The sequence below is a fragment of the Arthrobacter sp. FX8 genome (assembly GCF_026723805.1).
Lineage (GTDB): Bacteria > Actinomycetota > Actinomycetes > Actinomycetales > Micrococcaceae > Arthrobacter.
This window is the reverse complement of sequence record NZ_CP113505.1, coordinates 1,666,235-1,780,265: the sequence shown is the minus strand read 5'-3', so window position 1 is coordinate 1,780,265 and position 114,031 is coordinate 1,666,235. Positions and strand designations below refer to the sequence as shown.

Genomic DNA, 114,031 nt, shown 5'->3' with positions numbered 1-114,031 from the left:
CTGGGCGACGGCGAACAGACCAGCGGCAGGGAACCCGGGGCAATGACATTCGACGGCGGCCTGGTGGCCGGGGGAGCGGTGCTGGGCTACGGGACGGCGGCGGGCGGCCGGATGAAGGAGAACAGCGGACAGGAGAGCACCGGACAGGAGAACAACGGCCAGGAGAACAAAGGACAGGACAACTCAGGGCAGGAGGACGACGGCGGCACGTATGTCCAGGACAACCGCGCCGGCACCAGCGGAGACGCACTGTCGGTCATCGACGAGGGGAGGCTGCGGACCATCGCCGGCCAGCTCGGCGTGCCCTACGTCCACCGCGCCGCCGGCGATCCCGTGGGGGACATGATGCAACAGGCACGCCCCGGCAGGGTGGAACGTGCGGATGGAGACGGCCCGACGGCGGCCGCAGCCGAGCTGTACTGGATCTTCGCCGCCGGCGCCTTCCTGCTGGCCCTGCCGGAGGCGGTGGGCATCGTCCGGCAGCTGCGCGGGTTGCCCCGCATGCGCCGCAGCGGAGGGGACCGGTGACTGCCAGGGCCCGCAGGAAACGCCTGCTCCTCTGGTCGGCGGTGCCCGTAATGCTGCTGCTGTGCGTCGCCGCCAAACTCCTGAGCCTCAATGTTCTTGCGGACCGTGCCGCGACCGGTTTTGCGGCAGGGAATGCGCCCGCCGTGGATGCCGCAGCAGAGGGCCTTGGCCTGGCCAACCTGGTGGAACCGCACAAGGCGCCGTTCGCTGCCGGTGACGCCGCGGTGCTGGCAGGAGACTATGGGCAGGCGAAGGCCCTGTTCGAACAGGCGCTGGGACTGGTCCCGGACGGAGCCGGCGATGAATGCCTGGTCCTGGTGAACCTTGTCCTGGTGACCGAACGCCTGGGCGACCAGCGGCTCCAGGCCGGGGACCCGTCGTCGGCCGTTCCGCTTTTCAACGAAGCACTGGCAACCGCCGGGCAGGCACCGGAAGGCTGCCTGTCCCCGGACGCGGCAGCAGGAGCGGACAGGAGGTTGGCCGAAGCGCGGGAACGGCTGGAAGGAAAGCTTGGCGCCGCCGGACGGCCGGAGGACCCGGAGGATGCGCCGGGAAAGGAATCCCCGCAGGACGGGTCAGCGGCTGCACAGCAAAGCCAGCTGGACCGGCTCCAGGAGAATTCGCGGCAGGCCCAGCGGGAGCGGAACAGCGGGCGCGAACGGGAAGAATACCTGGACAACGGCACTGGCACGGCGCCGGACCGCCCTTGGTAGGAACCCCGCCAGGCGAAGAAAATTCTGCCGCCGCAGGAAACAGCCCGTAAAAGTGCGTCTTAATTCGGCCCCGACTTGTCCCGGCCCCGCCCGGCCCCATAGAGTCATAGACAAGTTACCGCGGTAACGTGTCAGCGATCCTCCGTTCCGGAGGGTGTGGGTGCCCCCATGTGGGCCTGACATTTGCTCACGGACTACTTCATTCAAGGCGTAACAGTCGCGGCTGCGTCCTCGTGGAGTCCCTCCGTGTTCCCCAAACTCAAATTCATTGCCGGTTTCCTGTCCTGTTTCGTGGCAGGGAACCCCCAATGGCCCAAAGCCAAGGACGCAAATGTCACCACCAAGCCTGATTGACGCACATCCCAACCTCTCCGACACCGCTCCGGTGGCGCTTTCCTATGAGCTGTTCCCGCCGCGCTCTCCCGCGGCAGCGGAGACGCTCTGGACCACCATCCGCGAGTTGGAAGCCACTGAACCGGACTACGTGTCCGTCACGTACGGCGCCAGCGGATCCAACCGGGACACCGCCGTCGAACTCATCAACCGGCTCCTGCTGGAAACCACGCTGCGGCCGCTGGCCCACCTCACCTGCGTGGGCAACACGCCGCAGGAACTTGCCGCGATCGTCGGCGAACTGCTGGACACCGGGGTTCGGGGCATCCTCGCCCTCCGCGGAGACCTTCCCAAGGACGCCAGCGCCCCGGCCACGGGTTCGCTCCGGTACGCCCAGGACCTGATCGAACTCATCCGCCGCGTGGAGCAGCGCCGGTCGGCCCTGCTGTGCGCAGGAAAGATCGCAGTGGGCGTGGCGGCATACCCAACCCGGCATCCGGAGTCGCCCAGCGAGGAGCACGACGTCGAGGTGCTGCTTGCCAAGCAGCGGTCCGGCGCGGATTTCGCCATCACCCAGGTGTTCTTCGAGACCAGGCAGTACGCCGACCTCCTCACCCGGGCCCGCCGTGCCGGGGTGACCATCCCGATCATCCCGGGCGTCATGCCGCTGACCAGCCTCCGCCGGTTGAACCGGCTGGGCCAGCTGACGGGCGTGGAACCCGCCCCGGAACTGATGGCCCGCCTGGCCGCAGCGGACTCCGACCTCGAACGCCTCCACATTGGTGTCGACGCCACCGTTGACCTGGCCAACGCCGCCCTTGATGCGGGTGCACCCGGCATCCACATCTACACCTTCAACGAGCACCAGAGTGCCTTGGAAGTGCTGGACAAGCTGGCCCTGCCGCGGCGCAGCCGTCCCGGCACCCGCCGCGAATCGATCGCCCGCAGCCAGCTCGCCAGCTGACCGGCGCCCACCTCACCAGCTTTCCTTCACCCACGCAGCGTTCGTACACGCCGCGTTCATCCGTGCTGCGTTCATCCGCGCACGCCCTCGACATCAGGAGTAACCCCATGACTGAACAGAACACCGCCCGCACGCCGTTTCCGGCAGCTTCACTCCTCGGCTACCCGCGGATCGGCCGCCGCCGCGAACTGAAGAAGGCCGTTGAGGCCTACTGGGCCGGCAGGATCGACGCCGGCGCCCTGGACGCCGCCGCCAAGGACATCCAGCTCAGCATCGCCAAACGCCTGCAGGAACTGGGCCTCACCGAAGCCGCAGCGGTCCCGGGCACGTTCTCCTACTACGACCAGGTCCTGGACACCACCGCGCACCTTGGCGCGGTACCGGCCCGGTTCGGCAAGCTCCTCAACGCCGGGGGCCAGCTGGACATCGACGGCTACTTCACGCTGGCCCGCGGCAACAAGGAACAGCAGCCGCTGGAGATGACCAAGTGGTTCGACACCAACTACCACTACCTGGTTCCGGAGATCGGCCCGGAGACCAAGTTCACCCTTGCGTCCACCGCCAAGGTTGACGAGTTCGCCTTCGCGCTGGCCAACGGCATCGAGACCCGCCCCTACATCGTGGGCCCGGTCACCTACCTGCTGCTGTCCAAAGCTTCCGACGACGCCCCCGCCGGCTTCGCGCCGCTGTCCCGCCTCGAAGACATCCTGCCCGTCTACGTGCAGCTGCTCGAAAAGCTCGCCGAAGCAGGCGCCGGCTGGATCCAGCTCGACGAGCCCGCACTCGTGGTTGACCAGGACACCCCGGCCGTCGAAATCGAAGCAGCCGTGGCCCGCGCCTACGAGGTCCTCACCGCTGCGGCCAACCGCCCGCAGATCCTCGTCTCCACCCCATACGGTTCCCTCGACGGACAGCTTGGGACCCTCGCCGCCACCAATATCGACGCCCTGCATATCGATGTCTTCAAGGGCGCCGTCCCCTCCGCAGCGGCACTCGCCGCGCTGGGCAACAAAACCCTGGTTGCCGGCGTCGTGGACGGCCACAACATCTGGCGCAACGACCTCGCCGCTTCGGCTGCCAAGCTGGATGAACTGACGGCAGCTGCCGGCAGGGTCACCGTTTCCACGTCCACCTCCACCCAGCACGTTCCCCATGACGTCGAGGAGGAGACACAGCTCTCCCAGCAGCTCCGCAGCTGGCTGGCGTTCTCGGACCAGAAGGCCGTGGAGGTCAAAACCCTCGCGTCCTACCTGGCCGACCCCGCTTCCGCCAAGGCCGCCATTGACCAGGCAACCGCCGTGATCGCTTCCCGCGCCTCCGCAGAGGGCGTTCGCCGCGCTGACGTCCGGGCCCGCACCGAGGCACTGACCGCAGCCGACTTCACCCGCTCCGACTATGCGGTCCGTGAAGCGGCGCAGGAGGAAGCACTGCACCTGCCGCCCCTGCCCACCACCACCATCGGCTCCTTCCCCCAGACCTCGGACATCAGGTCGGCGCGCGCCCGGAACAACAAGGGTGAGCTCACCGACGACCAGTACGCGCAGCTGATGAAGGACGAAATCAAGCGTGTGGTGGAGCTGCAGGAAGAGCTCGGCTACGACGTCCTGGTGCACGGCGAACCGGAGCGCAACGACATGGTCCAGTACTTCGCCGAGAACCTCGAGGGCTTCGACGTCACCGTCCACGGCTGGGTGCAGTCCTACGGTTCACGCTGTACGCGTCCGTCCATCCTCTGGGGCGACGTCACCCGCAGCGCTCCCATCACCGTTGAGTGGGCCAAGTACGCCCAGTCCCTGACCAGCAAGCCGATGAAGGGCATGCTCACCGGCCCCGTCACCATCCTGGCCTGGTCCTTCGTCCGCGACGACCAGCCCCTCGGCGAGACCGCCAACCAGGTTGGCCTGGCACTGCGCGACGAAATCGCCGACCTGGAAGCTGCCGGCATCAAGGTCATCCAGGTGGACGAGCCCGCCCTGCGCGAACTGCTCCCGCTGCGCAAGGCGGACCAGGCGGATTACTTGAAGTGGTCTGTTGACTCCTTCCGCCTGGCCACCGCCGGCGCCGTCGACTCCACGCAGATCCACACCCACCTCTGCTACTCCGAGTTCGGCGTGATCATCGACGCGATCGACGGGCTGGACGCGGACGTCACCTCCATCGAGGCTGCGCGCTCCAGGATGGAGGTTGTCCACGACCTCGAGTCGCACGGCTTCGGCCGCGGTGTGGGCCCGGGCGTCTACGACATCCACTCGCCGCGTGTTCCGGGCGAGCAGGAAGTCACCGAGCTGCTGGCCACCGCCGTCAAGCACGTTCCGTCCCGCCAGCTGTGGGTCAACCCGGACTGCGGCCTGAAGACCCGGGGCTACGCCGAGACCGAAGAGTCCCTGCGCAACCTGGTCAAGGCCACGCAGACGGTCCGGGCCGGCCTGCTGGAGGCGGCCAAGTAAGACGGGAAACGACGCAACCGCGGCCGGTCACCCCAGGTGGCCGGCCGCCGTCGTCTGCGTCATCCGCCACCCGCTGACGGCCAGCCACACGGCCGCCACAACAATGGCCACAATGCCCACAAGCGTGGGCAACGAATTGGCTGCCGAAAATCCGGATTCCCCGATGATCCACCCCTGCGCCACATACGCCAGCCCGGACAGCGCCATGAGGTAGCCAACAATCCGGGAGGTGTGGCGGGCTGCGGCCACAGCAACACCAACCAGTACCAAGGCGGCACCCAGCAGGATGCTCTGGTAGCTGCGCATTCCCCATTCCAGCCAGCGGATGCCTTCAGCCGTGGCAAAACGGGGCGGCTTTTCCGGGTCCGGGGCAGCAGCCCACGCGTCCACCGCCTGTTTCAGGGCCACGCCGTCAACTGCCTGCAGGGCCGCGTAGAGCACAACTGCAGCAGCGGCGGACAGAGCACCAAACCGTGCGGCCCAGGCCAACGGGCGGCGCTGGACGCCGAGCGCGGTGCCCAACGTAACAAGTCCGGCCCCCACCAGCGCCATTCCCACGAACTGGCCCAGGTGCACGGCGGTCCAGATTCCGCTGTTCGCATAGGCGGTGAAGGACGCCACATGGTCGTTGGCGTCGTGGGACTCGGCATGCAGGATGCCGGCGAGAATCGAAACAAGCACGCCGGCGAGGAGCAGCGACGAAGCCAGCCGCCAGATGCCACGCCTGTCATCAACCACATCCACGGCCGCCCACCCTCCTTGGTGCCCGGGCGCTGTCGACCGGTCGACGGCCTAGGACTCCCAGACGATCTCGTCGTCCACCACGCCGTCCTGGTCGGCGGACGCCACCAGGACCTCGTCCGTGAAGTGCTCGCCCAGGGTGAAATCCAGGACAAAGTAGCGCTCGGGCTGGCCGGGGTAAATGCCCACATGGCCAAGTTTGAGGGCCTTGAGGAAGACCTCGTTGGTGAGCTGGCTGCGGTCCTGGACACCGAACACCTTGTGCAGGTGCTCGTCCTTGAGGGCGTTGCAGTGGAAGTGCAGATACTCCTGCGGACTGGTGCCCTCCTGCTCAAGTTCCTCAGCGATCATCTCGCGGACCTCGTCCACCAGTTCCGGCAGGAAGCGCAGCCGGTACTCGACTTTGCGGAGCGCGGCTTCATCGAAGTTGTCGTGGGCGTTGATGTTCAGGTCGAGTTCCAGCGGGTGGCCACGCAGCTCATGTTTGGCGGCAAAGAGATGGTCCATGCCGTGGTTGAGCTCGATCTCCCCAAAGTGCTGGCTCGCTACCTTGTTCATATTCTCAACATAGACCCGAAGGGCAGACCATTCCAGCGTTCTGCCCTAATTCACTGCCGTGCGCATCCCGGCAAGGGTTTCGGCCAGGAGGTCAACGAAAAGCTGCACCCGTGCCGTCTTCCGGTCATTGATCAGCAGCGCAAACACGTTCCGGGCCAGCCGGATCTCCGGGACGTCCAGCACCACAACGCCTGCCGGCTTGTTCCGGAGCGCGAGTTCCGGAACCAAAGCGGCTCCCAGCCCTGCGGCGGCCATCTCCAGGCTGGCATGGAAATCGTCGCTGTGCGCCACCACCCTGGGGTGCAGGTTGCAGCCGGCAAACAGACGCTCGATCACCATGGCGTCACTGGTGCCGGGATGGTGCATGATCCACGGCATCTCCGAGAGGTGGTCGGCCGCGACCTTCGCGTCGGCCCGGAAACCCCAGCCGGCAGGCAGCACCACCCGGAAATCGTCGTCGCCAATCCATTGCCTGTTGATGGTGTTGGGCCAGGCGAAGCCGGTCTGGCCCACCTGGAACACCACGGCCAGGTCCAGGTCGCCGCCGGTACGCAGCCCCTGGATGGTTTGGCCGGGTTCAGCCACGGACACCCGCAGGTCGATCCCAAGTTTCTTCCACGCCGGGTTCTTCAGGATCCGCGGCAGGACATACGTGGCCAGGCTGGGGAAGATCCCCAGTCGCAGTTCCTGGCTTTCCGTGGCCTGGGTCCTGGAGGCGGCGGCCATCAGTGCCTCGATATCCGTGAGCACCTTTGCGGCGTGCCGCGTCATGACGACGGCGGCTTCCGTAGGAATCACGGCGCGCGCCGAACGCTGGAACAGGATGGTGCCCGTTTCCCGCTCCAAAGCCGACATCTGCTGGGACACGGCGGAGGCCGTGTAGCCGAGCGTTGCCGCTGCGGCAGCAAACGATCCCAGCCGCGTGACTTCAAGGAGGGTCTTCAGGTGCACCGGGTTTAACACCAGCCCACAGTACTTCACCCATCCACAGCCGGCACGGCACCGAATAGCCAGTTGTATACGCAGCCCAGCGGCAAATGTTCAGCAGAGGAGCATGAATTGTCACCTAACCCAGCAGGAAGTCCAGGCGGGCGGCGGCGCGTCGCCGTGATCGGCAGCGGCGTGGCCGGATTGACGGCCGCCTACGTGCTGAACAGCCAGGACGACGTCACCCTGTTCGAGGCGGACTCACGGCTGGGAGGCCATGCCCACACCCACGACATGCCGCAGCCCGACGGCAGCGTCATCGGGGTGGACACCGGGTTCATCGTGCACAACGAACGGACCTATCCCACACTGCTGCGGTTGTTCGCCGAACTCGGCGTCGAGACCCAGGACTCCGAGATGAGCATGTCAATCCGCTGCGACGGCTGCGGGCTGGAATACGCGGGGGCACGGGACGGCGCCCGCGGCATCATCGCCAAACCCTCCAGCCTGCTCCGCGGCCGTTACCTGCTGATGCTGCTGGAGGTGACCCGTTTCTACCGGAAGGCGAGGGAGTTGCTCAGGACCGCGCCGCCGTCGGCCGTCAGCGGCGAGGTGCCGGTGCCGGAACTGACACTTGGCGCATTCCTGGAACGGGAGAAGTTCAGCCCTTACTTCATCTCCCACTTCATGACCCCCGTGGTCAGTGCAGTCTGGTCCTGCGACCCCACCACCGCCCTGGCCTACCCCGCGCGGTACCTCTTCACGTTCCTGGGCCACCACGGCATGCTGGGGATCAAGGGTTCGCCGCAGTGGCGCACCGTCACCGGCGGCTCTGCCCGGTACGTGGAAAAGCTCGCCGCCACGCTTGCCGACGTCCGGCTCAACACGCCCGTCACTGCCATCCGGCGCCTGCCCAAAGGCGTGGAGCTCGAAACGGCCAGCGGGCCGGAAGAGTTTGACGCCGTCGTTGTCGCCACCCATCCCGCGCAGGCTCTCCGGTTCCTGTCCGACGCCACACCGGAAGAGAAGGAGGCGCTGGGCGGGATGCCGTATTCGGTGAACCACACCGTGTTCCACCGGGACCCGGCAGTCCTGCCTGCCGCGGACAACGCCAGGGCGTCGTGGAACTACCGGCTCCCGGCGTGCGACGCGCGACCCGACAAGGTTCTGGTGAGCTACGACCTGACCCGGCTGCAGCGGCTGCATCCCGTGGACGGAAAGCCGTACCTGGTGAGCCTGGGGGAGTCGGAACTGATTGCCGGCACCGCCGTGCTGGAGCGCATGGTGTACGAACATCCGCAATACACGCCGGAATCCCTCCAGGCCCAGCAGGCCATCGCCGCGCTGAGCAACAACCGGATCGCCTACGCCGGGGCCTACCTTGGCTGGGGCTTCCATGAGGACGGTGCCCTCTCCGGGGTGCGGGCGGCCGAGAAACTGGGCCGCACCTGGCCGGCGGCCCGCGCGGATGAACCGGGCAACTCCTCCGGCGAGGGGGAGCGGGAACTGCTGTCCACGGAACGGGCATGACCATGGACGCCTCGATTTTCCGCACGTCCATCTCCCATGTCCGGCGCAGCCCCTTGAAGAATGCGTTCACCTACCGCAGCTACAGCTGGTTCGTGGACCTGGACCACATGCCGCGCCTGCCGTTCCTGCTCCGGCCGCTGGCAGTGTTTCGCGCCGGAGACCACCTGGGCGATCCCGGCGCAAGCATTCGGGCCAACGTGGAGCGCTACCTGCGCACCCAGTGGGTGGAGCCCGACGGCGGACCCATCCACATGCTCACCAGTGCCAGGGTTTTTGGCTACGTCTTCAACCCGCTCACCCTGTTCTGGTGCTACCGCTCCACCGGGGAACTGCAGTGCGTGGTGGCCGAAGTCCACAACACCTACGGGGAGCGGCACTGCTACCTGCTGCGAACCGATCCCTCCGGGCGGGCCTCGGTGCCGAAGGCGTTCTACGTGTCACCCTTCAACGACGTCGACGGCGAGTACCGGATGAAGCTCCCGGCCCCGGGGGACAGGCTTGCCGTATCAATCATCCTGGAGCGGGAGGGGCACCGGCCCTTCGTGGCCACCATGGACGGACGGCGCCGCCCCGCCACCGTTTCGAACATCCTGGCGGCGGCTTTCGCAGTGCCTGCCGCGCCGCTGCTGGTATCCGCCCTGATCCGGATACAGGGCATTAAACTCTGGGCAAGACACCTGCCCGTCGTTGCCAGACCACCCCACACTTCACAGGAGGCAGTTCAATGACCATGACGGACGATAACGGCACCACCGCAGGCCGTGTCGAAGGCAAGGCCGGCGGACCATCCGCCGGACACGTGCCCGCAGCCTGGGGCGCAACCGGGGTGCCGGCGTCGCCCGCCATCATCAATCCCGACCTGTGGCCAGGTGTTGCCCAACCGCCGTCGGGCATGAAAGCCGGACTGGCCGGCAGGACAGCCGGCCTGCTGTTCAGGGGTGCAGTCAAGCGGCTGCCGCTCCGCGTCGAATATCCGGACGGGTCCGTGCTCGGAACGGGCGGTCCGGAGGCCCCCGTGATGACCATGCTGCGGCCCGACGCCTTCGAGGCACGGATCGGCGACAACGGCCTGATCGGTCTGGGCGAATCCTTCATGGCCGGCGACTGGGAAGCCTCGGACCTCGCCGCGCTGCTCGAAGTCTTCGCGGCCTCCGTGGACACGCTGATCCCCATGCCGCTGCAGAAGCTGCGCTCGCTGTACCTGCCCCGGACACCCCGCCAGGAACGCAACGCCGAACAAAACACCCGCAGCAACATCTCCCGGCACTACGACCTGTCCAACGACCTGTTCTTCAACTTCCTGGACTCCACCATGAGCTACTCCTCGGCATTGTTCCCGGAGAAGGCGGGTCCGCTGTCCACCGTTGCATGGGAGTTCCTGGCCGAGGCCCAGCGGGCCAAGATCGACCGGCTGCTGGACAAGGCCGGCGTGGGCGAGGGGACGCGGCTGCTGGAAATCGGCACCGGCTGGGGCGAGCTTGCCCTGCGTGCCGCCGCCCGCGGCGCCACGGTCTACAGCGTCACGCTGTCCAGCGAGCAGCAGGCGCTGGCGCAGGAACGCATTGAGGATGCCGGATTCGCGGACCGCGTGACCGTTGCCCTGCAGGACTACCGGGCGGTGGAAGGCGAGTACGACGCCGTGGTCTCGGTGGAAATGATCGAGGCCGTGGGGTACGAGTACTGGCCCATTTATTTCCAGACCATCGACCGCGTGCTGGCACCCGGCGGAAAGGTGGCCATCCAGGCCATCACCATGCCGCACGGTCGCATGCTGGCCACCCGCAACGCCTACACCTGGGTGCACAAGTACATCTTCCCCGGCGGGTTCCTGCCGTCCGTCCGTGCCATCGAGAGCGTGACCCAGCAGCACACCACCCTTCGGGTAAGGGAGCGCATGGGGATGGGTGACCACTATGCCGCCACCTTGCGGCTGTGGGAGGAACGGTTCCTTTCCCGGTCCCGGGAAGTGGGGGAGCTCGGCTTCGATGCAGTGTTCCAGCGGATGTGGCTGTTCTACCTCTGCTACTCGCGCGCCGGTTTCCAGTCCGGTTACCTGGATGTCCAGCAGATCGTGCTGGACCGCCGGGAGGCGCAGCTATAGCAGTCGCAGGCGTGGAAGTCACCAGGAGCAAGGGAGATCGGAGGTTCCGGCCATGAGACTGAAAACACTTGCATGGACGACGGCGGCGACGGCCGCCACAGCCGCCGCGGGCGGAGTGGCCACGGATCCGCAGGGCAGCTGGTACCTGCGGCTGCGCAAGCCTGACTGGCAGCCGCCGGCCATCGCCTTCCCGCTGGTGTGGACGGCCCTGTATGCAGACCTCGCGGTGACGTCCGCCGTCGCACTGGACCGGGCTGCTGAACTGGACCGGGCTGCTGAACTGGACCGGGCTGCTGAACTGGACCGGGCTGCTGAACTGGACCGGGCTGCTGAACTGGACCGGGCTGCTGAACTGGACCGGGCTGCTGAACTGGACCGGGCTGCTGAACTGGACCGGGCTGCTGAACTGGACCGGGCTGCTGAAATGGACCGGGCTGCTGAAATGGACCGGGCTGCTGAAATGGACCGGGCTGCTGCCACCCCGGCCGGCACATCCGACCCGGGTGGCAAGGGCTCCCGCCGGGAGCTCCGCGCCTACCGGAGTGCATTGGCTGCCAACCTGGTCCTCAATGCATCGTGGAGCTGGTTCTTCTGGCGCTCACGCAGGCCCTGGCTTGCGGCGGCCGAGGCCGCCCTGCTCGCCGCCAGCAGCGCCGATCTGGTGCGCCGCACCTATCGGCTGAACCGTGCGGCCGGGGTATCGCTGGCTCCCTACGCGGCGTGGTGCGGCTTCGCCACGGCGTTGTCCACCGCCATCGCCAACCTCAACTCCGCCAAGCGGTAGGAAACCCCGGGCAAGCTGGACACACCTTCGCCGCAGGGAGCGGAACCCGGGTCCGTGACCACTACATGTAGTGGTCACGGACCCTTTTCATGCGGAAGGAAACAGGGCGCGACACGCCGCAGCCGTGCGACACGCGGTCCTTTAAATGTGGCTAAGTACTCCACAGGGTGTGGACCCAGCCCGCAAAAAACCCGCGATTCCGGGCATTTTTCCCGCCCCTGCCTGTGGATTAACGGTGCATTAAATGACATACTTGTAATACATCATCTTGGGGTTCCGAAGAGGCGTCTGCACTACATGTAGTATCTACATACAGCTGGACGGGGACACCGGGCCAGCAAGATTTCAACTAAGGGGACAGGGACAATGACCGTAACGGTTTACACGAAGCCTGCTTGTGTTCAGTGCAACGCCACCTACCGCGCGCTCGACAAGAAGGGCATCACCTACCAGAGCGTTGACATCTCCCAGGACGCCGAGGCACTCGAGCGACTGAAGGCACTTGGCTACATGCAGGCTCCCGTTGTGGTCACCGACCAGGACCACTGGTCCGGCTTCCGCCCCGACAAGATCGAGGAACTGGCACTTTCCGCCGTTTCCTCCGTGGCTTAGGAGTTCCGCTTCTCCTGCCGGCAACCAGCAACCAGCTGAGGTGACTCACGTGGCAGCACCAGCAGCACAGCATGACCGCGAGGCCTTACCAATTCACCAGGTTGTTCCCATCCACGCGGCTCAACGCGTGGACGTGTCCCCGCCGGCCGGGCCGCAGGACCAGGCTGAACCGGTCCGCACCGGCAGCCAGCTCATCTACTTTTCCTCAGCATCCGAGAACACCAGCCGCTTCGTCGCGAAGCTTGGCCGTGAGGTTGCCCGGATCCCGCTCTATCCAAAGGACGCACCCCTCCTCGCTACCCGGCCATTCGTGCTGGTGGTGCCCACCTACGGTGGCACCGGGGGAGAGGGGTCCGTTCCCAAGCAGGTCATCCGGTTCCTCAACAACCCGCAGAACAGGAAACTGCTCCGCGGCGTGATTGGCGCCGGAAACACAAACTTCGGGGACAACTACTGCATGGCCGGGGACATCATCGCCGCCAAATGCCACGTACCCCACCTCTATCGATTCGAACTTATGGGAACGCCGGAAGACGTTACCCGGGTCAACCAAGGATTGGACACGTTTTGGACACGACTGTCGCAGACACAGAAGTAACCAGGTCCCGGAAGCCTGAGATGCCCGCCGCGTATAAGGGGCTGGGCTATCACGAGCTGAACGCCATGTTGAACCTCTATGGTCCCAACGGCGAAATCCAGTTCGGCGCCGACCGCGAGGCCGCGCACCAGTACTTCCTGCAGCACGTGAACAACAACACGGTGTTCTTCCATGACCTGGAGGAAAAGCTCGACTACCTGGTGAAGAACCAGTACTACGAGCGCGAGACGCTGGACCAGTACACGATGAACTTCATCCGTGAGCTGTTCAACCGCGCCTACAAGAAGAAGTTCCGCTTCGAGACCTTCCTGGGTGCCTTCAAGTTCTACACCTCCTACACGCTGAAGACGTTCGACGGCAAGCGCTTCCTGGAGCGCTACGAGGACCGCGTCTGCATGGTGGCACTGCACCTGGCGCGCGGCAACGAGCAGCTGGCCCTGCAGATGGTGGATGAAATCATCGAAGGCCGTTTCCAGCCGGCCACCCCCACGTTCCTGAACGCGGGCAAGAAGCAGCGCGGCGAGCTGGTCTCCTGCTTCCTTCTCCGCATCGAAGACAACATGGAGTCGATCGGACGCTCCATCAACTCCGCCCTGCAGCTGTCCAAGCGCGGCGGCGGAGTGGCCTTCGCGCTGACCAACATCCGCGAGGTGGGCGCGCCCATCAAGCAGATCGAGAACCAGTCCTCCGGCGTCATTCCCGTGATGAAGCTCCTCGAAGACAGCTTCTCCTACGCCAACCAGCTCGGTGCCCGACAGGGTGCCGGCGCCGTGTACCTGCACGCGCACCACCCGGACATCTACCGGTTCCTGGACACCAAGCGCGAGAACGCGGACGAGAAAATCCGCATCAAGACCCTCTCCCTGGGCGTCGTCATTCCGGACATTACGTTCGAACTGGCCAAGAAGGACGAGGACATGTACCTGTTCTCGCCCTATGACGTCGAACGCGTATATGGCATGCCGTTCTCGGACGTCTCGGTCACCGAGAAGTACTACGAGATGGTTGACGATTCCCGGATCAAGAAGACCAAGATCAAGGCACGCGAGTTCTTCCAGACCCTCGCCGAGATCCAGTTCGAATCCGGCTACCCGTACATCATGTTCGAGGACACCGTGAACCGGGCCAACCCGATCGACGGCAAGATCATCATGTCCAACCTGTGCTCGGAGATCCTCCAGGTTTCCCAGCCCACCACGTACAACGATGACCTGTCCTACGCCGACACCGGCAAGGACATCTCCTGCAACCTTGGTTCACTGAACATCGCCAAGACCATGGACTCGCCGGACTTCGGCCTGACCATCGAGACGGCCATCCGTTCCCTCTCGGCTGTCTCGGACATGTCCAACATCACCTCGGTGCCGTCCATCGCCAAGGGCAACGACCAGAGCCACGCGATTGGCCTGGGCCAGATGAACCTGCACGGCTACCTGGCGCGGGAGCGGGTCCACTACGGCTCTGAAGAGGGCCTGGACTTCACCAACATCTACTTCTACTCGGTGGTGTACCACGCCGTCCGCGCCTCCAACCTGCTGGCCATCGAAACCGGCCAGACGTTTGGCGGCTTCGAGAAGTCCAAGTACGCGTCGGGGGAGTTCTTCGACAAGTACACGGAGCAGGAATGGGTTCCGCAGACCGAGAAGGTCCGCGAGCTCTTCAAGAACGTGCACATCCCCACGCAGGAAGACTGGCGCGCGCTGAAGGCTTCGGTCATGGAGCACGGCATCTACAACCAGAACCTGCAGGCCGTGCCGCCGACGGGCTCGATCTCCTACATCAACAACTCCACCTCCTCGATCCACCCGGTGGCGTCCAAGATTGAGATCCGCAAGGAAGGCAAGCTGGGCCGCGTGTACTACCCGGCGCCGTACCTCACCAACGACAACCTGGAGTACTACCAGGATGCGTACGAGATCGGCTACGAGAAGGTCATCGACACCTACGCCGCCGCCACCCAGCACGTGGACCAGGGCCTGTCCCTGACGCTGTTCTTCAAGGACACCGCCACCACGCGCGACATCAACAAGGCCCAGATCTACGCCTGGAAGAAGGGCATCAAGACCATCTACTACATCCGTCTCCGCCAGCTCGCGCTGGAAGGGACCGAAGTTGAGGGCTGCGTCAGCTGCATGCTGTAGCTTCAACCAACGGGACAGTACGACGGCGGGCGCCCGCCCGCCGTCGTACGCTTTAACTTAGAGAAAACCCACCCAACGCATAGGGGATGACATGACCGAGAAGGTCAAGCTGCTCAGCCACGTCGAGGCCATCAACTGGAACCGCATCCAGGACGACAAGGACGTCGACGTCTGGAACCGCCTGGTCAACAACTTCTGGCTGCCGGAAAAGGTGCCGCTGTCCAACGACGTCCAGTCCTGGAACACGCTGACGCCGGCCGAGCAGCAGCTCACCATGCGCGTATTTACCGGCTTGACCCTGCTGGACACCATCCAGGGCACGGTCGGTGCGGTGTCCCTGATTCCGGATGCCCTCACTCCGCACGAGGAGGCTGTGTACACGAACATCGCCTTCATGGAGTCAGTGCACGCCAAGAGCTACTCCTCCATCTTCTCCACCCTGGCTTCCACCAAGGAGATCGACGAGGCATTCCGCTGGTCCACCGAGAACGAGAACCTTCAGAAGAAGGCGCAGATCGTCATGGACTACTACCAGGGTGACGATCCGCTGAAGCGGAAGGTGGCCTCCACGCTGCTGGAAAGCTTCCTGTTCTACTCGGGCTTCTACCTGCCCATGTACTGGTCCTCCCGCGCCAAGCTGACGAACACCGCCGACCTGATCCGCCTGATCATCCGTGACGAAGCTGTTCACGGTTACTACATCGGCTACAAGTTCCAGAAGGGCCTGGAGAAGGTCTCCGAGGAACGCCGCCAGGAGATCAAGGACTACACGTTCGAACTGCTGTTCGAGCTGTACGAAAACGAGGTCCAGTACACCCACGACCTTTACGACGGCGTGGGCCTGGCCGAGGACGTCAAGAAGTTCCTGCACTACAACGCCAACAAGGCCCTCATGAACCTGGGCTACGAGGCGATGTTCCCGGCGTCCGTCACCGACGTGAACCCGGCCATCCTGTCGGCCCTGTCCCCGAACGCTGACGAGAACCACGACTTCTTCTCGGGGTCAGGTTCGTCCTACGTGATCGGCAAGGCCGTCAACACGGAAGACGAGGACTGGGACTTCTAGTTTCTTCTTTTCAGGATCCGACAGCAAGGGACTCCGCACGCTTTGTGCGGGGTCCCTTGCTGTCATATCCGGCAGTTCATTTGGCATCGAGGTAGGTACGAAGGAATTCGTCTCCCGCAGATGGTGGTTCCCGAAAATAGTCCACGGTCCCCCTCACCGCGGTGGGCATAGGAGGATATGGATGTTGCCGTTCTGTGGCTTGCTGCCCCAACGAACACGGCCAGTGAGGTGCTTCCCAGTCCTGATGTTCGCTTTTGTATCTCCGCCCTGATGGTGAAATCCAGCCGGGCGGCTCGTTCTGTGATGCGGGGGTCGGTGTCCAGCCGCTGGCGTGTTTGAGTCTGTGGTGCCGGGGACAAGGCTGTCCCAGGTTGCTGATCCCGGTGGTTCCGCCGTGATGCCAGGCCAGGAGGTGGTCTGCTTCGTTGTCCAGGGACTGGTTGCTGCACCCGGGGAACGGGCATCTGCCGTCGCGCATTCGTAGCCAGTTCCGCATGGCCTTCGTCAGCCGGTAGCTTGTGCGGCCGATTTCCAACGGGGCCCCGTCCCGTGGATCTATGAGCACCCGATGGAACGAATCCGCTCCATTGGTTAGGAGATTCCGGGCCATGGAGGCAGGGATGGGTCCGAACCCGTCCAGCGTGGCCGGTTCCTCTGTCAGCCCCAGCAGTGAGAAGACGGGAACGGTGATCAGGACCTCGGCCCGGGGCGTAGGGACATCGGCCATGCCGGGTCCTCCGGCCTCAGCCCCGCCGCCGCTGATGCCGTTGTCGCTTCGCAGGACTGCCGTCGCAAATACGTCTGCCCGTAACTGGGTGAGCGTCCGGTTCTCGTGGGGCCCTTGCAGGCCCCGGGCGATGGCGGTAATGCGGTTCCAGATCGCAGCCGCCTGGTCCGCGGGCAGGTAGGCAGACACCCGCGCCATGCCGTCCTGCTCCGGGGTATATTCCAGGCACCTGTCCCGCGCTCCCTTAGCATGGCGTTTTTCGATGCTGTCCGGGTGGTGCCGTTCGCGCCAGGTCCTGGCCTTCCGCCGGAACCGGAAGGCGGGCATCTCGCCGGCCGGGCAGCCGCGGGCAGGATTGGCCGCGTCAGCGCCGAGGAAGTGTGCCTCGAGTACCCGCGCTGCGTCACAGTCAAGGGTGGCGGTCTCGTCCACCATCACCCTGGCGTGTTGCCACGAGACAGTTCCCGCCTGCAATGCTGCCAGGGTGAGTGGCAAGAACGTAGCCAAAGCATGGGATTGCTCCAACAGCATGCCTGCAGCCCGATCGCCGATGGCCAGTACACAGCCCACCTCGGCCGCTATTGCCATTTCCTGCGCCTGGACGGGCATGTCAGGAGGCGCGGCAGATCGCGCGGAATCCGCATATCTGGCCGTTGCCTCCGCCTTCAACGCAGCGACCCGGGCCTCGGTTCGTGAAATTCCGGCAAGGATGTCCAGGCACCCGTCAGCGACGGCGGCCAAGGGGTCGGCGTGCTGGGGGAACCCGTTACGGGACTCAGCCACCTCGGCGCGGAGCAGGGCAATCGAGGAGTCGATCGCTTCAAAAGCCGTTGCCACCGCTTCGCTTCCCATGTACTCATCATCCAAGGGGGTGTGACATTTTGCGGGCCACCACTCCGCGCCAACAACCGCACTTTCAGCACGCACTCGAAAAGCTTTGCAGGCATCCACCGCGTGAATGACCTGCGACGGCGCGGTCTGGCATATTAGTGCCACAAGCCGTAACCAGAAGGGGAATCACGTGGGTGGATGGGGCTACCTGCCGTTTGAGAACGACGACGCGCTGGACTGGCTGGACGAGCTGGAGACCGGAGGGGTCGACGTCGTGCGCCAGGCGTTGGCGAAGGCAGGTCACAGGTATGTCGAGGCACCCGAAGGGGCTGTCGCTATCGCCGCCGCCGAAGTGACCTCCGCCAGCCAAGGCAACCCGCTGGGCGATCTCCCGGAGACCGTGGCGACCTGGGTGGCTGCCCGCGGGGCAGAGGTCACCGCCGAAGACGTGGAGATGGCACTGGAAGCAGTTGAACGGGTTGCCGGGGAGAAGTCCGAGCTTGCTGAACTGTGGGACAACGCTGACGAACCGGAATGGCGTGAATCACTTGAAGACCTCAAGGAACGGCTGCGGACAGCTTTGCGGTAGACCCGCCACTACCGTCCGGGCTCCCTGGCATCAGACTTCAGGAAGAGTGCAGGTATGCCCGTCGGCGTCCATGGGATAACCGCAGAGCGGGCATGCCGGACGCCCGGCACCCACTACCTCCCGGGTCCGTTTGGCGAATGCGCGGGCGGTGCCCACCGGCATCCGCACCAGCAACATTTCGGCCACGTCAGCGGCGTTCCCAGCAAGCAATTCGACGTCTTCATCAGCACCGACTTCAATGATCGGGTAGGCCTCTATCACAACCTGCGCCGTTGTCGGGTCCCAGCCCAAACTCATGGCGCCGGCCCTGAACTGCTCCTGGACTGCCTCGAGCTGGTCATTGTCGACGAGCTCGATGGGAGTACCCGTGGGAACACTGAAGGGATTGCCGTCAAGGGCGATGAGCTCGTCGAGGATTTCGTCAATCTTTTCGGCGAGCTGGGCAGACTGCTGTTTCTCCAGTGCGATGCTCACAATTTGCCTACCTGCACGTACCTGCAGGTAGAACGTTCGCGCCCCTGGAACACCGATGGTGCCGATGACGACCCGGTCAGGCCAGGCAAACTCATGAACACGTGTGGGCATGTCAGTAGTTTAGGCACATCAGGCTTCGTGCGCCGTTTGCCCGGCGGCGCCGCCGACCCGCGCATCGCCGATGTTGGTGCCTTTCGAGGGCCACAAAAGAGGTTGCCATCCACCCAGCCTCAACGGAATTCTCGCCGGCCCCGGTGACAGCAGGGGTGATACCCGGTCCGTGGTTACCGGTGCAGGCGCTCACGCCAGTCTGCGGGTACCTTGTCTGGCGGTGCAGGTGCTGGCTGCTCAGGTGGCCTGGACTGGGGATCCGGAAGCCTTGGACCACGGAAGAACTTCTTCGTGGTGTGATCGTAGAACCATTCCTCCCCGGGTTCGAAAGACCGTACGACAGTGTGGCCGGTGGCGCGCGCGTGGGCACTGGCATGCTGCGAGGGAGATGAATCGCAGCATCCAATGTGGCCGCACTGGGCGCAGCGGCGAAGATGCAGCCACCAGCCTTGGCCGTCACCGTTGAGGCAGTCCAGGCACCCTGATCCGCTGGGCTTGGCGGCGAGGCTGATTCCAGGAGGAGGGCGGTTTTCCTCGGGGTCTTCCATTTCATCCCTCCGGTCCTGCTCAAGTTCGGGTCCCTGCTTGCCTGCCGTCGGAGCCATTCTGGCAGAATTCGGGCGCCCCCGGAATGACAGAATCGAGGTAGAACGGGGTCCCAGACAACTCCGTCCCCGGTGGCGAAGGAACGTCCGGGAGGCAAGGGAGAACCCTTGTCCCCAATGTCCTTGCGCGAGTATCGTGAGCGCCACCGAACCATAGAACCGGAAAGACGGCGGCCATGGATGACCCGGTTCCGATCATGCTGATTGCCACCACCGACGCGACCTCCCGGCGCATGCTCGGAGATGAGTTGCGCCGACGGTACGGTGCCGATTACGAGGTGGTGGCCTGCGACGGCCACGCCCACGGACGGGCGGTGCTGGAGGGGCTCCGTCGCTGGAACCGCCAGGTCGCCCTCATTCTCGGGTGCTACGGTCCGGCTGACCGCGGGGGACTTGATTTCTTGCGGCGTGCCTACGGCTTCCACCCGGCCGCCAAACGCGGTGTTGTGGTGACATGGGGTGACTTCGAAAGCGCCCCGACTGTGTTCCGGGCGGTAGGGCAGGGGTACGCCGAGCTGGTGATCATACGTCCGGAACGTTCACGCGACGAAGAATTCCATGGGGCGATAACCGACGCCCTTGATGACTGGCAGTTGGCCCAAGGGGTGGGGTTTGAGGCGGTCCGGCTGATCGGGGACATAGGCGACGAAAGGACGCATACGCTGCGCGACTCCCTGAGCCGGAACCACATCCCGGTGGGCTTCCACCCAGTTGGGTCCGAGACGGCGGAACGGACGCTGAAGAGCCTGGGCCTGCGCCATCCCGCGCTGCCGGTCCTGGTGCTGGAGTTCACTGCTTCACCAGTTGTCCTTGAGAACCCCAGTGACCTGGAGATTGCCGAAGCGATGGGGGTGACGCGGCCTCCTCCGGCGGACAAGATCTTCGATGTGGTGGTTGTGGGAGCAGGCCCCTCCGGTCTCGCGGCCGCCGTGTATGCCTCCTCCGAGGGCCTTTCGACCATGGTGGTGGAGGGTGAGGCTGTGGGAGGCCAGGCCGGCACCAGCTCGTTGATCCGCAACTACCCTGGCTTTTCACGCGGTGTGAGCGGCGCCCACCTGGCCTACCGTTCATTTCACCAGGCCTGGACTTTGGGCGCTGACTTCCTGTTCCTGCGGAAGGTGGCGGGGCTCAGCGCGGACGGCCCGCTGTACACTGTGTCGATTTCCGATGGGAGTGCGGTGCGGTGCCGCGCAGTAGTGGTGGCCACCGGTGTGGACTACCGCCGCCTCGGCATACCCCAACTGGAGGATCTGGTGGGCAGAGGCGTCTTCTACGGGGCCACAGTCTCCGAAGCGCCGTCGATGGCCGGAAAGCATGTCTGTGTCGTGGGGGGCGGCAACTCGGCCGGACAGGCGGTTCTGCACCTTGCGAGGTATGCGAAAAAGGTGACGCTGCTGGTGCGTGGACCCACCCTGTCCGCCAGCATGTCGGAATACCTCATTTCCCAACTTGAAGCCACCCGGAACGTCGCGATCCGCTTTGGCACCGCAATCGTGGGGGCCCGGGACCAGGACGGATTCCTTGCCGCCGTCAGGGTCGCCGCATCCGGAGCAGCCGAAGCAATCGCGGGCGAGGAGATCGAAGCGGGCGGCTTGTTCGTGCTGATCGGTTCAGTGCCGCGGACCTCCTGGCTGCCCGACACCGTAGAGCGTGACCCGGCCGGTTTTCTCCTTACAGGTGCCAGGGATGTCAGTGACGCCGGGATGGACAGGGCTCCGCTGGCGCTGGAAACCAGCATGCCCGGCATCTTCGCGATCGGTGACGTGCGGGCCGGTTCCATCAAAAGAGTGGCCACCGCAGTCGGGGACGGTGCCACCGTGGTCTCAATGCTTCACGCCTACCTGGCCGAAAACCCCCTCCCGGCCTCGCCCCCTGCCGCTGGCGGGCCGGCCGCACCCGAGGAGCAGCCCGGTGATGTCCGCTTCAACTGAGGCCATTCCACTGATTGCACCGATGCGGTGGCTGCTCTACGTCGCTGCATTCCTGGTGTTTCTTGCCGGGCTCGTGCTGTTCGTGTTTCCGCTCCGGACCGATGAATTCTTTGCATGGACGGTCAATCCGCCCATGACGGCGGTCTTCCTCGGGGCGGCATACTGGTCGAGCGCCGGCTTGGAGGTGGCGGGCGCCCGTTCGGCAGGTTGGGAGTCGGCGAGGCTGGCAGTATGGCCCGTGTTCGTCTTCACGACACTGACCTTGGAAGTCACCCTGCTGCATCTCAACCGCTTCCACCTGTCACCGGACACGGCCCCCACCGCCCAAATAGCCACCTGGGCGTGGCTGGCAATCTACGCCATCGTGCCCGTGGCAATGGCCGTCACCAGCTGGATGCAGATCCGGTCCCGGCGTCCTGCCCCCAAATCCGTAACGGCGGGACTGCCAGTGCTGCCGCCTGCGCTCCGAATGCTCATGGTGGGTATTGCCGGGGTGCTGCTCATTTACGGCCTGGCACTCCTGGCGGCACCCATTCCTGCCGCGAAGTGGTGGCCGTGGCCACTGTCCGAACTCACTGCGAGGGCGATCGGGGCGTGGCTGATCGGTCTTGGGTGGTCTGCCGCGCAGGGCCAGTCGAGCCGCTACCTCCATACCGTCCGGCCCGTGGCCCTGACCTCCGTTGTCTTCGTCATTCTGCAGGCGCTTGCCTTGCTGCGGTACGGCGGTGCCCTGGCATGGCAGAGCGCCCCCGCAATCGGCTTCGTCACCATGCTTCTTGCCATTGGAGTTGCCGGCGGATGGGCACTCGGACTTTCCCGTTCGGCGACTTCTTCCCGGGGTCCCGTTCCATCTGCGTGAGCCTGATCGGCAGCGCTGAAACCTCAGCGCAGACTCATCAGTCCTCCCGCAACAGCGGAGAGGCGCCGGGAGGAGGCAAGCCCGAGGTGATACACGTGCAGTTCCCTGGCTCCCGCTGCACAAAGCACCTGCCACTCGCTTGCCAGCCTGCCGCCGTCGGCCGTCTTCGGCGGCAGCGCCAGGACATACGCACCCACCCGCAAACCGGCGGCCAACATGGCTTCGACCATCACGGCGCCTTCGCTGGGCTCGCCCCAGCAAGGTACGACGGCGGTGAGGTCACCCCGGTGCCCCCAGAGCCTGCTCCTGCGGAGCGCCTCCACCGGAACGAAGGGCCCCGTGGCCCAGGGGTCCGGCGTGGCGTGCAGCGACAGCCGGGGGCGGGAGCCGGTGGCTTCGATCGCTGCCAAGCACTCATCCAGCAGCATCGCCGTGGCATCCCACCGGACCTCCAGAAGGGGAAGGAACGCCGCTGCCCCGGACGCAAATGCAGCTGTCATTCGGGCATCATCGGCCTGCGCGACGGCAGAGCGGACCCGGCTTTGATACCCGGCGGCGGGCAACCCGCGGGCCTCGTACCCGGTGGCGCATGCATCGCAGAAGCACAGCGACAACAGCGCCTGCACCCAGGTTGAGTACTCGGCTCCCTCGGTCTTCTCATGCCGGTTCTGGTGGCTGAAACCCAGCGGACCCGCCGCTTCGAGGATTAACCCATCCGGCTGTCCCATCTCCAGGACTTGGCGCACCAGGGACGCAGCGTAGGAGCGGACCTGAGGCTGCGACGGGCACAGCGCGTACCTGTAGACCTCGTCGAAGGCATTTTGTACGCAGAGGCCGGGGCTGTTTCCGCCCACTGCGCTGGAGTGGGTCAGCACCGTCCACGCGTCCACGGGAAGGCCCTCCGCCTGAAATGCCGCTGCGGCCTCGCCGAATCCGTTCTCCGTCCCGGTCCATTCCCTCGCGTTGCCGGGTATCAGCTGCCGGCCTGCGAAAGCACCGCCTTCCGGAACGTAGAGGGCTGCCGACCGGGCGTCCACGACGCGCCGGGTGGGATGCCGTGGGGTTCCGGCCCGCACCGAGTGGTATGCGGCCGCAAGCGCCACGCGGTCAACGCCGGTGTCCCTGACCCATGACACCGCCTTCGGGTCGCCCAGTAAATCCCATGGATAGAGATAGCCGGTAACCTGCATCACCTGCGGACCTACCACCGGGGGAGGGCAGCCGTGAAGTCGGGGACAAAACGCTGCATGTAGCCCGTGTCATCCCGCGCCGTCATGCGGGCGTCCAGGTACTGCTGGTGGAGTTCAGCCAGTTTCTCCCGGTTCAGCTCCACGCCAAGGCCGGTGCCGGTGGGAACCGGCACGCTGCCGTCCACAAACTTCAGGGCTCCGGGCTTGACCACGTCGTTGTGCCCGTTCCAGGGATAGTGGGTATCACAGGCGTACGTCAGGGCAGGCGTTGCGGCGGCGACGTGGACCATGGCAGCAAGGCTGATGCCAAGGTGGGAATTGGAATGCATGGACAATCCTATTCCGAAGGTTTCGCAGATGGTGCCCAGTTCCCGGGTGTGGCGGAGGCCGCCCCAGTAGTGATGGTCACCGAGGATTACCTGGACGGAATCGAGTTCCACACTCTTTTTGATGTGGTCGAAGGCCACGACGCACATATTGGTGGCAAGCGGCATGGGGGCAGCAGCCGCGACCTGGCCCATTCCCTCCAGGCCCGGCGTCGGATCTTCCAGGTACTCAAGCAGCCCGCTCGTTTCGGCCGCCACCCATTTCGAGGTCTCCACCGTCCAGGCAGTGTTGGGGTCCAGCCGGAGCGGAAGGTCCGGGAACGCTTCACGCAAAGCCCGGATAGCTTCAATTTCATGGGCGGGTGGAAAGACGCCGCCCTTGAGTTTGATGGATTTGAATCCGTACTCGGTGATCATCCGGCGAGCCTGCCGGACGATGCCCTCCGGATCCAGCGCCTCGCCCCAGCCGTCGGAAATGGCCGGGCGTCCATCGTGAGCAGGGTGTTCAGCCCACTTGTAGAAGAGGTAGGCGCTGAAGGGGACCTCGTCCCGCACAGTGCCGCCGAGCAGTTCGCTCACGGTCCTGCCCGTTGCATGCCCCTGGATATCCAGGGCAGCGACTTCGAAGGCGGAGAAGACGGCAGCCCGTTCAAAGGCAGAGAGATTTGGGTCCAGCGCCTGGTTGATGAGCCGCTCCATTGTGGAGGTTTCAAAGATACTGACGCCCTTGATGGCATTGGCGCCGGCGGCGAGGTTGTCCAGGCGGCTCTGGCCGCCGGCACATTCGCCCAGGCCCAGGAGCCCGTTGGCGGTGCGGACTTCAATGACCACCCTATGGACCAGGGGCTCGTGGACGCCGACGGCGTTCAGGAGCGGTGGATCGGAAAAGGCGATCGGTGTGATGGTGATGTCGTTGATCGTCAGGTCTGCCGCGGTGGGTGCCGCGGTGGCAGGAACAATTGAGCTGATATTCATGGAAATTCTTTCGTGGAGGGTTGGGGAGGCCGGGCCTTCCCTAGCCCTTGGTTGCGCCCGAGGTGATGCCGCGGATCATGGAGCTTTGCAGGAAGAGGTACACCAGGAGGCTGGGAATCATGGCCATCAGGGCACCCGCCAGCAGCACGCCGGGTCCGACTGTGGTGTCGTTGCGAAGTACCGCCAGTGCCACGGTCAGGGTGTAGTCTCCGGGGTCATTGGCCGCGATGAGGGGGAGGAGGTACTGGTCCCAGACCATCATGAAGCCGAAAATCCCGATGACGCCCAGCGCCGGCTTGCACAGAGGCAGGATGATGGTGAAGAGCATGCGGAACTCACCCACCCCGTCAAGCCGGGCAGCCTCCTCGATTTCCGCGGGAATCTCCTTCATGAATTCGCTCATGATGAAGATAGAGAAGCCCCAGATGCCCACCGGCAGGATGACGGCAAGGACGGTTCCCCGCAAACTGATGCCCAGCAGCGGGAGGTCACCCAACACCAGGGACAGGGGGATGCCGATGATCTCTTCGGGGAGCATCATGGTCATCAGGACCAGCAGGAGGACCAGGGCCTGTCCCCGGAATTTCCTGCGGCTGAGGCTGTAGGCGGCGAACACGGAAACGGTCATTTGGAGCAGGAGCCCTCCGCCGGCCACCACCAGGGAGTTCAGCAGGTAACCCCACAGACCCTGCTGCTGTGCTGCCTGGAAGTTCTGGAGCGTGAATGTCTTGGGCAGCAGCGAAATCTCGGTCGGGCTGGAGTTCCGGTCAAAAGCGCCGGAGATGATGGCCAGGAACGGCAGGGCGAAAATGCAGAACACCAGTGCGCAGAGCAGCATCCGCAGGACCATGTTGGGTCCAAAACGGGGCGACCATCCCAGGGCCGTGTCGAACCTGGCGGAGGACGACGGCCTGGCCGTGCGGGAGTTCTTTCGGGTCAGTGTCTGGCTCATCGTGCTGCCTTCCTTTTGGCCAGGAGCTGGGTTCCAACGGTCAGGAGCAGGGTGGCCACCAGGAGCAGGACTGCCGCGGCAGAGGCCACGCCAATATCGTTCCGCTGGAATCCCAGGGAATACATGCGGGTCATCCACACCTCTGTTGAGCCGGCCGGGCCGCCTCCGGTAAGTACGTACACTTCCGTGAAGCTGCGCAGGCTGCGGATGGCTGCCAACGTCAGGACGATCACCAGTGAAGGACGAAGGGCCGGCAGCGTGATGTACCGCAGTCGCTGCCAGACCGTGGCTCCGTCCACGCCCGCAGACTCATACAGGGAGCGGTCCACCCCGGTAAGCCCGGCAAGGATGATCACCATGTTGTAGGGCGCGCCGCTCCAGATGCCGACGACGGCGATGGACCACAGTGCCGTGTCCGTACCGTTGAGGAACTGCAGCGGGCCGAGTCCTAGCCAGCCCAGGATGCTGTTGAGGGGTCCGTCCGGTGTGGGGAAGTACAACAGGCGCCAGATTTCGCCCACCACAGCCAGCGCCGTGACGACAGGCAGGAAAATGGTGGTGCGGAGGATCCACAGTGACCGTGCCTGCCCTTCCAGGAGCAGGGCCAGAAGAAAGCCCACCACCAGTGCGCCGAGGGTCTGGGTGACGCCCAGGACCACAGTGTGTCCAAGGGCCTCCAAGAAGCGTGCATCCGTCAGCACGCCAACATAGTTGTCGAAGCCGACGAAAACGTCACCCAGGAACGGCTGCACTTTGAAAAAGCTCAGCCGAATGCCTTCGGCCATGGGGATGAATTTGAAGTAGAGGCCCAGGACGGCGGCCGGCACCAGGAACAACCAGATGGCCATGGTCTGTCTGCCGTTGCGGCGTTTGCTGCGGGGGCCGGTGGCGCTGACTCCGGCTCCGCCGTCAAGGCACCTGCCGGTTTCGTTGGTGTTGCGGTCATGACTTGGCGTTCTGGCTTGTCAGTTCGTTGGTGATGGCCGAGTCGAGATCCTTAAGGCCGGACGCCACGTTATCCGCCGCGCAGTCCGAGAAGATCTTGTTCAGGGATTCGGCGGCTGCCTGCTTGATCGGCACGAAGTTGATGGCCGAGGGGAAGGACTTTGACGAGTTCTTCAGCGCGTCCTGGACGACGGTCCACCGGGGATCGTTGTAGACGGCGGCAGCATCGACGTCGGAATTGACGGGTACGCGGACAATCGGCTGCTTGCCGGCGGTCATGCCCGCCTTTTGCCCGTCGGCGGACACGAGGTAGTCGATAACCTGCTTTGTCTGGTCCTTTTTGCCGTTGGTGGCAGTGACATAGATGTTCTCGCCTTCGGCCAGGACTGTGTTGTCCACCGAACCCTTGGGAGTTTCGATGACTTCGTACCGGTCCTTGCCCAGCGCCGTATCAAACGAGGAGAAGTTGTAGGGGCCGGTGAGAATGATCCCGGTCTTTCCGGTCTGGAAAAAGGGTGACGCAGCGCTGGTGGCCGCCGTCAGTGCGCCCGGCTGCGTGCTGCCGGGCGTGCAGAACTGTTGCTTGATCCAGGTGACGCCTTTCTGGCTTTCACTGCTTGCGGCGGAAGCGGTGTACTTTCCGTTGCCGTTGTCCTTCAGGTAGGCGCCGCCGTCCTGCCAAAGGTACGATGAGGCCCACCAACCCAGGTATCCACGTTCGGTGGATCCCGGAACGGTCATCCCGAAAGTGTCTGCCTGGCCATTTCCGTCCGGGTCCTGTGTAGCAAATGCGGTGGCCAGCGCCGCGAGGTCTTCCTGCGTCTTGGGAACGGGGAGACCCAGCTTCTCGCGCCAGTCCTTCCTGATCATGGTCACCATCGTCTGGCGAGAGAACGGGACCCCGTAAGTAGCCCCGTCCTGGCCCACTGCCTCATTCCACAGGGAGTCGGAGATCTTGTCGCCTCCGTCCACCGCTGACTTGTCCAGTTTCTGCAGGTAGCCCTGGGAAGTGTAGTTGCCAAGAGCCGCGGAGTCGTTGATGACGATATCCGGAAGCTTCTTGGAGGCCGCCCTGGTCTGCAGTTGCTGGTCCAGGTCCGGCACCCCCTGAAAGTTGACCGGGATACCGGTCTTTGCCGTGAATTCCTTGAACAGCGCCGCGTAGGTCGTGGAGGCGTCGGTGCCGGCGCGCGCCCAGACCTCGATGGGCTGGCCGTCATCCTTGGCCGCAGGGGCGGACGACCCGCTGCCACAGCCCGTCAGCAGGGTGGCTGAGGTCACCGCCAATGCCAGAGCCGCACGGGAGCGTGCCTTGAGCTTCGAATCCACTCTGATTCTCCTTTTACATATATGAACATCTGCTATCATGTGAAACATACTTCATGAGAGTATGATTAGCATCACAGGCTGTCAACCATTGGAGGAAACTTGCCGGCAGCACAGAAAGCACAGGCGATCGCCATGACGGGTGGTGCCGGCATGATGGCCACGTTGCTGCGTCCCTACCTTGCTGATGCCGGATATGAAGTCCGGCTGCTGGACCTGGTGGAAGCCCGGAATTTGCGTCCCAACGAGGTTGCCCTGGTGGGATCCGTAACTGATCCAGATTTCATGAACACGTCCCTCAGGGCCACATCCGGGGTTGTCCACCTGGGCGGACTCCACCGGGAAATGACCTGGCAGGAAATCGTTGCCACCAACATCACCGGCACCCAGGTGACGCTGGAAGCAGCCCGCCGCAACGGCGTCGAACGCGTATTGCTGGCCAGTTCCACGCACGCCGTGGGCTTCCACGACCTTGCTGATGCCGCGGCGGATGCTGTACTTCCGCCGCGGCCCGATACGTACTACGGGGTCAGCAAAGTGGCCGCGGAAGCGCTCGGCAGCCTGTATGCGGACAAGTACGGAATGAAAGTGGTCAGTGCCCGGATAGGTACCGGCGGCCAGCGCCCGGGCAACGCCAGGACCCTTGGTTCGTGGCTTTCCCCGGCGGATTCGTTCAGGCTCGTGGAGGCGGCGTTGAACGACCTCGGTGCCCCGGGCCATCACGTGGTGTGGGCTGTCTCGGCCAACACCCGCGGCTGGGCGAACCTCCAGGCAGGACGGCGCATCGGCTACGACCCGCAGGACGACGCGGAGCTCTATGCCAATGAGGTCGATACTTCCGGGGGGAACGCTGAAACGGGACTCCTTGGCGGGTTTTGGGCCAGCGATGGTCATAGGGTAGGTATGGACAACTACCCGCACCTGGCCGCGAAATGAGCTGCCGCAGTCCGGTGCGGCGAAAGGGGGAGCGGTAATGGCACCGCTGGATGTACAGGCCGGCACGCGGGGGACGCGCCCGGCGACGTCAAACTGGTCAAGTCCGCAGAGCGGACCATCGCCATCCTTGAGCTCCTGGCGTCCGCTCCGCAGCCGCTCACCACCGCCGAGATCTTCAAGCAGACCGGGTATCCCCGTTCCAGCCTGCACTGGCTGCTGTTGACGCTCCTGGAGCTCAACTGGATCGAGCAAACACCGGAGGGCGCCTATAGGATCGGCACGCATGCCCTGCTGTGCGGTACGGCGTACCTGGACAGGGATCCGGTGATGGAACACGTTTCGGCCATTCTGGAAAAGGTCCGCAATGCCACGACCTTCACTACCCACTACGCCCGCATCGACCGGTCCGACGTCATCTATCTTGCAACCCGGCAGGCTGTAGACCGGCGCCGGCTGTCCTCAAGGGTAGGGCGCAAGCTTCCGGCCCAAGTGACGGCCCTGGGCAAAGCCATCCTCTCCGAGTACACGGATACGGAGGTCCGGCAGCGGCTTGGCGGCGGGCCCTATCCCCAGCTGACCCCGAACAGCGTCCCTGATTTCGAGGCGCTTCAGGCCGAGCTGACTGAGTTCCGGAAGACGGGCCATGCCATTGAGTGGGAGCAAAACACGGTGGGGCTTTGCTGCGTTAGCGTGGTGGTTCCGTACCGCATCCCCGGGACGGACGCCATGAGCTGCTCCATGCCGGTGGAACTTGCCACAGACGACGTCATCTCGAAAACCGTGGAGACGCTCCACTCAGCCGCAGGTGAACTGGCCCGGACCCTTCGTGCCGCGGGGATCCGGTAGGTCCGGAGTCTGAGCCCAACCGGGCACTTGCGCGACACGAGCAGATCGGTAACCGCTAGTCTGAAACCATGACGATGGGGGACGCAGCGCAGGAGCCGCTGGTTCACATTCAGGACTTCCGGATGGACTTCGGGGACACCACGGTCATCCGGGATCTGTCCTTCGACGTGCACGCGGGGGAGACGTTCGGTTTCCTGGGGTCCAATGGATCCGGGAAGACCACCACTTTGCGGGCGCTGCTGGGCATCTACCAGCCCACCGCGGGGATCCTGCACATAGGGGGCAAAGCCTTTGAGCCCCGCGACGGGGCCCGTCTCGGATACCTGCCGGAAGAGCGCGGCCTGTACAAAAAGGAACACGTCCTGGATGTCATGGTCTACTTCGGCCGGCTCAAGGGCCTGTCCATGGCCGCGGCCCGGTCCTGGTCCGGACACTACTTGGAGCGGGTGGGTCTGGCCGACAAGGCAAAGTCCCGGTTGGACAAGCTCTCCAGCGGCCAACAGCAAAAGGTCCAGTTGGGCGTGACGATCATGAACGATCCCGAACTGCTTATTTTGGACGAGCCGACCAAGGGCTTTGACCCCGTGAACCGGCGGCTGCTGATGGACATTATCGAAGAGCACAAGCGGGCCGGCGCCACCGTCATCATGGTCACCCACCAGATGGAAGAAGTCGAACGGCTGTGTGACCGGGTAATCCTGCTCAAGGACGGAGTCTCCCACGCTTACGGGACGGTGGAAGAGGTCCAGGAAGAGTTCGGCGGCACCGTCTACCGGGTCACCCACGACGGACCGTTGCCCGCATCGGCACTTTTCGACGTCGTCGACGACGTGGACGGGGTCGCCGAACTGGCGCCGCGCCCCGGGTCCAGTGAGGCCGCGGTGCTGCGCGAGCTGGTCGAAGCCGGGGCCGTGGTCCGGTCATTCACGCCGGCCCGGATCTCCCTGGATGAGATCTTCATCAAGGTGTACGGCGAACAGCACGAACTGGCGGAAGGCTGAACATGGCACTGGGACAGCACAACCTTGGGACCGTGATCGCGTTCGAGTTCTTCCGGACCATCAAGAAACGGGGCTTCGTCATCGCAACCCTGGCGCTGCCGGTCATTCTCATCATTATCTTCGCCCTCGTGTACGCGTCCAACGCCAGCACAAAGGACAGCGCCGCCGCCCAGAAGAGTGCGACGTTCGCTTTCACGTACACGGACGCCTCCGGAATCATCATGGCGTCTGCCGCCGAGTTGGCCGGCGGAACAACTGCCAGCGACCCCGAAGCCGCGATCGCTGCCGTGAAGGACGGCGCCTCGGAGGCATACTTCGCCTACCCTGCCGATCCGGCCAAAGAGCCGGTAAAGGTGTACGGTGCGGACAAAGGCACGTTTGAGAACGACAAGTACGTGGCCGTGGCCAAGCAGCTGCTCGCGGTCTCGGCCCAGCACCAAGTCGGCTCACCCCAGCTGACGGCGGCCCTGACCGGGACGGTAAAATTTGACTCCGAAATATTCAAGGACGGCAAGGCCGCCGCGGGCGTCGGCGGGATCATTCCACCACTGCTGTTCCTGGTCATCTTCTATTTTTCGATGATCCTTCTTTCGAACCAGATGCTGAATTCCACCTTGGAGGAGAAGGAAAACCGGGTCACTGAAATGATCCTGACCACCCTGAATCCAACCACACTGATCACCGGCAAGATCATCTCGCTGTTCGCCGTCGGCCTGGTCCAGATCCTGGTGTTCCTGGCCCCGGTCGGATTGGCCTACCTGTTTTTCCGGAACCGCCTGGCCCTGCCCGAGGTGGATCTGTCATCCCTGGTCTTCGAACCCGGCCCCATGATCACAGGGGCCCTTCTCACGCTGGGTGGATTCGCCGTCTTTACCGGGGTCCTGGTGGCCATAGGGGCGATCATGCCGACCGCCAAGGAAGCCGGGACCGTCTTCGGCCCGCTTGTGGCCATGATGTTTATCCCCTTCTACACATTCAGCCTGATCATCTCCAACCCGGGCGCGCTGATCGTGCAGATCTTCACCTACTTCCCGCTGACCGCTCCGGTGACCGCCCTGCTCCGCAACGGGTTCGGCACCCTGAACCCAGTTGAATCCGCCATCGTCATCGTCGAACTCTTCGTCGTCGGCCTTATTATCCTGCGGCTGGCTGTCCACCTGTTCCGGTACGGGTCCATCGAATACGGCCGGAAACTCTCCATCGCCGGAACCTTCCGCCGCCACGACCTGGCCACCAAGTAGGCGCGGCGGGTGGCAGGCATAGCGTAGGGAATCTGGTCCCCTGCGGTGCCGAACACATAGGATGCGAATTCCACTACTGATAGAAAGAATCCCGTGAAGCAGAGTATTTTCGCCCGCGTGGCCCAGTTGGCCAAGGCAAACCTCAATGCCCTCCTGGACTCCGCGGAGGATCCGCAGAAAATGCTGGACCAGATGGTCCGGGATTACTCGGAGAATATCCGCGAAGCCGAGGCCGCGATCGCCCAGACCATAGGCAACCTCCGGATGCTGGAGGAGGACCACAAACGTAACGTCGCCGACGCCAACGAATGGGGCCGCAAGGCTCTGGCCGCGTCCAGGAAGGGCGACGAGTTCCGGTCCGCCGGCAACCTCGCCGATGCGCAGAAGTTCGACAACCTCGCCAAGGTTGCCCTGCAGCGGCAGATGGCCGCCGAGAAGCTCGTGAAAGACGCCGTACCCGGGCTTGCGGCCCAGAACGAAGTGGTCGACAAGCTTAAGGGCGGGCTCGACCAGATGAAGGGCAAGCTGCACGAGCTGACGGCCAAGCGCAACGAGCTGGTAGCCAGATCCCGGACGGCGGCCGCGCAGTCCCAGGTCCACGATGCCCTCAAATCCTTGGACGCCGGTGATCCGACGTCGGCCATCGGGCGGTATGAGGAGCGGATCCGACGCCAAGAGGCCACCGTTCGCGGCCAGCAGGAACTCGCAGCCTCATCCCTCGATGCCCAGTTCGCCTCCCTGGAAGACCTCGGAGAGCAGACCGAAGTGGAAGCACGTCTGGCCGCCCTCAAGTCCATCGACCGGAAGGCCATTGACTCCCAGGCTCCTTGAAGCCCCGGGATCCCGCCGGTCCACCGTCGGGGCATGGCTGACTGCTGGGCCGCGGCCGCCAGGTAATACCGGGCGGTCGCGTCAGGCCGGCGACAGGTCGCCGTCGGCAGCAATGTGCCATGCCGTTTACGTTATGGCCCCACTGCCAGCGGAGGCTTGCGTCTCCACGCTCTGGGCTGCCTGCCCGACGTCAGCCGGCAGCCGGCGTCGGGCTTTGGCCAAGGCAACGAGCAGGGTCAGGACGGTGCCCAACCAGGCAAGCCCGGCGAGAAAAACCAGCCCTATTGCCGCTAAGGGGTGCATGGCCAAAGTTTAGGACGGCGCAACTGGGAGTTGCGGAAGCAACTCCGCACCGAAGAGCTGAAAGATTGTACAAGCCACCCATGGGTCGGAGCTGGGGCGGCCTGGTTCGGGGCGGTGCGCGGCTGGCCAAGTGGAGCCGGCGGGCCGTGAAGAACAAGGCAAGCCAGGCGGCACCAAACACGTAGGGGGCGAGCACGCAGGTCAATCAGGGGTGGCTGGAGTGCACCCCGACTCGACGAAGGGCGCGCCCCGTTCGCTGAGCGCGCCCTTCCCGTAAACGGTGTCAGTGCTTGAATGCGTCCTTGACCTTTTCGCCGGCCTGCTTCACATCGCCCTTGGCCTGGTCCGCTTGGCCTTCCGCCTTCAGGCTGTCATCGCCCGTGGCGTTACCGGCAGCTTCCTTGCCTTTTCCGCCCGCTTTCTCGGCAGCGTTTTCAATCTTGTCGCCTAGTCCCATGGTGTCTCCTCCTCTGGTTGGCAGCCGTTCGCATTCGGCTTCGCTCATAATAAGCATGCTTACCAATGGGTTGGCAAGTGATGGGTATCCACAGCAGCACCGGCCGGGCAACAAGGAGGCGTTCCGGAAGCCCCGCCTGAGGTGGGGACTTTGGTCCCTGTGTTCCCCGTGAAGGGCGGGGTTTACTGGTGCGTTGGGACAGGCGAAGCCTGTCTGCAGAGCGTTGTGGCTCTGCAGGACCGAGCACGGAGATGCCCCGCTAATGAACCTCAAAGACCGTTGGGACCGCCTTGACCCTGCCACGCAGAAGTGGCTGATCGACAACCCGGGGTGCCAGATGCTGCCCAGGACCATCACGGCGGTGATCTCGAAGGAAACCGGGGAGGACCTGGCCACAGGGCAGCACGGGCAGGCGCTCGTCTCCGGTGAGGATCACGACTTCATCCGCTCGAAGATAAAAGGCGCCTCCATGGCCTGACAAGGCTCTTAGCTCTCACTGGGCAGCGCTCCAGCCGAACGGATCGTCGCCCGGGGGAGGCCGGGGATGCTGACGGCGGGAAGGGGTGACAGCCTCAGCGGGTCACCCGTACTCCGGCAACAGCTCCCGTCCAGGGTGCGTCTCCCGCCGCGGGCAGGGACAGGTGTGCGGAAACGTAGCCCTGTTGAAGCGTGATGACTTGGGACGTGGACCCTGGGCAATCCACTGTGAGCTCGACGGGCCAGAGTATGACCTTGGGATTCTCCTGCCGGATGAAGACTTTGGCGTTGGCAGCACCGACGCACGCAGCAGTGACCGTGTACGTGCCCGCCGCGGGGACTTCTTCCGTCGTGCCAAAGCCCCTGCCGGGGCCGTCCAGCGGACCCTTTTGAAAAAGGAGAACCGGGCCCTGCACGGCCAGGAGAAAGCTGTCCAGGTCCTGGTAGTTTCTGGCCTCCCGCTCAAGGATCAGGGGGTCAGTGGGGCGGGTAGCGGATGCCGTCATCCGGGAGGGTTCAGGTGCGGCCGTGCGGTCAGCTTCGGCTGCCGGGGCGTGTGCCGGATCGGGGAAGTCATAGGAGCACCCTGCCGTGCCGGCTGCCGTTACCAGCAGGCACAGGGGAAAGGCGAGCCGGCGCCGGAGGCCTTTCGTTTCCACGGTTCCATGGTGGCCACGCCCGCGGTTCAAATCAACCACGACCCTGCGGAATTCGCCTACCCGGCCCGGCCGTCTTCTCGGCGGCAAGGCGCACCACGGAGGTATGACGGCTCCAATGGTGGAGGCGGCCATCGAATCTGGCGCCAATCTCCATCGGGCTAATCGTGGGCCCCATTCTGATGTGACCGGGTTACAAAGTGTTCGACCCTGCGGTCCGGGACCAGCCAGATAAGGGCCACGATGGTGTAAACGGCGAGCCCGAGCAGGGGCTGGACAGGGGTTAGCGCAATGCCAAGGAGATAGATCAGCGGCGACGCTTTGCCCTTCCAGTCCCGGCCGACAGCACTGGCGAGGGCCCCGTCCTTGCCCTGAGCAGCAATCAGGCGGCGCTCCAGGATGAAGTATGCGATTGCTGCGCACAGCAGGTTGATCCCGTACAGCAGCACAGGGACCTGCGCGAAGCCGGACTCATCCATCCATCGGGTTGTAAAAGGAAACAGCGACAGCCAGAACAACAGATGGAGGTTCGCCCACAGGATGGCCCCATTAACGCGGCTCGCCAAATGGATCATGTGGTGGTGGTTGTTCCAGTAGATTCCGACATACACGAAGCTCAACAGGTAGCTGAAGAGGGTGGGCAGGACGCTGGCCACACCTTCCCACGTTGGTTCCTCCGGGGTATGGAGTTCCAGAACCATGATGGTGATGATGATCGCCAGGACACCGTCGCTGAACGCTTCCAGCCGGTTCTTGTTCATTGGGCATGCTTCCTTCGGGTGACTCTGCGACTTCTTATGTGGCTGCGTGCGACACGCCATGGAGCGCCACTACCCGAGGTGTACAGCGTTCCACTCCAAGAGCCGCCATTCGGCCAGTCCCTCGGTAATAAAGGGGTCTGCAGCGACGAAACGCTCGGCCTCCTGTCGGGAAGTGAAAATGCCCATGGAACTAAGCTCCGGGTCAGCCGTTTGGAATGGACCCAGGGCCACGAGCCCCCCGCCTTCCGCGTGGAACGCCTCGTAGTAGGCCTTGTGGCGCGGGTACGTCTCCATGACACGCGAGCGGTCGATGCCTTCACGGACGGTGTAGATGACGACGCATTCCATGCGGCCGAACTTACCACCTCCTGCACCTGCGGCATGGCAGGAATCCGGTGAGGAGCACCACACTAGGCGGAACTAGACGTGGCGGGTGTAGGAGGAGCCCGAGGGGGTTCGCTGCAGCAGTCCGAAGTCAACCATGTACCTTCGCAGCAGCACCACGTCGTCCGTGTAACTGAGAAGCCGTTCGTTGACCTGCCTCTCAGAGAGTTGTTCTCCGGGCGCCATGACCTCGTCCGCGATCCGGGCAAGGAGTTCCCGCCGTTGCGCCAAGTTTGACGGGTACCTTTCGATGCGTCCAAGCCGCATGAACCGATCTGTCCCGATTTGTGGTTGACGCTTGGGCTGTTGGGCGAGAAGGTCGCGAAAAATCGTCTGGGCCGCCACCAGCCGCCCGGGCGCGTGCTGTTCCACGAGTCCGGACTCAAGCAGACTATCGATGGCCCGGTTTCGCCGCTGTTCCTTCACGTTGGGCAGTACGTCTGGCGCCGCAGCTCCAAGCACGATTTGGGCGTACGCGGTCCTGGCATCGTTGTTGCCAAGCGTCGCCAGCACACGCCGCCAGTGCGGGCCGCTAGTTCCCCTGCCTCCGCCCACGTCCACGCTCCCCTCAACCGCTGGCCCACGCCGCTGCGTCGCGGCGTGCTGGGAGATAGTAGCGCCGATGCCCTGGTTTCAGGAAGCACAGGCGCCGGGGACATGCAGCTGGGGCGCAACGCCCGACGAGGTCTCCCGTCCCATGCCCGGCGATAACCTCGTGCCGAAACCAGCCTTCAACGCCACTAGGGAATCTCACACCGACTCCGGCCGGACATGGACGTCATTTACGATCCCACGCTCTAAGTGGGCGTGTCCGCGCGCCCCTTCGCCAGCTGGTCCGCGTTCCGACGCCGGCTCGAGATGTCCCTTGTCACGTTCCGCGTCGAGTTCAAGGACCAGCCTCCGTTGCGCCACCGGCGGGAATGAGCCCAGTGGCGGCGCAAGCACGGGCCGTCGGTTACCGCTTCCCGGCCTTGGCATAAAGAGCCAGGAGGTCGCGGCTGAATTCGTGGGGCGACGTTTCGCTGGGGCTGTGGCCACCCCTGTAGACGCCGATCCGGGCCCGGATTGACTGGGCGAAGAGGCGGTGAAGCTGGAGCGGCCACAGGTCGTGTTCGCCCACGGCCACAAACTTGGGAAGGGGCGCCTCCGCCAGTTTTTGCCGAAGATCCGGAACGTTCTGCATGAGCGTATAGATGTCCCGGACCGAGGCGCGGCGGGTGAAGCGGAACCGGTAGTTCACGAACCGCCGCCTGCCCTCCGGTACGTGCACCACCTTGCCGCTCCGGATGCCCCAGATCAGCAAGGCAGCACCCACCCGGCCGTTCACCCACGTGCTGAACCGGCCGATGCGGCCCACCCCCTGAAACTCTGGCCTGGCTCCGGCGGACAGCTAAGCAACGTGAGGGACCTGAAGAGCTCCGGCCGCTCCCCAAAGGCGAGTTGGGCAATGATTCCCGCGAAGGAATAACCCACAACATGGACTGGGGTGGCAGTGGTCTCCAGAACTGCAAGGAAGTCGTCCACGAAAAGCCGGTAGTCATAATGCTTGCGTGGCGGCACCAGGTTCTCGGGGCCCGCTGCCGCTGACTGGTACTGTCCCGCCAGGTCGTAGCTCAGTGCGAAGTAACCGGCATTGGCCAGGTCGGGCATCATGAGGGAGAAGTCCTCTTTGGAACCGGTTGCTCCGGGCACCAGCACAACGCTGGGATTGCCAGGATTGCCCAGCGTCATGGCGGCGAGCCTGCCACTGGGGACATCAATGGATCGGTGGACAGCGCCCGGCGGTGGAGTGAACCAGTCAACGTCCCCCAGCTCCGCATCGAGCAAGGCGGCCGCGTCCACCAGGGCGGAGCCAAACTCCTCGGGGTCGACCCCGTACCCGTTCCGGTCCAGCTCTGCCATGGTCCCAACATAGTCCAGTGCCTTGAGTTTATTCAGGGGCAGGACCGGTGGACCGTTCAGCCACACCGCGGACGAACGCGTGAAGGCGCCGGTAGACTTCCTGGGATTCGGGGTAGCGGTAATCCTGTTGCCAGGTGTGTTCGGTGTTGAGGCTGTCCCAAGGGTAGATCAGGGCATCCACTGGAACGTCGTGTTGTTGCAGGCGCTCGATGAAATTCAGGTTTGCCCGGTAGAAGTAGTCACGCTCGGACGTGGTGAGGAACACGGGCGGATGGGTCCCGTCCAGCCACTCGATCGGGGACAGGAAACCCGCGGCGCTCCTCAGCCGCGCCACGGTCCGTGGTGGAGAGGGCCGCTTACGGCCATTGCGTGCTCCCGGACCTGCCGTTGCCCGGGATGCATGTGGTAACAGCATACGGACGAAGTTCAGGCTGAGGACAAATCCGCTGTCGAAGAAGACCGAGAAATCCACTGCGCTGCAGTGTTGGACGAGCCCTTTCAGGTGTCCCGCGGGAACTGCCGGCCGCAGGGCATAATGCGCCGCCAGTTCGGAACGCAGGCTGGCTGCGGTCAGCAGGGCAGCGATCTGTCCGCCGGCCGAGTCCCCGCCCAGGATCAGCCTCTTGGGATTCCCGCCGTACCCCTCGATGTTGGCGGCAACCCACGCCAGGGCGGCATTGGCATCCTCGAGCACATGTCCCATGGCGAACCGGGGCGCGTGCCGGTAGTTGACGTTGACCACCACCATCCCGCCCACTGCCTGGTTGGCGCAGTACTTGGTCAGGGCTGCCTTGTCACCGGATGTCCACCCGCCACCATGGAAGTAAACGTAGACGGGAAGCAGCTCCGCCGCCACAGCCTCTGTACCAGGAGAGTCAGCTGCCGGCTGCAGCGGTGTCAAAACGTCGAGGCGGTGGGCGCGGAGGGCATCACCTACGTAGTCAATGTCGTGCACATATGCCACAGCCGTGATTGGGTCGGTGTTGAACCGCGCCTGCTCCCGGGCACTGACGGCGCGCATCAGGACGCGCCATGTCCATACGGGTACGCGGCGCAACAGGGGCCGGGCGCTCCTGACCGACTGAAACACCCCGGAACGTGCAGCCAATGTCATCCCTGCAATTTTATCGCCGAATGCTGGCCCCTACGTCTTGCCGCCCCCGAGGATCCGCCGTGCGTCCTCCTGGGCCTGAAGGGCCAGGTCAGTGACCACTTCACCCCGCACATGCCCGGCGGCCGACATGATGCTCCGGAGTTCGGAAACCGTCCGCGCCGGGTTTGCCCCATGCGCCACGGCGTGGCAGTTATGGCAAAGCGGAATGAGGTCGGCGATGGGGTCAAGCTGGTATCCGCTGCCAATCATGGCCGGCGGCACCACGTGGTGCACGGCTGTCGCTCCTGTACCGGCCTCACCGTAAGCGGACTCAAAGGAGAAGCCGCAGGCGGCGCACGACGTGCCGTGGAAGGCCAGGCAGGCCCGGCGGGCGTCGGGGTCCCGCTCAAAGCGGTTCACCTGGACATGGCTGACGCCGCCCGGCGGAAAGGTTCCGGCAACCACCTCGGTGGGATCCGGCGTCGTGGGCCCGTATTCCCTCCACAAGCGTTGCAGAACAGGCCAGGACGACGGCGGCAAGGTCACCAGGGAGGGGCCGTTCGCCTTGGCCCAGAGGTCACCGGGAAAGGCCTCCCGCAGGGTCCCGGGGCGTATTTGCTCGCCCAGCGGGAGCAGTGCGTCGAAAGCGACTGCGATGAACCAGTCGCTGGCATCGGAATCATCGCCTGCGGCGGCCTGGTAGGGCTCCGATGCCACCGACCCGTGACCGATGAGGCCGCTGCCTGCATCATTGCCGCCTTGCACCAGGAGCCACGCTTCGGTCCCCGGGAGGATGTCAGGGCAGAAGCCGACGCGCCAGCGGTCCAGGAACCTGCCGGACTGCGCCACCTGCGCGACGACGGCTCCGTAGTCCCAGCGGTGCAGCCCGTTCGTGTCGCAGCCAAGAATTACTGCCGCCACTGCCCACCAAACCCAGCCATTCGCCGTCGATCCCCAAGTCCCTGCAGCGGGATTTAGATCGGTTCCTTGGCCAGCGCCTTGGTCTTGGCGGGCGTTTCCCGCCCCAGCCGTTCATCAAGCGTGACGCGCAGCCTGGCCGCGGCAACCTGGACCCGGTGCTCGGCAGGCGTGGGTTTTTTGCCCGCGGGCTTGGTACCGGTTCGGGGAGTGTGGACAAGGCGGTGTTCAGGCGATGCTGCGCTCATGGTCCAGCCTCCTTGGCACTGTCTTCATCCGTCATTCCATTCTCGCCTAAGTTGTCCGGGCCGTCCACGACGGCACTCTCCTGCCCTGGGCCGGCGTCGGCATCGTCCCCGTTCTCGTCCCCGGACACACTCTTCCAGGCGATGTCGAACAACTCGAGTTCCTCGGTGCGGGCCAGTTCGCTCCTGGCAAGGACTTCCAGCGTCGCCAGGCCCAGCGCCTTTGTCCCTGCATCCGGGTCCAACGCCCGGTCGAGCGCCCACTGGGTGCGGCGCCACCATTCCGCCCGGCTGTCCGCTTCGGTCTTTTGCCGCAGGGCGTCGGCGTCCGCTTCGCGCTTTTGGTCCAGCGCGGTCTTGTCCGCGGCAGTGCGTTGCTTGAGCGTGCGCCAGTTGATGTGGAAGGCCAGCAGGGCTGCGATAAGAACGGCCAGGGGTCCAAGCCCGGCAAGGATGACCCACCAGTCCGCCGGGCCCGAATGGACGACGACGTCCAGCGGGCCGGGGAGGGAACAGGGGTCACCGAACCAGCTTAGGAGGAGGTACGGCCTGTGGCCCGGCCGACACTCCTGCCGCGGCCTTCTCCATCATGCGCCGCGCCGGGAAATGAGGACCGGCCCGTGCGCGTGGTGCAGTACTGCGTGGGCGGTTGATCCGATGGTCTCCCGGAGGATGCCGCGGCCCTGGGAACCCAGCACCACTATCCGGGCTTCCGAGGCGGCTTGCAGGATGGCGTGCGGGACCGAACTGTCCGTGAGTATCCTGCCGTCAACGGAGATATTGGGCGCCAGGGTTCGTGCACGGTCCACGGCGGATTCGAGAACTTCCCGGGCGCCAGCCGCTGCTTCCTTCCCGTCCAGCCGCGTGTAGCCGGCGGGCTCGTGATGGACGTGGACCACCGTAAGGCGTGCGTGCCACCCGGAAGCAACGGCGCACGCGTCTTCCAGTGCCGAGGGGGAACCTGATGCATCGACGGCGGCGACGACGGGTCCGCCAGGATGGGTGTCCTCCCGGATCACGGCCACCGGGCAGGTGGCGGTGGCCGCCAGTTCCAGGCTAACGGATCCCACCAGGAGGCCAAGGAAGCCGCCCAGGCCACGGCTGCCGACTACGAGCATCCTCTTGCCGCCGGAAATTTCGGCCAAGAGCTGTGCGGGTAGTCCGTGGAGCAGGGTGCCGCGGATCTGGACCCCTGGAACTTCCGCTGCAGCATGCGAGACCCCTTCTTCCAGGACGGCCTGGGCGGACTGCTCAAGGCCGCTGCCTGACACACCTGGAACCGGACCGAGGTGCCTGGTCAGCAGCTGCCACAGGGAACAATGCACCACATGAAGCGCGCAGTTGGTGGCACGGGCGTGGCGCGCCGCCCACCGGACGGCTGCCGCGGCGCCATCCGAACCGTCATAGCCGGCCACAATCGAACCCGCATCCTGCATCACCTGGCTGCGCTCCTCATCAGACCGATCCTCGCCGGCGGGACCTTCGGCCCTTTGGCGGCCCTGCCCCTTGGTTTCATCCTGATTCCAGGAATCCATCCTGATTCTAGGAAGCGGGGAGGCATATGGGCACCCTGGTGCGCCGTATTGGGGTGATCATGCTTGTCCTGGCCGCCTCCCTGCTGGGGGTTGCGGCCCCAAGTGATGCCGTGTCCCCGTCAGCCGTCATCGTGGAGGACACAGCGGGGGTGCTTGACCGGAATACGCTGGTCCCCGCCGTCGAACGGATCCAGTTTTACGAGCCCACCCGTGTTGCTGTCTTTACCTACAACGGAAAGGCTGAGGACAACCTCAATGAAGAGGTCCTGAGGTTCGCACGCTCCAGGCACCCTGAGTGGATCAGCGCCGACGGACAGAAGTGGGCCGATGGGCTGTTCATTTTCGCGCTTGACCCGGTGGGCCGCCACGTGGGCACCTATATGGGGGAGGACCGGAAAGTGTCGCTCGAGCAGCGCAGCGATATCCAGGAGGCCTCAAAGGAACTGTTCCGGGACGCGCAGTGGACCGACGGTACTGTGGCCGGCATTCGCCGTGCCGCCGAACTCATCAACCAGCCCTGGTACCGGTCCGCCGCATTCCTGATCACCGCCTGGGTCACCGGGGGACTTGCGGCCCTTGGGGCAGCGGCGTGGTTGATTGTGCGGGCGGTGACCAGGGCTGCCTGCCGCAAACAAATCGAACGGGGGGACCGGAGCTACTCCAACGTCAGCATGGACCTGGACGTCACGGAACTGAACGCCGGGACCATCCCCGAATCATCCCGCTACGGCAGCAGGGTCCTGGAGAAACACCGCACCTTCCTGACCCGCTATGCCGCCGCCACGGAACTCTCCAACCAGGTGCACGCCCTGGCCAAACGGTCCCTCAGCAGGCGGAAAAACCTCAAGCTTGCCCGCCGGTTCGCGGACAGCGCCGCCGAGCTGGATGCCCTGGATGATGTCATCGCCGACAGCAACGCCCTGTTGAACCGTGCCGACACATGGCCTACCGCCTGGGACCGGCAGCTTGCCCCGCTCCGCAAGGACCTGGCCGGCCTTGAGCAACTCCTGGCCAAGCGCCACGGGCAGGGGGACTCGGCCACCGCCTCGGCGCTTCGTTCCTTCCGCGACGAAAGCCTGCGGAACATTGAACGCTGGACCTCGGAACTGGCAGATGGACGGATCACGCCGGAAGAGGCGCTGGACCGGCTCTACGAGGCGCGGTCGCGGCTCTCGGAACTGCTGGAGAACCATGCGGAAACAGTCATTCAGGGATTCGCCAGGAATGAGCGCGAGGCACGGCTGATGCGCGAGCAGATGCAGACGGCCCACGAGGGCCTGGACCACCGCAGGCAGCGGAGCTATGAGCCGAGCATCCTGGGCACGGTGTACCCGTCGTACCAGTTTTTCTCCGTGGCTACCTTCAACTCCGGCTTCAATACGGGCGTCAGCAGCGTCAATTCCGCCAGGGGCGGCGGCAGCACCACAGGGTACGGCAGCAGCGGCGGAAGCTTCTCCGGTTCGGGCAGTTCCTCGAGCTTCTGATGACCGGGGCTTTGGCCGCGACCGTCCTCCACCCTAGGCGGCGCCCAGGGAGCCAAGCCTGTGCGGCCCGCGCCGGACCGCGTGCCGCGCGTGCGGGATGGTGCTGCAGGCAACGTTCGGCGGCGGTGAAGGTATGTCCCGGATCAGGCCGGTTCCCGCACATTCCCGTACCTCTTCGATGGCCGCGGCCGCCGCCCGTTTGTCCGCGAATTGTCCGGATACCGCCAGTACGTGTCCATCAGGCATCACAAGCCGGAACCGGATCTGTGAATCTTCATCGACAAACAGTTCGAACGTACCTGCCATAAGCCTTGCTCTCCTCTAGCGTCCCGCCTCCGTTGATGAGGCTGCATGCCGGCCGACACCGGGCGCGGCAAACCCGGATGCACAACCCCAGCGTGGTGCTTCCGGCCCAGACCACCATCTCAGAGGACCGCGGCGTGCTATTAGGGACCAAAGACCCTGATCGCCGGCTCCGGGGATGCTAGCGATGGCAGCATGCCCCGAAGTTCAGTGCCGAAGGGCCCTGTCCCATTAAGCCGGGCCGCGGAAGACTGGGGAGTTCACGATGTTGCGGTTCCCGGAGGACGACATGACGAAAGATGCACCTCGACCTGGCCGCCCAGGCAAACCAGCTCCCGGATACGCAGGTCCCGGTCCCGAGGAGCGGCTCCGGATAGAGCTGGAGGACGCCGCATCGCGCAAGTGGTGGGCGCGGATCCTGTACACGCTGGGCTCACAGTACGGGCGGACGCAACTGCAGTTTGTGGCCAGGACCGGGGACGGACGCCGGCTCTATGCCAGCGATACGTTTCCCGGTCCGCCGCTGAACCCGACACCTCCCGAAGAGGCGTGGGCTCCCGGCATGCAGGCCAGCCTCAGCCAGCTCCGCCGGGAGCTGGCCCGCGACGGGTGGTCCGAAACCAGCCACGGCGTGCAGCCCTGGGACCTCACCTTCAGTCGCGGCCCCGGAAGATAATGCAGGACCAGGCCCCGGGGCGGCCGAAACCCTGGCCGACTCAGTCCACCGGCCAGATGACCCTGGTCTGCCACGTGGCCGGATCCGGCTGCTGCTCCGGATCGGTCAGGTAGTACTCCCACATGGTGTCGGCAGGGGCAGCGCCCTCGGCTTCCATCCGTTCGCGGATGGCATCGTACGTGCTGCCGAGGGTGTCGTAAGGGCCCGTGTGGATGGCCTCGAACGCGTCAGTATCGGGAAGCGCGCCGCGGGCCACCTCGCCTGTTCCCTGGAAGTTCCCGGCGACGGGGAACCCGGCTTCGACGTCCACCGTGGCGCCGGGAATGCCGTGGTAAAGCGCGAACGGCGGTCCTGCCGGGCTGACGCCCTGCGTTTGCACCGCGGCCATCACCTCACCGAAGGCCCGGCTGAAGAAGCTCGTCAGAGCGTCCATGGGAACCCGTTCACGGACCACGGCGACGGGTTGTTCGGTGACATGGATCTTTCGCGGCTGCTGGCCATTTTCAGTCATGCCCCCAGCCTTGCCATCCCGCGGCCAACGTGACAGGGCCATAGGACTCTAAAGGGCATGCCAGGTCAGGCCGCAGCCTCATACGCTTCGAGCAGCCAACCGCGGACCTCGGCATCGAGTTGGGAACTGTCCGTGAGCTCCAGATGGTGCATCCAGGTTCCTTTCGCCGGGTGGACGACCTGCTTGAAGCGCGGCGAGCCCAGGTTCCGCGGCAGCGCGAGGGACAGGACCAGCGGAACCGGGGAATTCACGTAGACCCCGGGCCGCCACAGGTAGGCGTAGCCCCGGCGCCGGCGGAACGAGATTTGGCTCTTTCCGACCCGGACCTCATGGGGGCCCAGCTCCGCCGCCATCCGCTCCGCTGCCTGGTAGAGCCCAAGGGCGTCCGGAGCGCCGGCGAAGAACCGCTCTACCGTCCACGGCTGCAAAGTAACAGCGTCCCCGCCTATGCAGTACCGTTGCCCGCCCCGGCCGCAAGTCCGGCGGCCCAGGCTGCCGCCCGCTCGGCCTCACCGTCGACCAGCGGGCCCTCGCTGCCTTTGACGTAGAAAGCCATGGGTCCGCCAACGATGCTGGCACCTGCCTCCGTCAGTGCCTTCGTCATCTTCCTGGCAGCGTCGCCGTGGATGAACAGCTTCACCCTCGTATCGAAGGCTGCTGCCTTCACCCCTGCCAGTCCCCGGCGCCCGAGGTCTGCCAGCGTTTCGGTGATCCGGGCAGTCGGCTTCCAGCCGTTGATGGGGCTGCCGACGACGAGCAGGTCACCCGGGTGCAGGGCGTCGGCATCAAAACCGTCAACGTGAACAGCGGCCGCGTCCCGCCCCAGGCGCGATGCCATCGCCTCGGCGATGGTCCTGGTGTTTCCATACGCGGAGTCATAGAGGACGACGGCTTTCATGGAGGCTCCCGGTCCGGATAGGCGGCATGTTGCCCCTCAACCATGCTCCCGGGGCCGCCGGCGGGGCAGGGCCAAAGGTCATGCCGCCGGCCGGGGCCTAATGCCCTAGCCGTACTGCCGGCATCAGGATAGTTTCAGTCTTATGTGTGAGGACCGCTACCGCCCATGTTGAAAGTGTCCTGAATGAGAAAGCAGGCCGTCCCGCCTGCGGCAACCGCCGGCAGCGTTGAGGTCGAGGAACGCGTCGGCTCGCCCGTGCAGAAGGTGTGGGGCTTCCTCCGGCGGTATCCCGTCGTCGCGCTGACCTGCCTGGTACTCCTTGCCGCCCTGGTGCTGCTGCAGTTTGGGCTGGAACTGCAGGTCCGCGTGCTCGCCTCGGCCTACGCTGCCATCATCGTGGTGGCGCGGGCGGCCGGCATGGTCCGGTCGTTGCGGGAGGGACGCTGGGGCATCGACCTGCTGGCCCTGATGGCGGTTGCAAGCACGGTGGCCGTCGGGGAGTACCTCGCGGCCCTGGTGGTGATCCTGATGCTCACCGGCGGGGAGGCACTGGAAAACTTTGCCCAGGGACGCGCCGCGCGTGAATTGCGGTCCCTGCTGGACCGGGCTCCCCGCTTTGCCCACAGGGAAAGTGCCGACACAGTCCTGGAGGACACCCCGATAGGCGAGGTGGTGCCCGGGGACGTGCTGGTGGTCCGCCCCTCCGAGCTGGTACCTGTTGACGGCGAACTCCTGTCCGATTCAGCAAGCATGGACGAATCATCGCTGACGGGGGAGAGCCTGCCGGTGGAGCGTAGCAAGGGGGAGCTGCTGCTGAGTGGTTCGGTGAACGGCGTGGCCGCCATCCGCATGCGGGCGGCGGCCACCGCGGCTGACTCCCAGTACAGCCGGATCATCGCCCTGGTGGAGGAAGCGTCCAACAGCCGTGCGCCGGTAGTCCGGCTCGCTGACCGCTACGCGGTGCCCTTTACCCTCCTCGCCCTGGCCATGGCCGGGGCCGGCTGGTTCCTGTCAGGTGAGCCGCTCCGCTTTGCCCAGGTGCTGGTGGTGGCCACCCCGTGCCCGCTCCTGATCGCAGCGCCGGTGGCATTCCTGGCTGGAACCAGCCAGGCCGCCCACAAGGGCATCATCATCAAGAACACCAGAAGCCTGGAGCAGCTTGCCAAGGCGCAGACAGCGGTGTTCGACAAGACTGGAACACTCACCTCCGGCCGCCCGGTCCTGGACGGGATCCAGGTGGCGCCGGGCCCGGGGAAGCCCTTGGCAGCCGGAAGATCCTGCAGCTGGCGGCCTCCGCCGAGCAGTATTCCTCCCACGTGCTGGCAGCATCCGTGATCGAAGCCGCCAAGGAAGCGAACATTGAACTGCTGCAGGTGCAGCAGGCGACCGAAAACGCCACGCACGGGGTTGAAGCTGTCTGCGACGGCCAGCAGGTGGTGGTGGGAAAAGCCGCCCTGATCCGCAGTTCGGCCAGCGGATACCGGGAAGCAGCAGTCCAGAGTGGCCAGTTGGCAGTCCACGTGGCGGTCAACGGCGAGTACGCGGGTGCACTGATCATGAAGGACCCGTTGCGCCGCAACGCCGTGGCCACCCTGGCGCGCTTGCACAGGCTGGGCGTGCGGAACACCATGCTGCTGACCGGTGATGCCCACGCGACGGCTGCCCACATCGCCGAGGAAGCGGGAATGGGCCACGTCCAGGCCGAATGCCTTCCAGAGGACAAAGTCAACACGGTTGCGGCCATTTTGGAACGACCCGTCCTGATGGTGGGTGACGGCGTCAACGATGCCCCGGTCCTTGCCGCCGCCGACGTTGGGATCGCCATGGGTGCCAAGGGGGCCACCGCGGCCAGCGAGTCCGCGGACGTGGTGATCATGCTCGATGACCTGTCCAAGGTGGCCCTGGCCGTGGCCATTGGAAAGCGGACCGTTGCTGTGGCCCTGGTAAGTATCTGGACTGGGATCGGGCTCAGCCTCATCCTGATGGCCATCGCCATGACGGGTTTCATTCCCGCTGTTGCCGGTGCCCTCCTGCAGGAGGTAGTTGACCTGGCCACCATCCTGAACGGACTCAGGGCATTGCGCGGAGCGGACGAGGCACGGCAACGCGGTTGATGCCGGCTTCCTTCCGCCAGGCCTGCCCGGAGCGGGAGGTGGTGTGGCCGCCGGGCATGACTTTTGGCCCTTCCCAGCGCCGCCCGCAGCCGGGATTGTGGTGTCCATGAACGCAGAAACAGGGGCCAAACCCGTCATTGTAGGTGTGGACGGATCCGAATACTCCTCCGCAGCCCTGCGCTATGCGGGCACGCTGGCAGCCCGCCTGGGCACGCGGCTGGAAGTCATTTCATGCGTCGGAATGCCGGACTACCTGGTGATGTCCCGCCTGGAAGGGGCGGACCGGCAGTTCACCGCCAGGCTTGAGGACGCCGCCGGCCGCCTGGTCGAAGATGCTCTGGGCCGGGCCTTCTCCGGGGAACGGCCCGAAAACATCGACGTGACCATCAAGTTCGGCCCTCCGGCGAAAGTGCTGGTGGAGGAGAGCCGCCGCGCGCAGATGCTGGTTGTTGGAAGGCATGGCGAAGGCGGCCTGCTTAAGTCGTCCATGGGATCGGTGAGCAAGGCGTGCGCGGCCCACTCAACCTGCCCGGTGCTCCTGGTGGGCCAGGAGGCGGACGCTGTGTGAGGACTGCGGAGGGCCTGAGCTCCGAACGGGCAGCGCAGCTCCTGAAGCAGGCGGGCCCCAACCAGCTCCCGGCGGAGAAACCCGTCCCGCAATGGCGAAAGCTGTGGGGGAGATGACGCACTTCTTCGCCCTCATGCTGTGGTGCGCCGCCGCGCTGGCATTCGTTGCGGACATGCCGCAGCTGGCCGTGGCGATCATCGTCGTCGTCATTGTCAACGGGGTGTTCGCCCACATCCAGCAGGAACGCGCCCAGCATGCCGCCGCCAGGCTGCGCGGCCTGCTGCCCGCCGACGTGGTGGTGCGGCGGGACGGGACGGTGCGCAAGGTCCACGCCAGCGAGCTGGTGGTTGACGACGTGGTGCTGCTCAGTGCCGGTGACCGTGTGCCTGCAGACATGGTCCTGCTGTCAGCATCGGCCTGCGAAATGGATGAATCCATGCTGACGGGCGAAAGCGAGCCAGTGCCGAAAGCCGCAGGTGACGCGGCGTGGGGCGGTACCTTCCTGGTCAACGGCTACGGAGAGGCCGCCGTGTCCGCCACGGGAGCCAGGACCAGGCTGGCCGGAATTGCCGCCCTCACCAGCGGAGCGGTTCCTCCTCCTACGCCGCTGTCCCTGGAACTGCGGCGGATTGTCCGCGTTACTGCGGGCATGGCGCTGGGTATCGCAGCGGTCTTCTTCCTGGCGTCGCTGCTGGTGGGCTTTCAGTGGCGGGATTCCTTCCTGTTCTCGATCGGCGTGGCCGTGGCCCTGGTCCCGGAAGGGCTCCTGCCCACTGTCACGCTGTCCCTGGCCATGGGCGCCCAGCGCATGGCGTCCCGCAACGGCCTGGTCCGCAACCTTGAAGCCGTGGAAACCCTGGGCTCAACCACCTTCATCTGCACCGACAAAACCGGGACACTGACGCAGAACCGAATGAACGCCGTCGAGGTCTTCACCCTGGAAGGGACCGTCCACGTGACGGGCCAGGGGTATGACCCGGACGCGCACATCGAGGGCCGGGGAACGGCCAGGGCGGCCCGGGCGGCGCTCGCCGCCCGCACCGCTTCACAGGGCAGGGCCGAGCTGCACGATGGACAGTGGCGTGCACAGGGTGACCCGATGGAAGCTGCCGTGGACGTGCTGGCCCGCCGGCTGACAGGCGCCGGGTCCGGGCCCGCGGCATCGCGCCGGCTGCCGTTCGATCCGGTGCGGCGCAGGGAGTCTGCCCTTGTGGGGCCCGAGCTGTTTTGCAAGGGTGCCCCCGAAACCGTGCTCCCACTGTGTGAATCCGTGCCGGGTCAGGTCAAGGAACAGGTAGAGGTGATGGCAACGCGTGGCCTGCGCGTCATTGCGGTGGCACGGCGGCGTCTCGCGGGAGCACCCGAAACCTGGCAGACCAGCCCTGCCGCAGAACTTGAAACGGACATGGAACTCCTGGGCCTGATCGGACTGCAGGATCCGCCCCGGCCGGATGTGGGCAACGTCATCCGAACGGCGCGGCAGGCGGGCCTGAAGGTCGCCATGATCACCGGCGACCACCCTGCCACGGCGGCAGCGATCGCCCGGCAGATCGGCCTTGCCGGAACGCCTGAATACGTGTTGGAAGGCGCAGACCTTCCGGAGGACGAGCAAATACTCGGCGCACTCCTGGACCGTGACGGAGTGGTGGTCAGCAGGGTCTCGCCCGAACAGAAGCTCCGCGTGGCCAAGGCGCTGCAGGCCCGTGGGCATGTGGTGGCCATGACCGGCGACGGCGTCAACGATGGCCCGGCCCTTCGCGAAGCCGACATCGGCGTGGCCATGGGGCGGAGCGGAACTGACGTGGCGCGGGAGGCCGCGGATTTGGTCCTCCTGGACGACCATTTCGCCACCATCGTGGCAGCCATCGAACAAGGAAGGGCAACCTACGCCAACATCCACCGGTTCCTCACCTACCATCTCACCGACAACGTGGCGGAGCTGACTCCCTTTGTCATCTGGGCGCTCTCCGGCGGCCACTTCCCGCTTGCCCTCGGTGTCCTTCAAATCCTTGCCCTGGACATTGGCACCGACCTGCTGCCCGCGCTGGCCCTTGGCGCCGAACCGCCCGGCCGGCGTGTTTTGGCGCGTCCGCCCGAACGCCGGCACCTGATGGACCGGCAACTGATCATCCGTGTCTTCTGCATCCTGGGTCCCACGGAGGCCGCCATGGAAATGGCCGTCTTCTCCGTTGTCCTCGCTGCCGGCGGGTGGATCCGGGGGCAGGTTCCCCAGCCCGGGCTCCTCATGGCTGCCTCCGGCGCCGCCTTTACCGCCGTGGTCCTGGGACAGCTGGCCAACGCCTTTGCCTGCCGGAGCGCCACCGTGCCGCCCTGGAAGCTGGGATGGGGTACCAACCGGCTTCTGGTATGGGCAGTTCTTGCGGAACTGGCCATCCTTGCGGTGTGCCTGTTCCTGCCCTACCTTGCAACGCTGTTGGGCCAGGCCCCGCCGCCTCCCCTGGGCTTCCTCCTGGCACTTCTCGCGGCCCCCGCTGTCCTTCTTGCAGACTGGATCCACAAAGCGGCCCGGGCGCGCCTGCGGCGGAGCTAGGACCAAAGACTCTGCCTGCCCCGGCGCCACCAAGGCCAGAATCGAGCCATGACCGCCGCTGCAGAAACGTCCCTGGCCGATGTCAGCGTCAAATGGCTTGAAGAAACCGGGATCGCGGACATCCCCTCCGTAGGGGGAAAGAACGCCTCCTTGGGGGAGTTGAGCCGTGCGCTGCAGCCGGCAGGAGTCCGGGTTCCGGAAGGGTTCGCCACCACGGCCACCGCCTACCGCGCTTTCCTTGCTGCCAACAGCCTGGAGCCCCGGATCAGGAAGCACATGGAGGACCACCGCGCCGGGGCAGCAACACTTCGGCAGGCCGGGGCGGCGATCCGCGAACTGTTCCTGCAGGCCACCTTCCCGGCGGACATCACTGCCGACATCCAGGAGCACTACCGGGCCCTCTGCCAACGCACCGGGCAAGACCAAGTGGCCGTTGCGGTCCGCAGCAGTGCCACGGCCGAGGACCTCCCGGACGCCAGTTTCGCCGGCCAGCAGGAAACCTTCCTGAACGTGGCCGGGGAGCGCGCGGTCCTGGAGGCGTGCCGGCGCTGCTACGCCTCCCTGTTCACGGACCGTGCCATCAGCTACCGCGAAATGAAGGGTTACGACCACCTCGACGTTGCCCTGTCCGTTGGAGTGCAGCGGATGGTCCGCTCGGACCTTGGCGCATCAGGGGTGATGTTTTCGATCGACACGGAGTCCGGCTTTCCCGGCGTGGTGGTCATCAGCGCCGCCTGGGGGCTGGGGGAGACGGTGGTCCAGGGCACCATCAACCCGGACAAGTACCAGGTGTTCAAGCCGCTCCTTGCAGACCGGCGCTTCAGCCCCGTGATCGAGCGGCAAGTCGGTGCCAAGGAACGCAAAATGGTGTACAGCCGCGGTGGCGATGCCAGGACCATGATGGTGGAGACGACCGGGCGGGAGCAGAGCTCACGGGTACTGGATGACCGCGAGATTGTCCTGTTGGCCCGCTGGGCCGTCGCGGTGGAGGAACATTACGGCCGGCCCATGGATATGGAGTGGGCCAAGGACGGGGTCACCGGCGAACTCTTCATGGTGCAGGCACGGCCGGAGACCGTCCAGGCCCGCCGGAGCACATCAACTTTCCGGACCTACCACCTTGCAGGGCCCGGGAAGGTCCTGGTCACCGGCGCCGCCATCGGAGATTCGGTCGCGCGCGGCCAGGCGTGCGTGGTGCGGGATGCCAAAGACATCGAATCATTCGTGGACGGCTCCGTGCTGGTCACCCGGATGACGGACCCGGACTGGGTTCCCGTCATGAAGCGGGCCGCGGGCATCATCACGGACCACGGCGGCACAACCAGCCACGCCGCCATTGTCAGCCGCGAACTGGGCGTGCCCGCAGTGGTGGGAACGCGCAACGCTACAGAGGTCCTTCCCGACGGCGGCCAGGTCACCCTGTCCTGCGCGGAAGGCGAAGAGGGCCGCGTCTACGAAGGACTGCTGGAGTTCTCCGTGGAGGACGTGGACATGCACGCCCTCCCGGCCACCCGCACGGACGTGATGATCAACATCGCCAGCCCGGCCGCCGCGTTCAAGTGGTGGCGGCTGCCTGCGGACGGCGTAGGCCTGGCCCGGATGGAGTTCATCATCAACAACCTGATCCGCATCCACCCCATGGCCCTGGTCCATCCGGAACGGGTGTCAGACCCCCAGGAGGCCGCGCTCATCCGGCAGCTCACCAGCGGCTACCAGGACCCGCAGGAGTACTTCATCGACGTGCTGGCCACGGGGATCGCCAAGATCGCCGCCCCCTTCCATCCCAAACCGGTGATCGTCCGGTTGAGCGACTTCAAGAGCAACGAGTACAGCCACCTGATCGGCGGCAGCGCTTTCGAACGTCCCGAGGAAAACCCCATGCTGGGGTTCCGCGGCGCCTCCCGCTACTACAGCAACGCCTACCGGGAAGGATTCGCGCTGGAGTGCAAGGCCCTCAAACGCGTCCGGGAGCAGGCCGGGTTCGGCAACGTGATTGTCATGGTCCCCTTCTGCCGCACCGTGCGGGAAGCGGACCAGGTCATCCAGGCCATGGAAGAGCACGGGCTGGTCCGCGGCGCCGAAGGGCTCCAGCTCTACATGATGTGTGAGATCCCATCCAACGTGGTCCTGGCAGAGGAATTCGCCAAGCGTTTTGACGGTTTTTCCATCGGTTCCAACGACCTCACCCAGCTGGTCCTGGGGGTGGACCGCGATTCGGAGGAACTAGCCGGGTTGTTCGATGAGCGGGATCCGGCAGTAATGTCCATGATTGCCCAGGCGATCAGCAAGGCCCATGCCGCCGGCATCAAGATCGGCATCTGTGGACAAGGGCCCAGCAACCATCCGGACCTTGCGGAGTTCCTGGTCAGCCAGGGGATCGATTCGGTGTCCCTGAACCCGGACACGTACGTGCGGACGCTTCCGGTTATTGCGGCAGCAGAGGCGCGGGCTGCCAACGAACAAGCCGTCTGACCCGCTGCCCAAGGCATACTGCGTGTCCCCGCGTACTGCCCTGGCGGCCACAGGAAAGTGCCTGGCACCCCAGGGGACAGTCTCCCCGGAAGCCAGGCACCGTCGTCGTACCGTGACTCTGCTCAGCCCCTGGTAATGGGGATCTTGGACGCCCCGGTTGCCTGCACCTGCTCCGGCATGGGAGCCCGCACTTCAAGGACCCCGTCCTTGTATGCAGCCGTTACGTCGTCTTGTTTCACCCCGGTGGGGAGGGGGATCCGCCGGACGAAGGAACCGTAGCGGAACTCGGACCGGTAGCTGTCCTTCTCCTTGTGTTCCTTCTTTTCCTGCCGTTCTCCCTTGATGGTCAGGACACCGTCCGTAACCGTCACGTCCACGTCCTTCTCCGGATCGATGCCGGGCAGCTCTGCCCGCACCACCAGCGTGTTGCCGTCCACCATCTCTTCGACCCTGATGGCGGAGGACCCCAGGTCACCCTCGAAAAGCCGTTCGATGACATCGATGGGGGAGCGGCGGTTATCAAACCATTTCATCAGGTCAGTCATTCTTGCCTCCTGCTCATGTGGAAGCCGGACCATCGCGTTGCCCGGCACTTCCACCATCCCCTTTCGATGAATCCGGCTCCAGAGGCAAAGGTCCCAGCCCCGTTCGGCCGTGACCCGCCGGTGGCCGGCGGGTCAGGCGGCCAACCAGTTCGATGGCCAGGCACCCTGCCAGGGCAACTGCAACCGAGACGGCCAGCAGTCCGGCGGGCGGCCACTCAACCCGGAAGAAGTCCTGCGTCAAGGGAACGCTGAACAACAGGACCAGCCCCGCGTACATCCCGGCAAGGACCAACACCTTGATCCGGTTGAGGGGGCGTGATGCCATCACCAGGATCCACGCGGCCACCAGGCCGAGTGTCACCGTTGCCGCGGACTGGGCGGACTCAAGGCTGTGGCCGCCCCACAACTGCCCGTACGCGCTGACCGCCAGGACACACAGGGCCGTGCAGATGCCTGCCGGGACCGCGAAGGCCAGGGCACGCCTCAGGAACCCGGGGGCATAACGCTGGCCGCCGGGCTGCAGGGCAAGGAAGAACGCCGGCAGGCCGATGGTCAGTCCGTCCAGTGCGGACAGTTGCCGGGGCAGGAACGGGAAGGCCAGCAACAGGACGCCGGTCACCACGGAGATGACCGTGGCGTAGACAGTCTTGCTCAGGAAGACCAGGGAGACGCGCTCAATGTTGCTGATGGCCCGGCGCCCCTCGTCCACCACCGCCGGCAGCCGTTCAAAGCGCCCGTCCAGGAGGACCATGCGGGCCACGGCCTTGGTCGCGGGGGATGCCGAGTCCATGGCGATCCCAAGATCCGCATCCTTAAGTGCCAGGACGTCGTTCACCCCGTCCCCGGTCATTGCCACCGTGTGCCCCCGCCGCTTCAGGGCCTGGATCAGGTCCCGTTTCTGGGATGGGGTCACACTTCCAAAGAGGCTTTGCGACTCCACCGTTTCCTCCAGCAGCAGCGGATCCCGGGGAAGCGCGCGTGCGTCATAGGCAACCCCGGTTCCAAAACCCACCCCGCGCGCAAGCGCTGCCACGGTCCGGGGATCGTCACCGGAAATGATCTTGACGGTCACCCCCTGCCGGCGGAAGTAGTCGAGGGTGGAGGCGGCGTCTTGGCGGATGCTCTCCCGGAAGGTCAGCAGCATGACCGGCATCAGCCCGGACGGCAGGCCTGCCTCTGCGGGGCCCGGCGGCAGCGGCGCCGGGAGGTGCGCCAGCACCAGGGTCCGCAGGCCGGTGGAAGCGAGGGCCGCCGCCCTGGCGTGCGCATCAGCAGAGTCAGCGGACCCGAGGACCGTATCCGGCGCTCCCAGGATCCACGTCCCGGACGCGGCGGAGCCAGGCGCGAACGTCACCGAACTCCACTTCCGGGCGGAGGAGAACGGGACGGAATCCTGCTCCTGCAGCGGAACCCGCACGGGAAAGGCCGCGCCGATGGCTGCAGCGGTGCTGCTGGCCTCAGCATTGGCACCAAACCATTCCACCGCCGGCCGCCATCCGGACGCAGGAACCGTTCCGGCCTCATGGACGGCGTCAAACACCACGGAGCCGGAGGACAGGGTGCCGGTTTTATCCAGGCAGAGGACATCCACCCGTGCCAATACCTCCACGGCGGCGAGTTCCTGGACCAGGACCTTCTGGCGGGCGAGCCGGAGGCCGCCCACGGCAAAGGCCACGCTTGTCATCAGGAGCAGGCCCAAGGGGATCATGGCCATGATCCCGGCAACAGCTCCTACAACGGCCGGTATCCACCGCCCCGATCCCATGGCTCCAGCCCATCCGCCCTGGTCCTGCATTTGCGCATTCGTGAGCAGCAGTGCGGTGGGCAGCAACAGCCAGGTGATGACGGTAAAGACTTTCTCCAGGCCCCTGCGGATCTCTGACCGGACAAGGGAGAACCGCCGTGCCTCGGCTGCCAGCCGGTAAGCGAAGGTGTCGGGTCCCACGCGGAGCACTCTGGCCCGGCCGCTGCCGGCGAGGATCAGCGAGCCGGACAGCAGCACGGCACCGCCGGCTTTGGGAACGGGTTCCGACTCGCCCGTCAGCAGGGATTCGTCCACCTCAAGCGGTGCCCCGCCAAGAAGCTCCAGGTCTGCCGTTACCTGGTCCCCGGCGTTGAGCACCACCAGGTCATCAGGGACCAGTTCGTCCGAGGAGACGACTTCCCTGGCCCCGTTCCTGACCACCGTGTTCCGGGCGGCCTGCAGAATGGCAAGCTGGTCAAGGGAACGCTTTGCCCGGTACTCCTGGATGATCCCGATCAGCGAATTGCTGATGGCGGACAAGCCGAACAGCGCATCACGCCACTGGCCAAGGACCAGCAGCAGGATGAAGCAGCCTCCCACCACGCCGTTGAACAGGGTGAACACGTTCGCCTGGACAATCTCCCAGGCGGTCCTGCTGGTTGCCGTTGGCACGCTGTTGACACGGCCGGCGGCAGTGCGCTCCCGCACTTCTGCGGTGGAGAGTCCGTCCCGGGGATGGCTCACGTCCAGTCCCGGGACCGGTCTCCCGTTGTCCCCGGCAATTGTCATGGTGTGGCCAGGCAGCTGACCCGGTCAGTCGGCGTGCTGCTGCTTGTGCACCCGGGTGATCACGGTGGGGCACGGCGGCTGCGACAGCACTGCGTGTGCCGTGGATCCCAGGACGAACCTTTCGAAACCACCCTTTCCGCGGCTGCCCAGGACCAGCAGCCGGGCGCCGGATGCAGCACGGATCAGGGCGTCCGCCGGCTCAAGAACGGTCTCCATCCTGGTGTTGACCACAAGGTCCGGGTAGTCCTGCCGGAGGCCCGCCTCAGTTTCGGCGAGCACGATTTGTTCCTCCTCGACGACGTGGGTGGCGAAACTGCTCTGCGGCAGCCCTGCCGCAATCCAGCGGTTGGGGCCGGTGAAGGCATATAGGACGGTCAGCTCCTCGCCCAGTGCGTCAGCCTCCGCGGCCGCAAAAGCCACTGCCTGTGTTGCTTCACGCGAGCCATCCACGCCCGCCACGATGCCGCGGCCTGCCTCCTGGGCGTCGCCGATGACGGCCACCGGGCACTCCGCGGTGGCGGCGGCCTGGAGGGCCCGGTCCGTCAGGGCGCCGCGCGTGTGGCCGCTGGTGCCCAGGACAAGCATGGAGGCATTCCTGGAATAGTCGCCCAGGGCTGCCCCGATGCCTCCTTCGAGCAGTTGGAGGGTTACCTGCAGTCCGGGTTCGGCTGCGGTGGCTTTTTCACCGGCCTCCTTCAACAGCGCCAGCCCCGATTCACGCAGGACTTCAAGGTAGGGGAGCACTTCGGCGGCCATCCAGCGGTCGTCCACCACATTTACGACGGCGAGGGGGCACTTGAGCCTGTTGGCCCGGGCAGCTGCCCACAACAGGGCGGCGTTGGACGCCGAAGTATTGGTGATGCCGACGGCGATTGGCTTGGCAGTTGCCATGGGGACCATCCTTAGGGGGTGCTGGAGAAGGGGTGTGGTACGGACGTGGAGCGGAGCCGGATGACGTTGCCCTGACCGGCCCGCCTGGTCCGCGTTGGCCTGATCAGCGTTGGCCAGTCGGCGCTGGGCTAGTGGGCGCTGGGTCAGTCGGCGCTGGGCTCCCGGGCCGGCCACCAATGGGTCGGCGCCGCGATGACGAACCTCCGGCCGCTGATATCCTGCGGCGTGATCCGGATCAGGACATTTTTTTGGCCGGGTTGCCAGGGGGACAAGCCCGCCTCCATGGCGTCCTGGACTTCCTCCGCATCGGTTACAACCTTGGCGTGCCCCTTGATGATGACGCTCCAGGCGATGGTGCCGTACTGGTTCATTCCGTCCGCCTCGACGGCTACCACTTTCCGGTCGGCAAGGGAGGCGAGCTTTGTTCCCTGGCCGGTACGAATGAGCAGTGTGCCGTTGGTGGGGACAAAATTCACCGGATAGTTTTCCACTGCGTCCCCCTCGGAGAAGGCGATCCTGCAGAGGGAAGTTGAACGAAGGTATCGCCAGCAATCGTGGACGCCGAGTTCCTTGATGTCAGGTTCTGTGGCTGCGGTATTCATGGCCGTAGCCTAGGACCGGCAAACCTCCCGGGGATAGGGAAGAAGGTCCCGCGCCAGCAAAGGCACCCATCCGGGACGGTCGGAGGTAATTTTCGCCTGGGCCTCCTAGAATTGTGCCGGTAGCGTCTTCATGCCCAAGTGAAGGCGGACTTGCGGCCCGGGGCAGGCATTTCCGTTCCGGACCCCGGACCGCGCCAAGGACCCGCAGCGTGGCAGGTTCTTGCCGCAGGAGGTGGAACGTGAGCACTGAGAAGCCCTGGCGTCCGCCGACTAGGGACACCGTTGAAGACCTGCTGCGGGACTTTTCCGCCCGGGGCGACGAAAAGCTGGATACCCAGGAACGCATCAACGCCCTGCTGGCGGCGGTGGTGGCCCTCGCCGAGGATCTGAGCCTTGAGGCCGTGCTTGACCGCCTGGTCCGTTCGGCCTGCGCCCTGGTCGGCGCACGGTACGGCGCTATGGGCGTCATTGGCGAAGACCGCACCCTGAGCCACTTCATCACGGTGGGTATTGATGAAGACGGAATCCGCTCCATTGGCGACCTGCCGACGGGGCACGGCGTACTTGGCCTGCTCATCCGCGAACCAAAGCCCTTGCGGCTCCATGACCTTGGCCGGCATCCCATTGCGTCCGGCTTCCCGCCGAACCACCCGCCCATGAAGACATTCCTTGGCGTGCCCGTCCGCGTCCGTGACGAGGTGTTCGGCAACCTCTACCTGACGGAAAAGCAAGGTGGCGAGGATTTCACCTCCGACGATGAGGACCTTGCCGTTGCCCTGGCGGCGGCGGCCGGCGTCGCGATCCAGAACGCGCGCCTCTTTGAAGACAGCGGGCGCCGGCAGAAGTGGCTGGAAGCAGGCATGGAGCTCAGCAGCAGATTGATCATGGCGTCCAGCCCCGGGGACGCGGATAACCTGGACGTCGTTGCCGACGCCGCTTTAAAGGTATCGGATGCGGCACTTGCAGTGGTGGCCGTGCCGGCGGGTGGAGGCGTGCTTCGATGCCGGTCCTGCCTTGGTGTGCAGGGTCTCCAGGCAGGCCAGGAATGGAGGGTCTCCCACTCCGTGTGGGACGTGATCGAGGGCGGCGGCTCCTTTGTGGCCAAGGACCCGCGGCAGGTCTTTGAGGCCGGAATGGCCGGGAAACTCGGATCCGTACTCGTGTGTTCCCTGGGGCATGGCAGCAGCGACAACGGCGTTCTCCTGCTGGCCCGCGCACACGCAACTGCCGCCTTCAACCAGGCGGACGCAGAGTCGGGTGCCATTTTCGGGAGCCGGATCGGGCTGGCGCTCGACCTGGCGCGCGTGAACGCACTGCGCGAACAAAACCTGCTGTTCACTGACCGGGAACGGATCGCGCGGGACCTGCACGACCTCGTCATCCAGCGCCTGTTTGCCGCAGGCCTGAGCATCCAAAGCCTGCGCCGCTACACCGTGGACCCGGTGGCGCACGAGCGCATCGCCGCCGTCACCACGGAACTCGATGAAACAATCCGCAAGCTGCGGGACACCATCTACTCGCTCCGGACGGCGGATGAGGAACGCGAACCGCTGACGGGCCGGATCCTGCGGGTGGTCCGGGAAAACTCGCGCAGCTACGCCCTGACCCCCAAGGTGGCCCTGGACGGCCCCGTGGACTCGATCCGGGAGGATGTGGCCGTCCATCTGCTGTCCGTGCTGTCGGAAGGACTCAGTAACGCGCTGCGGCATTCCGGCGCGGACGACGTGGAGGTCACGGTTGCGGTGGGCAAGGACCAGGTCCAGCTTCTCATCCGCGACAATGGCCGGGGCTTCGCCGACCCTGCCCGGGTGAGCGGCCTGGCGAACATGCGCCACCGGGCTGAGTTGTTGCAGGGCAGTTGCATCATTGAGAGCGGGCCAGGCAAGGGCACATCCGTGACATGGACCGCCCGGCTCACCTGATCTGCCGGCTCAGGCAGTGTCCGTGGAGCTCTTGGTGACGTAGACAGCGGCCTGCGTCCGGCGCTCGAAGCCCAGTTTTGCCAGGATCGATGAAACGTAGTTCTTGACGGTTTTCTCGGCCAGGAACAGTTCGTCGCCGATTTGCCTGTTGGTCAGGCCCTGCCCGATCAGGGCCAGGACCTTCTTCTCCTGTGCGCTGAGGCCCTCAAGGCGGGGATCGGTGTGTGCCGTGGACAGTCCGGTAATGATCTGCTGCTCAACTCCCGGATCGAAGAGGGACTCGCCCGCAGCCGCTTTCCGGATTCCGGCCAGGAGGTCATCGCTCCTGATCTGTTTCAGGATGTATCCGGAGGCACCGGCCAGGACAGCGCCTCGAAGGGCCTGCTCGTCGTCGTAGCTGGTGAGTATCAGGCAGCGCAGGCGGGGGTCCAGGGAACGCACGTCCCGGCACACCTCGATTCCCGTGCCGTCGGGAAGCCTTCCGTCGAGGATGGCGATGTCGGGGTGCAGTGCGGGTATGCGGCGCGTGGCCTCAGCAGCCGAGCCGCTTTCGCCCACCACAAGGAACCCTTCGCCCTCCAACAGGTCCTTCAACCCCTGCCGGACAAGTTCGTGGTCATCAAGGATGAACACCCGGACCTGCCCGGGAGATCCTGCCGCCTCAGACCCAGCTTCATGCATCTGCACTGATCGCTCCCAAATCTCCAGGACCAAATCCCGCATTCGTGCGGGGGCGGCCCCCGGGGAGGGCCTGAGCCCATTGTTCCCCAGGAGGCGTCCTGCCGGAAGGGACCTAAGTCCGCCGGCGATCCGCAGGGCGGCACCCGAAGTCTGGGCCCTGTTCCTGTCATGACCTTCGGCCCTACCCCTGAAAGCGCACTTGTTCCATTCTGGGGACGACGCTTGCAGGATGCCCGCAGGAGGGAATGCGGCAACAACAGTGAATGGAGCCGGCATGACTGCCCCTGAAACGCACCCCAGGATCATCGTTGGGGTGGATGGATCAGACGCCTCCATCGCCGCGCTCCGGGTGGCCCGGGCCATGGCGGAGCCCCTGTCAGCGACGGTTGAGGCCTGGGCCTGCTGGGACGTCCCGGCCGGCTACGGGGTTTACCTCGCCGTAGGGATCGAAGGGTTCAAGTACGCGGCCCACCAGGTCCTCCAGCAGGCACTGGAAGAAGCATTCGGGGAGCTGCCGGCCTTCGTGCATGCCCGCCTGGTACGGGGTAAGCCAGGGCCGGTACTCATCGACGCGAGCCGCAACGCCTCCTTGCTGATCGTGGGCAGGCGGGGACATGGGAGCTTTGTCCTTGGCTCCGTCAGTTCGACGTGCGTGAGCCATGCCCACTGTCCCGTGCTGGTGGTGCACGCCCCGGAGGCGGACGGCGCGGGGGACACCGGCCAGGCAAGCGCCCTGACGGGGAGCCCTGACCCGGCGGCCTGATTGCAGGCGCCCTGACTGACCGACCCGGCATCCCGCCGTCGTACGTGTCATCCCGCCCTAGTGGCTGTGCTGGCCGTCCCCATGATGGTGTGCCGCGCCTTCCCCCACCAGTTCGTGAAGCCCTTCGACTGCCTGTGCGAGTGACAGGCCGGGGGATTGGATGATGAAGGGCATCAGGAGGCGGTTCTCCTTGTCCAGGTGCAGGGCGAAAATCCGTTGGATGGCCCCGGCGGCCACGGCGGCAGCAACGCCTTCGGCGGTCCTGAGCTCATCAACCAGGCCCACGATGACCTGATGCTCGGCCAGCATGCCGTCCACCAGCAGCTTCGCTTCCGGCAGGCCGTGGGGCCCGCTGTACAGCGGCCCTTCTTCTGCCAGGGCGTGCGGCACCAGCACCGTGTCGCACCAGTCCAGCAACGCAGCCTGCGTTTCCTGTCCGGCGGCAGGGTCCCGTGCCTCCACGGCCTCCGTCAGCAGTCCCACCAGCGCGTTCAGTTGCCGCAGCATGTCGGCATGGTGGGCTTCCACCGCCTGCAGCGCACGCGCCTCGGAGCCGGCTTCCGTGCCGTTACCGCTGTTGGTGTTCATTCGTTGTTGCCTTCCAGTTGGGCGACGTGCCGGTGGTTGGCCCGCAAGGACCAGCGGAGGTCTTTGATGGCCCAGTACGCTCCGCCGTTCATGACGGCGAAGCCTGCGATGCCCAGGTAGGGCGCCCGGACCACCAGGCCAAGGAGCAGGACGCCCACGCCCGCCGCGAAAAGCAGGAGTCCGCGCCTGACGCGGGTGCGAAGCGACAGTACGAAGGCATCCCTTCCGAGCAGGGCCGCGAATCCGGGGTCTTCCTCCTCCAGGCCATGGCCGATCAGTTCGAGTTCGCGTTTTTCAAATTCAGAGAGCGGCACAGCTGCACCCACTATCCATTGCCTGCGGGAACCGGAACTCAGGTACCCGGCTGGCCGCGCAGGACAGCCAGCCTGTTCCGGTATTCCGCGACGTCGATCTCGCCGCGCGCGAAACGCTCGGCCAGTACGTCTTCTGCCGTTAGTGGCGACGGGGGCCGGGGTGCACCCGGGGAGGGAGCCCGCAGGGAACGGGCCAGCAGGACAATGCCGGTGATGATTGCTCCCCAGACCACCACCATGCTGATGCTCATCAGGACATAGCCCCACAGGCCCATGCCGTCGTTCCAGCCGTACACGTCACGACCTCCGCTGAAGTGGAGGCGGACGCCAGCCGTCCGCCTTCCCTTCCAGTATTGGTTTCTGCCGGTGTCCAGGGCAGAGCCATTAGTCCTGTTCCGGGGCCGGGTACCAGGCTCCGGTCCTCGGCTGCCGGAATGTGCGGAACTTCCGCACCGGGGGCTTATGGCACTGGCGGTGGCGGCGCGGGCACGGTGAATCTGGATGAGCATCCGGTTCCGTTGCAGGAGAGTAAAGCGGAAAGGGAGGATGGCACCGTGGCCGTTGCGGACAGCACGTACGACGGCGGGACAGCCCGCCGTGCGTTCCTCACCCGTTGGGTGGGCTGGGCGACCCTGGGCGAGAGCTTGGGCTTCCTCGCCCCGGTCCTTGCGTGGTTTCTTGCGGCCACTGCCTGGCCGCGCGCGGAATTTGCACTCCTGGTACTGGCCGGCCTCGCCGAAGGAGCTGTCCTGGGATGGTTCCAGGTCCGCGTCCTGCGGAACCGGTTGCCGGGGATCTCCGCGGCCCGCTGGGTCCTGCTGACCGCGGTGGCCGCGGCATTCGCCTGGTCCGTGGGCATGCTGCCGTCCACCTTCGGGGAATGGCAGGACTGGCCGCTTCCGCTCCGGCTGACTGCGGGTGGCGCGGCGGCAATCCTGCTGCTCGGATCCATTGGCACTGCCCAGTGGTTTGAGCTGCGGCACCATGTCCGGCGGGCGTGGCCGTGGATCGCCGGCAACGCCGCGGCCTGGGCGGCGGGTCTTGCAGCGTTCATGCTGGTTGCCCCGCCTTTGTGGCAGCCGGACCAGCCTGCCTGGCTGATCGCGGTGATTGGCGTGGGGGCGGCGGTCCTCATGGCGGCAGTGATGGCCGTGGTCACAGGCCTGGTGTTGCTGCGCCTTATGCCGGATGCTGCAGCCGCGGGGTATGCGCACTAGAAGCCGCGGCGCCGCAAACGCTTGTCCACGGCGACTGCCACGGATGCGAGCAGGGCCAGGCCAAGGATCCGCAGCCACGCTTCGCCGCTGATGGGGGCGGTGTGGAAGAGCCCGTTCATCAGCGGCGCATACGTGAGTGCCAGTTGGCCGGCCGCCTGCACCGCGACGCCGACCAGGAGCCAGCGGTTGCTGAACGGCCTTATCCGCCACGCCGGCCGGGTCAGCGACCGGCAGCTGAAGAGGTAGGACACCTCCACGGCCACGAAGAGGTTCACGGCGGACGTCCGGGCCTGTGCAACAGAGGCACCGACGGCCAATTCATGTTCGAAGAGCCACCATGCCCCGGCGACGAGGAGGGCCGAAACGAGCAGGATCCGCACGGTGAGTGCCCACGTCAGGAGGGGGCGGTCCGGCGGCCGTGGCGGCCGGGACATCAGTCCTGGTTCCTTTGGCTCAAAGGCAAGCATGAGTCCAAGGGCAACAGCGGTGGTCATATTGATCCAGAGGATCTGGGTGGGCAGGATGGGCAGCGTTGCGCCCAGCAGGATGGCCACGAGGATCACCAGCCCCTCGGCCATGTTGGTGGGCAGGGTCCAGACGATGAATTTGGTCAGGTTGTCGAAGACATTCCGGCCTTCTTCAACGGCGGCCTCAATGGTGGCAAAGTCGTCATCGGTGAGGACGATGTCCGATGCCTCCTTGGCCACCTCCGTTCCGGTGCGTCCCATCGAAATGCCGACATTCGCCTGCCGGAGGGCCGGCGCGTCGTTGACGCCATCCCCGGTCATGGCGGCCACGTGTCCGCGGGACTGCAGGGCCCCGATCAGGCGGAGCTTCTGTTCCGGCGAGACCCGGGCGAAAACCGTGGCCCGTTCCACGGCATCGGCGAACTGGTCAGGTGCAATGACGTCCAGCTCCGCGCCTGTCAGGGCTGTTCCGCTGTCATGGTCGGCGGCCAGGCCCACCGCAGCGGCAACGGTCACGGCAGTCCGCACGTGGTCTCCGGTGATCATCTTGACCGCCACGCCGGCACGCCGGCAGGCCGCCACTGCCGCCGCGGCCGCTTCCCGGGGAGGGTCGTGCATGGCCTGGAGCCCGGTCAGGGTCATCCGGCCCCGCAATTGGATGGCGGAGAGAGGCCGGCTGTCCGGGGAAGGCGCATCATGGCCGTGGCCAGCACGCGGAGCCCGCTGTCCGCGAGCGCATGTGCGGCATTGAGCGCGGCCTGCCTGTGGAGGGGCCTGTTGGCACCGTACCTGTCCATTTCCGTGCCGCAGAGGTCAAGGACCCGTTCGGCGGCCCCTTTGACGAACACCACGCCGGCTCCGTGCGGAAGCGTGGAAAGGTGCAGGGTGGCCATGAACTGCCGCTCCGACGTGAACGGCAGTTCCTGCTTCCGCGGGTTGGCCGCCAGGAAGCCGGATACGTCCATCCCGCCCTTCCCTGCTGCCACCAGCATTGCGGCCTCCGTTGGGTCCCCCCGTACGTGCCACCCCTGCCCCTCCCTGCGGACGGTGGCGTCGTTACAGGCTGCACCGCCCAGGAGGGACCACTGCAGCGCAGCGTCCCCGTCCGCCGGGTGCTCCGCTGAATCCGCCACGTGCTGCCGGCCGCCGGTGTGCTGTGCTGCCGACGGGGCGATGCGTCCCTCCGGTCCGTAGCCGGAACCCGTAACGTCATACGTCCCGGAAGGGGTCCAGAGTGCCCGGACTGTCATCTGGTTCTCGGTGAAGGTGCCCGTCTTGTCCGAGCAGATCACCGTGGTGCTGCCCAGCGTTTCCACCACCGGCAGCCGGCGGACCACGGCCCGGCGGCGCGCCATGCGGCGGACGCCAATGGCAAGCGTCACGGTGACGGCGGCAGGAAGGCCTTCGGGGATGGCTCCCACGGCCAGGGCGACGGCGGCAGTAAACATTTGCCCCGGCTGCTCGCCATGTGCCAGCCCGGCAAGGAAGGCCACGGCGGCGAGGGCCAGGATGGCTATGGTGAGCGTCGAGCTGAAGCGTGCCAGTTTGACCGTCAACGGCGTGGCCACCGGCCGGACCGTCCCCATGAGGCGGTGGATCTCGCCAAGTTCGGTTTCGCCGCCGATGGCGACGACGACCCCCGCACCCGTGCCGGCGGTCACCAGGGTGCCGCTGTACAGCATGTTCCTCCGGTCTGCCACCGGCGTGACCGGGGGCAGGACCACCTCGTCCTTGGGCACGGGGTCGGATTCTCCCGTCAGCGCGGATTCGTCCGCTCGTAAGGCGGACAGGCGCACCAGGCGGAGGTCAGCCGGTACCTTGTCGCCGGCCTCCAGCAGCACAAGGTCGCCGGGGACCAGGTCCTCGGATGGAACCTGCCTCCGTTCGCCGCCGCGCATGACGGTGGCGTGGGTGCGGACAAGCGAGTGAAGGGCGTCCAGGGCCGCTTCTGCCCGGACTTCCTGGACGAATCCGATCAGCGTGTTGACCAGCACTACGGCGAGGATGACGCCGGCGTCCAGGAACGCGCCAAGGACCACGGTGACGGCGGCGGCGGCCAACAGGACGTAGACCAGCGGGTTGTTGAACTGGCGCCCCAGCTTGCGGGCGATTCCCCCGCCCCTGGACCGGGGAAGCTCGTTCGCGCCAAACTGGGCGCGCCGGCGCGCTACCTCCGCCTGGCCAAGGCCCCTGGCCGCATCCGTTTCCAGCAGCAGGACGACCTCGTGGACCGGCAGCCCGTGGTGTGCCGGATCAGGGACAGCGTCCGGTTGGCGGCCGGTGGAGGATGGTTCCGGCCGCGGGGCTGCACGTGCCCGCGTCGGGAGGGCCGGGTCTTCGCCATGGTGCCGCGGCCTCACTGCCCCGGCAGGGCATCGAGCGTGGTGAAGCCGTATCCTGCGGCAGCGGTGCGGTCAATGATCCGGGGAGGGCGTCGGCGTCGAGGGTGGTGCCGTCGTCGGGATTGGACCCGATGTGCATGAGGACGATTTCACCGGGCTGCAGGCCGGCCTGGACGCGGTCGGCCACCGACTGCACGCTGGAACCTCCACTGGCGCCTTTCCAGCCCAGGGTGTCCACGGTCCACCTGACGGCCACGTAGCCCAGGGAGTTGACTGCAGCGATGGTGCGTGCGTCCCGCTCGCCGTAGGGGAAGCGGAACAGCGGCCTTGGATCGGCGCCGGCTGCCAGGATGGCCTGCTCGGCACCACGCACCTGTTGGAAGATCTGGTCGTTGCCCAGTCCGGTGAAGCCCGGGTGGGTCATGGAGTGGTTGGCCACCCGGTGCCCGGCGGCCACGATCTGCGCTACGGCCTGCGGGTTGTTCGCCGCCCAGTTGCCGGTCAGGAAAAACGTCCCGGCGACCCCCTTGGCGGCGAGGGTGGGCAGGATTTTGGGCAGTCCTGCCGCGTTGGCTCCGGCATCGAAGGTGAGGGCAACCACCCGGCCTGCCCCCGGGATGACGGTCAGGTCCTGGCCGCGGAGGGATTCCGGGAACGGCGCCGGTTGCGGGGGAGTACCCGGCTCCCGGGGTGGCGTCGGGCCGGCCGGTGGCTCCGTGGGCTGCGGTTCGGGAACCGGCGGCACGACGACCGGGGGCTCGACGGGAGCCTGGCCCGCTTCGGGTGTCTCCGTCTCCTGCGGCCCCGGCGCGGGGGTGGAGACGGTTGGGCTGGCTGTGCCGGGCTGGCTGGAGCCGCTGGGCAGCGGGGAGGGAGCCGTCGGTGATGCCGACGGCGGACCGGCCGAGGGCACCGGGAGCAACAGGGCCAGTGAAATGGCGAGGACCACCAGGGCGGCGGCGAGCGCTATGGCGGGTGTCCGCCGTCGTGCCTCACTGAGCGGCAATGCCATCACCCGTCCCGGAGGTCAGTACCTTTCCCGCCCGGACGTACCGTTCAGGACTCCTTGGAGCTGTGGGCTCCGCTCTCGGGCGTGTGGACCACCAGTACCGGGCAGTGGGCATGGGCCACGATGGCGGAGCTGACGGAGCCCAGGAGCAGGCCGCCGAACCCGCCGTGCCCGCGGCGCCCCACCACGATCATGTCGGCGTCCCGGCTGGCGTCGATCAGCGCCTCACGCGGATGGCCGCGGACAAGGGTCGAGGTGACGTTGGCCGGCATCTCGGCGCCGAAAGCCTGCACCATCGCGTCGTCCAGGACCTTCTTGGCGCCTTCCTCGAAGCCCTCAATGCCCATCATGACGTAGCCCGAGTACACCTGCGGGTACTCCCAGCAGGCGATCGCCTGGACCTTGGCGCCGAGGGGAGTGGCGAGCCGTTGGGCCTGGCGAAGTGCCTCCAGGGACGGTTCCGATCCGTCGACGCCCACCACGATCCTGGCAATTGGTGCCCCGGCTATGCTCATGTCTGCTCCCTCGTCGGACCCTCGCTGTCAGGCCCATCATGCCCGGATGCCTGCTGCGGGGCTAGGGCCGAAGGTCACGGCGCCGCGGGGGCTCCCGCCGGTGGTGCCCCGGCCGGCGGAATCACCGGTCCGGGCCATTCAGGTTCGGTGGCTCCCTGGTCCAGCCGGAATGGTGGATATTCGTCCCGCATCAGCGCTGTGTAGGCAAGGACCCGGTAGATCCAGCGGTCGATGCCGAGGATGAAGTCAAACAGCGGGCGCTGGTAGCGGCCGGTGAACAGCAGGATCACTGCCGCGACCAGAACCAGCAGTCCCAGCAGGGACGGTCCCGCACTTTGCTCATAGGTGGCGCCAACGAAGGTGTTGTCCGCCCGCCACCGCCACGTTGTATTGGTAAACGCGGCCACCAGGAGCAGGTGCGGGATCGAGAGGAGCCACCATTTCACCAGCACCAGCCCGCGGGACAGCCGTTCCGGGTAGTCAACGTCAAAGTCCGCAGGATAATTGGTGCGCTTGAGCGTAAACGGCGGGTAGAGGTCGGTGCCTACGGCGGCGTAGGCGTAGAAGGCCACCCGCCAGTTCCAGCGCATGACACCCACATTGAAGTCGAACAGTGCCCTGGGGTACCGGCCGGTGAACAGGATGGCGAAGCCCGCCACGATGGTGGTGATGACGAACGCAAACCAGAGGAAGAAGAGAAGGATGAAATGCGGTATGGCCAGGAACCACTTGACCAGCCACATCCATCGTGACAGTCCCGGATCGATGTCACCGAAAAGCCTTGCGGGGTAGGCGCGGCGGTCTTCGGCTGCCACGGTGAACGGCTGCGGCGGGGGTGCCACTCCGGGTGCGGCCGGCACTGCCTGCATCCCCGGTCCGGCCATCCCAGGCGCCTGCATCCCCGGTTCCGCCATCCCCGGTCCCGCCATCCCCGGTCCTGCCACCGCCGGGCCGCCCGGTGATGGTCCAACAGGTGACCGCCCGGCATGCCGGCCCAGTCCCATGGCGCCGAAGACGATGAGGGGAATACCGATCACGAGGGCGATGAGGCCGCCCACCAGCAGGCCTGTGGCTGCCGGCCTGATGAGGTCTGAGCGGAAGCCGGCCTGTGCCTGGACATCAACACCGGAGGAGGCATCGGCATTCATCACCACCACTTCCCAGGTGCCCGGGGTGATGTTCCACGTCAGCTCCTGCTCGCCGGAGCCTGAAACGGAGGCCGTCCAAAAGCGCTGGCCGGCCGGCGGCGATGCGGGGTTGCCGCCCGGAACGTCACGGTATTCGGCGCGGAAAGGCCGCTGCCGGATGTTCAGCAGCTCCGAGTGGTGCACACCTGACAGGTACTGTTCGACGTCGGCCTGCGGGCCGATGCCAATGAACACCGCTTTGTCGGGGATCATTGATGCAATCCGCAGCCGCAGGGTACCGATGTCGAAAGGAAGCCTGCCCGGCACATCCTCGCCGATGGCCTCGGCCCGCGGAGAGGTGAGGGCAAAGGAACTGACGGAAAAACGGGATGTGCCGGAGGTCAGGTATCCGTCCCCCTGGATCGATCCCACCGCCGATGCCACGGCTCCTCCCGCCAGCGCGGCCAGTCCCGGAAGAGAGATCAGGATGCCGAGGACCAGCATGATGATGGCGGCGGGTTTTTTCATGGCGTGGAACCTTCCGCTGTAGGGGAGGATGTGGAGCGGGAAGAAGGACCAGCAGGCGCTGCGGCCTAAAGGGGGCTGTGAACGGTGTCAGTACGGGTAATGATCGTGGGGCACGGGAGGTGCCTGAGCACGCCGTGTGCGGTCGAACCGAGCAAAAGGCGCTTGAAGGCGCCCCGGCCGCGGCTGCCCACCACAAGCAGCCGTGCCCCGGCGGCGGCCTCGACAAGGGCGTCCACCGCGTTTTTCCCTGTCGAGCCGCTGGTGCACGGTCAGGTCCGGGTAGTCTTCCTTGAGCCCGGCCACGGTTTCGGAGAGCACGACGCGTTCTTCGTCCACGATGAGGTCCGCGAGCGCCCCCGGCGTCAGGCCGGCGTCGATGATGGGGTCGGGCGCATTGACGGCATAAACGACGGTGAGTTCGTCTCCTCGCGGTCGGCCTCGGCCGCGGCGAAGGCGACGGCCCGCGTTGCCTCGGCAGACCCGTCAACGCCGACCACCACACCGGACCTGCCTTCGAGGTCCTGGGTCCCGACGACGGCGACAGGGACTTTGGCGGCGGTCGCCACCTGGAGTGCGCGGTCGGCGAGGGCCCCGCCAAGGTGCCCGCTGCCGGAGCCGATGACCATCATCGAGGTCTTCTTCGAATACTTGGCCAGCTGGCCGCCCACGCTTCCGGTGAGCAGTTCCGTAGTCGGCGTGACCGTCACGGTTCCTTCGAGCCTGCCGGCGGCGGTCTTGAGCAGTTCCTCGCCGGCCTGCTGGAGGGTTCCAAACCAGGGGTAGGGTTCAGCTACCCACCGGTCGTCGACGACGTGGAGGATCACCAGCGGCAGGTGCGTCCGGTGGGCGCGGCGGGCCGCCCACAGGACCGCGGCCTGGCTTTGCGCTGAGTCGTTGGTGCCCACAGCGATGGGTTTCTGGGATGTCATGGCCGCACTTCCTGGTCGTCTTGAACTGGTCTTCCTGCCTTTCAAGACTGGCCCCGCCGCCACCGGCACTCTAGGGCCAAAAGTCACGGAAGCGCTGTTCAGGCCGCCCTGCGGCCTTGGCGCGCGGCCGGGAACCGCCGTTTGTCCGCTTGGGACGGAAATGCGGTGGCTGTTCACAGGCATACCGTTCCTCAGTATGCTTACTATTATCCGCCCGGAGCCCATGAGAAAGGCATCATCATGACTGAACAGAACGTCCCCGACGATGAGTTGGAAGTTGTGCAGGAAGACGACGTTCTTCTCGACGAGACTCCCGGCGCGGCATCGTCACTGGAGCTCGATCCCGTCAACGGGGAACCTGACAGCTACCCCGGGGCTGCAGAGAACAATCCGGACCGCTGGCAAGAGGACCCGCTGCTGCAGGACGAAGCAGTCTCGGGGGAGGAGCAGGACTTCCTGAGTGACCAGACGCTGCGGGACGAAAGCGCGGAGGCCCGGTACCGCTCCGGCGATGAGCAGGTTCCGCCGGACACACCCACGCTGGGTGAAGCAGCAGCCGACGTCGATTTCGGCGGGAATCCCACCGGCCTGGAAGCAGACGCAAGCGACGACGAGGAAAACTTTGGCGGCTCGCCCCTTAGTGAGTTTGAGCCGGACGACCTGGAACGCTAGCAATCCCGGGGCCGGGTGCGCCCGGGCCCGGTCCGCAGGGAAGGAGACCCATGCACTCCAAGGAGTTGTTGCTCGAGGCGTTTGACCGCCTCCCCGGCCTGGTGGGGCAGGTACTGGACGGGCTGGATGAGGAGCAGCTGCAGCTGCGTCCTGCAGGCCAAGGCAATTCCATCGCCTGGCTGGTCTGGCACATGGGACGGGTGGAAGATGCGCAGGTTGCGTCCGCCTCGGGATTGGAGCAGGTCTGGAAGGCCGAAGGATTCGTAACCCGCTTCGGGCTCCCGCTGGCGGACAGTGATACGGGCTACGGCCACTCAAGCCAGCAGGTGGACGCAGTCCGCGCGCCCCGGGAACTCCTGCGGGAGTATTACCTGGCCGTTCACCGGCAGACTGCCAGGGTCCTGGAAGGTATCGGGGATTCCGACCTGGACCGTGTGGTCGACAGGCGCTGGGATCCGCCCGTCACCCTGGGCGTGCGGCTGGTCAGCATCCTGGGGGACTGCCTTCAGCACGGCGGCCAGGCCGCCTACGCCAAAGGGTTGCTTGCAGCGTCAGATTCCAACGGTGCGTGAACTCGTAGTGCTGGGCACTGCGTCCCAGGTTCCCACGCGGACCCGCAACCACAACGGCTACTTCCTGCGCTGGGACGGCGAAGGGCTGCTTTTCGATCCCGGCGAGGGTACCCAGCGCCAGATGATCCATGCGGGAGTGGCGGCGGGCGCCATCACCAGGATCTGCCTTACGCACGTGCACGGGGACCATTGCTTCGGCCTTCCCGGGGTGCTCTCCCGGATGGTTTTGGACGGCGTGGCGCACCCGGTCCACCTGCATTATCCGGCGTCCGGTGACCAGGTGGTCAGGGCCCTGGTGGGTCTCAGCCCGCCCGGGCTTGACGTGAGGCTCCATCCACATGGCGGCGCCGGTGCCGTGGCGGACAGGCTTGAGGTCCGGCCCCTCAATCACCGCATCGAGACATACGGCTACCTGCTCACCGAGCCAGATGGCCGCACGTTCCTGCCGGAGAGGCTGCGGGCGGCGGGCATCGAAGGGCCCGACGTGGGCCTGCTGCAGCGCGAAGGGGTCCTCGGAGCGGCCAGGCTGGAAGAGGTCAGTATTCCCAGGCCGGGCCAGCGCTTCGCTTTCATCATGGATACCGCACCGTGCCACGGTGCCGAAGAACTGGCAGCAGGCACGGACCTGCTGGTGGCCGAGTCCACGTTCAGTGACGACGACGTCGGCCTGGCCCGGCAATACCTGCACCTGACCGCCGGGCAGGCAGGGGAACTTGCGGCGTCCGGGAAGTCCCGGATGCTGGTGCTCACCCACTTCTCCGCACGCTATGGCGACGGCGTCCCGCACCTCGCGGAGCAGGCACGGGCGCAGGCTCCGGGAACCACGGTCATTGCCGCTGAGGACCTGCAGCACATTGCCGTTCCCCGCCGCCGGCAACCGGCACGGGAAGCAGCGGGCGGAACTACGGCGATAGGGTTAAGCCATGACGGCAGCAGCTGAATCCACGGTCACTTTTGACGGCCGTTTCGCCCGGGAACTGTCGGAACTCGCCGTTCCCTGGCAGGCCGAGGAAGCCCCCAGCCCCGAGCTCCTGGTCCTGAACGACAGGCTCGCACGCGACCTGGGCCTGGACCCAGGGTACCTTCGCAGTCCCGAAGGGGTGCGGCTCCTGGTGGGCAACCACGTTCCGGCGGGCGCCACCCCGGTGGCGCAGGCCTACGCGGGCCACCAGTTCGGCGGCTACTCTCCGCTGCTTGGCGACGGACGCGCCCTGCTGCTTGGTGAGGTCACGGACAAAGGCGGCCGCCTCCTGGACCTCCATCTCAAAGGCTCGGGGCGCACGCCGTTTGCCCGCGCCGGGGACGGACGTGCCGTCGTCGGGCCCATGCTCCGTGAGTACGTGGTCAGTGAAGCCATGCACGCCCTGCACATTCCCACCACCCGCTCGCTCGCGGTCGTGGCAACTGGCCGGCAGGTCAGGCGTGACGGCGTGCTGCCGGGTGCGGTCCTGGCGCGCGTTGCCGGCAGCCACCTGCGCGTCGGCAGCTTACAGTACGCGCGGGCCACGGAAAACTTCGAGCTCCTGAAGCGGCTGGCGGATTTCGCCATCGGCAGGCATTACCCGCACGCTGCCGGCGCCCCAAACCCCTACCTGGAGTTGTTCGCCTCGGTGGTCTCCGCCCAGGCGGACCTGGTGGCCCGGTGGATGCTGGTGGGGTTCGTGCACGGGGTCATGAATACGGACAATATGACCATCTCAGGGGAAACCATCGACTACGGCCCGTGCGCGTTCATGGATGCGTTCAATCCGGCCGCTGTCTACAGTTCCATCGACGTCAGCGGACGCTACGCCTACGCCAACCAGCCGGTGCTGGCCGAATGGAACCTTGCACGGCTGGCGGAGGCAATGCTGCCGCTGATCGACGGGGACCAGGAAAAGGCGGTTGCCCCCGCGGTGGAGGTACTTGGCGGATTCCGCGGACAGTACAGCCAGGCGTGGTCCGGCGGCATGAAGGCCAAGCTGGGCCTGTCGGGAGATGCCGACAGCGACGCCGCCTCCGCCCTGGTGGACGGTGCCATTGCCATCCTGAAGGACGGGCCAGTGGACTACACCTTGTTCTTCCGGAACCTGGGCAAGGCCGCGCGGGGGGACCTCCGTCCCGTGCGCGGCATGGTCCGGGACCTTGCAGCGTTCGACGCCTGGGCGGAGCGGTGGCAGGCCCTGGGGCCCGACGCGGAACTGATGGACAGCGTGAACCCTGCCTATGTTCCGCGGAACCACCTCGTGGAAGAGGCGCTGTCCGCCGCCACTGACGGAAACCTGGCTCCCCTGCAGCAGTTGCTCGAGGCCGTCGGCAGCCCCTTCGCCGAGCGGCCGGGCCTGGAACGCTACGCCGAAGGTGCCCCTGAGGATTTCGGCACCTACATGACCTTCTGCGGGACGTGACTGCCTCAGCGGTACGGTGCGGAAATGACAGGAGGGCGGCAGCCGGGAATACCCGGCTGCCGCCCTCCTGTCTAAGAACAGCTTTTCTGTTTAATACCAGCCTGCTGCTGCCAAAGCGTTGCGAAGGCTAGGCTACGCGGACTGCGGAGTAGCCGCCGAGCCAGCTGATGGAGTGGACCTCGGTGCTGTAGCCGTTGACGCCGCCGCTCACAACCTGGCCGTTGCCGGCGTACACGCCCACGTGGCCGGAGGTGATGATCAGGTCGCCGGGGGCGGGAGCGCCGACGACGGTTCCGTACTGGAAGAACTGCGTCGGGGCCAGGTCGCCGACGGACTTGCCGACGGAGCGCAGGGCCTTCTCAACCATTGCGGTGCAGTCCTGGTTCACGCCGACCTGGCTGTAAGCGGATGCCAGGATGGCAGCGCCGGTCCCGGTGCCGGTGGACGCCGCCGGGGCGGCTGAGGCGTAGGACATGTTCATGCCGGTGTTTGCCGGTGCGGTTGCGGCTGCCGTCTGGACGGGAGCTGCTGCCGGCGCCGGGGCTGCGGTGTGGCCAGCGCCGGGGATCTGGATCTGGTCACCGGGGTAGATGATGGAGGACAGTCCCAGTCCGTTGGCGGCCAGGACGTCGTTGAGGCTGACGCCATGGGCGGCCGCGATGGCCCCGATGGTGTCGCCGGACACCACCGTGTGGACGGTTCCTGCTGCTGCGGCGGGTGCTGCTGCCGGGGCAGGTGCGGAGTATGCCTGGACGCTGGTGTTCTCAGTGGTGTCCGGGCCGGTGACACCTGCATGGGCCGGGGCTCCGACGCCAAAGGCAATACCGGACGCTGCAGCAACGGCAAGCGCCGGACGGCCCAGCGAACGGGCCTGGGACTTGGCGGTTACGGCGAGGCCCTCGAGCACAATGGAGCGGGCCGGAGTCGCGCGGTGACGGGCAGTGGTGGAAATTTTTGACACAGTTGATCGCCTCTCCCATGCCTGCGGGGTGAGCTGTCGGGTTCGGGCTGGAGATACCCGGCCGGTAGCTGGCTCCGCGGGCGGAGGCGCTAACGACTTAACCCCAAGGCCACATGTGGCCGTAGAAACTTGGTTCCCCCGTCCCTGCCAAACGGAAAGCGGTTGAATCCCATGATCAGCGGCAGGGCTCGGCATGCTGACGGGAATGTCCCGTCTGAGAGGGACACCAAACGACCATAACCCGCGCTGCCCCCGATTGTCACATTTGGATAACATACGAGGCTCCCCTCTCAATTGCGCAAACGTCTTGATGTACTTCGCATTTCGGGCGGTGACCTCGACCAATGCAGGCAGGGTCTTTATCGCTGGAAACGGTAACAATGTGGCCACGGACGCGCCCTCGGGGGCCGCGCCGGACGGTAAGCTTCGGGACTATGCCCCTGTTCGTGACCAGCCGAGGGATCCCGCTCCTCGGTGGCGTGCTGGCCATCGCCCTGGCCGCCGCCACCGTGCTGCCGGCCGCAGCGGAGGAGCCGCCGCCCGGCGGATATCCCTCCTGGTCGGATGTGCAGCAGGCGCAGTCGTCCGAAGCGGCAAAAGCTGCAGAAATTGCCACCATCGACGCGCTCTTGACCGGCCTGCAGGCGCAGTCGGAGGCAGCCGGGGACGCAGCCGTACGGTCGGCCGCCGAATACGCTGCCGCGGATGCAGAGCTCCAGTCGGCCACATCACGCCTGGAAACCCTGTCCGCACGGGCCGCCCGCGCAAACGACGAAGTGGCCCGGTACCGGAAGGACCTCGGGGCCCTGGCCGTGCAGTCGTACAAGACAGGCGGGACCAACGCCGGGTTCTTCGTGGCGCTGGACGCCCTGGGGACCAACAGCGTCCAGGGCCTCAACCTCGTCAAGCTCGTGGGGGACAAGACGGCCGCGTTGGTGGTCAAGGCGGCGGCGGCCGGAAAGGTATCCGCTGCCCTGGTGGAACAGGAAAAGGTTGCCAGGAGCGAACGGGAGCGCCTGTCCGGGGAGGCAAAGGCAAAAGCCGGGGCAGCCAGTTCCGCCAGGGACGCACTGGCACGGCAGGTGGCCGAGGAGCAGCGGCACGGCGGCGAGCTAACGGCCCAGCTTGCCGCCCTGAAAGGGACGACGGCGGCGCTTGAGGGGAGTACCGCCAAGGCCAGGCTGCGCTGGCTGCCTACGAGGCGGCCCAGGCGGCCAAGCGCGCCGCAGCGGAGGAGCAGGCCCGCCGCCAGGCCGAAGCGGCCGCCAGGGCCGCCGCGGCGGCCGCCCAGCAGCCCGGGCCGCCCGCACCAGCCGCCCCAGCCGCCGTGGGCGGCAATCCTGTCCCGGTGAATCCAGCCCCTGCCACTCCTGTCCCGGCCAACCCTCCGCCGGCCAACCCTGTCCCTTCCGTTCCGGAGGCGCCGCCAGCCGAGCCGGCCCTGCCCAGCCCGCCCGCCGTCGTCGTGCCTTCCATTCCCGGCGGAGCGGTCAACGATCCGGCAGGGGCGAAAAGCTACGCGTCCGGACGCCTTGCCGCTTTCGGCTGGGGCCAGGACCAGTTCCTGTGCCTGGCCCAGTTGTGGACCAAGGAATCCAACTGGCTGACCACCGCCACCAACGCGTGGTCCGGGGCCTACGGAATTGCCCAGGCACTGCCGCCCGGCAAGTATGCCAGCGCCGGGAGCGACTGGCTGACCAGCTACCGGACGCAGATCGAATGGGGCCTGGGCTACATCCGTGACCGCTACGGGTCGCCCTGCGGGGCATGGAACCATTCCGTATCCCTGAACTGGTACTGACTGACGCGCTAGGCTTTCCCCATGCCAGATTTCGAACGGTTCCGTGCACTGCTCGAAGAGGAGCGGACGCGGCGGATGGCGCTGCTGCCGGCGCTGCGGGCGGACATCGACGCTGCGAATTCGGCCCGCCAGGACTCCAACGTCGACGACGAACACGATCCGGAGGGCGCCACGATCGCCTTCGAGCTGTCACAGGCATCGGCGCTGCTGAAACAAAGCTCGGCGGGGCTGGACCAGATTGAAGCTGCCCTGGCCCGGCTGGCCGCGGGGACCTATGGCATCTGTGCGGTGTGCGGGGAACCCATCGCCGAGGGCAGGCTGGAAGCCCGGCCCTGGACCCCGTTCTGCATCCACCACGCCTCCGCGGGGCGCGCGCGGTGACCGGCACAGCGGACGTGGTGTCCGCTGCGGCGGAATTTGTTGACCGTACCCTCCAGAATGAGGGCGCCTGGTACCGCGCGGACGACGTCGCGCACCGCCTGGGCGGTGTGCTGGCCTCGTATGGTTCCTCCGTGGGCGCCGTCCGTGGAACCGTGCGCGACGCCCTGCGCAAATTCAAGGACCTGGACCACGACGCAACCGTGATGCTGGCCTCTGCCCTCTGGGGACAGCCGGGGCCCGGCTCCCGCCCGGTTTTCGAGCGCCGCCTTGCCGCCGTGGTGCTGCTGCAGTCACGGGTGCGGCTCCTGCAGCATTCGGACCTGACCCGGCTGGAAGGCTTCCTCCGCTCCGCCCACACAGCGGATCTGACCGCGCCCCTGCTCTCCGATGTCCTGATGCCGCTGCTGGCAGGGCTGGGGGAGCGTGAACGGCAGCGGGCCCGCGGTGTGGTGGAACGGTGGAGCGGGGACCCGGACGCCCATCTTCAGGCGGCGGCCGCTGCCCTCATGAAGGAACTGACTTTCTAAAAGCGGACGAATGAAGGAGATCCACATGAATGAGCCGTTTGATCTTGGGCGATTTGTTGCCGCCCAAAACACCGGCGGAACCTATGACCAGGCGTTGGGGGAGCTGCAGGTCGGCCGGAAGTCCGGGCACTGGATGTGGTTCATCTTCCCGCAAATTGCCGGGCTGGGGCAGAGCGCCATGTCACGTAAATACGCCATCTCTTCACTGGCTGAAGCCCGGGCCTACCTGGACCACGAAGTCCTGGGCCCGCGGCTTCTCGAGTGTGCCACGGTCCTGGCCAACCATGCCGACCAGCCGGCCGAGGACATCTTCGGTGGCATCGACGCCAGGAAACTCCGATCCTCCATGACACTGTTCCTCCGGGCAGCACCCGGAGAAACAGTGTTCAAGACTGTCCTGGCCCAGTTCTTCAACGGCGAGCCGGACCCTGCCACCGACGAGCTCCTGGCGGCGCAGGACGCAGCCGGCTGACCACACGGACCGGGGCAGCCGGAGCGCGGCTGGCTGCTAGGGCGTGGGGCTGCCGCCGTTGACGTTCAGCGTTTCGCCCACGACGTAGCTGGACTCCGGCGACGCCAGGAAGACGTAGGCGGGGGCCAGTTCGGCGGGCTGGCCGGCGCGGCCCAGGGGCGTGGACTGGCCGAACTCCGGCAGCTGCTCCTTGGGCTGGCCGCTGCTGACCTGCAGGGGCGTCCAGATGGGGCCGGGGGCCACAGCGTTCACCCGGATGCCCTTGGGCGCGAGCTGCTGGGCCAGGCCCTTGGTGAAGTTGTTGATGCCCGCCTTGGTGGTGGCATAGTCCACCAGGGTGGGGGACGGGTTGTAGGCCTGGATGGACGTGGTGTTGATGATGGTCGAACCCGCAGGCATATGCGGCACGGCGGCCTTGGTCACCCAGAACATCGCATAGACATTGGTCTTCAGGGTGTAGTCGAACTGCTCGTCGGAAATGTCCTGCAGGTCCTCTTGGGCCACCTGTTTCCCGGCATTGTTGACCAGGATATCCACCCCGCCCAGGACCGCCACCGCCGTTTCCACCAGGTCGCGGCATGCCGCCGAATCCTTGAGGTCAGCGGGCACCTTGACGGCCTTGCGGCCGGCCGCTTCAATGATCCCGGCGATGCGCGAGGCGTCCGCTTCTTCCTGCGGCAGGTAGGACAGCACGACGTCGGCGCCTTCCCTTGCAAAGGCGATCGCCGTCGCGGCCCCGATGCCGGAGTCCGCGCCGGTGACGATGGCCCGGCGGCCTTCCAGCCGGCCGGTGCCGCGGTAGGTCTCCTCGCCCAGGTCGGCCTTGGGTTCGAGTTCTGCATCCAGCCCCGGCTCGGGCTGGTGCTGCCTGGGCGGGGAGATTTTTTCGTAGGCCGTCACGGGATTGCGGAAGGTGTACTGGTCAGTCATGGTGGTCCTCCTGGTCGTGCGGACACGGGCTGGTTCGTCGCCCCGGGTACTGAAGCAGCCCGCGATTTGCGCCGTTACAGGAAAGCAAAAAGCTAAGCATGCTTACGGTTCCTAGCCTAGGCAGAGAGGCGGCCTCATGCCAAGCGGCATGGCGGGTCAGTCGCGCTGGACCGTGACCAGCCGGACCTCGGCCAACTGACCGCCGTCGACCGTGGCCTCCATGAACGTGCACGCCGGCTGGCGGCGGCGGTCCGTAGGCGACCCGGGGTTCAGCAGCCGCAGGCCGTTCGGCGACACCGTGTCCCACGGGATGTGGCTGTGGCCGAACACCAGGACATCGGCGTCGGGAAAGAGCGCATCGCACCGCACTTCGCGGCCCTTGGCCGGCCCCGTCTCATGGACCACCGCAAAGCGGACTCCGTCCAGGTTGGCAGTTGCCGTTTCGGGCAGGCGCCGGCGCAATTCGGGCCCATCGTTATTGCCAAAAACACCCAGCAGCCGGTTGCTCCGGCGTTCGAATTCGTCCAGCAGGGCTGCCTCCACCCAGTCGCCCGCGTGGAATACGGCATCGGCATTTTCGACGGCGGACCACACCTGTTCCGGCAGGTCCCTGGCGCGTTTGGGTATGTGGGTATCGGCGAGCAGGATGAGGTTCAACGGCATACCGGAATCCTGCCATGGTGCCCTGTTCCCACGCGGCCACGAGTCGTAATCTGGGGGCTGGGAGGTGATTGCCATGGAGGCAGCCCAAGGCGACCGTATTGTCGTGCACGGCAGGACCGTGGGGTCCTCGGACCGGCATGGGGTGATTCTTGAAGTCCGTGGCGAGGGCGGCAGCCCACCATATGTGGTCCGCTTTGACGACGGGCATGAAACCGTCATGTATCCCGGCGGTGATTTCGCCGTCGACCACGGAAACAAGACCTGACGGGGCCGGCGGGATTCCGCCCGCCCCCGACCCGCCCCACCGCCTGGCCCGCCTGTGCTTCACCTGCGGGTGCTTCACCTGTCAGACTGGAGCGATGGATCTCTTTCCGTCCGCCAGCACGTCCTCCACTGCGCCGCCGCGCACCGGCCCGCGCGACCCGGGCGACGCATGGGTGGAGGGGGAACGCGGCCGGTACTGGGGCAGGTTCGGCGCGGCCGGCGTCCTGGCCTACGACCCCGGCAAAGGTGTGCTGCTGCAGCACCGCGCCGTCTGGAGCCACAACGGTGGAACTTGGGGCCTGCCCGGCGGGGCACTGCACCAGGGCGAGGAACCGGTCGACGGTGCCCTCCGCGAAGCCTACGAGGAAGCTGCCGTCCCGCCGGAGAGCGTGGAAGTGCTGTTCACCTCCGTGCTGGACCACGGCTACTGGTCCTACACCACCGTGGTGGTGCTGGTGCGGGAATCCTTCGAGCCCGTCATCAGCGATCCCGAAAGCATCGCACTGCTCTGGATTCCCACAGCCGAGGTGGACGCACTGGAGCTGCACCCCGGATTCGCGGCGTCGTGGCCGGACCTGCTGGCGCGGCTGGACACCCAGGATCCCTGCTAAGCCTTTCCTGGACTGCCCACCCTGGAAGTTGGACTGACGGACCGGGCTGCCCTGCGGGCGTGTGTAGGTATCCCTGGCGCGAAATTAGGTACCCGGTACTGGTGCTGCCCGCATGTGCAGGCCGTTATGCTCCAAGCTACGGCGAAGTCGGGGCTGCTTGATCTCTGGGCAGGTAAACCGGACAACCACCGTATTAGCCCTGACGTGTCCCATTTTTGGGGCCATCTCCGGTTGGCTGAATCTACATCCCAGCCACGAAGCAAGGTTGGTGAGCCAGTTGTCCATTCCTCTCCTGTCACCGGGTGCCACGTCACAGCCAGGCTTACTGCCGGGCCGGACTCCTGCGGGGGTCCAGATCCCTGCCACTACACAGCGACATCAATATCCTGCATTCTTCGGCATGGTGGCGCATGCGGCGCGGGAGCGCGTCCTCCCGGTACCCGGGCAGCGTGAGGACCAAGATGCCGCGCTCCGCCGCCGGTAGTGCCTTCGCCCGGCTTCGGGGCAGCCGGGCCCAGGATCCCCGCCATGCCCTGGCGCCCCAGGCAGGAGACACCATGACCGCCGTGCTCGATGCCCCCGGACGCAACGGTGGGCGCCTGCGGCCCCGCGATGTGGTCTTCGCACTGGCAGGTGCCGTATCGCTGGTGCTCGCCGCAGGGGCGGCCTCCACCGTGGACCTGCCCGTCAACAGCGACCTCGGGCTCGTTGCCGTCCTGCCCTATCCGTACTGGATGGGGCTCGTGCTGATCAATCTCACCTTCATCGCGGCGCTGCGGGGGACGCCCGGGCCCGGCGGGCCGCGCAGTGATGGTGTGGCTCCTCGCAGTGCTGGTTGTGGAGCTGTTTGGGACCGCAGCGTTTGTGACCGACATACCGCGGGGCGAAGTAGCGTTCAGGCATTTGGGCATTGCCGACGCACTATCAAGCACGCAGGTCATAGATCCTGACATTGACGCGTACTTCAACTGGCCGGGTTTCTTTGCCCTCCTGGCCACGGTCATCAAGGCATCCGGCCTCCAACCGGTGAGCATAGCCCTGTGGGCTCCTGTGTTCGACGTTGGGCTGTGGCTCATGGCCCTGGCAGTGCTTACCCGGACCTTGACCGCTGATCCGCGACGGCGTTGGCTGGTGCTCTGGCTTTTTTGCCTGGGGAACTGGCAGGACCAGGACTATCTGTCCCCGCAGGCCTTCGCTTTCTTCCTGTACCTCATCCTGATCGCCCTGCTCGTCGGACCATTGGCCGCGAACCCCGGCACTTTCCGTGGCTTCCGGCCCGCCGACCTGGCGGTTTGGTGGCGGGGCCGGTCCCCCTGGGAGCAAAGGCCGCAGCACCGGGTGAGCGCTTTCGTGGTGGCCCTCCTGCTTGTCGCTGTGATCTGTGCAAGCCACCAGCTGACGCCCTTCATGATGCTCATTGCCATGGCCGCCCTCAGCCTCAGTGGGCGTCTCTGGTCAAGCCGCCTGCCGCTGATCACTGCTGTGGTGCTTGTACTCTGGCTGGTTTACCCGGCAAGTGCCTATCTCATTGGACACCCGCCCCTTGAGGACGCAGGATTCCAGGGTGCGGTTGCGGCTAATGTCGTTGACCGCGTCACCGGGACCCCGGGCCATTCGCTCGTAGTGAAAGTCCGAATGGTCCTGACCCTCGTGCTGTGGGTCCTCGCGGCGGCAGGGGCGGTACGGGACTGGCGTAGGAAGCGGCTTGACATCCGGGTGGTCCTGCTTGCAGTCACCCCGCTCCTGCTGTTCCCGATGCAGTCATACGGCGGGGAAATGCTCATCCGCGTCTCCCTGTTCGCGCTGCCCTTCGTCGCCCTGCAGGCGTCCTCGGCCCTGCTGCCAAGGGAGGGCGGAACGCGCCTTCCTTTCCTGGCCGTGTTGGCCCTCGTGCCCACCTTCCTGCTGCTGACCTTGTTGATCGAGACCAGCAGGTTCGGGAATACGAAGTTCGACATCTTCACCGACAGTGAGATGGCCGCCGTGGCCGAAGTGGAGCGGATCGCGCCTCACGGGGCGGCCATTATTTCCGCTGCCCACCCAACACCATGGCGCAGCGATGCCTACCTGGAACACCGGTACCGGACCATGGACGAGTTGTGCCGGCGGGACTTGTCAGCAGCGAGCTGCGGCCCAATCTTCTATAACTACGGCCGGCACAACCCTGCCGGCGCCTTCGTGCTGCTCATGCGGTCAACAGAGGCAAGCCTCGAGCTCCAGGGCCAGAGCACCGAACGCAACTCCAAGGAATTGGAAGACTGGCTAAAGGCCCAAGGGGGCGTGGAGCTCATATTCAGTAACGCCGACGCCCGAATCTACCGGTTGCCGTCGCCCTGATCATTTAGTAGCCCTCGCCGTACTCGGCGGTCACCAGGATGGGCAGGTGGTCCGAGTTTCCGCGCGGCAGGGTTTCCACGCTGGTGATGTCCAGGCCCAGGGATGTGGCAAAGTCGAAATGACCCTTGAACACCTTGTACCTGGTGTAGGTCCGCCTGTTGCTCAGCGAGAGGGCGTACCCCGAGTTCTTCATATGCATGTCCAGGTTCTTGGTGAAGAACGGATAGTTGAAGTCGCCCACCATCAGGGTCATCAACCCGTTGCCCATGCTCAGCAGTTCGGCGTGGGCTGCGTGGATCTGCTTCCTGCGCAGCGAGTTCGATGCGGTCAACGGGGCTGCGTGGAACGAGCCGATCACCAGTTCATGCTGGGTTTCGTTGTCCATCACCCGTGTTCCGATGAGCCGCTCATGGGCCGGGGCCAGCACCCGGTCATGCATGGATTTCTTTAAGGCGAAGGATTGCGTGTCCAATGCCGTGAACCGGGTGGTGCGGTAATAGATGGCCAGCCCCAGCCGGTTGCCCTTGGTGACGTCGGCCAGGTGCAGGGGACCAAGGGTCTCCGGCAGATCGCTGGAATCCACTTCCTGGAGGCACAGCGCATCGATGTCATGGTTCCGTGCCAGGGCAAGAAGCTCGCCGCTGGCCTTGTGCTTGCGGAGGTTATAGCTGATGACGCGCATGGAACCTCTTTTGGGTTGCTGACAGGACCAGTTCCTGAGTCTAGTCCGATTGGCACCCGCACCCTCCAACATTTCGTGGCCTTGCCGCAGCGTGCCTTCCACGGCAGGAGGATAGAGTTAGTGCCAATTCACTGAAATTCCGTAAGGGGCCAGCCTTGACTGCAGACCTGTCCGAACTCGCCGGGGGCAACTTCTACTACCAGGACCTTGGCGGCGGCCTGTTCCGGTCCACCATCCACGCCCAGGGCGCCTGGAACGCCCACGAACAGCACATGGCTCCCGCTTCCGGGTTGATGGCAGATGTCCTGGAACGGCACCAGCCGCGCGGGGACATGCGGATGGCCCGGATCAGCTACGAAATCCTTGGGCTGATTCCCGGCGGCGAGTTCCGCATTGACACCACCACCCTGCGGCCCGGCAGGACCATCGAACTGGTCCAGGCCGAGCTGGTGGCCGGGGGCCGGACCGCGATCCGTGCCACCGGCTGGCGCCTGCAGACCAGTGACACGGCAGGGGTGGCCGCCGTCGAGGACGCGGCGATACCGGGGCCCGATGAATGCAAACCCTATGACGGGTCCGCCGTGTGGCCCGGAGGCTACATCCGGTCCCTCGAAATGCGGGTGGCCGAAGGGCACCGGCCGGGCGCCGGGAAAGTATGGCTCCGCACCGACCATCCGCTGACCGACCGGGCGGACAGCGGTGACTTCCCGCGGCTCATGGGTCTGGTGGATACCGCCAACGGCATTGCCGCCCGGGTACCTCCGGGCAAGGACAGCTATGCGTTCCCCAACCTGGACCTGCAGATCCATATGTACCGCAGGCCCGAGGGGGAGTGGCTGGGGCTGGACAACGCGGTGTCGTTCGGCAGCGACGGGATCGGGCTGACCTCCACCGTGCTGCACGACCGGCAGGGCCCGTTCGGCCGCGCTGAACAAATCCTGACCCTGCGCAAATCCTGACCCTGCGCACGTCCTGACAGTACGCGGGCGGTGGCCGGCTGCTGGGTGTCCGCGTGCAGCATCCTTGCTCCTGGTATGGTGCGCGGCGTATATCGCTGAGTATCGTTGTATATCGTTCGCGATCGGCAAAGGAGTTCATCATGCGTGCTTCACACCCCACAGGGGGATTCGGCGGGAACAATCTGGACGGCATGTGGCAGGCCGTGGAGGAATTGCGCGCCCGTTTCGACAAACGGGTGGGAACCCGCGCCGGGAAGGGAGAGGTGCGGGCAGCGGTGCTGGCACTGCTCGCGGAACGGCCCATGCATGGGTACCAGATCATCCGGGAGATCGAGGAGCGCAGCGGCGGCAGCTGGAAACCGAGCGCGGGTTCTGTCTACCCCACGCTGCAGCTGCTGGCCGATGAAGGGTCCATCAGCGCCGAGGAATCCAACGGGCGGAAGATCTACTCGCTGACCGAAGCCGGCCGTGAGGAGGTGGCGGCCCAGCGGGGATCTGCGCCATGGGATCCGGCGGCCTCCATGGGCGGAGGCGGCATCGCTTCCCTTCCCAAGGCCGGGATTGAACTGGCCCAGGCTGCGGCGCAGGTAGGCCGAACCGGTTCAGCGGAACAGGTGCAGCAGGCAGTGGCAGTGCTGGACGAGGCCCGCCGCCGGCTCTACGCCATCCTCGCCCGGGACTGATCGGGTGTCGTCGATCGTCCATGCCAGGGACGACCCGCAGCGCCCGTTGAGGCAGCACCGCGGGCGCTACCGGCGGATCCTGCGCTTCGCCGCCTGGAACCTTGCAACCACGTGGTGGTTTGAGCTGTTCCTGCCGCGGATAGGGCTTGGTGGCGTCGCCGCCCGGACGCGCTCCCGGAGGATGCGGCAGTTTGCCCGGCGGTTCCATAACCTGGCCGTGGAACTCGGGGGCCTGATGATCAAGGTGGGCCAGTTCCTGTCCTCCCGGCTCGACGTCCTACCTCCGGAGATCACCAAAGAGCTCGAAGGGCTGCAGGACGAGGTGCCGCCGGTGGCCTTCCCTGGAATCGCCGCCCTGGCGGGACAGGAACTGGGTGCACCGCCGGACCAGGTTTTCGCCTCCGTGGACGAGTCTCCGATTGCAGCCGCCTCGCTGGGACAGGCCCACCGGGCCCGCCTGAACCCCCTGGATGCCGGGGACACTGGACTGGATGCCGTGGTCCTGAAAGTTCAGCGTCCGGGCATCGGCGCCATCGTCGACGTCGACCTTGCCGCGCTGCGGAAAGTGGCCGGCTGGCTCAGCCACGTCCGGCTCGTCTCCCGCCGCGCCGACATGCGTGCCCTGGTAGAGGAATTCGCCATGATCAGCCTGCAGGAGATTGATTACCTGCACGAGGCAGTCAATGCCGAGCGCTTTGCGGCTGACTTTGCCGGTGATGACCGGGTGGCGGTACCGGAAGTTGTCTGGGAACGGACAACCCGCCGTGTACTCACCCTTGAGGATGTCACGGCCATCAAGATCACCGATGCCCGTGCGCTCCGTGCCGCGGGCATCGATCCCGCCACGGTGGCCCCGGTTTTTGCCGCCATCATGTTCGACCAGCTGTTCACCAACGGCTTCTTCCATGCGGACCCGCACCCTGGGAACATTTTCGTCACTCCCGTCCGTGCAGGCGCAGGCGAACGCCCCTGGAAACTGACGTTCATTGACTTCGGCATGATGGGCGAGGTTACCCCCTCCACGCGCAGCGGCCTGCGGAAGCTCCTGATCGCAGCAGCCGCCCGCGACGGCAAGGGACTCGTGGCGGCGATCAACGACGTCGGCGTCCTGATGCCGTCGGCGGACAGCGTGGGCCTGGAACGCGCCATGACCCAGCTCTTTGCCCGCTTCGGCGGCATGGGCTTTGCCGAGCTCCGCGAAGTCGACCCCCGGGAGTTCCGGGATTTCGCGGTGGAGTTCGGCGACGTGGTCCGCTCGCTGCCGTTCCAGCTGCCGGAGAATTTCCTGCTGATCATCCGCGCCATGTCCCTGACCTCCGGTGTGTGCAGCGCGCTGGATGAACGTTTCAACCTCTGGGACTCGGTGGAACCCTACGCGGCGCAGCTGCTGCGCGACGAGCGCGGCAACGTGGTGCAGGACGTGGCCCGGCAGGCGCTCGATGCCGCCGGTATTGCCTTGCGCCTGCCCGGCAGGCTGGACGCGCTGGCCGGCCGGCTTGAGGAGGGGTCGCTGGAGGTGGCTGTTCCGCGGCTGGAGCGGCAGGCGGCGCGGCTGGAACGGGCGGGACGGCGCGCGGCCTCCGCCGTGGTTTTCGGTGCCCTGCTGGTGGCCGGCGCCATCGTCCGCGCCGACGACCTGGCGGCCGGGAACGCGCTGATGGCTGCGTCGTCCCTTCCGCTGCTGCACGCACTGTGGGCCGGGCGCCGGGTTCGTTAAGGCGGTTGCCGCCGTCGGGCGTAACCTAGGGATGGCCTGCCCGCACCCGACCCAGGAGTTTCGCAACAATGCACCACACCGGTACAGGACTCCGCACGCTTACCGTGGTGCGGCAGGACGTGTCCCTCGGCGCGGGCCGTGACCTTGAATTCGGCCTGGAGCTGCTGGCCAGGGCCAGGAGCGGCGGCATCGGCCCCACCCTGCGGCTGTACCGGCCGGCTCCCACTGTGGCGTTCGGGCAGCGGGACACCCGCCTGCCCGGCTTTGACGCCGCCGCCCGTGCCTGCCGGGACAACGGCTTCGAACCCCTGGTCCGGCGGGCGGGGGACGCGCGGCCGCCTACCACCGTGGCACCCTTGTGGTGGACCATATCGAACCGGACGCGGACGCCGTCGCCGGTTCCAAAACCAGGTTCGGTTACTTCGGTGAGCTCTTTGCGCAGGCGCTGCGGGGCGTTGGGGTGCAGGCGGCGGTGGGGGAAATCCCCGGCGAGTACTGTCCCGGTGAATTCAGCGTGCATGGAACGGATCCAGCGGACAACTCCCGGCGGGTGAAACTGGTGGGTACCGCGCAGCGTGTGGTCTCGGGTGGCTGGCTCTTCAGCTCCGTCATCGTGGTGGAGGATTCCGCCCCGATCCGCAAGGTCCTCACCGACAGCTATGCCGCGCTCGGCCTGGACTGGGACCCGGCAACCGCCGGTGCCGCCAACGACCTGGTGCCCGGCCTTGACGTGGCAGCCGTTGAGCGGTCCCTGCTGGAAACATATGCGGGCCATGCCACCCTGGAAACTGCTTCCTTCAGCAGCCTGGGGGCATGACCCGCACTAAAGTTGCGGCGATGCCGCGCCTTGGACCGGTCAGGCAGCCAGCCGGCTCTTGACCTCGGTAGCAGACGGGTTGGTGGCTGCGGAGCCGTCCGGGAAAAGCACGGTGGGAACCGTACGGTTGCCCCCGTTCAGCTGCTCCACGAGTTCGGCAGTGCCGTCCACCTCTTCGATGTTGACTTCCGTGTAGCCGATGCCCTGCGCATCCAGCTGCTTCTTGAGCCGGTTGCAGTAGCCGCACCAGGTGGTGGAGAACATGGTGATGGTGCCGGATTCGGGAGTGAAGTCCACAGGGATCTCCTATACGTCGCTTGAAAGGTTTCCTTACCGTCAACCGTAGCGTGGCTGCCGGTATTCCCCGGTGCCTGACGCCTGGAACGGCGCTGGATGACAGTTTGTGGCGGGCGGTGGCAAGCTGGTGCCATGTGTGGACGCTACGTAATGGCACGTGCCGTGGGGGACCTGCTGGCTGAGTTCGATGCCGAGCTGGAGAGCGAGGTGAGCATCCCGCCGTCGTGGAACGTGGCACCCACCGATGCCGTCCCCATCGTGCTGGAGCGCCTGGTGGATGACAGTGCCGCGCCCAGGCAGGTGCGCCAGCTGCACGTGGCACGCTGGGGCCTGGTCCCGTCCTGGGCCAAGGACCCCGGAATCGGTTCCCGCATGATCAACGCCCGGAGCGAATCGGTGCTGGAGAAGCCGGCGTTCAGGAAGGCAGTCCAGTCCCGCCGCTGCGCGGTCCCGGCCGATGGCTACTACGAATGGAAGCAGGGACCTGGGAAGTCGAAGCAGCCCTACTACGTGCACCCGGGCACGGACCACGGGCTGGTCTTCGCCGGCCTCTACGAGTGGTGGAAGGACCCCTCCGTTCCCGAAGGGGATCCGGGCCGCTGGCTGCTCTCAACGTCCATCCTCACGGCAGACACGCCTCCGCCGGGGTCTGAATCCACCATCTTCGGGAAGCTGACGGAGCTGCACGACCGCGTCCCCCTGCCCATGGACAGGGACACCATGGAGGCATGGCTGGATCCGCAGGCGGATGACGCCGCCGGACTCGTGGACCTGGTGCGGTCCGGCGTCAAGAATGCCGCGGCCGACTGGCGGGTGGAGTCGGTGGGCAAGGAAGTGGGCAATGTCCGCAATAACGGGCCCGAACTGATCCGCCCGGTCGAAGCCCTGTTCTAGCTGCCCTGTTCTAGCGCCCTGTTCCAGCGCCCTGTTCTAGCGGCCTGTTTTCCCAGCCCTGTTTTTCAGCCCAGCTCCAGCAGCCGCACCCCATGGTACGGCCGGGGATCAGACGGTGACCCTGCCGGCGTCGTCCACTGCCCAGGTGGGGTTGTACGCCACTTCCCAGCGGAACCCGTCGGGGTCGGCAAAATAGCCCGTGTAGCCGCCCCACGGCTGGGTGACCGGCTCGGCAATGATGTCAGCGCCGGCCTCCGCGGCCTCTTCCATGACCCTGTCCACGTCCCCGGGACCGGCGACGTTGTGGCTGAGGGTGATGCAGGGGATGCCGGCGGGAGGGCTGGTGCCCGCTTCGGCCTGCATCTGGCGGACGTCCCACAGGGACAGCACCAGGCCGTGGTTCACCTGGATGAACAGCACTTCCCCGGCAACCTCACGGTGGACCGGCCAGCCAAGGCCATCAACGTAGAAGTCGCGGGATGCCTGAACATTGCGGACTCCGAGGGAGATAAAGTCGACTCTTGGCTCCATGCTTCGATACTGTCAGATGATGGCGACAATTCAAGGAAACGATAGGGATGCCCGGGCCGACAAGGAACAGCTCGCTGCCGTTCGGGTTGCCGTTGATGAGGTGGATGAACAGATTGTCACCCTCATTGCCCGCCGCGAACGGCTGATCAGGATCGCCGGGACCCTCAAGGGTGATGACGCAGAGGTGCGTGCCCCGGGACGGGTGGAGCGGATCATCGAGCACGTCCGGTCCGCCGCAGAGAAAAAGGACATCGATCCGGACATCGTCGAAGCAACCTACCGGGCGATGATCTCCGCGTTCATTGAACTTGAACTGCGGATCCACAAAGAAAACAGCTGACCTGTTCCGGGGGCTGGCGGAGGAGCCCTAAAGGGCTTCCTCCACCGGCACCCCGTGCTGGAACTCCCGGCCGTCCGCCTCACTGAAGGCTGACAGGACATGGCCCTGCCCCAGCCCGGTCAAGGCCGTCGCGGGAAAGCTCCCGGTAATGCTGTTGTCCGAGTGGGACACTCCCGACAGGTCGTAGTCTTCCTCGATTCCCTGGTCCCGGTTGAACGAGTAGCAGGCGATTGCCTCCCCGTTCATGAACTCAATGCACAGCCGTCGTTGCATGGAATAATCCGGCGAGGCTCCCATCAGGCCCACCACATAGGCCCCGGAGTCCGGAATGGTGCCGTCGATGTCGAACCGTGCAACCAGGGTGGAGTCCTGGGTCTTGATGCTTGCCTGCTTCAGGAGTGCGTCATCGGTACTCATGCCATCATCCTGCTCCCTGCCGCACGCTCCGTCCACCCCCGCCTATGTTTTGCTGCCTCCCCGGCGTAGACTGGATTCGTTCGAATACATATTCGAATAAGGGTCACAATCTGCAGCTGCAGGGAGGCGCACGTGGGCATGTTCAGCGAGTCCGTTGACGTGGTGTGCTCCGCTTCCGGGCAGCCGGAATCCCTGACGTGGGCAGGAACGTCATACATCGTCTGTGCCGAACCTGTCCGCTGGTATGAACGCCGGCAATGGTGGGCAGAGGATACCCGGGCTCCGCTGGGAAGCGGACCGGGCGTGGTGGACCACGAAATCTGGCGGGTCCAGGTACTGCCTGCCAAAGTGGCGTCCCGCCCGATGGGGCCAGGAGAACCTGCCGTTGCCGAACCCCTCACCCTTGACCTGACCCGCCATATCCGCAGTGGCCGTTGGCGGCTGCTGCGGATCCATGACGGCCTTCGCCCCAAAACCGCATGAATCCCCACCTCCCATCACCATGAGCTTTACCCACCTCCACGTTTCCACGGCATTTAGTGCCCACTACGGTGTCTCCTGGCCTGAAGAGCTGGCAATGGCGGCCGCAGCCGACGGCGCAACGGCCCTTGCCTGCACCGACCGGGACGGGCTGTACGGCACCATCAAGCACCTCAAGGCCTGCATGGCGGCGGGCATCGACCCCATAGTGGGGGTGGACCTTGCAGTATTTGACGACGACGGCGATCACCGCACACAGGTATCCGGCAGGGTGGTGGTGCTGGCCCGCGGCCACAACAACGGTGCCGGGTACCGTGCGCTGTGCCGGCTGGTTTCCGATGCCCACGCCAGGACCTCGGGGAAAGCCGGGGGAGCGGTGCCCGCCGCGGTCACCCGTGCCGAACTCGCCTCCCGCACCCTTGACCCCCAGACCCTCAAGCCGGTGCTGACCGTCCTGATTGGACCGGATTCCGACGTCGGACGGGCCATGGGTGGCCGGCGCTACCTGCGTCCACGGACCCTGTTCAAGCAATGGCTGGATGCCATGCCCGCTGGAACGGTCGTGGCGGAAATTGTCTCCCAGCTCAGCGCTCCGGGGACTCCCTTCAGCACCGCACATGCAGTCCGCATGCTCAGGCTCGCAGAGGAACACCACGTACCCGCCATCCTCACCAACGCCGTCAGGTACTGTGCCGCAGACGGCGCACCAACCGCCGACGTCCTGGATTCTGCCCGGACCCTGAAGTCCCTTCCGGAACTTGCAGGTGAACCGCTCCTGCAGCCCACCGGGCAGGGCTGGCTGAAAACCTCCGAACAAATGCTGGGACTGGGAAAGGAAATCATTTCCGCTGCCGGTTACGGTGCAGCAGACCTCAAACAGCTGATGGCGCAAACAGAGGCGCTCGCCGACCTCTGCCGGATCGACCCCAGCACCGATATGGGGTGGAAGCAGCCAGTGGTTCCGGAAGCATCGGTTATTGGGATCAGCCAGGATCCGCACGCCGAACTGATCCAGCGCTGCCATGCGGGAATCGGCAGGCGTTTCCCGGGGATCTCAGGAAAACCCGAACAGGAGATGCTGTCCCGGCTGGAGCATGAGCTTGGCATCATCCGGAACCTGGGTTTCTCCGCCTATTTCCTGACGGTGGCGGAGGTATCCCGCATGATCCAGGACATGGGGGTCCGGGCGGCCGCCAGGGGCTCAGGAGCCTCAAGCCTGGTCAACTACCTGATCGAGGTCAGCCATGTGAATCCCCTCCAGCATGACCTGATCTTTGAACGTTTCCTTTCCAACGACCGGGCCACCCTCCCTGACATTGACATCGATGTGGAAAGCGCGGAACGCCACAACGTGTACCACAGGATTTTTGACCGGTTCGGCCCGGAGCGCGTCACCCTGATGAGCATGCAGAACGGGTACCGGGCCCGGGGGCAGTTCGCGACGCCGGGCTGGCGCTGGGCATGGACGACGGCGAGGTGGGGGAGATCGCCAAGCAGTTGTGGCGCTTCTCCGCCCGGAAGTTCCGTGAAGCACTGCAGGAAAAGCCCGAACTCCGGGAGTTCGCCGGCCGGGTGGAGCAGCGCGACACGGACGGGAACCAGCAGCTTGACCTCCTGGTGGACCTGACCGAACGCCTGGACCGGCTGCCCCGCCACATCTCCATGCACCCGTGCGGAGTGATCCTGGGCGATGCCACACTCCTGGACCGCACCCCGGTCCAGCCAAGCGGCCTGGGGCTGCCCATGAGCCAGTTCGACAAGCACGACATGGACCCCATGGGCATGCTCAAACTCGATGTCCTGGGGGTGCGCATGCAAAGCGCCATGGCCTTCGCAGTCCGGGAGATCATCCGCATCCACCCCAGCAAGAAGGACGTGGTGGAGGCAGGAAGGCACCCGGCAGGACCTGACGGAACAGGCCCTGACTACATCGCCGGGGACGGCCGGATCGACCTCAACGCCGTTCCCCTCGACGACGAACCGACATACCAGCTGATCAGGAGCACGCACACCCTGGGCTGCTTCCAGATTGAATCCCCGGGGCAGCGGGAGCTGATTGGAAAGATGGCACCCCGGGAGTTCAACGACCTCATCATCGATATTTCACTGTTCCGTCCCGGCCCCATGAAATCCGACATGGTGCGGCCCTTCCTGGAACACAGGCACGGGTTCGCCCCTGAGGTCTACCCCCACCCGGACCTTAAACCTGTGCTGCAGGAAACCCATGGGGTCACGGTGTTCCACGAACAGATCCTGAAAACCCTCGACATCATGACCGGCTGCGGGCTTGCCAAAGCCGACGAGTTCCGCAGGGCGCTGAGCAGCGACGACGGTGAAGCCAGGGTGGAGGAATACTTCCGGCGCAATGCAAAAGCCAGGGGATACACCCCCGAAGTAGTGGACAAGGTATGGGGGACATTGAAGTCGTTTGCCAGTTTCGGCTTCTGCAAAGCCCACGGTGCTGCCTTCGCCGTCCCCACCTACCAGTCCGCCTTAAGACACACCACCCGGAAGCCTTCCTTGCCGGCTTATGGGAGCACGACCCCGGGATGTATCCCAAACGGCTGCTGGTGGCCGAAGCCCGCAGGCTCGGGATACCCATCCTTCCCCTGGACATCAACCGGAGCAAAGCTGAATACCGGGTGGAGCGGATCGAGTCCGGCCAGGACGCCGGCAGGCTGGGGATCCGGATCAGCCTGAAAGGGATCTACGGGCTGTCCGCAGCCGAATTGAAGCGGATAGTGGCAGGCCAGCCATATGACTCACTGGCAGACCTCCGCGCGCGCTCGCGGCTCAGCAAGCCAAGCATCAGGCGGCTCGCCCAGCTGGGAGCCTTTGATGCCCTGCGCCGGGAAGCCGGGGGAACAGCCAACCGGGCCGACCTGGTGCAGCACCTGCAGCAGCTCCAGTCAGCCACTGGCGCGCGCAAAGGCGCCGACATCCTGGAGGGACAGCTGTCCCTACCCTTGGGCGATATTGAACTGCGCAACATCAAGCCCGGGCTTCCAGCCCCCACGCTGGTGGAAAACGTCCGGGCGGAACTGGACCTCATGGCCGTCGATGTCAGCACCCATCTGATGGAAAGCCACCGTCCCCTGCTGGAAAAGCTGGGCGTCACCACAGCCGATAAACTCCTCAGCCTGCGCAACGGGACCGAAGTGCTGGTGGCCGGGGTGCGGGTGGCAACCCAGACCCCTCCCATGCGCGGCGGACGGAGGGTGGTGTTCATCAGCATCGACGACGGCACCGGCTGCGTTGATTCGGTCTTCTTCCATGAGGCCCAGGAAAGTGCAGGGCCACTTTTGTTTGGCACCCGCCTGCTGCTGATCCGCGGCACCACCCGAAGGACCGGCCCCCGGGGGATCAGCCTGAGCGCAAGCATGGCCTGGGACCTCAGCCGCACCGAGACGCTGCCCTTCCCGGAGTCCTCGCCTGCGGCTGCCCAGGACGGCCCGCATCCCCTGGACGGCATCAGCAGGACGCTGGCGATTACCGGCTTTAACGGGTGAGCGTGCTGTGCGCCGCGTTGGTGGGCTCAACCGGAACCGATAGCATTGACGGTGGCTGGCTGTGGTCCCCGTATGCCACAAGCTATGAAGCCTCAACTTTGAATAGGAGACACCCGTGTCAGATGCCCAGCAGATCACCCTTCTCGTCGATGGCGAAGAGACCAAGGTGACTACCGGGACAACCGGTGCGGAACTCTTCTTTGAGCGCCGTGATGTTGTTGTGGCCCGCGTCAACGGCGAGCTGAAGGACCTGGACCAGGAACTGCCCGAAGGCGCCGAGGTGGAAGGCGTAACCATTGATTCGCCCGACGGCCTGAACGTCCTGCGCCACTCCACCGCCCACGTGATGGCACAGGCAGTGCAGCAGCTGCGCCCCGACGCCAAACTCGGCATTGGCCCCTACATCACCGACGGTTTCTACTTCGATTTCGACGTCGCCGAGCCTTTCACCCCCGAGGATCTCAAGACCCTCGAAAAGATGATGCTCAAGATCGTCAACCAGAACCAGAAATTCGTCCGCCGCGTGGTCAGCGAGGACGAGGCCCGCGAAGCCATGAAGAACGAGCCCTACAAGATCGAACTGCTCGGCAAGAAGAACGACGCTGCCGAGGCAGGCGAGGGCGTGAACGTCGAGGTCGGCGCCGGTGACATCACCATCTACGACAACGTGGAGCGCAAGGAAGGCACCACCGTCTGGTGTGACCTCTGCCGCGGCCCGCACCTGCCCAACACCAAGATGATCTCCAACGCCTTCGCGCTGACCCGTTCGTCGTCGGCGTACTGGCTGGGCAACCAGAAAAACCAGCAGCTGCAGCGCATCTACGGAACCGCGTGGCCCACCAAGGAAGCGCTGAAGGCATACCAGGAGCGCATTGCCGAGGCCGAACGCCGCGACCACCGCAAGCTCGGCTCGGAACTCGACCTCTTCTCCTTCCCGGACGAACTGGGCTCCGGGCTGCCCGTCTTCCACCCCAAGGGCGGCATCATCCGCAAGGAGATGGAGGACTACTCCCGCCAGCGCCACGTCGAGGCCGGCTACGAGTTCGTCTACACCCCCACATCACCAAGGGCCACCTCTACGAGGTCTCCGGCCACCTGGACTGGTACAAGGACGGCATGTTCCCCGCCATGCACGTGGACGCCGAACTCAACGAGGACGGCACCGTGCGCAAGCCCGGCCAGGACTACTACCTGAAGCCGATGAACTGCCCCATGCACAACCTCATCTTCCGCTCCCGCGGCCGGTCCTACCGTGAACTGCCCCTCCGGCTGTTTGAATTCGGATCGGTCTACCGCTACGAGAAATCCGGCGTGGTCCACGGCCTCACCCGCGTCCGTGGAATGACACAGGACGACGCCCACATCTACTGCACCCGCGAGCAGATGAAGGACGAACTCACCAAGACCCTGACCTTTGTCCTGGACCTGCTCAAGGACTACGGCCTGAACGACTTCTACCTGGAGCTGTCCACCAAGGACCCGGAAAAGTACGTGGGCGACGACGCCACCTGGGAGGAAGCCACCAGAACCCTTGCCGAGGTGGCCCAGGAGTCCGGGCTGGAGCTGGTGCCCGATCCGGGCGGAGCGGCGTTCTACGGCCCCAAGATTTCCGTGCAGGCCAAGGATGCACTGGGCCGCACCTGGCAGATGTCCACCATCCAGCTGGACTTCAACCTGCCCGAACGCTTCGAACTGGAATTCCAGGCCGCCGATGGCAGCCGGCAGCGGCCGGTGATGATCCACCGTGCGCTCTTCGGCTCGGTGGAGCGGTTCATGGGCGTCCTCACCGAGCACTACGCCGGCGCGTTCCCCGCCTGGCTGGCTCCGGTCCAGGTGGTGGGCATCCCCGTGGCGGAGGCGTTCAACGAGTACATGTTCGACGTCGTCGACCAGCTTAAGGCCGAGGGCATCCGCGCCGAGGTGGATACGTCCTCGGACCGGTTCCCCAAGAAGATCCGCACCGCCAGCAAGGACAAGATCCCGTTCGTGCTGATCGCCGGCGGCGACGACGCGGAGGCCGGCGCCGTTTCCTTCCGTTTCCGCGACGGCAGCCAGGACAACGGCGTGCCCGTGTCGGAAGCGGTCAAGCGGATCACCGACGCCGTCCGCAACCGGACCAGCTAGCGAACGGAAGCAGCACAGTGCAGGAGAACACAGGCGCAGGATATCCAGGCGATGCCGGCGTTACCGACGACTTCGCCCTCGCCGGTGTCCCCGACGCCTTCCAGCGCCTGTGGACTCCGCACCGGATGGCCTACATCAAGGGCGGGCAGCACCAGTTCAAGAATGAGAACGACTGCCCGTTCTGCGTGGGCCCCGCCCGCACCGACGAAGAGGCGCTCATCGTCTACCGCGGCCGGACCTGCTACGTGGTGCTGAACCTGTTCCCCTACAATCCCGGGCACCTTCTGGTGTGTCCGTACCGGCATATTCCGGACTACACGGACCTCACGGTCGAAGAAACCGCCGAATTTGCCGACCTAACCCAGACGGCAATGCGGGTCCTGCGCAAGGTGTCCAATCCCGGCGGCTTCAACCTGGGCATGAACCAAGGGGTTGTGGGCGGAGCCGGCATCTCGGCGCACCTGCACCAGCACATCGTTCCGCGGTGGGGCGGGGACGGCAATTTCTTCCCCATCATCGCCCAAACCAAGGCCATCACCCAGACCCTTGACGAGGTCCGGAGACAAGTGGCCGAAGCCTGGCCCGGGGAGTCGGATGCTGAATAGGCATGCCCGCGGTTTTTTCACCGCACTGTTCACCCCGCTGGCCCGCTGGCTCCTGAAGATCGGTGTCTCCCCGGATGCGGTAACCATCCTCGGAACTGCAGGTGTTGCGGCCGGAAGCCTGGGCTTCTACCCGCTGGGGCAGCTCTTCTGGGGCACGCTCTTCATCACTGCTTTCATCTTCTCGGACGTCCTGGACGGCATCATGGCCCGGATGCAGGGTGTGAAGAGCCGCTGGGGGAACTTCCTCGACTCCACCCTGGACCGGGTTGCCGACGGTGCCCTCTTCGCCGGGGTGTCCGTCTGGTTCTTCACCGGCGGCAACAACATGGCCATCGCCGTGGCCGCCCTGCTCTGCCTTGTCCTGGGCATGGTTGTCTCCTACGCCCGGGCGAAGGCGGAGTCGCTGGGCTTCACGGCCAACGTGGGGATCGCCGAGCGGGCGGAACGCCTGGTATCCATCCTGGTGGTGACCGGCCTGACCGGCCTGGGCCTCCCGCCGGTGGTGCTCCTGGTCACACTGGTCCTCCTGGCGGCGGCCAGCCTCATCACCGTCGTTCAGCGCGTTGTCTCGGTACGCCGGCAGGCATTGGCAGAGCCCACGCCCGCAGATTAGACATGATTAAGCCTGCCGTGCGGCGGGGGACTAGTATATAAGTGCCCGGTCAAGCGACCCGGCAATCCGTGCGTGCACCTCCGGCAGCTGCCGCCGCATGCCCGGCGAAGATCATCTGTCTACCCATAGGGGTTTTTGTGTCTACACCTGATGTAAGCAACGAGGCCGGTTCGTCCGCGAACAGCGTCACGGGCAGCAGCCGCGTGAAGCGTGGCATGGCCGAGATGCTCAAGGGCGGCGTCATCATGGACGTCGTCAACGTCGAGCAGGCCCGCATCGCCGAAGACGCCGGTGCCGTGGCAGTCATGGCGCTGGAGCGTGTTCCGGCCGATATCCGTGCCCAGGGCGGCGTGTCCCGCATGTCCGATCCCGACATGATCGACCAGATCATTGATGCCGTGTCCATCCCGGTCATGGCCAAGGCCCGCATCGGCCACTTTGTCGAGGCCCAGGTCCTGCAGTCCCTTGGTGTCGACTACATCGACGAGTCCGAGGTCCTGACCCCCGCCGACTACATCAACCACATCGACAAGTGGAACTTCAAGGTTCCCTTCGTCTGTGGCGCCACCAACCTCGGTGAGGCCCTGCGCCGCATCAACGAGGGCGCGGCCATGATCCGCTCCAAAGGCGAAGCCGGCACCGGCGACGTCTCCAACGCCACCGGACACATGCGCAAGATCCGCTCCGAGATCGCCCGGCTGTCCTCCCTGCCCGAGGACGAGCTCTACGTCGCGGCCAAGGAACTGCAGGCCCCGTATGAACTGGTCAAGGAAGTTGCCGCCGCCGGCAAGCTGCCCGTCGTCCTGTTCACCGCCGGCGGCATCGCCACCCCGCTGACGCGGCCATGATGATGCAGCTCGGTGCCGACGGCGTCTTCGTCGGCTCCGGCATCTTCAAGTCCGGCAACCCCGCCCAGCGCGCGGCCGCCGTCGTCAAGGCCACCACCTTCTTCGACGACCCCGACGTCATCGCCAAGGCCTCCCGCGGCCTCGGCGAAGCCATGGTGGGCATCAACGTCGACGAGATCCCCCAGCCGCACCGCCTCGCCGAACGCGGCTGGTAACACCCTCCTCGCGTCCTCTTTGGGCGCCTGGCGGCGCTGATCCTCTGCACGCTATTCCCCGCGCCTCGTTTGGCGGCTTTGTCGCTGGTCGGGGCGCGGGGCCCCTTTACGCGCGCTGCCGGATAACCCCCGCCTGTCGCTGGTGGTCGCCTCACCTAAGTAATGACGACGCCGGTTCCTCACCTTCTTTCGGTGGGGGACCGGCGTCGTACTCTTTAAGGTCAGGGGGTTACTCCAGGCCGCGGCGCCTTAGCAGGGGGTCCAGCTGTGCGTCGCGGCCCCTCACGATGCGGAACGATTCCAGCGGGTCGCGGCTGTTGCCCCGGGAGAGCAACTCCTGCCGGAAGCGTTCGCCGTTCGCCCTGGTTAGGCCGCCGTTCTCCTTGAACCAGTCAACGGTCTCTGCGTCCAATACTTCGCTCCAGATATAGGAGTAGTAGCCCGCCGCGTATCCGTCCCCGGCGAAGATGTGCTGGAAGTACCCGGTGCGGTACCGGGGCGGAATCAGGCGATGGGCGATCCCGGCGGAAGCCAGGGCCTTGGCCTCAAACTCCAGCACATCGTCAGGGGCACCGCCCGGTTCCAGCACATGCCACGCCAGGTCAAGAAGGGCAGCTCCCAGGTATTCGGTGGTGGCGAATCCCTCGCCCCAGAGCCGGGATTCCTCCAGCCGGTCCACGATGTCCTGCGGCAGCGGCTCGCCGGTGATGTGGTGGCGTGCGTAGTTGGACACTACATCCGGCCACATGATCCACATTTCGTTCACCTGCGACGGGTACTCCACGAAATCCCGCGGCACCGCGGTGCCTGAAAAGCGCGGATAGGTAACGCTCGACAACAGGCCGTGCAGCGCGTGGCCGAACTCGTGGAAAAGGGTCCGCAGTTCGTCCAGGGTGAGAAGCGTCGGTTCACCCGCGGGCGGCTTGGAAATATTCAGGGTATTGATCACCACGGGCCGGGTGCCCAGCAGCGCCGATTGGTCCACGAGCGAGTTCATCCAGGCCCCGCCGCGCTTCGATTCGCGCGCGTAGTAGTCGCCCAGGAACAGCCCCAGGACGGAGCCGTCCTCGTTGCGGACCTCCCAGATACGCACGTCAGGGTGGTAGCCGTGGAGGTCGGTCCGCTCGTGGAAGGTGATGCCGTACAGGGATGTGGCCGCAAAAAACACGCCGTCGTTAATGGTGCGGTTGAGTTCAAAGTACGGCCGGAGTGCCTGTTCGTCGACGTCGTACTTTTCCCGCCGCACCTTGGCCGAGTAGTAGGCCCAGTCCCACGCTTCCAGCGGCTGGCCGGCAACCCCGGCCAGCGCCGCCGCCTCGGCGTCGGCGTTGCGGATGGCGGCCGGTGCCATCCGGCCCAGCATGGTCCGGACCGCTTCGAAGTCCGGCGCCGTCTGCCGGTCAACCACAAGTTCGGCATAGTTGGCGAACCCCAGCAGACGTGCCTTCTCCGCCCTCAGCCCGGCCATGTCCCGGGCCAGGTCCAGGACATCCAGGCTGCCGCCGTCACTGCCCCTCGCCACGGAGGCTTCGAACAGGCGACGGCGGACGTCACGGTTCTCGAGTGCGGCGAGGGCAGGCTGGTTGCCGGGCTGGATCAGGGTGAGCAGGTATTTGCCGTCGTGTCCGGCGGCGCGGGCTGCAACCGCTGCGCTGGCGACGTCATCGGCCGGCAGCCCCGCCAGGTCGCCCGCGTCATCCAGCAGCAGTGCGGCGGACTTCATTCCTTCCTTGACCCGCTGGCCGAACTCGGTGCCCAGGCGCGCCAGTTCGGCGTTGATGGCGCGCAGCCGCTCCTGGCCCGGCGCATCCAGCTGGATGCCTGACTGGCGGAACTCTTTGAGGTATTCCTCCACCAGGCGGGCCGACTCGGGATCGCAAGTGTCCGTATCGATGGCGGCGAAGCGTTCGAACAAGGCCCTGTTGAGGTACACCTCGTCCTGGTGGGCCTGGAAGCGCGGGGACAGTTCTGTCTCCAGCTCCCGGATTTCCTGCGACGCATCTGCCGACACCAGGGTGAAGAACGCCGCGGCTGACCGGTTCAGCAACTGCCCGGAACGTTCCATGGCCAGGGCCGTGTTCTCGAATGTCGCGGGCTGGGCGTTGCCGGCGATGGCCCCGATCTCGTCCAGGTGCGCGGACAACCCTGCGTTGATGGCTTCACGGTACTGCTCCACGGCGATGGTTTGGAACGGTGGAAGGCCGTAGGGCAGGGGACTGGCGGAAAGGAGCGGGTTCGTCATGGGGTAAACCTTTCACAGCGGGGCACGCTTCTCAATCGGGGGATGGAGGATGCGCTCCCAGCCTGTGTCCCTACAATTGCCGCTATGGGGCCCGGCACGGGCCGCATTCGACGCGACCTGCATGGCACGCGCAAAAGGCAGGGCAATGACGAAGGGACCGTGGCCCATGACCAAGGTTGGCAGCAGGCCCGGGACCGACTTCCTGGGCATTCCGTTCCGATGGCTGGGGCCCGGCGCCATCATGGTGCTGGTGGCGGTGTACGGCGTCTTCTGGTTACTGGCACGCCCTGCCGGCGAACCTGTCCTGGGGCATGTTGGGCAGCTCTTCGGTGGCGAGTCCGTCTTGTTGTATTCGATCGCGCTGGTCCTGGTCAGCACCCTCCCCCACGTCGAGCCGATTTTTGGTGGCATTGACCACGCCGCCATTTGGCACCGCAGGGCGGCGATTACGGCAACCATCCTGTTGCTGCCGCATATTGAACTTGCCGCCAATCCGGGAGCAACCAGCCTGGGCAAGACGTTGGCAGTGGTTGCCATCAGCGGCCTGGCCGCGTTGGTGGTGTGGGCAGTCCTGCCGCGCTGGCGGACGATGCTTCCCGCACCTCTCCGCCGCCTGGTCCTGGCATCTCTTGGAACCCAGCCGGTCCAAATGGCGGCCCGCGTGCTGGGTGGCTACGAGCGGTGGCGGGGCTTCCACCGGCTGACCGGCTTGTTCCTGGCCGCCGGCTTCCTGCACGGCCTGCTCGACGCCAGCGCGTTTGAGGCCGTGCCCGCGCTCCGGTGGAGTTACGTGGTTATCGGCGGGACGGGACTGGGGTTCTACGCCTACCGCGAGCTGCTGTCGCGGCATTTCCTGCCGCACCACGACTACCAGGTTGCGTCCGTCCGGCCCGTTGCGCCGGACCTGGTGGAAGTGGCGCTCCGTCCCCTGGGCCGGCCGCTGGATTTCAGGCCGGGCCAGTTCGCCATGGTCTACCTGGAAACAGCAGAGGGCTGGCAGCGGCACCCATTCTCCATCTCGGGACCGGCAGAGGAAGGTGGAATCAGCATCACGGTCAAGGCGCTGGGCGACCATACAGCCAGGCTTCCGGACGTGGTCCAGCCGGGGATGCCGGCCGTGGTCGGTGGGCCCTACGGACGCTTTGACCGGCACCGCGGCACGTCCCATCAGGCCTGGATCGCCGGCGGTGTGGGAATCACGCCCTTCCTCAGCTGGCTGCGGTCACTGGACGGGGAGCTCCACGAAGACGTCCACTTCTTCGTGACCTCGGCAGGTCCGTCGCCCTTTGCCGACGAGATCACTGCCGCCGCCTGGAATCAGCCACGGCTCACGGTCCATCTGGTGGACACCGAGGCGGATGGCCGGCTCACCCCGGAGGCAGTCCTGGCCGCAGTGGGAACCGAACCACGCCAGCTGTCGGTTTTCATGGGCGGACCGGATCCCATGCTGCGGCAGTTCCGCAAAGCCTTCCGGGCCGCCGGAGTCCGCCGGGCCAACATCCACCGGGAGTACTTCCAGTGGCGTTGACCGGGATGCCGCACCTCTGCCGGTAACCCGGGTCAGTAGTCTTTTTGGTCAGCGCGGCCGGCGGGCAGCGTGCTCCCGGGCCAGGACGGCATAGGTGTCGTCCGGGTTGCCGGGGAGAAGCTGCCGAACTTGCGCTCCGCTGCGGTGCGGATGAGGAAGTCGGCGATGGCGGGGTTCTTCGGCAGCAGCGAGCCGTGCAGGTAGCTGGCCACGATGTTGCGGTAGCGGGCCCCTTCATGGCCGTCGTTGCTGTTGTTGCCCGTTCCCTTGGCTACGGTACCGAGTGGCCGCACACCGCTGCCCAGCGTGGTTTGGCCGCTGTGGTTTTCGTAGCCGAGGACGTCGCCGAACTCATTGGTTGAGACTTTGACGTTGCCGATCAGGCGCTCATCGGTGCCGTGGGTTTCCACGTCCAGGATGCTGATGCCCGGGATGACAGCGCCGGTGCGGGTTTTGAAGAACCGGCCAAAAAGCTGGTACAGGCCGCAAATGACCAGCATCGGCGCACCATCCTCGGCCAGCTCCTTGAGCTGGCCGGCCCGGGCCTGCAGGTCGTCCTGGATCACCAGTTGCCCGCTGTCCTGCCCGCCGCCGCCGACAATGATGTCCACGCCCTCGGGAAAAGGATCGCCCACGTTGTATTCGAGCAGTTCAGGGGTGTACCCGTGCCAGGAAATGCGGCGCTGCAGGACCAGGGCATTGCCCCAGTCGCCGTAGATGTTCATGTCGCGCGGGTACAGCTGCACCACCCGGAGGGTGCCCTTGGACTGGCCGCCGGCCGTCGCTGCTTCTGCAGGATTCACGAGACAACCTCCACGGTGGTGATTTTGGACAGCTCGCGGCGGATGGCCAGCATAGCGGTGTAGGTGCAGAAAATCCGTTTGGGCTTGCCCTGGCCCTCCCGGATAAAGGCTGCCAGGGCGGCCGGGATGTCGGTCTGCACCGCTCCGACCTGGACGTCGTCGTACTGGAGCCGCAGCGCCATGTCGTAGGCGCGCGACCCGCTTATCATTTCCACCCCCGCCCCGCGCAGGGAATCGAATTCCACGTCCCACAGCCAGGACATGTCCCGCCCGTCGGCGTAGTTGTCGTTGATGGCGATCATGGTGGCGTACCCGGCGGCGGGGAAGGATTTCAGTCCCAGCCGGAAACCGCTGGGGTTCTTCACCAGCACCAGGTCCAGCGGCTGGCCGTCCACGGTGAGGCTTTCGCCGCGGCCGAAGGCCGGCGCCACCCGGGACAGCGCGTCCAGCAAAGTGGCGTGGTCGGCGGTGGCGGCGCCACCGCCGCAGATGCTGCGGGCCAGCGTCAGCGCAGCAGCCGCGTTAAAGATGTTGTAGACGCCTCGCAGCTTCATCGCCGTGGTGACCGTCCCGCCGTCGTACTCAAACTCGGCGCTGTCCGCGCCCACTTTGCGGAGCACGACGTCGGCTGCCGGCTTTTCCGGCAGGCCCGCCGGCGCGGGGCTCCCCGGAGCGGCACGCATGTCGTCGTCATTGGGAAAGGTGCCCAGCAGGGAGTCGTCAAGGCCGAAGTACTTGACCTCCTGGCCGGTCAGTGTATCCGCGATCCTGGAAACGCGGGGGTCCTCGCGGTTCAGGACCACGGTTCCTGTGGTCTTGGAAGCGATGTGCTGCAGGAGCTGTGCCGTTTTGTCGATCTCGCCGAAACGGTCCAGTTGGTCACGCAGAACGTTCAGCAAGAGGCAGTAGCGGGGCGGGACGCTGTTCACGAAATGGACCGCATGGGCTTCGTCCAGTTCCAGCACCGCGACGTCCGCGTCCAGCCTGCCGCGCCAGTCCACCTCGCCGAGGAGGGCCGCCGCCACGCCCCGGGTGAAGTTGCTGCCGGTCCGGTTCGTGAAGACCTTCAGGCCCTGGCTCTCCAGCAGTTCGACCACCATCTTGGTGGTGGTCGTCTTGCCGTTGGTACCGCTGACCACCGCCACACCATGGGGCAGCGTGGTGAGCGTCCGCCGCATGAAGCCGGGATCGATTTTCTCGACCACCAGTCCTGGAAGTGCGGACCCGCCGCCCCGCAGCCGGGACACCCTGCGGACCAGCTTGCCGAGCGGAACACTGAAGAAGACCATGTTTTGAATATATCCCAGCAGCGGCATGCAACCTTTGCCGGGGCCTCCGAGTGGCAGCAGCCATGGAGGGAGGGCCCGTATGCTGGAGGGATGACGAATCCCCCTCTGCTGCTCCTGCGCGCGTGGGCTCAGGCCTGCGGATCGGCGTCCTGGCCCTCCAGGGAGACTTCCGCGAACACCTCCGCGCCGCCGAAGCCACCGGCGCGCAGGGCGTGGCTGTCCGCCGCCCGGAGGAGCTGGACGGCCTGGACGGCCTTATCATTCCCGGTGGCGAATCCACCACCATCGACAAGCTGGCGAGGGCCTTCGACCTTGCAGACCCGCTCCGGAAGTACATCGCCGAGGGACTGCCGGTCTATGGCTCCTGCGCAGGGATGATCCTGCTTGCCTCGGACATCGCCGATCCTGCCACCGATCTTTCGGGCGCCCCCCAGCAGACGTTCGGCGGCCTGGACATCACCGTCCGCCGCAACGCCTTTGGCCGGCAGCGCGAGTCCTTCGAAACCGATCTGGAGTTCAAGGGCCTGGAATTCAGCGCCACGGAATCAGGCGTGGCACCCGTGCACGCTGTCTTCATCCGCGGTCCGTGGGTGGAGCGGGTCGGTGCGGACGTGGAGGTCCTGGCGCAGGTGGAACCGGCGGACCCCGGCCAGGCGTCCCACGCCGCAGCGCTGCCCGGGACGGCTAGAATTGTCGCAGTGCGTTCCGGCCAGCTGCTGGCCACCTCCTTCCACCCGGAAGTGACCGGCGAGAAACGCGTACACGAACTTTTTATCCGCATGATCAGAGGAGAAGCGTAAAGCATGTCAGGCCACTCCAAATGGGCAACGACCAAGCACAAAAAGGCGATCATTGACAGCCGCCGCGCAAAGTCGTTTGCCAAACTGATCAAGAACATCGAAGTTGCCGCCCGGATGGGTGGACCGGACCTCGCCGGCAACCCCGGCCTGGAACTGGCCGTTACCAAGGCCAAGAAAACGTCCGTCCCCAACGACAACATTGACCGCGCCATCAAGCGCGGCGCCGGGCTCACCGGTGAAGTGGTGGACTACACCGAAATCATGTACGAGGCCCGCGGGCCCCAGGGCTCAGCCCTGCTGATCGAGTGCCTTACCGACAACAAGAACCGGGCGGCTTCCGAAGTAAGGCTGGCCATCTCCCGCAACGGCGGCACCATCGCGGACCCGGGCTCCGTCAGCTACCTCTTCACCCGCAAGGGTGTTGTGAACCTGCCCAAGAACGGCCTGAGCGAGGACGACGTCCTGATGGCCGTCCTCGACGCAGGCGCGGAGGAAGTCAAGGACAACGGCGAGACCTTCGAGATCCATTCGGAGCCGGGAGATCTTCCCGCCATCCGCGAAGCACTCAAGGAAGCCGGCATCGAGTACGACACCGACGAAGTTGAGTTCGTGCCCTCAATGCAGGTTGAGCTGGATGTGGACGGCGCCCGCAAGTTCCTGAAGCTTGCCGACGCCCTCGAGGACCTCGACGACGTCCAGAACGTGTACAGCAACGCCGACCTCAGCGACGAAGTCCAGGCCGCCCTGGAATCCGAGTGACGTCCCGCCTTGCCGGCTAGTGCGTCCCCGGAGGCTGTGCCGGGCACTTCGATGGGGGCCGGGTGACACTCCGCGTCCTCGGCGTTGATCCCGGCCTCACCCGGTGCGGCATTGGCGTGGTGGATGTTGAGCGGAACCGGCGGGCCAGCATGGTGGCCGTCGGCGTGGTAGGCACGTCCCCTGAGGAGACGCTGGACCGGCGCCTGCTGGTGATCGCCACGGCAATTGACGAATGGCTTGACCGCTACGAGCCGGACGTCCTCGCCGTCGAACGCGTCTTTTCCCAGCTCAACGTCAGCACGGTGATGGGCGTAGCCCAGGCTTCCGGCGTGGTCATCGCTGCGGCGGCCCGCCGGGGAATTCCGGTGGCGCTGCACACGCCATCAGAGGTCAAGGCCGCCGTGACCGGGAGCGGGTCCTCCAACAAGGACGCCGTGACCAAGCTGGTTACCAAGATCCTCCGCCTTGACGCGCCGCCGCGTCCGGCCGACGCCGCCGACGCGCTGGCGCTGGCCATCACGCACGCGTGGCGGGCCGGAAGCGGCGCGGCCGTGGCCACCACAGGTCCCGGCAGTTCATCCCTGACTCCCGCGCAGCGGGCATGGGCCGAGGCGGAGGCGAAGGCGCGCCGTGCACGCTGATTGTCCCTGCTGCTTGCTAGGGTATTCGTAAATATGTTCGGATAGCCGGGCCCTCACTGAGAGGCCGGCGGTACAACGGGAGCCCGGCCTTGATCAGTTTCCTCCGCGGAACCGTAGCGCATGTTGGCCTGTCCACGGCCGTGATAGACCTCAACGGTGCCGGGATGAGCGTCAACGCCACGCCCCAGACGCTCAGCAGGCTGCACGTGGGTGAACAAGGCCAGCTGTTCACCTCCCTGATCGTGCGGGAAGACTCGCTGACGCTCTTTGGCTTCGCCTCCGACGACGAACGCGAGGTCTTCGACATCCTGCTGAGTGTCAGCGGCGTCGGTCCCCGGCTTGCGCTTGCAGTCCTGGCCGTCCACGATCCCGAAGCAATCAGGGTTGCCGCGCACACAGGGGACAGCAAGACCTTCACGAAGGTCCCCGGAATCGGCCCCAAGGTGGCCGGCAGGATAGTGCTGGAGCTGGCTGGAAAGCTCGTCCCGCACGGAACCGCCGCGGCCCCCGGTGCCGCCACGCCCGCAGAAGCTGCCTGGAAGCCCCAGGTGGTGGCCGCCATGACCAGCCTGGGCTGGTCCGAAAAGGACGCCTCCACCAGCATCGACAAAGCCCTTGCGGAGGACCCGGAAGTGTCCTTCCGCGGCAACGTGCCCGAAATCCTGCGCACCACCCTTCGCTGGCTGGGCCAGGACGGCGCCCGGGCAGGCAACCGCGTAGGCACCCGTGGCTGAACCGTCCCTGGTCGCAGCGGGGGAGGAGCCGGAGGAGCGTGCCATTGAGGCGGCGCTCAGGCCCAAGAACCTTGACGACTTCGTTGGCCAGCACCGGGTGCGCAAGCAGCTGTCGCTGGTGCTCCAGGCGTCCCGGATGCGCGGACGGACTGCCGACCACGTGCTGTTCTCCGGGCCGCCCGGCCTGGGCAAGACCACCCTGGCGATGATCGTTGCCGCCGAGATGAACGCGCCGCTGCGCCTCAGCAGCGGACCTGCCATCCAGCACGCCGGCGACCTCGCAGCAATCCTGTCCTCGCTCTCTGAGGGCGAGGTCCTGTTCCTGGACGAGATCCACCGCATGTCCCGGCCTGCAGAGGAAATGCTCTACATGGCAATGGAGGACTTTCGCGTTGACATCGTGGTGGGCAAAGGGGCCGGTGCCACCGCCATCCCGCTCGAGCTGCCGCCGTTCACCCTGGTGGGCGCCACCACCCGCGCGGGACTGCTGCCGGGACCGCTGCGCGACCGGTTCGGCTTCACCGGGCACCTCGAGTTCTACTCGGTTCCGGAGCTGGAACTGGTGCTGCGGCGTTCTGCCGGACTGCTGGACCTGAAGGTCAACTCGGCCGGCTTCGCCGAAATCGCCGGCCGTTCCCGCGGCACTCCCCGTATTGCCAACCGGCTGTTGCGGCGCGTCCGGGACTGGGCGCTGGTGCACGGCGTCGAACAAATCGACGCCAGGACCGCGTCCGCTGCCCTGGACATGTATGAGGTGGACAAAAAGGGTCTGGACCGGCTGGACCGGGCCGTCCTCGACGCACTCATCACCAAGTTCGGCGGCGGTCCGGTCGGACTGTCCACCCTCGCCATCGCCGTCGGTGAAGAAACCGAAACCGTTGAGACAGTCGCCGAACCGTTCCTGGTCCGGGAGGGCCTGCTGGGGCGTACGCCCCGCGGCAGGATTGCCATGGCACCGGCATGGACGCACCTGGGCTATGCCATCCCGTCCGGCGTCTTCGCGCAGGAGCAACTGGACCTTTTCGAGCCCGCCGGGGGCGATGCCGCGGCGGGGGACTGGGCCCCGGAGAGCCAATAGCAGGCTCCCTTCAGCTTTTCCCTTTAGACTGGTATGACGCCCGGCACGTTCGGGTCTTTGTTTCGCGGGTGGCCCTGACGCCCCCGTCGCTTGGGGAAGGAACATGTCAGGCGTTCTGCCTGCACCGCAAACCCGCCCCGGCCGAAGCGAAGCCAACGTCGCCGGAAAACCCAGCTACACCACGCTAAAGAACGGAATTCCCCTTGGATCCAATGTCAATTCTCCTGTTCGTCATGCTCGGCGTATTCATCTTCATGATGTTCCGCCGCAACAAGAAGACGCAGCAGCAGCAGGCAGAGCTCCAGTCGAAGTTTGCCCCGGGCGTGGAGGTCATGACCAGCTTTGGCCTTTTCGGCCGGATCGTGGACATCGACGAGGCCGAGAACAAGGTCACCCTTGAACTTTCCCCCGGCAACCTGGCCACTGTGCACCGCCAGGCCGTCACCAAGGTCGTTGAGCCGGTGGCAGAACCCGCCGCCCAGCCGGCCGACGCCTCCCCGGTGGTTCCGGATGATGCGTCCTCCCTCACCACCCCGGAGTCCGGAAGCACCGCAACAGGTGCCGAGACTCCCGAGGAAACCCTGAAGCGCCTCAACGACGAGGGCAAAAAGGACAGCTAGGCCCGCTGGCCCCTTCCTCCCTCTACCGCTGCGGACCACCGCCGGCGCAGGCAGCAGCCCGCTCCGGCGGTTTCTCCGCGAACAAGAGAAAGATCGACAATGGCACGAACTGGCCGCAAGAAACCAGGGCTCCGCGTCCTGGTCTGGCTTGGTGTAATCCTGGCAGCGCTGACCGCCGTCCTGGCCGGCGGCACCATTGCCGGACAGGCCAGCTGGGCACCCAAGCTGGCGCTGGACCTCGAGGGCGGCACCCAGATGATCCTGGCCCCGAAGGTGGAGGGCGGTTCGGACATCAACGAACAGCAGCTCAACCAGGCGGTGGCGATCATCCGCCAGCGCGTTGACGGTTCCGGCGTCTCCGAGGCGGAAATCAGCACCCAGTCAGGGCGCAACGTGGTGGTCAGCCTTCCCGGCACACCCTCTGCCGAGACGCGCAACCTGATCCAGGCCTCGGCGGACATGAACTTCCGCCCTGTCCTCCTCAACGGCGACGGCGCAGCAGTTCCTGCCGAGTCGCAGACGCCGGAGGACCAGCTGCCCAAGCCGACCGCCGAGCCTGCCAACAGCAGTGACACCAACTGGATCACGCCCGAGATCTACAAGCAGTTCGAGGCGCTCGACTGCAACAGTGCCGCTGCGGAGAAAGCCCAGCGGTCGGATCCCACCAAGCCGCTGGTGACCTGCGAGCCGGCCACGGACAAGTCGCCGGCCATCAAGTACATCCTGGGTCCCGTGGAGGTGAAGGGCAGCAACATCGTCACCTCGTCCTTCCAGCTGCAGCAGGGCGCACAGGGGGCTGTCACCAATGAATGGGCCGTCAACATCCAGTTCGACGCCGAGGGTACAGCCAAGTTCAAAGAGGTCACCGAACGGCTCAACCAGTTCTACGTGGCAGCCGGCGGCCAGTCGGGCACCGACCCCAAGTCCCAGTTCGCCATTGTGCTGGATGACCAGGTCATCTCCGCCCCGCGTTCCCTGGCTGTCATCACTGACGGCCGTCCGCAGATTACCGGTGGCTTCAATGAGAAGACGGCCAAGGCACTCTCCGACCAGTTGAAGTTCGGCGCCCTTCCCATCAGCTTCGACATCCAGAGCGAGCAGCAGATTTCCGCCACGCTTGGTGGCGAACAGCTGCGCATGGGCCTGCTGGCCGGCCTGATCGGGCTCCTGCTCGTGGTGGTCTACTCGCTGTTCCAGTACCGTGCCCTGGGCTTCGTCACCATCGCATCGCTGGTGGTGGCCGGTGCCCTGACGTACCTGGCCATCGCGATCCTGGGCTGGACGGAGAACTATCGGCTGTCACTGGCCGGCGTGGCCGGCATCATCGTGGCCATCGGCCAGACGGCAGACTCCTTCATCGTCTACTTCGAACGCATCAGGGATGAACTGCGTGAAGGGCGCGGCCTGGTATCCGCCGTCGAAAACGGCTGGAAGCGCGCCAAGCGCACCGTCCTCGCCTCCAAGGCCGTTAACCTCCTGGCCGCACTGGTCCTGTACTTCGTGGCAGTGGGCAACGTCCGCGGCTTCGCCTTCACCCTGGGCCTGACCGCCATCGCCGACCTCATCGTGGTGTTCATGTTCACCCACCCCACGCTGCAGCTCCTGGCCCGTACCCGGTTCTTCGGTGAAGGCCACAAGTTCTCCGGCCTCGACCCCGAACGGCTGGGTGCCGTCCCGCTGTACCGCGGCGCCGGACGCGTCCGCACTCCGGAGGACAAGCCCGTGGTGGTCCGCACCAAGAACACAGGGGCGGCTGCCGAGGCCGAGCGCCGCATGACCATCGCCGAGCGGCGCCTGGCAGAGAAGCAGGAACAGTTGGCTGGTTCGTCCAAGACCTCCGCGAAGGAGAACAAGTAATGTCAGGCTTCGCTACTTTCGGCAACGAGCTCTACACCGGGAAGCGCTCCTACGACTTCGTCGGCGCCAAGAAGATCTGGTTCATCATCGCAGCGGTGGGCGTGGCCCTGTCCATCCTTATCCCGGTGGCCAAGGGCGGCTTCAACCTCGGCATCGAATTCCGCGGTGGTTCCGAATTCACCGTGTCCAACGTCAAGACCACCGATGCCTCCATCGGTGAGAAGGCCGTGACTGATGTGGTGTCGGGCAGTGTTCCGCGGGTAGCCAACGTGGCCGGCAACACCATGCGCATCCAGACCGACAAACTGACGGATGACGAGACCCTCCGGATCAAGGAGGGCCTCACCACCGCCTACGGCGTTACCGACAACGAGGTGACCTCCACGTTCGTCGGGCCCACCTGGGGTGCAGACGTGACCAAGCAGGCACTGATCGGCCTGGGAGTATTCGTGCTGCTCGCGGCCCTGCTGATGGCCCTGTACTTCCGTACCTGGAAGATGTCCCTCTCGGCGCTTGCCGGCATGGCCGTCACCATGTTCATCACGGCCGGGGTCTATGCCCTCAGCGATTTCGAGGTCACCCCCTCGGCCATCATCGGGTTCCTCACCGTCCTCAGCTACTCGCTGTATGACACCGTGGTGGTTTTCGACAAGATCCGCGAAAACACGGCCGGGATTGACGCGTCCACGCGCCGGACCTTCGGCGAGGAAGTCAACCTTGCCGTCAACCAGACGCTGGTGCGCTCCATCAACACCATGATGGTGGCCATCCTTCCCGTGGGCGCCATCCTGTTCATTGGTGCCGGCCTCCTGGGCGCAGGAACCCTGCGTGACCTGTCCCTGGCACTGTTCGTCGGAATCCTCATCGGTACAGCGGCAACCATCTTCGTGGCGGCGCCGATGTACGCCTGGCTCCGCCAGGGCGAACCGGAGCTGGTGAAGCAGGCAAGGCGTGTTGAACAGCGCCGCGCAGGTGCAGCTGAACGGGCAGTTCCGGCATCGCCGGCCAAGGCCTGATCAGCAACCACCGGCAGCTTTAAACCACCCAAAGGCCGGGCGGCGCGTACTTTGCGCCGCCCGGCCTTTGCCTGTGCAGGCCCGGTTATAAAAGTCGCTGCCCGGAGGAATAGACTGGGGTAATTAAGACGGTGGTGAGGGGTACTTCATTGGAAGAACGTTCGGCGTCAGCGCCAACGGCACAGGAGGAAAAAATCCTGCCGGCATGCAAGCCGGTGCGGCACCTTCTGCGCGCCCGGGCTCATTGGTACCTGTCGATAACTCAGGATCCCGCCCCACGTTTCCCGGCCGCCGGGAGCGCACACGCTCCCGGCTTGCCCGCCTGACCGGACGGGGAACCGCCACATACTCACCCATCCTTGAGCCGCTGCTGCGGACCGTACGCGCCAACAACCCCAAAGAGGACTTCGACCTCATCCAGCGTGCGTTCGACGTCGCCGAGCGCAGCCACCGCGGGCAAAAGCGCAAGAGCGGGGATCCGTACATCACCCACCCGGTGGCTGTGGCCACCATCCTTGCGGAACTGGGCCTCAGCGGCACCACACTGGCAGCCGCCCTGCTCCACGACACGGTCGAGGACACTCCCTACACCCTGGCGGACCTGAAACGGGACTTCGGGCCGGAAGTGGCCATGCTGGTGGACGGCGTCACCAAGCTCGACAAGGTCAGCTTTGGCGAGGCCGCACAGTCCGAGACGGTCCGCAAAATGGTCGTGGCCATGGCCAAGGACATCCGGGTCCTGATGATCAAGCTGGCGGACCGGCTGCACAATGCCCGCACCTGGCGCTTCGTGTCGGCTGAATCGTCCGCCCGCAAGGCCCGCGAAACCCTGGAGATCTTCGCGCCGCTGGCGCACCGGCTGGGCATGAACACCATCAAGTGGGAACTTGAGGACCTGTCCTTCGCTGCGCTCTACCCCAAGGTGTACGAAGAGATCGTGCGGATGGTGGGGGACAGGACGCCGGAGCGGGAGAAGAGCCTGGGTGTCATCCGTGACCAGATCACTGAGGACCTGCGCGCTGCCCGGATTAAAGCCACCATCACCGGCAGGCCCAAGCACTACTACTCCATCTACCAAAAGATGATTGTCCGCGACAAGGACTTCGACGACATCAACGACCTCATGGGCGTCCGCGTCCTGGTGGACTCGGTCCGGGACTGCTACGCCGCCCTGGGCACCCTGCACTCGCGCTGGAACCCCCTGCCCGGCAGGTTCAAGGACTACATCGCGATGCCCAAGTACAACATGTACCAATCCCTGCACACCACGGTGATTGGCCCCGGCGGCAAGCCGGTGGAAATCCAGATCCGCACGCACGAAATGCACCGCCGGGCGGAGTACGGTGTTGCGGCGCACTGGAAATACAAGGACCAGCCCAACCGCACCGCCGTCGGTCCCGGAAGCCCGCGCGACGGAGACATGGGGTGGCTGCGCTCACTGGTGGACTGGCAGCAGGAAACGTCCGATCCCGGCGAGTTCCTGGACTCACTGCGTTTCGAAATCAATGCGCGCGAAGTGTTCGTGTTTACGCCCAAGGGCGAAGTTATGGCGCTCCCGGCAGGATCGACTCCCGTGGACTTCGCCTATGCCGTGCACACCGAGGTGGGCCACCGCACCATCGGCGCCAGGGTCAATGGAAAGCTGGTTCCGCTCAACAGCGAGCTGAACCACGGCGACTGGGTGGAGATTTTCACCTCCAAGGCCGAGGGGGCAGGTCCCAGCCAGGACTGGCAGCATTTCGTCAAGAGCGCCAGGGCGCGCAACAAGATCCGCCAATGGTTCAGCAAGGAACGCCGCGAAGAGGCAATTGACCGCGGCAAGGAACTGCTGACCCGTGCCATGCGGAAACAGAACCTTCCGCTGCAGCGGCTGATGACGCACGAGGCCCTGGCCGCCGTGGCCGAGGAATTCAAGTACGCGGACATCTCCGGCCTGTACGCCGGTGTGGGCGACGGGCATACCTCCGCCCAGTCGGTCATGGAGAAACTCATTGAAAGCCTGGGCGGCAACGAGAGTGCCGATGATGACGTCGAAGAGGTCAGCATCCCCACCCAAGTCAGCAAGGCCCGCTTCTCCGACTCCGGCGTCGTGGTCCGTGGAGTAGGCGATGTATGGGTGAAGCTGGCGCGCTGCTGCACGCCCGTTCCGCCGGACCCGATCCTTGGCTTCGTGACCCGGGGATCCGGCGTGTCCGTGCACCGCACCGACTGCACCAACATCTCCGACCTGAAGGACCAGCCGGACCGGATCGTGGACGTGGACTGGGCACCCACCCAGTCGAGCGTCTTCCTGGTGGAAATCCAGGTTGAGGCCCTGGACCGGAAATCCCTGCTC

Annotated in this window: 106 protein-coding genes, 10 pseudogenes and 1 riboswitch (2 of these 117 cut by a window edge); of the genes and pseudogenes, 66 read left to right on the top strand and 50 right to left on the bottom strand. The window is 65.7% G+C overall.

Features of this window, described 5'->3' with window-relative positions; translation table 11 throughout:
• The 4 genes from OUO20_RS08110 to metE all read left to right on the top strand — a co-directional run.
• Window positions 1–528: the 3' portion of a vWA domain-containing protein gene (locus OUO20_RS08110; protein ID WP_268003222.1), read on the top strand. Its footprint begins 480 nt before the window's first position; the window shows 528 of its 1,008 coding nt (coding positions 481–1,008); its start codon lies beyond the left edge, outside the window; its stop codon occupies window positions 526–528.
• Window positions 525–1,241, top strand: a complete 717-nt coding sequence (locus OUO20_RS08105; protein WP_326498079.1) for a hypothetical protein — start codon at window positions 525–527, stop codon at window positions 1,239–1,241. Before OUO20_RS08110 ends, OUO20_RS08105 begins: the two co-directional genes overlap by 4 nt.
• Before the next feature lie 331 nt (window positions 1,242–1,572).
• A complete protein-coding gene (locus OUO20_RS08100; RefSeq protein ID WP_018769440.1) occupies window positions 1,573–2,538 on the top strand; it encodes a methylenetetrahydrofolate reductase in 966 nt (321 codons plus the stop codon).
• Window positions 2,539–2,645: 107 nt separating this feature from the next.
• A complete protein-coding gene (gene metE / locus OUO20_RS08095) occupies window positions 2,646–4,985 on the top strand; it encodes a 5-methyltetrahydropteroyltriglutamate--homocysteine S-methyltransferase (RefSeq protein ID WP_268003221.1) in 2,340 nt (779 codons plus the stop codon).
• A gap of 27 nt (window positions 4,986–5,012) precedes the next feature.
• Here metE and OUO20_RS08090 read toward each other — a convergent pair whose 3' ends face one another.
• The 3 genes from OUO20_RS08090 to OUO20_RS08080 are packed head-to-tail and all read right to left on the bottom strand — an operon-like array spanning window position 5,013 to window position 7,247.
• On the bottom strand, window positions 5,013–5,729 hold the full coding sequence (locus OUO20_RS08090; RefSeq protein ID WP_268003220.1) for a hypothetical protein: 717 nt from the start codon (window positions 5,727–5,729) through the stop codon (window positions 5,013–5,015).
• Between the two features lie 48 nt (window positions 5,730–5,777).
• Window positions 5,778–6,284 (bottom strand): DUF2004 domain-containing protein, encoded by a 507-nt coding sequence (locus OUO20_RS08085; RefSeq protein WP_018769437.1) that lies wholly within the window; start codon window positions 6,282–6,284, stop codon window positions 5,778–5,780.
• Window positions 6,285–6,329: 45 nt separating this feature from the next.
• A complete protein-coding gene (locus OUO20_RS08080; protein ID WP_026265795.1) occupies window positions 6,330–7,247 on the bottom strand; it encodes a LysR family transcriptional regulator in 918 nt (305 codons plus the stop codon).
• Between the two features lie 96 nt (window positions 7,248–7,343).
• Here OUO20_RS08080 and OUO20_RS08075 point away from each other — a divergent pair, with 96 nt between their 5' ends.
• The 8 genes from OUO20_RS08075 to nrdF all read left to right on the top strand — a co-directional run bounded on the left by OUO20_RS08075 (window position 7,344) and on the right by nrdF (window position 16,043).
• Window positions 7,344–8,741: an NAD(P)/FAD-dependent oxidoreductase gene (locus OUO20_RS08075; protein WP_134164666.1), complete on the top strand. Its 1,398-nt coding sequence runs from the start codon at window positions 7,344–7,346 to the stop codon at window positions 8,739–8,741.
• Entirely contained in the window at window positions 8,738–9,469 is a 732-nt protein-coding gene (locus OUO20_RS08070; protein WP_134164667.1) for a DUF1365 domain-containing protein, read from the top strand. Before OUO20_RS08075 ends, OUO20_RS08070 begins: the two co-directional genes overlap by 4 nt.
• Entirely contained in the window at window positions 9,466–10,842 is a 1,377-nt protein-coding gene (locus OUO20_RS08065) for a class I SAM-dependent methyltransferase (protein WP_200953160.1), read from the top strand. Before OUO20_RS08070 ends, OUO20_RS08065 begins: the two co-directional genes overlap by 4 nt.
• A gap of 52 nt (window positions 10,843–10,894) precedes the next feature.
• On the top strand, window positions 10,895–11,626 hold the full coding sequence (locus tag OUO20_RS08060) for a TspO/MBR family protein (RefSeq protein WP_268003219.1): 732 nt from the start codon (window positions 10,895–10,897) through the stop codon (window positions 11,624–11,626).
• A gap of 366 nt (window positions 11,627–11,992) precedes the next feature.
• Window positions 11,993–12,238, top strand: a complete 246-nt coding sequence (gene nrdH / locus OUO20_RS08055) for a glutaredoxin-like protein NrdH (protein WP_013601222.1) — start codon at window positions 11,993–11,995, stop codon at window positions 12,236–12,238.
• 127 nt (window positions 12,239–12,365) lie between these two features.
• Window positions 12,366–12,836 (top strand): class Ib ribonucleoside-diphosphate reductase assembly flavoprotein NrdI, encoded by a 471-nt coding sequence (gene nrdI / locus OUO20_RS08050; protein ID WP_134164765.1) that lies wholly within the window; start codon window positions 12,366–12,368, stop codon window positions 12,834–12,836.
• Window positions 12,837–12,856: 20 nt separating this feature from the next.
• Window positions 12,857–14,977 carry a class 1b ribonucleoside-diphosphate reductase subunit alpha gene (gene nrdE, locus OUO20_RS08045; protein WP_018769430.1) on the top strand — a complete coding sequence of 707 codons (2,121 nt, stop codon included), beginning with the start codon at window positions 12,857–12,859 and terminating at the stop codon, window positions 14,975–14,977.
• A gap of 91 nt (window positions 14,978–15,068) precedes the next feature.
• A complete protein-coding gene (gene nrdF, locus OUO20_RS08040) occupies window positions 15,069–16,043 on the top strand; it encodes a class 1b ribonucleoside-diphosphate reductase subunit beta (RefSeq protein ID WP_018769429.1) in 975 nt (324 codons plus the stop codon).
• A gap of 76 nt (window positions 16,044–16,119) precedes the next feature.
• Here nrdF and OUO20_RS08035 read toward each other — a convergent pair whose 3' ends face one another.
• Complete coding sequence (locus OUO20_RS08035) at window positions 16,120–17,622, bottom strand: HNH endonuclease signature motif containing protein (RefSeq protein ID WP_268003218.1); 1,503 nt, start codon at window positions 17,620–17,622, stop codon at window positions 16,120–16,122.
• A 169-nt stretch (window positions 17,623–17,791) separates the two neighbouring features.
• Between OUO20_RS08035 and OUO20_RS08030 the strand changes: the two genes are divergently transcribed.
• Window positions 17,792–18,190, top strand: coding sequence for a DUF4259 domain-containing protein (locus OUO20_RS08030; protein ID WP_268003217.1), 399 nt, complete (start codon window positions 17,792–17,794; stop codon window positions 18,188–18,190).
• Window positions 18,191–18,220: 30 nt separating this feature from the next.
• On the opposite strand, the gene OUO20_RS08025 is transcribed toward OUO20_RS08030, so the two are convergent.
• Window positions 18,221–18,775, bottom strand: coding sequence for a DUF3090 domain-containing protein (locus OUO20_RS08025; protein WP_056390609.1), 555 nt, complete (start codon window positions 18,773–18,775; stop codon window positions 18,221–18,223).
• A 173-nt stretch (window positions 18,776–18,948) separates the two neighbouring features.
• Window positions 18,949–19,323 (bottom strand): UBP-type zinc finger domain-containing protein, encoded by a 375-nt coding sequence (locus tag OUO20_RS08020; protein WP_268003406.1) that lies wholly within the window; start codon window positions 19,321–19,323, stop codon window positions 18,949–18,951.
• 233 nt (window positions 19,324–19,556) lie between these two features.
• On the opposite strand from OUO20_RS08020, the gene OUO20_RS08015 reads away from it, so the two are divergent.
• Together OUO20_RS08015 and OUO20_RS08010 are read left to right on the top strand one after the other, a co-directional pair.
• The gene (locus OUO20_RS08015; protein ID WP_268003216.1) at window positions 19,557–21,311 is read left to right on the top strand and encodes an FAD-dependent oxidoreductase; all 1,755 of its coding nucleotides are present in this window, start codon (window positions 19,557–19,559) and stop codon (window positions 21,309–21,311) included.
• On the top strand, window positions 21,295–22,170 hold the full coding sequence (locus tag OUO20_RS08010; RefSeq protein WP_268003215.1) for a hypothetical protein: 876 nt from the start codon (window positions 21,295–21,297) through the stop codon (window positions 22,168–22,170). Before OUO20_RS08015 ends, OUO20_RS08010 begins: the two co-directional genes overlap by 17 nt.
• Window positions 22,171–22,193: 23 nt before the next feature.
• On the opposite strand, the gene OUO20_RS08005 is transcribed toward OUO20_RS08010, so the two are convergent.
• The 5 genes from OUO20_RS08005 to OUO20_RS07985 all read right to left on the bottom strand — a co-directional run bounded on the left by OUO20_RS08005 (window position 22,194) and on the right by OUO20_RS07985 (window position 27,887).
• Window positions 22,194–23,360 carry a hypothetical protein gene (locus OUO20_RS08005; protein WP_268003405.1) on the bottom strand — a complete coding sequence of 389 codons (1,167 nt, stop codon included), beginning with the start codon at window positions 23,358–23,360 and terminating at the stop codon, window positions 22,194–22,196.
• A gap of 11 nt (window positions 23,361–23,371) precedes the next feature.
• The gene (locus OUO20_RS08000) at window positions 23,372–24,661 is read right to left on the bottom strand and encodes a glucarate dehydratase family protein (protein ID WP_268003214.1); all 1,290 of its coding nucleotides are present in this window, start codon (window positions 24,659–24,661) and stop codon (window positions 23,372–23,374) included.
• A gap of 40 nt (window positions 24,662–24,701) precedes the next feature.
• Window positions 24,702–25,613, bottom strand: coding sequence for a carbohydrate ABC transporter permease (locus OUO20_RS07995; protein ID WP_018769423.1), 912 nt, complete (start codon window positions 25,611–25,613; stop codon window positions 24,702–24,704).
• Window positions 25,610–26,461 carry a carbohydrate ABC transporter permease gene (locus OUO20_RS07990; protein WP_268003213.1) on the bottom strand — a complete coding sequence of 284 codons (852 nt, stop codon included), beginning with the start codon at window positions 26,459–26,461 and terminating at the stop codon, window positions 25,610–25,612. The genes OUO20_RS07995 and OUO20_RS07990 overlap by 4 nt, the downstream gene beginning before the upstream one ends.
• A gap of 94 nt (window positions 26,462–26,555) precedes the next feature.
• Window positions 26,556–27,887: an ABC transporter substrate-binding protein gene (locus OUO20_RS07985; RefSeq protein ID WP_144599792.1), complete on the bottom strand. Its 1,332-nt coding sequence runs from the start codon at window positions 27,885–27,887 to the stop codon at window positions 26,556–26,558.
• A 99-nt stretch (window positions 27,888–27,986) separates the two neighbouring features.
• Here OUO20_RS07985 and OUO20_RS07980 point away from each other — a divergent pair, with 99 nt between their 5' ends.
• From OUO20_RS07980 to OUO20_RS07955, 6 genes and pseudogenes are all read left to right on the top strand, one after another.
• Entirely contained in the window at window positions 27,987–28,820 is an 834-nt protein-coding gene (locus tag OUO20_RS07980) for an NAD-dependent epimerase/dehydratase family protein (RefSeq protein WP_082581728.1), read from the top strand.
• A gap of 93 nt (window positions 28,821–28,913) precedes the next feature.
• Window positions 28,914–29,018, top strand: a pseudogene (locus tag OUO20_RS21465) (helix-turn-helix domain-containing protein); the annotation flags it as partial.
• Between the two features lie 21 nt (window positions 29,019–29,039).
• A complete protein-coding gene (locus OUO20_RS07970; RefSeq protein WP_268003212.1) occupies window positions 29,040–29,666 on the top strand; it encodes an IclR family transcriptional regulator in 627 nt (208 codons plus the stop codon).
• 74 nt (window positions 29,667–29,740) lie between these two features.
• Window positions 29,741–30,667 (top strand): ABC transporter ATP-binding protein, encoded by a 927-nt coding sequence (locus tag OUO20_RS07965; protein WP_268003404.1) that lies wholly within the window; start codon window positions 29,741–29,743, stop codon window positions 30,665–30,667.
• An 8-nt stretch (window positions 30,668–30,675) separates the two neighbouring features.
• Window positions 30,676–31,908: an ABC transporter permease gene (locus OUO20_RS07960; protein ID WP_442781134.1), complete on the top strand. Its 1,233-nt coding sequence runs from the start codon at window positions 30,676–30,678 to the stop codon at window positions 31,906–31,908.
• Window positions 31,909–32,001: 93 nt separating this feature from the next.
• Complete coding sequence (locus OUO20_RS07955; protein ID WP_056390588.1) at window positions 32,002–32,739, top strand: PspA/IM30 family protein; 738 nt, start codon at window positions 32,002–32,004, stop codon at window positions 32,737–32,739.
• 586 nt (window positions 32,740–33,325) lie between these two features.
• On the opposite strand, the gene OUO20_RS07950 is transcribed toward OUO20_RS07955, so the two are convergent.
• Complete coding sequence (locus OUO20_RS07950) at window positions 33,326–33,499, bottom strand: CsbD family protein (protein WP_018769414.1); 174 nt, start codon at window positions 33,497–33,499, stop codon at window positions 33,326–33,328.
• Window positions 33,500–33,761: 262 nt separating this feature from the next.
• Between OUO20_RS07950 and OUO20_RS07945 the strand changes: the two genes are divergently transcribed.
• On the top strand, window positions 33,762–33,977 hold the full coding sequence (locus OUO20_RS07945; protein WP_018769413.1) for a hypothetical protein: 216 nt from the start codon (window positions 33,762–33,764) through the stop codon (window positions 33,975–33,977).
• A 94-nt stretch (window positions 33,978–34,071) separates the two neighbouring features.
• On the opposite strand, the gene OUO20_RS07940 is transcribed toward OUO20_RS07945, so the two are convergent.
• The 10 genes and pseudogenes from OUO20_RS07940 to OUO20_RS07895 form a co-directional block, all read right to left on the bottom strand.
• Entirely contained in the window at window positions 34,072–34,635 is a 564-nt protein-coding gene (locus OUO20_RS07940; RefSeq protein ID WP_268003210.1) for a hypothetical protein, read from the bottom strand.
• Between the two features lie 158 nt (window positions 34,636–34,793).
• On the bottom strand, window positions 34,794–35,393 hold the full coding sequence (locus OUO20_RS07935; RefSeq protein WP_018769411.1) for a TMEM175 family protein: 600 nt from the start codon (window positions 35,391–35,393) through the stop codon (window positions 34,794–34,796).
• Between the two features lie 69 nt (window positions 35,394–35,462).
• The gene (locus OUO20_RS07930) at window positions 35,463–35,741 is read right to left on the bottom strand and encodes a YciI family protein (RefSeq protein WP_268003209.1); all 279 of its coding nucleotides are present in this window, start codon (window positions 35,739–35,741) and stop codon (window positions 35,463–35,465) included.
• Between the two features lie 72 nt (window positions 35,742–35,813).
• Window positions 35,814–36,290 (bottom strand): DUF2087 domain-containing protein, encoded by a 477-nt coding sequence (locus tag OUO20_RS07925; RefSeq protein WP_268003208.1) that lies wholly within the window; start codon window positions 36,288–36,290, stop codon window positions 35,814–35,816.
• A gap of 442 nt (window positions 36,291–36,732) precedes the next feature.
• A pseudogene (locus OUO20_RS07920) lies at window positions 36,733–37,679 on the bottom strand (alpha/beta fold hydrolase).
• 28 nt (window positions 37,680–37,707) lie between these two features.
• On the bottom strand, window positions 37,708–38,793 hold the full coding sequence (locus OUO20_RS07915; RefSeq protein WP_268003207.1) for an alpha/beta hydrolase: 1,086 nt from the start codon (window positions 38,791–38,793) through the stop codon (window positions 37,708–37,710).
• Between the two features lie 30 nt (window positions 38,794–38,823).
• Window positions 38,824–39,693, bottom strand: a complete 870-nt coding sequence (locus OUO20_RS07910; protein WP_268003206.1) for an HNH endonuclease — start codon at window positions 39,691–39,693, stop codon at window positions 38,824–38,826.
• A 53-nt stretch (window positions 39,694–39,746) separates the two neighbouring features.
• Window positions 39,747–39,938, bottom strand: a complete 192-nt coding sequence (locus OUO20_RS07905) for a hypothetical protein (protein WP_018769404.1) — start codon at window positions 39,936–39,938, stop codon at window positions 39,747–39,749.
• Window positions 39,935–40,180, bottom strand: coding sequence for a hypothetical protein (locus OUO20_RS07900; protein ID WP_268003204.1), 246 nt, complete (start codon window positions 40,178–40,180; stop codon window positions 39,935–39,937). The genes OUO20_RS07905 and OUO20_RS07900 overlap by 4 nt, the downstream gene beginning before the upstream one ends.
• A gap of 342 nt (window positions 40,181–40,522) precedes the next feature.
• On the bottom strand, window positions 40,523–41,470 hold the full coding sequence (locus OUO20_RS07895) for a universal stress protein (RefSeq protein WP_268003202.1): 948 nt from the start codon (window positions 41,468–41,470) through the stop codon (window positions 40,523–40,525).
• A 26-nt stretch (window positions 41,471–41,496) separates the two neighbouring features.
• Between OUO20_RS07895 and OUO20_RS07890 the strand changes: the two genes are divergently transcribed.
• Entirely contained in the window at window positions 41,497–42,954 is a 1,458-nt protein-coding gene (locus OUO20_RS07890) for a DUF5129 domain-containing protein (RefSeq protein ID WP_268003200.1), read from the top strand.
• A gap of 33 nt (window positions 42,955–42,987) precedes the next feature.
• Here OUO20_RS07890 and OUO20_RS07885 read toward each other — a convergent pair whose 3' ends face one another.
• Entirely contained in the window at window positions 42,988–43,260 is a 273-nt protein-coding gene (locus tag OUO20_RS07885; protein ID WP_056390572.1) for a YegP family protein, read from the bottom strand.
• A gap of 286 nt (window positions 43,261–43,546) precedes the next feature.
• Between OUO20_RS07885 and OUO20_RS07880 the strand changes: the two genes are divergently transcribed.
• Window positions 43,547–43,933, top strand: a complete 387-nt coding sequence (locus OUO20_RS07880) for a hypothetical protein (RefSeq protein ID WP_268003199.1) — start codon at window positions 43,547–43,549, stop codon at window positions 43,931–43,933.
• A 40-nt stretch (window positions 43,934–43,973) separates the two neighbouring features.
• Here OUO20_RS07880 and OUO20_RS07875 read toward each other — a convergent pair whose 3' ends face one another.
• The 3 genes from OUO20_RS07875 to OUO20_RS07865 form a co-directional block, all read right to left on the bottom strand.
• Entirely contained in the window at window positions 43,974–44,444 is a 471-nt protein-coding gene (locus OUO20_RS07875; protein ID WP_056390568.1) for a GyrI-like domain-containing protein, read from the bottom strand.
• Window positions 44,445–44,509: 65 nt separating this feature from the next.
• Window positions 44,510–44,872 carry a DUF5655 domain-containing protein gene (locus OUO20_RS07870; protein ID WP_018769397.1) on the bottom strand — a complete coding sequence of 121 codons (363 nt, stop codon included), beginning with the start codon at window positions 44,870–44,872 and terminating at the stop codon, window positions 44,510–44,512.
• 17 nt (window positions 44,873–44,889) lie between these two features.
• Window positions 44,890–45,342, bottom strand: coding sequence for a flavodoxin family protein (locus tag OUO20_RS07865; RefSeq protein WP_056390564.1), 453 nt, complete (start codon window positions 45,340–45,342; stop codon window positions 44,890–44,892).
• 183 nt (window positions 45,343–45,525) lie between these two features.
• On the opposite strand from OUO20_RS07865, the pseudogene OUO20_RS21670 reads away from it, so the two are divergent.
• From OUO20_RS21670 to ppsA, 4 genes and pseudogenes are all read left to right on the top strand, one after another.
• Window positions 45,526–47,456, top strand: a pseudogene (locus OUO20_RS21670) (heavy metal translocating P-type ATPase).
• Window positions 47,457–47,562: 106 nt separating this feature from the next.
• Complete coding sequence (locus OUO20_RS07855; protein ID WP_026265787.1) at window positions 47,563–48,024, top strand: universal stress protein; 462 nt, start codon at window positions 47,563–47,565, stop codon at window positions 48,022–48,024.
• Window positions 48,021–50,575: pseudogene (locus tag OUO20_RS07850) on the top strand (cation-translocating P-type ATPase). The gene OUO20_RS07855 and the pseudogene OUO20_RS07850 overlap by 4 nt, the downstream one beginning before the upstream one ends.
• A 48-nt stretch (window positions 50,576–50,623) precedes the next feature.
• A complete protein-coding gene (gene ppsA / locus OUO20_RS07845) occupies window positions 50,624–53,047 on the top strand; it encodes a phosphoenolpyruvate synthase (protein ID WP_018769392.1) in 2,424 nt (807 codons plus the stop codon).
• Window positions 53,048–53,169: 122 nt separating this feature from the next.
• Here ppsA and OUO20_RS07840 read toward each other — a convergent pair whose 3' ends face one another.
• The 4 genes from OUO20_RS07840 to OUO20_RS07825 all read right to left on the bottom strand — a co-directional run bounded on the left by OUO20_RS07840 (window position 53,170) and on the right by OUO20_RS07825 (window position 57,618).
• Window positions 53,170–53,592 carry an Hsp20/alpha crystallin family protein gene (locus tag OUO20_RS07840; RefSeq protein ID WP_018769391.1) on the bottom strand — a complete coding sequence of 141 codons (423 nt, stop codon included), beginning with the start codon at window positions 53,590–53,592 and terminating at the stop codon, window positions 53,170–53,172.
• 13 nt (window positions 53,593–53,605) lie between these two features.
• Window positions 53,606–56,125 carry a cation-translocating P-type ATPase gene (locus tag OUO20_RS07835; protein WP_268003198.1) on the bottom strand — a complete coding sequence of 840 codons (2,520 nt, stop codon included), beginning with the start codon at window positions 56,123–56,125 and terminating at the stop codon, window positions 53,606–53,608.
• Between the two features lie 24 nt (window positions 56,126–56,149).
• Window positions 56,150–57,016, bottom strand: coding sequence for a universal stress protein (locus OUO20_RS07830; RefSeq protein ID WP_268003197.1), 867 nt, complete (start codon window positions 57,014–57,016; stop codon window positions 56,150–56,152).
• Window positions 57,017–57,159: 143 nt separating this feature from the next.
• Window positions 57,160–57,618: a pyridoxamine 5'-phosphate oxidase family protein gene (locus OUO20_RS07825; RefSeq protein WP_018769388.1), complete on the bottom strand. Its 459-nt coding sequence runs from the start codon at window positions 57,616–57,618 to the stop codon at window positions 57,160–57,162.
• 239 nt (window positions 57,619–57,857) lie between these two features.
• Between OUO20_RS07825 and OUO20_RS07820 the strand changes: the two genes are divergently transcribed.
• Window positions 57,858–59,540 (top strand): GAF domain-containing sensor histidine kinase, encoded by a 1,683-nt coding sequence (locus OUO20_RS07820; protein WP_268003196.1) that lies wholly within the window; start codon window positions 57,858–57,860, stop codon window positions 59,538–59,540.
• A gap of 9 nt (window positions 59,541–59,549) precedes the next feature.
• On the opposite strand, the gene OUO20_RS07815 is transcribed toward OUO20_RS07820, so the two are convergent.
• Window positions 59,550–60,221 (bottom strand): response regulator, encoded by a 672-nt coding sequence (locus OUO20_RS07815; protein ID WP_051081367.1) that lies wholly within the window; start codon window positions 60,219–60,221, stop codon window positions 59,550–59,552.
• 274 nt (window positions 60,222–60,495) lie between these two features.
• Between OUO20_RS07815 and OUO20_RS07810 the strand changes: the two genes are divergently transcribed.
• Entirely contained in the window at window positions 60,496–60,984 is a 489-nt protein-coding gene (locus OUO20_RS07810; RefSeq protein WP_018769385.1) for a universal stress protein, read from the top strand.
• A gap of 57 nt (window positions 60,985–61,041) precedes the next feature.
• Here the strand turns inward: OUO20_RS07810 and OUO20_RS07805 are convergent, their stop codons facing one another.
• The 3 genes from OUO20_RS07805 to OUO20_RS07795 are packed head-to-tail and all read right to left on the bottom strand — an operon-like array spanning window position 61,042 to window position 62,182.
• Window positions 61,042–61,572, bottom strand: coding sequence for a hemerythrin domain-containing protein (locus tag OUO20_RS07805; RefSeq protein WP_268003195.1), 531 nt, complete (start codon window positions 61,570–61,572; stop codon window positions 61,042–61,044).
• A complete protein-coding gene (locus OUO20_RS07800; RefSeq protein WP_018769383.1) occupies window positions 61,569–61,886 on the bottom strand; it encodes a DUF3040 domain-containing protein in 318 nt (105 codons plus the stop codon). Before OUO20_RS07800 ends, OUO20_RS07805 begins: the two co-directional genes overlap by 4 nt.
• Before the next feature lie 38 nt (window positions 61,887–61,924).
• Window positions 61,925–62,182, bottom strand: a complete 258-nt coding sequence (locus OUO20_RS07795; protein ID WP_082581719.1) for an SHOCT domain-containing protein — start codon at window positions 62,180–62,182, stop codon at window positions 61,925–61,927.
• A gap of 258 nt (window positions 62,183–62,440) precedes the next feature.
• Between OUO20_RS07795 and OUO20_RS07790 the strand changes: the two genes are divergently transcribed.
• Entirely contained in the window at window positions 62,441–63,103 is a 663-nt protein-coding gene (locus tag OUO20_RS07790) for a hypothetical protein (RefSeq protein WP_268003194.1), read from the top strand.
• Here the strand turns inward: OUO20_RS07790 and OUO20_RS07785 are convergent.
• The 6 genes and pseudogenes from OUO20_RS07785 to OUO20_RS07760 form a co-directional block, all read right to left on the bottom strand.
• Window positions 63,100–64,212 (bottom strand): HAD-IC family P-type ATPase, encoded by a 1,113-nt coding sequence (locus OUO20_RS07785; RefSeq protein WP_268003193.1) that lies wholly within the window; start codon window positions 64,210–64,212, stop codon window positions 63,100–63,102. The genes OUO20_RS07790 and OUO20_RS07785 overlap by 4 nt on opposite strands.
• A complete protein-coding gene (locus tag OUO20_RS07780) occupies window positions 64,209–65,930 on the bottom strand; it encodes a cation-translocating P-type ATPase (RefSeq protein ID WP_268003192.1) in 1,722 nt (573 codons plus the stop codon). The genes OUO20_RS07785 and OUO20_RS07780 overlap by 4 nt, the downstream gene beginning before the upstream one ends.
• The gene (locus OUO20_RS07775; RefSeq protein ID WP_268003191.1) at window positions 65,824–66,924 is read right to left on the bottom strand and encodes a polysaccharide deacetylase family protein; all 1,101 of its coding nucleotides are present in this window, start codon (window positions 66,922–66,924) and stop codon (window positions 65,824–65,826) included. Before OUO20_RS07775 ends, OUO20_RS07780 begins: the two co-directional genes overlap by 107 nt.
• Window positions 66,925–66,968: 44 nt before the next feature.
• The gene (locus OUO20_RS07770) at window positions 66,969–67,436 is read right to left on the bottom strand and encodes a universal stress protein (RefSeq protein ID WP_056390546.1); all 468 of its coding nucleotides are present in this window, start codon (window positions 67,434–67,436) and stop codon (window positions 66,969–66,971) included.
• 74 nt (window positions 67,437–67,510) lie between these two features.
• Window positions 67,511–69,091 carry a DUF4389 domain-containing protein gene (locus OUO20_RS07765; RefSeq protein WP_268003190.1) on the bottom strand — a complete coding sequence of 527 codons (1,581 nt, stop codon included), beginning with the start codon at window positions 69,089–69,091 and terminating at the stop codon, window positions 67,511–67,513.
• Between the two features lie 65 nt (window positions 69,092–69,156).
• A pseudogene (locus tag OUO20_RS07760) lies at window positions 69,157–70,020 on the bottom strand (universal stress protein).
• A 240-nt stretch (window positions 70,021–70,260) separates the two neighbouring features.
• Here OUO20_RS07760 and OUO20_RS07755 point away from each other — a divergent pair.
• From OUO20_RS07755 to OUO20_RS07740, 4 genes are read left to right on the top strand one after another with little or no spacing between them, the layout of a single operon-like run.
• Window positions 70,261–70,692, top strand: coding sequence for a hypothetical protein (locus OUO20_RS07755; RefSeq protein WP_018769375.1), 432 nt, complete (start codon window positions 70,261–70,263; stop codon window positions 70,690–70,692).
• A gap of 50 nt (window positions 70,693–70,742) precedes the next feature.
• Window positions 70,743–71,264, top strand: a complete 522-nt coding sequence (locus OUO20_RS07750; protein ID WP_134164685.1) for a mycothiol transferase — start codon at window positions 70,743–70,745, stop codon at window positions 71,262–71,264.
• On the top strand, window positions 71,257–72,204 hold the full coding sequence (locus OUO20_RS07745; protein ID WP_018769373.1) for a ribonuclease Z: 948 nt from the start codon (window positions 71,257–71,259) through the stop codon (window positions 72,202–72,204). The genes OUO20_RS07750 and OUO20_RS07745 overlap by 8 nt, the downstream gene beginning before the upstream one ends.
• A complete protein-coding gene (locus OUO20_RS07740; protein WP_268003189.1) occupies window positions 72,188–73,651 on the top strand; it encodes a protein adenylyltransferase SelO in 1,464 nt (487 codons plus the stop codon). The genes OUO20_RS07745 and OUO20_RS07740 overlap by 17 nt, the downstream gene beginning before the upstream one ends.
• A 127-nt stretch (window positions 73,652–73,778) precedes the next feature.
• Here the strand turns inward: OUO20_RS07740 and OUO20_RS07735 are convergent, their stop codons facing one another.
• Window positions 73,779–74,612: a C40 family peptidase gene (locus OUO20_RS07735; protein ID WP_134164688.1), complete on the bottom strand. Its 834-nt coding sequence runs from the start codon at window positions 74,610–74,612 to the stop codon at window positions 73,779–73,781.
• Between the two features lie 3 nt (window positions 74,613–74,615).
• Window positions 74,616–74,786: riboswitch (cyclic di-AMP (ydaO/yuaA leader) on the bottom strand.
• A gap of 272 nt (window positions 74,787–75,058) precedes the next feature.
• Between OUO20_RS07735 and OUO20_RS07730 the strand changes: the two genes are divergently transcribed.
• The 5 genes from OUO20_RS07730 to OUO20_RS07710 are packed head-to-tail and all read left to right on the top strand — an operon-like array spanning window position 75,059 to window position 77,793.
• On the top strand, window positions 75,059–75,964 hold the full coding sequence (locus OUO20_RS07730) for a hypothetical protein (RefSeq protein ID WP_268003187.1): 906 nt from the start codon (window positions 75,059–75,061) through the stop codon (window positions 75,962–75,964).
• On the top strand, window positions 75,961–76,413 hold the full coding sequence (locus OUO20_RS07725; protein ID WP_268003186.1) for a hypothetical protein: 453 nt from the start codon (window positions 75,961–75,963) through the stop codon (window positions 76,411–76,413). The genes OUO20_RS07730 and OUO20_RS07725 overlap by 4 nt, the downstream gene beginning before the upstream one ends.
• Window positions 76,414–76,434: 21 nt before the next feature.
• Window positions 76,435–76,794: a TraR/DksA family transcriptional regulator gene (locus OUO20_RS07720; RefSeq protein WP_018769369.1), complete on the top strand. Its 360-nt coding sequence runs from the start codon at window positions 76,435–76,437 to the stop codon at window positions 76,792–76,794.
• Entirely contained in the window at window positions 76,791–77,321 is a 531-nt protein-coding gene (locus tag OUO20_RS07715) for a DNA alkylation repair protein (RefSeq protein ID WP_134164690.1), read from the top strand. The genes OUO20_RS07720 and OUO20_RS07715 overlap by 4 nt, the downstream gene beginning before the upstream one ends.
• A 25-nt stretch (window positions 77,322–77,346) precedes the next feature.
• Entirely contained in the window at window positions 77,347–77,793 is a 447-nt protein-coding gene (locus tag OUO20_RS07710) for a DUF1810 domain-containing protein (protein ID WP_043424958.1), read from the top strand.
• 36 nt (window positions 77,794–77,829) lie between these two features.
• Here OUO20_RS07710 and OUO20_RS07705 read toward each other — a convergent pair whose 3' ends face one another.
• A complete protein-coding gene (locus OUO20_RS07705; protein WP_018769366.1) occupies window positions 77,830–78,723 on the bottom strand; it encodes a glucose 1-dehydrogenase in 894 nt (297 codons plus the stop codon).
• A gap of 156 nt (window positions 78,724–78,879) precedes the next feature.
• The gene (locus tag OUO20_RS07700) at window positions 78,880–79,386 is read right to left on the bottom strand and encodes a metallophosphoesterase family protein (RefSeq protein WP_018769365.1); all 507 of its coding nucleotides are present in this window, start codon (window positions 79,384–79,386) and stop codon (window positions 78,880–78,882) included.
• Between the two features lie 73 nt (window positions 79,387–79,459).
• On the opposite strand from OUO20_RS07700, the gene OUO20_RS07695 reads away from it, so the two are divergent.
• From OUO20_RS07695 to OUO20_RS07680, 4 genes are all read left to right on the top strand, one after another.
• Window positions 79,460–79,651, top strand: coding sequence for a DUF1918 domain-containing protein (locus tag OUO20_RS07695; protein ID WP_026265782.1), 192 nt, complete (start codon window positions 79,460–79,462; stop codon window positions 79,649–79,651).
• Window positions 79,652–79,745: 94 nt separating this feature from the next.
• Window positions 79,746–80,261 (top strand): NUDIX domain-containing protein, encoded by a 516-nt coding sequence (locus OUO20_RS07690; RefSeq protein WP_268003185.1) that lies wholly within the window; start codon window positions 79,746–79,748, stop codon window positions 80,259–80,261.
• A gap of 557 nt (window positions 80,262–80,818) precedes the next feature.
• The gene (locus OUO20_RS07685; RefSeq protein ID WP_268003184.1) at window positions 80,819–81,211 is read left to right on the top strand and encodes a hypothetical protein; all 393 of its coding nucleotides are present in this window, start codon (window positions 80,819–80,821) and stop codon (window positions 81,209–81,211) included.
• Window positions 81,165–82,598: a glycosyltransferase gene (locus OUO20_RS07680; protein WP_268003183.1), complete on the top strand. Its 1,434-nt coding sequence runs from the start codon at window positions 81,165–81,167 to the stop codon at window positions 82,596–82,598. Before OUO20_RS07685 ends, OUO20_RS07680 begins: the two co-directional genes overlap by 47 nt.
• A 4-nt stretch (window positions 82,599–82,602) precedes the next feature.
• On the opposite strand, the gene OUO20_RS07675 is transcribed toward OUO20_RS07680, so the two are convergent.
• On the bottom strand, window positions 82,603–83,280 hold the full coding sequence (locus OUO20_RS07675; protein WP_268003182.1) for an endonuclease/exonuclease/phosphatase family protein: 678 nt from the start codon (window positions 83,278–83,280) through the stop codon (window positions 82,603–82,605).
• 155 nt (window positions 83,281–83,435) lie between these two features.
• Between OUO20_RS07675 and OUO20_RS07670 the strand changes: the two genes are divergently transcribed.
• The 4 genes and pseudogenes from OUO20_RS07670 (at window position 83,436) to OUO20_RS07655 (ending at window position 87,456) form a co-directional block, all read left to right on the top strand.
• A complete protein-coding gene (locus OUO20_RS07670) occupies window positions 83,436–84,239 on the top strand; it encodes a thioesterase family protein (RefSeq protein ID WP_268003181.1) in 804 nt (267 codons plus the stop codon).
• 140 nt (window positions 84,240–84,379) lie between these two features.
• Entirely contained in the window at window positions 84,380–84,922 is a 543-nt protein-coding gene (locus OUO20_RS07665) for a PadR family transcriptional regulator (protein WP_018769359.1), read from the top strand.
• Between the two features lie 4 nt (window positions 84,923–84,926).
• A complete protein-coding gene (locus tag OUO20_RS07660) occupies window positions 84,927–86,639 on the top strand; it encodes an ABC1 kinase family protein (protein WP_268003180.1) in 1,713 nt (570 codons plus the stop codon).
• 68 nt (window positions 86,640–86,707) lie between these two features.
• A pseudogene (locus OUO20_RS07655) lies at window positions 86,708–87,456 on the top strand (lipoate--protein ligase family protein).
• Between the two features lie 39 nt (window positions 87,457–87,495).
• On the opposite strand, the gene OUO20_RS07650 reads toward OUO20_RS07655, so the two are convergent.
• Entirely contained in the window at window positions 87,496–87,753 is a 258-nt protein-coding gene (locus OUO20_RS07650) for a mycoredoxin (protein ID WP_268003179.1), read from the bottom strand.
• Between the two features lie 132 nt (window positions 87,754–87,885).
• Between OUO20_RS07650 and OUO20_RS07645 the strand changes: the two genes are divergently transcribed.
• Entirely contained in the window at window positions 87,886–88,647 is a 762-nt protein-coding gene (locus OUO20_RS07645) for an SOS response-associated peptidase (protein ID WP_081620193.1), read from the top strand.
• Window positions 88,648–88,755: 108 nt separating this feature from the next.
• On the opposite strand, the gene OUO20_RS07640 is transcribed toward OUO20_RS07645, so the two are convergent.
• A complete protein-coding gene (locus OUO20_RS07640; RefSeq protein WP_018769354.1) occupies window positions 88,756–89,178 on the bottom strand; it encodes a VOC family protein in 423 nt (140 codons plus the stop codon).
• Between the two features lie 16 nt (window positions 89,179–89,194).
• On the opposite strand from OUO20_RS07640, the gene OUO20_RS07635 reads away from it, so the two are divergent.
• On the top strand, window positions 89,195–89,518 hold the full coding sequence (locus tag OUO20_RS07635; RefSeq protein WP_043424939.1) for a chorismate mutase: 324 nt from the start codon (window positions 89,195–89,197) through the stop codon (window positions 89,516–89,518).
• A 27-nt stretch (window positions 89,519–89,545) separates the two neighbouring features.
• On the opposite strand, the gene OUO20_RS07630 is transcribed toward OUO20_RS07635, so the two are convergent.
• Window positions 89,546–89,935: a hypothetical protein gene (locus OUO20_RS07630; RefSeq protein WP_018769352.1), complete on the bottom strand. Its 390-nt coding sequence runs from the start codon at window positions 89,933–89,935 to the stop codon at window positions 89,546–89,548.
• A gap of 132 nt (window positions 89,936–90,067) precedes the next feature.
• Here OUO20_RS07630 and OUO20_RS07625 point away from each other — a divergent pair, with 132 nt between their 5' ends.
• The 6 genes and pseudogenes from OUO20_RS07625 (at window position 90,068) to pdxS (ending at window position 98,329) form a co-directional block, all read left to right on the top strand.
• Window positions 90,068–90,418, top strand: coding sequence for a DUF6504 family protein (locus OUO20_RS07625; RefSeq protein ID WP_018769351.1), 351 nt, complete (start codon window positions 90,068–90,070; stop codon window positions 90,416–90,418).
• 19 nt (window positions 90,419–90,437) lie between these two features.
• Window positions 90,438–93,924, top strand: a pseudogene (locus tag OUO20_RS07620) (DNA polymerase III subunit alpha).
• A 115-nt stretch (window positions 93,925–94,039) separates the two neighbouring features.
• Window positions 94,040–96,048, top strand: a pseudogene (thrS, locus tag OUO20_RS07615) (threonine--tRNA ligase).
• A gap of 17 nt (window positions 96,049–96,065) precedes the next feature.
• Window positions 96,066–96,653, top strand: coding sequence for an HIT family protein (locus OUO20_RS07610; protein ID WP_018769348.1), 588 nt, complete (start codon window positions 96,066–96,068; stop codon window positions 96,651–96,653).
• Window positions 96,643–97,266, top strand: coding sequence for a phosphatidylinositol phosphate synthase (pgsA, locus tag OUO20_RS07605; protein WP_134164696.1), 624 nt, complete (start codon window positions 96,643–96,645; stop codon window positions 97,264–97,266). Before OUO20_RS07610 ends, pgsA begins: the two co-directional genes overlap by 11 nt.
• Before the next feature lie 215 nt (window positions 97,267–97,481).
• Window positions 97,482–98,329: pseudogene (gene pdxS, locus OUO20_RS07600) on the top strand (pyridoxal 5'-phosphate synthase lyase subunit PdxS).
• Between the two features lie 229 nt (window positions 98,330–98,558).
• Here the strand turns inward: pdxS and OUO20_RS07595 are convergent.
• Window positions 98,559–100,571 carry a M3 family metallopeptidase gene (locus OUO20_RS07595; protein ID WP_056390498.1) on the bottom strand — a complete coding sequence of 671 codons (2,013 nt, stop codon included), beginning with the start codon at window positions 100,569–100,571 and terminating at the stop codon, window positions 98,559–98,561.
• Window positions 100,572–100,716: 145 nt separating this feature from the next.
• Here OUO20_RS07595 and OUO20_RS07590 point away from each other — a divergent pair, with 145 nt between their 5' ends.
• Complete coding sequence (locus OUO20_RS07590) at window positions 100,717–102,099, top strand: ferredoxin reductase family protein (RefSeq protein WP_056390496.1); 1,383 nt, start codon at window positions 100,717–100,719, stop codon at window positions 102,097–102,099.
• Window positions 102,100–102,147: 48 nt separating this feature from the next.
• Here the strand turns inward: OUO20_RS07590 and OUO20_RS07585 are convergent.
• Window positions 102,148–102,902: pseudogene (locus tag OUO20_RS07585) on the bottom strand (type 1 glutamine amidotransferase).
• Window positions 102,899–104,191, bottom strand: coding sequence for a Mur ligase family protein (locus tag OUO20_RS07580; protein ID WP_268003178.1), 1,293 nt, complete (start codon window positions 104,189–104,191; stop codon window positions 102,899–102,901). The pseudogene OUO20_RS07585 and the gene OUO20_RS07580 overlap by 4 nt, the downstream one beginning before the upstream one ends.
• Before the next feature lie 62 nt (window positions 104,192–104,253).
• Here OUO20_RS07580 and pdxT point away from each other — a divergent pair, with 62 nt between their 5' ends.
• The 9 genes from pdxT to OUO20_RS07535 all read left to right on the top strand — a co-directional run.
• Window positions 104,254–104,991, top strand: coding sequence for a pyridoxal 5'-phosphate synthase glutaminase subunit PdxT (gene pdxT, locus OUO20_RS07575; RefSeq protein WP_268003403.1), 738 nt, complete (start codon window positions 104,254–104,256; stop codon window positions 104,989–104,991).
• A 3-nt stretch (window positions 104,992–104,994) separates the two neighbouring features.
• Window positions 104,995–105,750, top strand: a complete 756-nt coding sequence (locus tag OUO20_RS07570; protein ID WP_018769340.1) for a YebC/PmpR family DNA-binding transcriptional regulator — start codon at window positions 104,995–104,997, stop codon at window positions 105,748–105,750.
• Window positions 105,751–105,812: 62 nt separating this feature from the next.
• Window positions 105,813–106,391 carry a crossover junction endodeoxyribonuclease RuvC gene (gene ruvC / locus OUO20_RS07565; RefSeq protein ID WP_018769339.1) on the top strand — a complete coding sequence of 193 codons (579 nt, stop codon included), beginning with the start codon at window positions 105,813–105,815 and terminating at the stop codon, window positions 106,389–106,391.
• Window positions 106,392–106,480: 89 nt separating this feature from the next.
• On the top strand, window positions 106,481–107,125 hold the full coding sequence (ruvA, locus tag OUO20_RS07560; RefSeq protein WP_018769338.1) for a Holliday junction branch migration protein RuvA: 645 nt from the start codon (window positions 106,481–106,483) through the stop codon (window positions 107,123–107,125).
• Window positions 107,118–108,203 carry a Holliday junction branch migration DNA helicase RuvB gene (gene ruvB / locus OUO20_RS07555; protein WP_018769337.1) on the top strand — a complete coding sequence of 362 codons (1,086 nt, stop codon included), beginning with the start codon at window positions 107,118–107,120 and terminating at the stop codon, window positions 108,201–108,203. The genes ruvA and ruvB overlap by 8 nt, the downstream gene beginning before the upstream one ends.
• A 212-nt stretch (window positions 108,204–108,415) precedes the next feature.
• Window positions 108,416–108,823 (top strand): preprotein translocase subunit YajC, encoded by a 408-nt coding sequence (yajC, locus tag OUO20_RS07550; RefSeq protein ID WP_018769336.1) that lies wholly within the window; start codon window positions 108,416–108,418, stop codon window positions 108,821–108,823.
• Between the two features lie 99 nt (window positions 108,824–108,922).
• Window positions 108,923–110,680 (top strand): protein translocase subunit SecD, encoded by a 1,758-nt coding sequence (secD, locus tag OUO20_RS07545; RefSeq protein ID WP_018769335.1) that lies wholly within the window; start codon window positions 108,923–108,925, stop codon window positions 110,678–110,680.
• Complete coding sequence (gene secF / locus OUO20_RS07540; protein WP_056390484.1) at window positions 110,680–111,696, top strand: protein translocase subunit SecF; 1,017 nt, start codon at window positions 110,680–110,682, stop codon at window positions 111,694–111,696. Before secD ends, secF begins: the two co-directional genes overlap by 1 nt.
• Window positions 111,697–111,901: 205 nt before the next feature.
• Window positions 111,902–114,031 carry the 5' portion of a RelA/SpoT family protein gene (locus tag OUO20_RS07535; protein WP_018769333.1) on the top strand. 204 nt of this gene lie beyond the right edge of the window, so the window shows 2,130 of its 2,334 coding nt (coding positions 1–2,130); it begins with the start codon at window positions 111,902–111,904; its stop codon lies off the right edge, out of view.

Bases quoted from the DNA above. Each gene is read 5' to 3' on its own strand.
- OUO20_RS08100 (WP_018769440.1), top strand. From the start codon at position 1,573: ATGTCACCACCAAGCCTGATTGACGCACATCCCAACCTCTCCGACACC.
- metE (WP_268003221.1), top strand. From the start codon at position 2,646: ATGACTGAACAGAACACCGCCCGCACGCCGTTTCCGGCAGCTTCACTC.
- OUO20_RS08085 (WP_018769437.1), bottom strand. From the start codon at position 6,284: ATGAACAAGGTAGCGAGCCAGCACTTTGGGGAGATCGAGCTCAACCAC.
- OUO20_RS08070 (WP_134164667.1), top strand. From the start codon at position 8,738: ATGACCATGGACGCCTCGATTTTCCGCACGTCCATCTCCCATGTCCGG.
- OUO20_RS08065 (WP_200953160.1), top strand. From the start codon at position 9,466: ATGACCATGACGGACGATAACGGCACCACCGCAGGCCGTGTCGAAGGC.
- OUO20_RS08060 (WP_268003219.1), top strand. From the start codon at position 10,895: ATGAGACTGAAAACACTTGCATGGACGACGGCGGCGACGGCCGCCACA.
- nrdH (WP_013601222.1), top strand. From the start codon at position 11,993: ATGACCGTAACGGTTTACACGAAGCCTGCTTGTGTTCAGTGCAACGCC.
- nrdE (WP_018769430.1), top strand. From the start codon at position 12,857: ATGCCCGCCGCGTATAAGGGGCTGGGCTATCACGAGCTGAACGCCATG.
- nrdF (WP_018769429.1), top strand. From the start codon at position 15,069: ATGACCGAGAAGGTCAAGCTGCTCAGCCACGTCGAGGCCATCAACTGG.
- OUO20_RS08035 (WP_268003218.1), bottom strand. From the start codon at position 17,622: ATGGGAAGCGAAGCGGTGGCAACGGCTTTTGAAGCGATCGACTCCTCG.
- OUO20_RS08025 (WP_056390609.1), bottom strand. From the start codon at position 18,775: ATGCCCACACGTGTTCATGAGTTTGCCTGGCCTGACCGGGTCGTCATC.
- OUO20_RS08020 (WP_268003406.1), bottom strand. From the start codon at position 19,323: ATGGAAGACCCCGAGGAAAACCGCCCTCCTCCTGGAATCAGCCTCGCC.
- OUO20_RS08015 (WP_268003216.1), top strand. From the start codon at position 19,557: ATGGATGACCCGGTTCCGATCATGCTGATTGCCACCACCGACGCGACC.
- OUO20_RS08010 (WP_268003215.1), top strand. From the start codon at position 21,295: ATGTCCGCTTCAACTGAGGCCATTCCACTGATTGCACCGATGCGGTGG.
- OUO20_RS08005 (WP_268003405.1), bottom strand. From the start codon at position 23,360: ATGCAGGTTACCGGCTATCTCTATCCATGGGATTTACTGGGCGACCCG.
- OUO20_RS08000 (WP_268003214.1), bottom strand. From the start codon at position 24,661: ATGAATATCAGCTCAATTGTTCCTGCCACCGCGGCACCCACCGCGGCA.
- OUO20_RS07995 (WP_018769423.1), bottom strand. From the start codon at position 25,613: ATGAGCCAGACACTGACCCGAAAGAACTCCCGCACGGCCAGGCCGTCG.
- OUO20_RS07990 (WP_268003213.1), bottom strand. From the start codon at position 26,461: ATGGCCATCTGGTTGTTCCTGGTGCCGGCCGCCGTCCTGGGCCTCTAC.
- OUO20_RS07965 (WP_268003404.1), top strand. From the start codon at position 29,741: ATGGGGGACGCAGCGCAGGAGCCGCTGGTTCACATTCAGGACTTCCGG.
- OUO20_RS07950 (WP_018769414.1), bottom strand. From the start codon at position 33,499: ATGGGACTAGGCGACAAGATTGAAAACGCTGCCGAGAAAGCGGGCGGA.
- OUO20_RS07945 (WP_018769413.1), top strand. From the start codon at position 33,762: ATGAACCTCAAAGACCGTTGGGACCGCCTTGACCCTGCCACGCAGAAG.
- OUO20_RS07935 (WP_018769411.1), bottom strand. From the start codon at position 35,393: ATGAACAAGAACCGGCTGGAAGCGTTCAGCGACGGTGTCCTGGCGATC.
- OUO20_RS07930 (WP_268003209.1), bottom strand. From the start codon at position 35,741: ATGGAATGCGTCGTCATCTACACCGTCCGTGAAGGCATCGACCGCTCG.
- OUO20_RS07915 (WP_268003207.1), bottom strand. From the start codon at position 38,793: ATGACATTGGCTGCACGTTCCGGGGTGTTTCAGTCGGTCAGGAGCGCC.
- OUO20_RS07905 (WP_018769404.1), bottom strand. From the start codon at position 39,938: ATGAGCGCAGCATCGCCTGAACACCGCCTTGTCCACACTCCCCGAACC.
- OUO20_RS07895 (WP_268003202.1), bottom strand. From the start codon at position 41,470: ATGGATTCCTGGAATCAGGATGAAACCAAGGGGCAGGGCCGCCAAAGG.
- OUO20_RS07890 (WP_268003200.1), top strand. From the start codon at position 41,497: ATGGGCACCCTGGTGCGCCGTATTGGGGTGATCATGCTTGTCCTGGCC.
- OUO20_RS07885 (WP_056390572.1), bottom strand. From the start codon at position 43,260: ATGGCAGGTACGTTCGAACTGTTTGTCGATGAAGATTCACAGATCCGG.
- OUO20_RS07880 (WP_268003199.1), top strand. From the start codon at position 43,547: ATGACGAAAGATGCACCTCGACCTGGCCGCCCAGGCAAACCAGCTCCC.
- OUO20_RS07875 (WP_056390568.1), bottom strand. From the start codon at position 44,444: ATGACTGAAAATGGCCAGCAGCCGCGAAAGATCCATGTCACCGAACAA.
- OUO20_RS07865 (WP_056390564.1), bottom strand. From the start codon at position 45,342: ATGAAAGCCGTCGTCCTCTATGACTCCGCGTATGGAAACACCAGGACC.
- OUO20_RS07855 (WP_026265787.1), top strand. From the start codon at position 47,563: ATGAACGCAGAAACAGGGGCCAAACCCGTCATTGTAGGTGTGGACGGA.
- ppsA (WP_018769392.1), top strand. From the start codon at position 50,624: ATGACCGCCGCTGCAGAAACGTCCCTGGCCGATGTCAGCGTCAAATGG.
- OUO20_RS07840 (WP_018769391.1), bottom strand. From the start codon at position 53,592: ATGACTGACCTGATGAAATGGTTTGATAACCGCCGCTCCCCCATCGAT.
- OUO20_RS07835 (WP_268003198.1), bottom strand. From the start codon at position 56,125: ATGACAATTGCCGGGGACAACGGGAGACCGGTCCCGGGACTGGACGTG.
- OUO20_RS07830 (WP_268003197.1), bottom strand. From the start codon at position 57,016: ATGGCAACTGCCAAGCCAATCGCCGTCGGCATCACCAATACTTCGGCG.
- OUO20_RS07825 (WP_018769388.1), bottom strand. From the start codon at position 57,618: ATGAATACCGCAGCCACAGAACCTGACATCAAGGAACTCGGCGTCCAC.
- OUO20_RS07815 (WP_051081367.1), bottom strand. From the start codon at position 60,221: ATGCATGAAGCTGGGTCTGAGGCGGCAGGATCTCCCGGGCAGGTCCGG.
- OUO20_RS07810 (WP_018769385.1), top strand. From the start codon at position 60,496: ATGACTGCCCCTGAAACGCACCCCAGGATCATCGTTGGGGTGGATGGA.
- OUO20_RS07805 (WP_268003195.1), bottom strand. From the start codon at position 61,572: ATGAACACCAACAGCGGTAACGGCACGGAAGCCGGCTCCGAGGCGCGT.
- OUO20_RS07785 (WP_268003193.1), bottom strand. From the start codon at position 64,212: ATGACCCTGACCGGGCTCCAGGCCATGCACGACCCTCCCCGGGAAGCG.
- OUO20_RS07775 (WP_268003191.1), bottom strand. From the start codon at position 66,924: ATGGCATTGCCGCTCAGTGAGGCACGACGGCGGACACCCGCCATAGCG.
- OUO20_RS07770 (WP_056390546.1), bottom strand. From the start codon at position 67,436: ATGAGCATAGCCGGGGCACCAATTGCCAGGATCGTGGTGGGCGTCGAC.
- OUO20_RS07765 (WP_268003190.1), bottom strand. From the start codon at position 69,091: ATGAAAAAACCCGCCGCCATCATCATGCTGGTCCTCGGCATCCTGATC.
- OUO20_RS07755 (WP_018769375.1), top strand. From the start codon at position 70,261: ATGACTGAACAGAACGTCCCCGACGATGAGTTGGAAGTTGTGCAGGAA.
- OUO20_RS07750 (WP_134164685.1), top strand. From the start codon at position 70,743: ATGCACTCCAAGGAGTTGTTGCTCGAGGCGTTTGACCGCCTCCCCGGC.
- OUO20_RS07740 (WP_268003189.1), top strand. From the start codon at position 72,188: ATGACGGCAGCAGCTGAATCCACGGTCACTTTTGACGGCCGTTTCGCC.
- OUO20_RS07720 (WP_018769369.1), top strand. From the start codon at position 76,435: ATGCCAGATTTCGAACGGTTCCGTGCACTGCTCGAAGAGGAGCGGACG.
- OUO20_RS07710 (WP_043424958.1), top strand. From the start codon at position 77,347: ATGAATGAGCCGTTTGATCTTGGGCGATTTGTTGCCGCCCAAAACACC.
- OUO20_RS07705 (WP_018769366.1), bottom strand. From the start codon at position 78,723: ATGACTGACCAGTACACCTTCCGCAATCCCGTGACGGCCTACGAAAAA.
- OUO20_RS07700 (WP_018769365.1), bottom strand. From the start codon at position 79,386: ATGCCGTTGAACCTCATCCTGCTCGCCGATACCCACATACCCAAACGC.
- OUO20_RS07695 (WP_026265782.1), top strand. From the start codon at position 79,460: ATGGAGGCAGCCCAAGGCGACCGTATTGTCGTGCACGGCAGGACCGTG.
- OUO20_RS07690 (WP_268003185.1), top strand. From the start codon at position 79,746: ATGGATCTCTTTCCGTCCGCCAGCACGTCCTCCACTGCGCCGCCGCGC.
- OUO20_RS07685 (WP_268003184.1), top strand. From the start codon at position 80,819: ATGACCGCCGTGCTCGATGCCCCCGGACGCAACGGTGGGCGCCTGCGG.
- OUO20_RS07675 (WP_268003182.1), bottom strand. From the start codon at position 83,280: ATGCGCGTCATCAGCTATAACCTCCGCAAGCACAAGGCCAGCGGCGAG.
- OUO20_RS07665 (WP_018769359.1), top strand. From the start codon at position 84,380: ATGCGTGCTTCACACCCCACAGGGGGATTCGGCGGGAACAATCTGGAC.
- OUO20_RS07645 (WP_081620193.1), top strand. From the start codon at position 87,886: ATGTGTGGACGCTACGTAATGGCACGTGCCGTGGGGGACCTGCTGGCT.
- OUO20_RS07640 (WP_018769354.1), bottom strand. From the start codon at position 89,178: ATGGAGCCAAGAGTCGACTTTATCTCCCTCGGAGTCCGCAATGTTCAG.
- OUO20_RS07635 (WP_043424939.1), top strand. From the start codon at position 89,195: ATGATGGCGACAATTCAAGGAAACGATAGGGATGCCCGGGCCGACAAG.
- OUO20_RS07630 (WP_018769352.1), bottom strand. From the start codon at position 89,935: ATGAGTACCGATGACGCACTCCTGAAGCAGGCAAGCATCAAGACCCAG.
- pgsA (WP_134164696.1), top strand. From the start codon at position 96,643: ATGCTGAATAGGCATGCCCGCGGTTTTTTCACCGCACTGTTCACCCCG.
- OUO20_RS07595 (WP_056390498.1), bottom strand. From the start codon at position 100,571: ATGACGAACCCGCTCCTTTCCGCCAGTCCCCTGCCCTACGGCCTTCCA.
- OUO20_RS07590 (WP_056390496.1), top strand. From the start codon at position 100,717: ATGACGAAGGGACCGTGGCCCATGACCAAGGTTGGCAGCAGGCCCGGG.
- OUO20_RS07580 (WP_268003178.1), bottom strand. From the start codon at position 104,191: ATGGTCTTCTTCAGTGTTCCGCTCGGCAAGCTGGTCCGCAGGGTGTCC.
- pdxT (WP_268003403.1), top strand. From the start codon at position 104,254: ATGGAGGGAGGGCCCGTATGCTGGAGGGATGACGAATCCCCCTCTGCT.
- OUO20_RS07570 (WP_018769340.1), top strand. From the start codon at position 104,995: ATGTCAGGCCACTCCAAATGGGCAACGACCAAGCACAAAAAGGCGATC.
- yajC (WP_018769336.1), top strand. From the start codon at position 108,416: ATGTCAATTCTCCTGTTCGTCATGCTCGGCGTATTCATCTTCATGATG.
- secD (WP_018769335.1), top strand. From the start codon at position 108,923: ATGGCACGAACTGGCCGCAAGAAACCAGGGCTCCGCGTCCTGGTCTGG.
- secF (WP_056390484.1), top strand. From the start codon at position 110,680: ATGTCAGGCTTCGCTACTTTCGGCAACGAGCTCTACACCGGGAAGCGC.